Genomic DNA, 113944 nt, shown 5'->3' on the forward strand with positions numbered 1-113944 from the left:
CAGCATTGGGCTGGAAAAGCCCTGTCGCATTCGAAAGGAAAGTGGCTTAAACGAGCACTTGGGGCGGCACAAAAACGGGACAGGTCCAAACTGTCTCGTACGCACATTGGGAAGGACATGTTAGAAATTCGGCAAGGTTGTATTTAACTCATATAGCCTTGCGTAAATTTCAGTACGCGAACCTTAGTCCGCAGTTCCTGAAAAACTATTTCCTGCCAAGATTGTCGGCACTTTCAACAAGCAAGAGTAACATGGCGTCCAAATGTGCGTTGTTGGATGAAATTCTAGTGGCTTCGAGCAAACAGTTTTCTCGTGTGAATGATGACCTAGTGAACACAAAGTCCAATTTGAACTCGGAAGTGCTCCGCGAAATTTGCCTAGTTTGCGAGATACCGAGCGAAGAATTTGATGAGCATGAGAGTTTCATTGACGCGATCCTACTGAAGCGACGCAACGCCATTGCTCACGGCGAAGATACTTTCGTCGCTAAAAGTGACTTGGATGAATTAGCGGATAAAACCATAGGATTGATGAGAATGTTTGGTGATGCCCTCGACAACAGGGTTCAGCTCAAATCATACTTGGCAGCGTAAGGGCGGCAGTGTTTTGTTCTGAGGCATCGTTTGCAATCACTAGTCGCCGATTAGACTGCCTAATGACTTTGCGAAGTCCGCTTCCTGCGCATTGCTGCAATTGGGGCATCGCGCAACATCGGTCAAAGTGGGCTCAGTGCCGCCGAATGCCCTTGCAGAAAGTCTCAAGTTGCAGTTGCAACGGAACCAGCCATCGACAAATTCTAGCAAGCCGTTGATCTTGTGTCGTATCGTGCATTCCGCGGTCGTTGACATCTCAAGAGCAGTGGTTCGCGCCGCAAGCGGCGAAATCTGACTGTGAGCCCAAAGCGGACTGAAATGTGCTCACCAAAAATGAAGTGCGGCGATAGACATTCTCTTGAGCGGTCTAACCCATCACTAAATGCATTCACCGCCATCGATAACCAAGGCTTGCCCCGTCATAAAAGCGGATTCATCTGAAGCTAAATAGACGATCCCATGGCCAATCTCTTCAACTGTCGCCCACCGACTCATAGGGATCGCCTGCTCGATGTAGCTTTCCAGTTTGGCACGGCCACCCATCTGCTTTTCGAAGCCTGCATTGAAGGGGGTGTCTACAAATCCTGGACAAAGGGCATTGAAACGGATTGCATGGACGGCGTAGTCGGCTGCCATCTGCCGGACCATCGCAACAGCTGCGTGCTTTGTAGTCGCATAGGCGATCATGCCCCGGTCGTATTGAACCCCAGAATTGGAGGCCGTGACGATCACGCTGCCTCCACCTTGTGATTTCATATGGGGGACGGCTGCGCGCGCGGCAATGAAGTGAGCGCGGACATTCAATGCCCAAGAAGCATCCATTCCATCTGGTTCCACTTCTTCCAGCGTTCCTTCGATCTGCAACCCAGCATGAGAGTGCAACACGTCAAGCCGACCGAAGTTTTTTACTGCTTCGTCTATGGCTTTGGTAAGGGCATCGTCATCGGTCACATCAAGCTGTATGGCAGATGCTTGATTCCCCTGCGCAACGATCGCGGCCACAGTGGCTTCAGCAAGTGTTGCATCGCGATCCGTTACCACAACATGCGCACCCTCTTGTGCCATTGCCATTGAACCCGCCCGACCAATTCCTGATCCCGCGCCCGTCACGAGCGCGACTTTACCTGCAAGCCGCATTTCACTTGGCTCCTTTATTTAACTATTCGATTTTGAGGCGCCTCGGCGCAAAAGCAGTTGCGCTGCAACGAGCAACAAGAGCGACGCGCCCATAACCATAGTGCCGATGGCATTGATCTCGGGCGTTACGCCGCGCCGGATGGATGAGAATATGTAGATAGGCAGGGTTGTTTCTGAGCCAGCTACGAAGAACGCTATGATGAAATCATCAAATGAGAAAGTGAAGCTGAGCAGGAAGCCCGCCAAAATTGCCGGTGCTATCAACGGCAGGGTCACCTGCCGAAAGGTGCCCCAGGGCGTCGCAAAGAGGTCAGCCGATGCTTCCATGAGGGCACGGTCCATACCCGATAGCCTTGCACGTACGATGATTATGACCAGCGCCATTGTGAACATGGTGTGTGCGGCGACAAGCGTGGGCATCCCCATGGAAAGTTGCGGGGGATTTGCTCCATCGGGCCATAGGCTCGCAAGAAGCGGGTTTAGCCAGCCAAATACGGTGACCAGGGCAATGAGTGTCGCGATACCGATGACGATACCTGGTATCATTATCGCAATATAAATCATCGCATCGAATAAAGTTCGGAGCCATCCCTTAACCCCTTGTAAAGCGATGGCCGCCATGGTTCCGAGTGTGGATGCGAGGCAAGCAGTTATGAATGCCGCAAGCAGACTGGTCTCGAGCGCGTCCATAACAAATGGGTTGTTGAGCGCTTTGCCATACCATCGGGTCGAGAACCCCATGAACTGGCTTGCGTGTCGTCCGGCATTAAAGCTGAAAAGCGCGATGATGCCGATTGGAATATAGAGAAAAAGGTAGACGCAAATCGCGTATAAGCGCATCGGACCCTCACATCAGCGAGACATCTTCGCGCTGGCCACCCAGGCGCGAGATGAATTTCATGTAAATTGAGACAGTGACAAGCATTACGACAACCAGCGTCATTGCGACCGCCGATCCGTACGCCCAGTTTCGAGACTGCAGGAACAGGTCCACCAGCGCATTTCCGACGAAAAACACTTTTCCGCCACCTAAGATCGCTGGGATCAGAAATTCGCCCATGAGTAGGATGAAGACCAGCATGCAGCCAGTTGCGATACCTGGTATTGACAGAGGAAGTGTTACCTGACGGAACGTACGCCACGGAGTAGAGCCGAGATCCGCTGAGGCTTCCAGAAGGCGTTTATCCAGTTTGTCCAAGCTTACAAAAATTGGGAAAACCATCAACGGTAGATACCCATAGACAATCCCCACAAGCACAGAGAACGGCGTATTTATCAGGCGGACATCATCGATGCCGATCGACTCTAGTAAAGCGGGCAAGCCACGCCCCCCAAGGATGAAAATCCATGCGTATGATCGGATCAGGATCGATGTCCAGAACGGCACGATCACCAGGATCAACAGCGAAGTTCTCCACTTTGGTGAACAACGCACCGCAAGAAAGTAGGCGAGCGGGTAGGCAATTACCAACGCAGCGATAGTCCCCAGAGGTGCAAGGATCAAAGTGTTCTTAAACGCCGTCCATCGCGCAGGAAGGTTGGCATATTGTTCCAAAGTGAACGCTGGAACATAGCCTCCGGCGGCACCCCGTTCGCCAAAGGAAAAGACGAAGACGACCAGTAGTGGAAGGGCAAGCATTACCAAAAGCCATATTCCTGCCGGTGCCAGCAACAGTGCTTTTCTGCCTCGTTCGGTCATATTGTCCTCGTCTTTTCCGATATTGCGGCCTTGCCGCTTAGGCCGACTTGAAGCGGGCGAGCAACTCGGCACGGTTTGGATCGGTTAGCGTAGCCGCCGCGCCAAACTCGAGCGCATTCAGAAGGTCAGCTGCCGGATAAAGGATCGGATCTTCCAGCAATTCCTTCGGCAGCAACGCATTGGTGCGAGCATCAGCCGATGGATAGCCATGAGCGAGGACTTCTTTCGCATTAACTTCCGGGTTCAGCAGGAAGTCGATCAAGGCATAAGCGGCATCCATATGGGGTGCGCCCTTAGGAATAGCGTAGTAGTCGGACCAGAGTTCACCGCCCTCGGCTCCCAGAACGTAGGCGATTTCAGGCATGTCGACATTCATCTGCTTGCCGTCACCTGTCCAGCACATCGTCATCCACGCGTCACCGTTACGCATCGGTGGCTGATAATCCGACGAGATTGCAAACAGATGCGGTTTAGCATCCAGCAACAATTTCTCGGCATCCGCCAGTTCCTTCTCATCGACCGAGTTGAAGGAGTAGCCGAAGTATTTCAGGGCATTACCGATGGTGGTGAGTTGGTAATCATGCACCATTGTCCGACCTGAGTAACCTTCCATAGTAAGGTCCCAGAACTCTTTCCAAGTGGTTGGAGTCGGAGCGCCGTCAAGCTTACTAGTATTCACTGCAAAGCCGGTCGTGCCCCAGTTTTTCGGCACCGCGTAAAGCTGGCCATCGACAGAGCCGGCATCTGAAAAGCGCTGTTCGAATGAACCTGCGTCGTAGTTTGGCAGTTTGGACGTATCGAGCGGGATGATCAGATCTTCGCCCACATACGTAGTGATCGTGTAATTGGTTGGAACGAACACGTCCCAGCCAGACCCTCCGGCTTGCAGTTTTGCCAACATCTCTTCGTTCGAGCCAAAAACATTGACCTGAACGTGGGCGCCAGTGGCTTCCGTGAAGGCTTCGAAGTTCATCTCGTCATGGTAGTTCGGCCACGTGGCGAGGATCACTCGGTCGCCAATGTCTCCGGCAGCAAATGCCGGGCGTGGACGCAACCCAGGCATAGCCGTGCCCAGAACGGCCGTTGCCATCCCAAGACCTGTCACGCCCAAAAAATGTCGCCGTGTGACCGAACCCTTTTGGTACCGGCGAAGCTCTTCCATGAACTTTTGCTTGGAAATAGTCCCATTATCCTTAGTCATTGTGAACCTCTCTGTTGTTGGATTGCGGGATCTGTTAATTTTCCAGGATCAGCAGTGCGCCTTCGCCCCATGAAACAAAGGCCTGTTCTCCTGCATTGAACGTCCCCTCGTTCAATTCCGCTTGCCTTGGCACAAGTACGTGGAAATCACCCAGTGCTTCGTTGCGCGCAAGGTATTCTGTGTGCTCCCCAAGGAAGATCCGATTTTGAATGGTAACTGGCAAAGCAATTTCAGCTGCGGGCAGCGCGCGGGTCAGCGTGATCTGTTCAGGACGGATACTGACGCAAACTTCCTGCCCTGCATCTATTGGAATCTCCGGAGTTCCGTGCACCTTTTGGCCACTCGCTAAACGCACAGTGATTTGGTCGGCTACTGCGTCAGTTACAGTTGCATCAAAGAAATTTGAGGTGCCTACAAATCCAGCCACGTAGCGGCTGCGGGGCATGTCATAGAGTTCGCGTGGGCTGCCAACCTGCACAATACTGCCGCCTTCCATCACACAAATTCGGTCGGACATTGAAAGCGCTTCTTCTTGGTCGTGCGTGACGAGGACAAAAGTTATTCCCAGTTGTCGTTGCAGGTTCTGCAGTTCAAACTGCATTTCTTTTCGAAGCTTTCGATCCAGAGCAGCCATTGGTTCATCAAGCAGCAAAAGCTTGGGCTCGTTTACGATCGCACGCGCCAAAGCGACGCGTTGCTGCTGACCACCAGACATCTCCCAGATGCGACGTGGGCCAAACCCACCAAGACGGACAGTTTCCAGCGCTTGCTCAACCTTTGTCGCGATTGTTTGTTTGTCTACGCGTGGTCGTCGTTGGCGCAGGCCGTACGCGATGTTGTCGAACACGCTTAGGTGAGGAAAAAGAGCGTAGTGCTGAAACACCATGTTGACTGGGCGATGGTGCGCATCCAAGTCGTTGACGACTTCGCCATCGAGCAACACCTGACCTTCGGTTGGTTTCTCGAAACCCGCCAGCATCCTAAGTGCAGTGGTTTTGCCGCAACCAGATGGGCCTAAGAACGACAGGAACTCTCCTTTCCCAATGGAAAGATTCAGGTCTTTGGCGGCGACCACATTCCCGAAGGTCTTGGTCACTCCTCTGAGTTCCGCAATCGTCTGCATGGTGACGCTCATGTCAAAGCTCATATACTGCTGTTTTCCTTTTGCTTGATTTTTTGGCATTTGCTGGCATACCACTCAAACAAGGAAAAAGTAACAATAACTCGGATTAACTGTATATACCACAATTGGGGTATAGAGGTGCTTTTCGAAAATCTGGAGCGGCGTGTGTACGATTGGATGGAAGAGGCCGGCAGGGTCGTAGAGAAGATCGGAACCCCAGAATTTCCATGTGCTTTGGCAGATGGCTTACGGCAGGTCGCACCATTTGATTTTACGGTGGTGTTTGGCCATGTCGGAACCGAAGCACCAATAGACCTTCACGACGATTTTCCCAAAAGCAAACGGCGTATTTTTGTTGAGGATTACCAAGCAGGGCCCTACGTACTTGATCCATTTTTTTTGGCCGCGACAAAACCGATAACACCGGGTCTGTACCGCATGCGCGATATCGCACCGGACAGGTTCTATCAGGGCGAATACTATCGCAGCTATTACAAAAGGACTGGGTTAGCAGAGGAGATTGGCTACTTTATCGATATCCCAAGCACTGGGATGGTTGTGGTCTCGCTCATGCGATCAGCGAAGCCTTTTTCAGCCAAGGAAATTCGTCATTTGCACGCTCTATGGCCGCTCGTTCGGGCAGCCTGTTGCAAACATTGGAGTGACTTTCCAACGATGGCCCGCGGCGCCGCAGCGAATGGCGTTAGTCGTCGCGTTGATCTAGCATTCCAGGCATTTGGCGATGGCGTTCTGACGCCACGAGAACGAGAAGTCGTTGAGTTCACATTGAAGGGCCATTCGGCAGAAGCTGTTGGCACAATTCTCGGCATCTCTCCAGGCACAGTCCGCATCCACAGACGCAACATTTACGCGAAACTTAGGATCAACTCGCAGGGTGAGCTTTTTTCAAAGTTCATTGAAAAGGCTCTTTAAAAGGTTCCTTGAACACCCACTTTATCCGTTTTGCCGACCTTGCTACCTTGTGACCCGGAAAGCACCAAACATTTGGACGGCACTGTCTGATAGCCAAGGAACCCAAAGTGAGAGGATTGGGACGCCCGGGACCCGTGTCGGGCTAAATTAATACCCGAAAACGCTTTCGGGCCATTGTCTATCTAACCGGATCAGCCGTTTTAAAAATGGCGTCAAGATTCGAAAGGCAAAATTTCATGGACGCACCAGTTATCCAGTTGATTTTTATGTTCATCTTGCTGGTTGTCGTGATCTGGCTTTATATCCTGCCGATCACGATGGCGGGACGGCGCAACCGATCTAGTTTTATCTGGTTCCTGATCGGTTTGGTTGGATCACCCCTTTTGGCTATCCTTTTGCTGCTGGCTCTGGGTGACGCACCCGAGCAACCAACAACCTAATTTTGCGGACGATACCGTCTGACACCCAAAAGGGCTTAACCGGAGGGTATCTAGACGCTCGTGAGCCATAAAGGACTGCTCAGCATGCAATGAGGGTGCCAATTGAGACCCTATACTTCCGAAAGTGAAGACTACTAGTCCTTCTCACTCTCCACAACCGTGTACTGTAAACCCAAGGATGGCCGATTTGTTTGGAGAACCATAGACCGCTTTGCCCGTATTGCTGCCGCTCGCGACATTTCAGCGAGCGTCTGTCTCGAGCCCAAACCGACACTTTAGGTTCAGTGATTTAGAGGTCATTGCGATGCACCCTTCCATCCTTCATGACAAAACGGATGACCGACGGGAATAACCTAGATTCGGTTAGGATTTACACAATCCAGAATTTTCTGAGCAGCTAACTGAACCGACTTTCTCAACTGCATGATCTCTGAGTTCGCAGCCAGCCGGGCCTTCATCTCCGCGTCCCCAAGGAGTTGGTTAATCGAATTATCCAACTGCTCCGGTGTCCAATCCCATCGATTTACCCTGAGTCCGACACTGGTCTCAACTGCCCGCTGGGCGTTATCGTGTCCGTCCCAGCAATAGGGAAGGATCAGCGACGGGACCCCGAAATACAGCGCTTCGCAAAAGCTGTTGTTGCCGCCGTGGTGAATAAACAGATCGCATTGTTCAACCACGGAAGGCTGCGGGAACCATTCCTGCAGATGAACATTGTCTGGGACTCTGGAATAGGCGTCGATTTGGGCCCCGACATTGACCAGAAACCTCATGTCCATTGTCTTGAATACGTCGAACAGGCTCTCAAAGAATGGGACATCCATGGCACCCAGACTGCCAAAACTCACGTACACCAGAGGCCCGTCGTTACGGGGCATTTGAGGTACACGGTAAGGACCTTCCTGGCGAACGCAGCCTTCGAGAAAGGTGAATTGTCCAGAGTCCAGTACCTGATCACGATCATGGCGAATGATAGATGGCGCTAAAAGAAGGTTTTGATGCGGTGATGTTTCTAGGAACTCACCTTCAGGCAATAGCTCAAGCCCCTTATCCAGGCGAAATTTGTTGTAGCGAGCATGAATTGGGCCAAGGGTCTCCAGGTACTGGTCTCGGAATGCCGCACACCCGGCGGCGTCAGATGCCGGCAGACCGGACAGGTACGGCGGTAGGCAGTTGTCTGGCAACTCGGTTTCCGCGCAAGAAATAACCCTGACCCATGGGCGCTCGGATCGTACGATGGCCGGGAACATGATGACGTTGTCGAGGACGACGACATCTGGGTTGGTCCGCTCTAGCGCCGTTTCCAACCCCTGTTCGACCGATTCCGCTGTCTCGACGATTGCGTTCCAAACGGGCTCTACATAGGTGGTCAGTTGGTCAGTTGGATGCATGTTAAAATGCGGCAGATGATGGCTCAGGAATTCCTGCCAGTAGGTCTGGGTTTCCTCTTCTGTCAACTCTGATTGAACAGGGACGGCGAACTCGTCAAAACCGTAATCTGCGAATACGCCACCAAAGCCACCGTGGGTCAGGAAAACGGGGTGTGCACCCATTGCGCGAAGTTCCTGAGCGATCCCCACACAATTCAGTGCAGCCCCAAAACTAGCTTCGGGGAAAAACGCGATTACGGGTGCTTCCTTGCGGTTCATCATTCACTCACCGGATTGACCCGCAGGTTGCTTGGACTAGCGCCGGAGCACCACGATTGGCGACGCTGGGCCTTTGGTGCATTGAAAGCCGCAAGTGCACCCTCATCTGATCCGCCGCAAGATCGAAATGATCTTGTTCGATGAAATCAAGTATACGCAGATGTTCATCGAGCGCCTGCCTCATCCGAAAGTCGATCATACCGAATGATCCGCCCGGCAGGTGGCGCAACCCATGATGGGCCATGAGAGCAGAAGCTAGATACTGGTTTCCGGACGATCGAGCGATGAGCTTGTGAAAGGCAAGATCCGCGTCTTGAAAATCCTGGCTATTGAAAGAGTTTTCCGACTGCGCCAGAAGCGCTTCGGTCTGGCTGCGGACCAGATCGGCGCGCTTGGTGTCCAACTTGAAACCGTCGGACAGAATGGCCTGCGGTTCCAGTATCAGACGAAATTCGTAGCTCTCTATTCGTCCGGAGCGGTCTCCCGGCATGCGCGTGAAAACCCAGGATTGACCTTCGGCTTTCTGAATCACGCCTTGGGCCAGGAGGGCTTCGAGCGCACGCTGTGCAGCGCTGCGGGAAACCGAATATCTGCGGATCAGGTCTGTGACATTGATGGCACCGTCCAGGCGTCGGGCGCCGCGATCTCGTAGGATGGCACCAGCGAGATCCACACCTGCACCGACCGCATGCTGGTTGAGTATCGAATGCCCCTTTTCGGGTTCGCATTCTAGGACAAACCCGCCTTCTGCCGCTTTGCGTGCCATCCCCTCCTTTTCCAGCAGCCTCAATGCGGATCTAACCGGAGTGCGAGAGACGCTGCACGAATCAGCAAGGGTTTTTTCCACCAGTCTGTCGCCCTGATGCAAATCGAGATCCATCGCAACATCCAGTATTTTTTGAGCAAGTTTCAAGTATTTGCTTGGTGGCATAAGAAGACGGCTTTCGTCATACCTAGTTAATATACAATAAAAACGGTATCTTAAATGGCTTCTCCGGGCCATACAAAAATGATTCAAAAAAATGTTGAGTTTTATTTCGTCAAAAAATACCGTGATTGCATCATATATCTCGCCCCAGAAGCGAGCGCGGATGTCAAGGGAGGAAGACATGACCAACAAGTTCACCAATTCGTTCCGTTTGCCATTTGCTTGGCTCACCACCGGGGCGGCCTGCGCACTCAGCTTATTCGCCGGAGCGGCCCAAGCAGAAAAAATCGTGATCTCGAACTGGGACGGCTACATGCCGCCGGACCTGCTGGAGAATTTCACCAAGGAAACAGGTATCGAGGCCGAGCTCTCGGTGCATGGCACTAACGAAGAAATCATGGGCAAGGTCGTAGCCGGTGGAGGCAAGGGCTACGACGTTCTTTTCGTCTCGTCGCCTTTTGCCGAGGCGTTAAACAACCTGGGGCTGGTGGCTGCAATCGACCACGACAAGGTTCCGAATGCCTCTAACCTGTATGACGAAGCTAAAGAACTAGCCCATGATCCGGGCAACAACTATTCAATGCCATACGCTTGGGGCACGACGGGCTTATGCTACCGGTCTGACCTGATGGCAGAGCCAACTTCGTGGAACGATCTGCTCAAACCCTCTGAAGACCTTAAAGGCAAAGTGACAATGCTCTCGACGGATCGCTGGCTGATGGGGGCTGCTGCGCTAGCCCTCGGAAAGTCGCTTAACGATACGTCGGATGAGACGTTGGCGGCTGCAAAGGACCTGCTGGTTGCGGCGAAGCAGGATCTGCTGGCCTACGATGACGCAACTTTTTATCTGAAGTTGGTATCGGGCGAGGCAACGATGGTTCACGCCTGGGATGGCTGGTGCAACTACGGCATCGGTGAAAACGCGGACATCAAGTACACGATACCATCAGAAGGATCGGATCTGTGGGTAGATGCGCTAGTCATCGCGGATGCATCTGAAAACAAAGATGCGGCGCATGCCTTTGTGAACTATGTCTTGGGCGCGGACGTCGGTGTCTGGGTTGCCAGCAATATCCTTTACAAAACGCCGAACAAGGCTGCGATGGAGGCGCTGGACCCGTCCTTGATCGAAACCTTCCCGAACATGGGAATGTCGCCTGCAGACCTTACCAAGTACGAGCAGTTGCGCGATCTCGGCAATGGCCAGAAACCCTTTGCACGGACCGTGACCGAAATCATGGCCGCACAGTAAGTGATCAAACCCTGAGCAAAACCCGACCCGAACAAAGGGTCGGGCCTGTACGACATCACTCCACAGATTGCCAAGTATATGACCAATCGACTGAAATCGGTGATCTTGCTGGGGCCGGGCCTAGGCTGGCTTGCGCTTCTTATGGTGGTGCCGTGTGGCCTTATTTTTACCTATGCGTTCTTTGAACGCGGTATCTATGGCGGCATCGACCACGTCTTTACGTTTGAAAATTTTGTGCGGGCCGCCGATCCTCTTTACCTCGGGATCTTCTTACGCTCGGCCAAGATCGCGTTTCTGGCCACGATAATCGCGATCCTGATCGCCTATCCGGCGGCCTATGCCATCACGCTGGCGCCGCGCCGGTGGCAGACCGGTTTGCTGATCTTGGTGATCTTGCCGTTCTGGTCCAACTACCTAATCCGCACTTACGCCTGGATCGTGATGCTTAACCGCGAGGGCTTGATCAATAATACTCTCCAGGGGGCAGGCTTGATCGATGAGCCGCTGTCTCTGCTTTATAACAATTTCGCGGTGATCGTTGGGCTTGTCTACAACTACACCCCCTTTGTGGTTCTGGCGATCTATTCGTCGCTGAACCGCATAAATGTCGAAACCATAGAAGCCTCGGAAGATCTTGGAGCGCCCGCTTGGACCACTTTCTACCGGGTGATACTGCCACAGACCGTTCCCGGGATTGCGGCAGGTGGTGTCTTTGTTTTTGTATTGTCGATCGGCAATTTCATTACGCCCGATTTGCTTGGCGGCGGGCGACTTCAGATGGTTGGAAACCTGATCTATGACCAGTTCCTGAGCGCCCGCGACTGGCCATTCGGAGCAACGCTGTCGATGTTCCTGATTGCGATTATGATGGGGCTTTTGTTCGCACAGGCGGTATTGGCCAATCGCGCAGCGGGACAGAGAGGGCAGGACTGATGCGGGACCGATCCAACATGGGCCTGAAGCTGCACCTGGTTTTGTTTTACACCTTTCTCTATGTGCCGATCCTTGTGCTCATGGCGTTAAGCTTTAACCGGGCCGGACTTCCAACTGTATGGACCGGGTTTTCGTTGGAATGGTACGGCAAGTTGTTTACCGCGGATCCAATACTGTCGGCGGCGCGCAACACGCTAATCGTGGCCTTAATCTCGACCGTTCTGGCGACAATAATCGGCACGCTTTTGGCGGTCGGTGTCGAGACACGGCGTAATTCTTCAGTTCTAGACGCGGTTCTGTTCGCACCGATGATCATCCCCGACATAGTTCTGGCCATCGCGCTCTTGTCCTTTTTCACCCTACTCAACATGACGTTGGGGCTTCATTCGATCATCCTCAGCCATGTCGTATTTAACATAGCCTTTGTTGTCGCCGTGGTGCGTACGCGGATGCGCAATTTCGACCATTCGATACTTGAGGCCAGTGCCGATCTTGGGGCCAGCGAATTCACCACCTTTCGCCGCATCCTGCTGCCCGCCATCGCGCCGGGGGTTATCGCCGGGGCGCTGTTGTCTTTCACCCTGTCTGTGGACGAATTCATTATTGCCTTCTTTACCGCCGGTGCTGGGCAATCCTCGACCACGTTGCCGATGCAGATTTACGCAATGATCCGATTTGGCGTCACGCCGGAAATCAATGCGATGGCTACCATCGTCATGTTCGTTTCATTCACGCTGGTCTTCTTCGCACAGCGTACCGACAAAGAGGTTTTCAGCCGATGAACCAAGGGGTTCAACTCAGGAATATAACCAAGCGATACGGTTTGGTGACCGCGATCGACAATGTTTCACTGGATATTCGCGATAACGAGTTCTTTGCACTTTTGGGCCCATCGGGCTGCGGCAAGACCACACTATTGCGGACGCTGGCGGGATTCGAAACGCCACAGGAAGGACAGGTAATCGTTGCCGGGCAGAACGTGACAAACATACGTCCCAGCAGGCGGCCCCTGAACCTGATGTTCCAATCCTATGCCTTGTTTCCGCACATGAGCGTCGAAAAAAACATCGCCTATGGGTTAGAAATGGAGAAATTGCCTAAGGACGAAATTGCCACGAGAGTGGCCGAGGTTCTGGAAAGTGCGAAACTTTCGGGATTTGCCGGGCGCAAGCCGGATCAGCTTTCTGGTGGGCAGCGACAGCGGGTTGCTTTGGCGCGCGCGCTGGTCAAAAGGCCAAAAGTCCTGTTGCTGGATGAGCCCCTTTCAGCTCTGGACAAGAAACTACGAGAAGAGATGCAGCTGGAGCTCAAACGGTTGCAACACGAGGTGGGGATTACATTTCTAATTGTGACCCATGACCAGGAAGAGGCCTTGGTCATGGCCGACCGGATCGCGGTCTTGCATGATGGTAAGCTGGCGCAGGTCGGTACTCCTCACGAGCTCTACGAACACCCCGGATCGCGCTTTGTTGCAGATTTTATAGGCGTGATGAACTTTCTGGATGGTAACGCCGTCGACGGCGGTGTCGATGTCCACGGGGCGGGAATGCTGAGGGGCGTTTCCGAGCTGCGCGGTGCTGCCACGATTGCTGTGCGCCCGGAACGGGTCAGCCTGATGCAGACCGCCCCTCGAGATGGGCGCAACTGCCTTCCAGGCACTGTCGAAGAAGTCGCCTATCACGGATCAGACCTGGGTGTGCATGTGCGCGTTCGCGGTGGGAGGAGCACCCTTTCCGCCCGCGTTCCCGCCAGCCAAGCCGACCGTGAAAATATCCAGCCGGGTCAGGATGTCCACTGCGTATGGGACGCGAAACATTCCCGCATCCTTCCCAACTGCTAAGCCAAATCTAACCGGAGACCTACAATGTCACAGAAAACCATCGCCTTCTTCCCCGAAGCTGCCTTTGGCCCTGCGCTGAATTCGGTTGGCATCGCGCAGGCCTGCGAGAAACTGGGCCATAAGGCTGTATTTCTAAGCGATCCCGGCTTTGTCGAGGTATATGAAGGTTATGGGTTTGAGGCGCATCCTGTTGCCCTGTCCGAGCCGATGGAACCCGAGGCGATGGCAAAGTTCTGGGAGGATTTCATCAACGGTCACATCCCAAATTTTCGCAAAGCCCCGATTGACCAAATCGATAACTACGTCAAGGATTGCTGGGAGGCGATCGTCGACAGCGCAAAATGGGCGCAAAAAGATCTGCCCGAGGTATTGGCAAAAATCAAACCAGATATGATCTGCGTGGATAATGTCATTATGTTCCCAGCCATCAAGCAGTTCGGCGTACCGTGGGTGCGGATCATCTCATGTTCCGAAAACGAAATCCCGGACCCGATTGTGCCGCCGCACTTATCGGGCTGTCGGGTGGATGACCGCGAGGGCATGGAGGCCTATGAGGCAAAGTTCCACGATGTGATCAAGCCGATCCACGACGACTACAATGCGTTCCTAGCCAGATGCAACGAAGACGCCTATCCGATTGGAGAGTTTTTCGAAGCGTCGCCCACAATGAACCTTCTGCTTTATCCCGAGCCGGCAAAGTACGAACGGCAGAACCCACTGGACCCAAACCGGTTTCAGTATCTTGAAGGTTGCGTGCGCGAAGAAGAACCCTTTGAGGTGCCAACGTTTAAGTCCAACAATGACAAACCACTTCTCTATGTATCTTTCGGGTCGCTTGGCGCAGGCGACACCGACCTGCTAAAGAGGATCATTTCGACCATTTCCAGGTTGCCCTACCGGGCGCTCGTAAATGTCGGGGATTACATTGACGAATACACAGACATTCCCGACAACGTGCACATACAGAGCTGGTATCCCCAGCCTTCGGTAATTCCGCAGGTTGACGCGGTGATACATCATGGCGGTAACAACTCGTTCACAGAGTGCCTATATTTCGGCAAAACAGCAATCATTATGCCCTATGTCTGGGACGGCCACGATAACGCCACCCGTGTTCAGGAAACCGGCCACGGGTTCGGGTTTCACCGATACGACTGGACCGATGATGAATTGGCTATTGCCCTCGACAAATGTATCAACGATCCAGGAATGCAGGCGAAGATGGCGGCAACCTCTGCTCACATGCAGTCACGGCATGGCCCGACCAAGGCAGCTGGCATTCTCGACGAAATCCTGAAAGCCGCGGAATGAGCAGCGCCCCGCATCTTTCGGAAATCTCGACCCGCACCGACCTCACGGACTGGGGGCTACAGCCGGACATGATTGAAGGCCAGTCGCATTCATCGGGTATGCTGGTTCACAAGGGTCCTGACAACCGGCCGGAGATCGGCGCATGGGTCTGCACTCCAGGCCGCTGGCGCCTAACGATACCGCGTGACGAGTTCTGCTATTTTGTGCAGGGCCGCGCGGTCTATCTGTCGGATGCAGGCGAAAGCATCGAAGTTACGCCCGGAACGGCCGTACTATTCCTCGCCGGTTGGGTAGGGGAATGCACGGTCGAGGAAACATTGCGCAACACCTACTACCTAACGGATCGCGAACCTGAAACATGACCACGCCACGTATGCAAAACCCGCTCCAGCAGACTGATCTTGTCGATTGGGGGGTAATCCCGACGATGATTGAAGGGCAATCCCGCACCTCGGGAAAGCTGATCCACAAGGGGCCTGACGGCCAGTCCGAATGCGGCCTTTGGGTCTGCACTCCCGGTAAGTGGGAATGTCACGTCACCAAGGACGAGTTCTGCCACTTTCTGGAAGGCCGCTGTACCTATATCCATGAAAGCGGCGAGGTAATTGAGATTACGCCCGATACGGCGGCCTTTTTTCCGCAGGACTGGAAAGGCGTTTGCACTGTCCACGAGACGGTCAAGAAAGTGTACATGATCCGCTAACGGCGCAATGCCTGTCAAACAAGGGGGCTGCCCAATGCGTGACCCGTTCAAATCTACCTACTACCTCAACCCCAAGCATGTGCCATTGGAGGGTGGTGGGACCACTCTGGTCAACCCGTCTACCTTGCAGCCCGTCGGGGTTTTTGGTGAGCCGTCGCCGCAGATCGTGAACCAGGTCCTGGACCGGGTAAATGCGGCGCAAAGGAGGTGGTCCGCGATGGACTGCAAATCTCGCGCGCGGGTATTGCACCAGATCGCCAACGACATCGAAAGCGGCGACATGACTGAGATCGCCCGCTTGATGACATTGGAAACGGGCAAACCTTACCCTGAATCGATCGGCGAGATTGCGAACATCCCGCCGGTTTTCCGCTACTATGCCGAGATGGCGCGCAATGACGCGGGCAAGATTGCCGGCACGATGCAAACTGGATCTTTTCAGTATCAGACATACGAGCCCTACGGCGTGTCCGTGCATGTGGTTCCGTACAATTTCCCCCTCATTCTTGGCTGCTGGTCGATGGCCGCATCACTTGCGGCAGGTAACGGTGTAGTGTTGAAAGCCTCACCTGCAGGAACTTTGTGCACGATGGCGTTCATGGAGTTTTTTCGGGCGTTGCCCCAAGACCTGATTGCTTGCCTGCCGGGTGGTGCAGACGTGGGCAAACAGCTGATTGCCAGCCCCAAAACCCATGTGGTCGCTTTTACAGGGTCCGTGCCGACAGGTCGTGCAGTCGCAGTGGCCGCAGCGGAGAACCTGAAACCCGCAGTGATCGAGGCTGGGGGAAGCGATCCACTGATCGTCAGTAAACACGCCGACATCGCGGTCGCTGCTGCCGGGGCGGTTACCGCTGCATTTTTGCAGTCGGGCCAGGTTTGCACATCGTCTGAACGGATTTTTGTAGTGGATGACGTGTACGACGATTTTGTCGATGAATTCGTGACCCGAACCCGGAAACTGCGCATCGGCGACGGAATGGGGGTGGCGGAAATCGGACCTTTGGCCTCCAAGGAGGCACGCGACAAGGTCGAGCGTCTGGTGCGCGATGCAACTGAGAAAGGCGCGGTGGTTGAGGTAGGAGGCGGTACCCCGGATCACGTCGGGCCGGGTTGGTTTTTCGAACCAACGATCCTGACCGGCGTGACGACGGACATGGCGCTAACTCAGGAAGAGGTTTTTGGGCCAGTCGCCTCGGTCATTCGGGTGAGCGACTTTGACCAAGCGCTTGAACTGGCAAACGCGTCACAATTCGGTCTTGGCGGATGCCTGTTTACCGGCGACTTGGACGAGGCATTTCAAGGGGTGAACAAGCTACAGGTGGGGATGGTCTGGGTCAACAACCCGCTCGTGGACAACGATGCCTTGCCTTTTGGCGGCGTCAAGAATTCTGGGCTTGGGCGTACGCTAGGCCTTCAAGGCCTCGAGGCTTTCAGACGACCCAAGATGGTCGTGATTGATCCGAAGGCGAAGGAGGCGGACTGGTGGTATCCATATCCCGACGACTGGTTCTATTCAGATGACGTACAGGGCGGGAGAAAGCACACCGGCTAGGGTGATGATCGGTGCGACCTGATCGACTCTACAACTGAAGATGAGCTAACGGCAGGATTGTCCGCGTCTTTCTTGTCTGACTTGGCTGCGGCGAAAGCACAGTATGGGTTCGGGCAAGATCCGCGCTGCTGAACGACTGCTTCGGTGACATGCGCTGCACGGCAACAGAAGGTGCGCCGCGACTGCAAAGTTATGCTGCGTCAGCGAGGGTTGAAAATCCAAAGTCGGGTTTGTCCCGCTCACCGCCAATTCACGCGCGACCAGGTGAACGGCCCCTATCTCGAAGGGCGGCCATTCAAGCCTGGCGCAGCGAAGGTTCCGAGAGAGCCCTAAGCAGAACGTTAGATTTTCTCAGTGTGCCACGCTGCAACAGATACGCTGCCGAATTCAGCGTAAACTGGAGTAGTAACAATCAGCGTTGAAACCTGTTATTTTGCTGATCGTTTCGAGACGGCCCTTTGATCTGTAAGCTGACGTTGTTGTTATCCCGTAGCCATATTCCCGTTTTAAGATGATCGGTAAGCCAACGGCGAACTGATGCATGTGGGGGATTTCTGCGTTTGGGTCCTTGATTGCATTTTTCGGAGATTTTTGCAGGGCGCGCTCGCGAAAATCAGAGTAACTCTGCCCACCAATCACCGTTTGATTGGCAAGGTTCTGAAGCCTTGGACCAAGTTTGGCGTCCTTGAAAAAGTCGGTACCGAAACTTCTGGCAACTAGCGCGTAACCAAAGGCGCTTTCTGCTCCCAGAGTGTGATACCAATAGCCGCGGTAGCCGCGAAATGAGTTTTCTTTCAGCATGCCTTGGGCATCTATCTTTTTGATGAAAGAGGAGCGGCGCTTGCGTATTTCGCTTTTGGCGAGCCATGCATCACGTTTCCACCTAGCGTAGGCAAGCACGCCCAAACCATAGTCTCCAAATTCATACAATCCGTCACTTTGCGCGCCGTTTGACGCCAGTGGGGAAAGGAATTTCTTGTAGATCTTGTCAAAGTACGTATCCAGTATTCGTTTCTGGTCTGGTGTCGCGTATTCCTCAAGCACAATGGCCGAATACAACATTGCAACGCCAGTATAGCCAGTGTGTTGCACAACATGCAGTGGACATGGTTGGTCGCTTCGGCCACCTTTCCAGCACTCCACTTTCTTTGCGCTATTATATGATGGGGCATTCAGCAGGGCGTTCGCTTTCCCAAGATGGACCAGAGTGCCCAAGATTTTTTTGCTGGCCGCGGCGTCACCTTTTGCCGCCGCGCCATATGAAACTTCTAAGAGCTTTGTCCACCTTTTGGAGAAGGCATCGTGGTTGACGTTCAGAGAATTGGTGCTCGTCATGCTCGCTGAACTTAGTGCTGAAATCATCTTAAGGTCACTGTTCAGGCGAGATGAAGAAAAAAACTTCGAGCATGCAGAGCCTTGCAGGCGTTCAGCAAAGAAGTCCGTTGGGAACGTCACGTTTTGCGCACTTGCCGACGTCGCAATGATCGACGACACTAAAAAAACGGATAAGATCCAATGTCTAAAGAATATTTGCATTTTGCTTCTTCAGGTTCCCCGTATTCAGAGAATTGGAATGTACTGATATTTACAACGTCAAAGGCCCGCTTTTATCAGTTAGTACTATCCACGCGCTCAACTTCTAGAATATACCCTCGTGATGATCCGGTGCCGTTTGCATCGTCCCAATACGGTGAAGGCTGATGAACGTAATTGTGGAACCGAACGACGTCCGAGTTCCCGCCATGATTGTTTGGCTGGCCTTCTGACCAGTTCGAAAACGTAACCGGTTCGCCGCTGACCAGCGCCCACCCACCGTCTGGCTCAATAGCACCTTCCTCCTGATATGTGCCGATCCAAGGTCCGAAAGCTTGCCCATCCTGATGCATATCCCACAAGCGCTCATCGTTCTTAATGAGTTCGAAAACAAAACTGTTCTCAGCTTCGGATGTAATGGAAGCTAAATAGCCACCCCTCTCTTTGGCATCTGCAACAGCTGACTGCCAGGAACTGCCCCATGTCAAAATTGCATAATAGGAATGTTCATTCCATTCGCCTGATGCAACTACGTCAGACATCTTAGGCAGTGGAGGTGCATCTAGGTTGCTTTCAGACGTCCACGGCGGCGATCCACCAGAAAGCGTTGTAGTGCTGTCACGAGCAGTAAGAACATACACAAGACCCAAGCAGGCGGCAGCGAAAAAGGCACCTCCCGCGGCCAGAATGCGCAGCTTATTTTCTTTACGCACACTGACATCTTGGACGCCTTCAACGTTGTAAGCGCGCACCGGACGATCAATGTTCCTTAATCGCTTGGTTCCCATGGCACGGAATCCAAGGGATAGCTTGCCTTGTATCTGGTCGTGTACCTCGCCAGACAAGCAGATTCCACCAGGTTCAGCGAGGCTTTCTAGTCGAGCGGCCACATTTACGCTGTCACCTAAAAGATCACCATCTTGAAGGATCACGTCTCCGACATTTATCCCGATGCGAAACTGAACTTGAGAAGACGACGGAACCGAGAGGTTGCGTGTCCGTATTGCTTCCTGAATTTCAACGGCACATCGCACCGCTTCGACAGAGCTCGCAAATTCAGCAATAATGCTGTCACCTGCGGTGTTGGCAATCCGACCACCAAAATTCTCAATAAGCGCATCAGTCACTGATCGATGCTCTAAGAGCATTTTAGCAGTGCCTTCTTCATCGATGCTGGTAAGACGACTATATCCGGCAACGTCGGCAGCCAGTATCGCTGCAAGACGTCTTGCAATCTTGTTAGAACTCGCTTGCGTTTCGTTATCTTGCGGCAAAATTCATCATCTTCTGATGCAATGGTAAGAGTGTTACGTTCGCGACTAACGCTTACCAAAAAATACCGAGACCAAATCGAAAATCTAGCGCTTTCTCATTTCCAACTCCCGCGGTTTTCCAATGATCAGGCGTTCGTGTAGCTTATTTGCTTCGAGGTGAGTGCCAGCTACATCCGCAGACCACCAGCTCGCCGTACGCTCAATTTTGCCACCGCAGCGAAAGTCTGGTCTGGTGAAGCTATGCCGCAGCGCTTGACCGATCCTCCGATCCGCCGCATGCCACCCCATCGTCAGTTCGATGACGTGCCACTGTACCACGTATCCGGGGATATTAAAAAAATACCGAATATTGGTATATGTGATATCTAGGAGGCAAACATGGCAAAGAACACTTCGATGTCCCTTGGGGACCATTTTGCCGGTTTCATCGACACTCAGGTCAGCAACGGACGCTACGGCTCGGCAAGCGATGTCGTACGGGCAGGCCTAAGGCTTCTCGAGGAGCATGAAGCCAGAATCCAGGCGCTGAAGGACGCATTGATCGTTGGTGAAAACTCGGGTGAACCACGTGCCTTTGACCGCGAGGCGTTTCAGGAACGCATGCGCCAGAAGAACAGCACCTGATATCTCAAAAATATGTGCTTTCACCGATGGCGGAAGCTGATCTCGAAGGGATTTGAATTTACACGGCGCAAGAATGGTCACGCGAACGAGCCGAGGTGTATTCCAACGACATCATCGACGCGTTTGAAGATATCGCGGCGGGGAAGAAGGCGGGCAGACCATCTTTAGTCCGCGAGGGATATCTCAAGACATTGATCGGTAGGCATGCGATTTACTATCAAATTCGAGGCGAGTTGATCGCGATCATCAGAATACTGCATCAAAGTATGGATATGGAACAGCACTTGTAGTCTCGGCGAATGGCAGAAATGCGGGCTGCACACACAGCATTTGATCGCATTGTCCAAGGTATCCTTCGAGCCGGAGCGAAGGCCGGATTTGACTATGGCCAATTTAATGCTGCGAAGCCGAGAACGACGACATTGAGCCCAAAGTCTCAGATGCCGCGCTTCGTACGAATGTTTGCTAGGTATTTCGACGAGGTGTAAGCCCTGTGATTTGGATAGCAGTTTCGTTGGCTCCATTTACGGCCGCACTTTTGGAGCGGCTATTCCGAGACCTCGTGGGTGGCAAAGGCATCCGCATAGTCAGGATGCCAGCGCGACAGCGCGGGCCGGTTATGGACAATATCACCCAGGGCCCATTCGACGCGTTTCCTGTCGCGGGCTTCTGAGACATCGTTGTCGGGGCAGAGAATATAGAAATCTCCGTTCGACATGCGCTTCAGCAGATAGTCGATGGCCTCGACGCTTGACCATGCCGCCGCGGGCTTTTCGGGCATGAACTTCTGGATCATGCCCGTATAGGTAAAGCCGGGCACAAACAAATGGACGCTGATTTCGGCACCCGCCTCGCGCAGCTCGTGGGCCAGCATCTCGGTCATGACCTTCACAGCGGCCTTGCTGGTGTTATAGGCGGCGTTACCGGGTGGCGTGGTGATCCCCTGTTTCGAGCCTGTGTTGATAACCACGGCAGGGCGTGCTGCGGCGATCATCCGCGGCAGGAAGGCGTGCACTCCGCTCATGACGCCAAACAGATTGACCTCTATCAGTTTCCGCCAGTTCTCACTGTTTTCCCAACTGCCGGTCGGCAGCGCAATCCCGGCATTGTTCATCAAAACAGCCACCTCTCCGAGTTCAAAGACCTGATCGGCGAGATCCGTCATGGCTGCGGCGTTGGTCACGTCCGCGGGGATCGCCCGAACCGTCTGGGACGTATCCGCCAGTTCGATCAAATCCGCCTCGGCCTTGTCCAGCGCCTCTCCCGGAAGATCGACCAGCACAACACCCAGACCCGCCTGCAGGAACCGTTTGGCCGCAGCGAGACCCACGCCGCTTGCCGCCCCGGTGACAACGGCCAGGCCGCCTTTTTCGACTGCTTTTTGGTACATGTTTTTTCCTCTCATGATGACGGGTCACGTCGTGTTTCAGGGCGCCATCTTTTGTTTAATGCCCCCGATGAACGCCGCATCGTCCTGTTGTTTGCGGGCATCCAGCAAAGCCTCGGCATCAGGTCCTGCGCGATACCGTAAACGGTCGCTGCTATCGTTGGCCGCGTCCCAAATCACCTCAGCAACCGTCTCTGGCGCAGAAGGGTTCGATGCGAGTCTGCCGAACAGGCGCCCCATGGCTTCGGCCATCGGCGTGTAGCCTGACAGATTTTCATCCATCGCAAAATCGAACGAGCTGCCGCCGAAATTCGTCTGGATCATGCCAGGCTGAACAATACGCACCCGTATGCCCAACGGTTCCAACTCGTAGTGCAGGGCTTCGGACAGACCTTCCACCGCAAACTTGGTGCCGTGATAAAGCGCACCCAGTGGGAAGGTGATCTGCCCACCGATGGACGAGATATTGATCACCGTGCCGGAACGGTTTTGACGAAAGTGCGGAAGCACCGCTTTGGTCACCTCTATCAAGCCGATAACGTTGGTGTCGAACTGGCGTCGGATGCGGTCCATCGTAAAGGCTTCGAGCGCGCCATAGGCCCCATAGCCTGCATTGTTCAGCAAAACGTCGATCTGTCCAAAGCGATCGATGCCCTCTGCCACGGCCGTCGCGATTGATTTGGCATCCGTCACGTCCAGCCGCGCCAGGTGGACGTTCTCCAAATTGGCAAGATCCAAGCCGCTGGCAGGGGTCCGCATCGTGGCAACGACGTTCCATCCCCTGGCCTGAAAATACCCGGCCGTTGCCGCGCCGATACCAGACGACGCGCCGGTAATTAGAATGGTCTTCATATCATCGATCCCCTGGTGCCTATAAGCACAATACTCAAGAAATCTGCGTGACTCTTTTTCTATACTCCAAAATTTTTGCACAATTCTCTGGAAACGGAATTTTTTTAAGAAGTAAGTCTGCGTCCATGCAAAAGGAGGGCAAAGGCCTTTTCAGAAGAACTTTGCTTGAGCGGGGCAGGGCGGTTGCGCAGCTTTTGCCCATGACCAATCCTGCCTCTTTCAAGTATTTCAAATCCAGTCCCGAGATCATCCGCCTCGCAGTGATGCTGTACATCCGTTTCCCGCTCTCGCTTCGGAATGTCGAAGACATGTTGCACGAGCGAGGCATCGACGTGAGCCACGAAACTGTCCGGTATTGGTGGAACAGGTTTGGCCCAGTGTTTGCTGCTGAAATTCGAAGAATGCGTGTTAAGCAATTGAGAGCATACTGCAAATGGAAGTGGCGCGTAGACGAAGTTTTCGTGAAGGTGAATGGCAAGCGGCATTACCTTTGGCGGGCTGTGGATCATGACGGCGAGGTGCCGGAGGCCGTTGTTGCCAAACGCAGAAACAAAGCTGCAGCGCTGAAATTCCTCAAGAAATTGATGAAGCGACATGGTAAGGCGGAAACCGTCGCCACGGGTCGCTTCGCATCGTACCGGGCCGCTCTCAGAAAGCTTGGCTCTACCGAAAAACAAAGGACGGGTAGGTGGCTCAACAACCGCGTCGAGAACTCGCACCTGCCTTTCCGACGAAGAGAACGCGCGATGCAGCGTTTCAGGCACATGCAAAGTTTGCAGAAGTTCGCCGCCGTCCACGCGTCCGTCTACAACCACTTCAACCAGGAAAGATCGCTAGCCAGCCGAGACAACTTCAAGTTGACACGCACCGCCGCTCTCGCCGAGTGGCGTCAGCTTTGTTCTGGATAGGTTCGTGGTTTCTGCGGCAAACTGAGACTGGTTCGAATTCGTCTGACAGCACCGCCACCCATACCGTCTTTGTTCAGCGTTTTTTGCAGAGAATTGAACTGCCGTTCCGGTCGGGTGTCGACAGCTTCCTTATCAGAAAAGTCGTGATGTCCGTTGCGGCCCAGTCAGCGACCCAGTCGCTGCGCAGGTCAGGTAAGTTGGCCTGACTTCACCCTCAGCAAAACACATGGTCAGTGAAAACACACAGAAATTGCAAATAAGTTATATTGCGCCTAGAGCTTTTGCCGGAGGCACGCATGAAACTGACATCCTATTCCAACTATGCGCTGCGATCTTTGCAACTGGCTGCGCTCAAGGCCCCAGATCGCATTCGCGTTGACGATGTCGTGCGGGTGCACGGCCTTGCCCGGCCGCATATTGTAAAAATCGTGCACGAGTTGGGTCGGGCCGGGTATCTGGAAACAGCACGCGGCAGAGGCGGTGGTTTCCGGTTGGCTAAACCCGCGGAACAGATAAAGATCGGCGATGTAATTCGCCTGACCGAAGGGCCCCTGGATGTGGTCGAATGCTTTAACCCTGAAAAAAACACCTGCCCTCTGATCGGTATATGTAAATTGTCCCAAGCGATCCAAAAAGCGACCGGGGCATTCATGGCTGTGCTTGATGATCTGACGCTGGCTGACATTGCCTCAAACAGAAACGAGTTGTTAAACCGTATCGCGCCGATTGAGGAGGGCATCGTGGCACCTATGCGCAACGCAAGATGACAATCCTAGATTGGACTGAGCGATTTCACGGGACTAGTCGCCTTCCGAAAGCTGTGCGTGAAAGGTTGCGTACAGCGGCCCGTATCGTGCGGTGCCCAAAAGGCGCTCAGGTATTCGGCCCTGACAACGTTCCCGACAGCCTATTGTTCTTGTACGACGGACGGATTCGCGTTTCTCAAAGTTCGGATTCGGGCCGCGAGATCGTGCTCTATCGGGTCGAGGCGGGGGAAAGCTGTGTACTGACGACGGCCTGTATGCTGGCAGAAGAAGCATATAACGCTGAAGGTATTGCCGAAACCGACGTAACGGCGGTGACGTTGCCGAAACATGCCTTTGACCGTTTGATCTCGGAAGAAGACGCATTTCGCGAGTTTGTATTCGAGGCCTACTCGCGCCGACTGATTGATCTGTTGCGGGTGGTCGATGACGTGGCATTCGGGCACCTGGATATTCGCCTGGCTGAACGTCTTCTGGTTCTGGCCGGGGGGCGGGAAGACATTCAGGCAACGCATCAGCAACTTGCCAGCGAACTGGGCACCGCGCGTGAAGTTGTCTCGCGGATTTTGCAGGACTTTCAAAAGCGCGAGATGATTACCCAATCGCGGGGGCGCATTACGATAACCGACAAGGCGGCATTGGAACGCTTGGCGCAAAGCACTTGACCATTTCGGGAAATTTTCCGGTTTCGTGACTTTGTCACTGAAGTCAGGATTTCAAAGTTATATTTACTCCTCAACTTTTCATGCCGCCAAGGTGATTGCAGGTCTCACGCGACGGCCGGATATGGGCTGGCAGAAACAGAGGAGACGAAGATGGATGAGCGCAAACCCGCCCGGACGTTCGGCGGCATCGCCATTGCGTTGCTTGTTGCTGCTTTGGTCGGCGCGGCTGGCAGTTACATCTTTCTGATGTCCGGGCACGGGCATCGCCAGGGCATGGCCGGTGAACGGGCAGAGCATCGTCACGGTGCAGACGGGCAAGGCCACGACGAGGTCAACATGCCGGGGCTGCGGGGCGAGAACGCAACGCCCGAGGAAAGCGCCGAGCTTGCTGTGATGTTCCGCAATTTCGATACAATCACGCGCGAGGTTGAAAACCTTCCCAATGGTATTCGCACTGTCACGAGATCTTCCGACCCGGATGTCATGGATGCTCTGGTCTCCCATGTTGCCGGGATGATCGATCGGGTGGGCCGCAAGGATGATCCGATGATCATCATTCAGAGCCCGACCCTCGACATATTTTTTGATAATGGCGACAAGATCACGTCGGATATCGAAGTGACCTCTGAAGGGATCGTAGTGGTGCAAACATCCGACGATCCGGAAATAGCCAAAGCCATGCATATCCATGCGGCCGAAGTGAGCGCGATGGCGGATCGCGGCATGGACGCCGTCCACGAAATGATGATGACACGCGGCGGAAACGGGTAAAGGATCCGCGCCAGTTAGGAGGCAAGATCATGAATGATCAGAAGTCTATCGAGATACACAACCAAAAGATGGCCGACGCGATAGCGACGCCGATTGGAAGCTACCCAGTGGATCTGAGCGTGAAGCCCGATGTCCAGGGTTTTTACGACGAGGCGACCGCGACAATCAGTTATATCGTTGCGGACCCGACCTCGAATTCCTGTGCGATTATCGACAGTGTCATGGACATCGATTATGCCGCTGGCCGCATTACGTTTGGCCATGCCGACATGCTGATTGCCGAGGTTGAAAAGAGGGGCCTCAAGCTGGAATGGATCATTGAGACCCACGCCCATGCCGACCACCTGTCAGCCGCGCCTTACATCCAGCAAAAGCTGGGCGGCAAGATCGGCATCGGTGAAAACATCAAGATCGTGCAAGACGTGTTTGGCAAGATCTTCAATGAAGGCACCGAATTTCAGCGGGACGGCAGCCAGTTTGACGCCCTGTTCGTCGATGGCATGACCTACAAGATCGGCAACATGACCGCCTTTACCATGCATACGCCGGGCCACACACCCGCCTGCATGGTGCATGTTGTCGGGGATGCAGCCTTTGTGGGCGACACGTTGTTCATGCCTGACGGTGGCTCGGCGCGGGCCGATTTCCCCGGTGGTGACGCGGGGACATTATTTGACTCGATCCACAAAGTGCTCAGCCTGCCGGACGAAACCCGGCTGTTCATGTGTCACGATTATGGTCCCAACGGGCGTGACATCCAGTGGGAAACCACGGTAGCCGAGGAGAAGGCCCACAACATTCACGTGGGCGGTGGCAAGACTAGGGACGAGTTCATCAAAATGCGGTCCGAGCGCGACGCGACGCTGGCGATGCCGACGCTGATCGTACCTTCGATTCAGGTCAACATCCGGGCGGGCGGCATTCCAACGGATCAGGATGGGAACCAGATGCTCAAAGTTCCAGTCAACAAGCTCTGAACGCAAGAGGCACTCATGGACATCAGAAAGATATCAGGCGCAGTTTCGGTGTCGCCGCAGGTTACGCCAAATGACATCGAGGCGATAAAAGGCGCGGGCTTTCGTGCCATCATTTGCAACCGCCCCGATGGCGAAGGTGCCGATCAACCGACTTTCGAGGAAATCGAGGCAGCAGCGGAAAATCTGGGTCTCGAGGTGCGCTATGTTCCGGTGCAAACCGGGATCGTCAGGGATGCCGACGCCGAGGCCTTTGGCAGTGCACTGACCGAGTTGCCGGGTCCGGTTCTAGCATATTGCCGGACCGGCACGCGCTCGGCCACTTTGTGGTCGCTGAACGAGGCGGCGCACAAGCGTCCGGTGTCCGAGATTCTGTCAGCCACCAAGGTCGCCGGTTATGACATGAGCGGCGTTGCCCGCCGTATTGCCAATGGTGGGAAAACGCCGACCGACACAGGCGACGCATCCTTTGACGTGGTTATCGTGGGTGGTGGGGCAGGCGGTATCGCCACTGCGGCCAGCCTGCACGCGCGCAAATCCGACCTGTCCATTGCCATAATTGATCCGTCTGACGTACATTATTATCAGCCCGGCTGGACTTTGGTGGGCGGGGGCGTCTTCTCAGCAGAACAGACCGCCAAGACGATGGGGTCGCTGATCCCGCGCGGGGTGAAGTGGATCAAGGCGGCAGTTGCGGCCTTCGAGCCGCAGAACAATGCCGTTATTCTTGATGGCTGTCGCGTGGTGAAATACGACCGTCTTGTCGTGTCTCCGGGGCTCAAGCTGGACTGGGGCGCGGTCGAAGGGCTGGAAGAAACCTTGGGCCGCAACGGGGTGACTTCGAACTACCGTTATGATCTGGCGCCCTACACATGGCAGCTTGTCGAAGGGCTTAAGGAAGGCCGGGCGCTGTTCACACAGCCGCCAATGCCGATCAAATGCGCGGGTGCGCCACAAAAAGCGTTGTACCTGTCGGGCGATGCGTGGTTCCGGCGAGGCGTTCTGAAGGATATCGACATCCAGTTCATGAACGCGGGCGGCGTGCTGTTCGGGGTCAAGGACTATGTCCCGGCGCTAATGGAATATGTCACAAAATACGACGCCTCGTTGAATTTTTTTCACAATCTGGTGTCGGTAGATGGGACGGCAAAAAAAGCGACCTTTAAGGTTGCAGTACCCGACACCGAGCCCGAGTTGGTCACAGTCGAGTTTGACATGATGCATGTCTGCCCACCACAGGTCGCGCCGGACTTTATTCGCGTGTCGCCGCTGGCGGATGCGGCGGGCTGGGTCGATGTTGATCAGGCGACGCTGCGCCACAAGAGCTTCGACAATATCTGGTCGCTGGGCGACGTGATGAACGCGCCCAACGCCAAAACCGCTGCGGCGGCGCGTAAACAGGCACCGACCGTGGCCGATAATATCGTGGCAGACATTCAGGGCCGCGGCCCAGTTGCCGCCTATGACGGCTACGGTTCGTGCCCGTTGACGGTCGAGCGCGGCAAGATCGTTCTGGCCGAGTTTGCCTATGGTGGGGTGATGACACCCAGCTTCCCGAAACTCCTGATCGACGGAACCCAACCCAGCCGGTTGGCGTGGCTGTTGAAAGAGAAGCTGCTGCCACCGATTTACTGGTCCGCGATGCTGAAGGGCAAAGAGTGGTTGGCCAAGCCCGAACCACTGAAGGTGGCGACCGATTAACTCCTTTCGAAACTGACACCGGAAGAACCGGTGTCAGTTCTGGCCTGTCCCGCCGCCGCCAAATGTGCAACGGGCCGCCGCTTTTTCAGGACGTGAACCTATGCAGAGCCTTTTACGTTTCCTTCCAATTCTGGACTGGGGTCGCCAGTATAGCCGTGCGTCGCTCTCGAATGATCTGATCGCCGCTGTGATCGTCACGATAATGCTGATCCCACAGTCCTTGGCCTATGCCTTGCTGGCAGGGCTGCCGCCCGAGGCCGGGATCTATGCTTCGATATTGCCGATAATCCTTTATGCGGTTTTTGGCACCAGTCGGGCGTTGGCGGTGGGGCCTGTCGCGGTAGTGTCACTGCTGACAGCCAGCGCTGTGGGGCAGGTGGCCGAGCAGGGCACAGCTGGATACATGGTGGCGGCACTGACGCTGGCTTTCCTGTCGGGTGGGTTTCTGGTGTTGTTGGGCGTTTTTCGACTGGGCTTTCTGGCCAATTTCCTCAGCCATCCTGTCATCGCAGGCTTCATTACCGCATCGGGTCTCCTGATCGCGACCAGCCAGTTGAAGCATATTCTGGGTGTCGACGCCCATGGGCATACCCTGCCGGGGATGTTGGGTTCAATCTTCGAAAACCTCGGGCAAATCAGTTGGCTGACGATAATCATCGGCGTACTGGCCACTGCGTTCCTGTTCTGGGTGCGCAAGAACCTCAAGCCCGCGTTGCGGCGCATGGGGGTGCCGCCCCTGTTGGCTGACGTGCTGACCAAGGCCGGACCAGTTGCCGCCGTGGTGGTGACCACGGTTGTCGTCTGGGGCTTCGGGCTGGATGCGCAGGGCATCAAGATCGTCGGCGAAGTGCCTCAGAACCTGCCGCCGCTGACTTTGCCGGGGCTGTCCCCGGACCTCATCAGTGCATTGCTGGTGCCAGCGATCCTGATCTCAATCATCGGTTTCGTCGAAAGCATCTCGGTTGCGCAGACGCTGGCTGCCAAGAAACGCCAGCGCGTGGACCCCGATCAGGAGTTGATCGGTCTGGGCGCAGCCAACCTGGGCGCGGCATTTACCGGCGGCTTTCCAGTCACCGGTGGGTTCTCACGCTCGGTCGTGAACTTCGATGCGGGGGCGGAAACCCCGGCGGCAGGCATCTATACCGCTGGTGGTCTGGCGATTGCCGCACTGTTCCTGACACCGCTGGTGTACTTTTTGCCCAAGGCCACGCTGGCCGCGACGATCATTGTTGCGGTGCTGAGCCTTGTGGACCTGTCGATCCTGAAAAAGACCTGGGGATATTCGCGCGCCGATTTTACAGCCGTGGCCGCCACCATCGTCCTGACTTTGTTGGCCGGGGTCGAAACCGGCGTGGCCAGCGGCGTGGCAATTTCGATCCTTTTGCATCTCTACAAAACCTCGCGCCCACATGTGGCCGAGGTCGGGCTTGTGCCGGGTACGCAACACTTCCGCAACATCAATCGCCACAAGGTCGACACCGAGCCGTCACTGGTGACGCTGCGGGTGGATGAAAGCCTGTATTTCGTGAACGCCCGTTTCCTCGAAGACCTGATTCAGGCGCGTGTGACCGAGGGCTGCGAAATCCGCAACGTGGTTTTGATGTTCTCGGCGGTGAACGAGGTCGACTTTTCGGCCCTCGAAAGCCTTGAGGCCATCAACCACCGCCTGCGTGACATGGGCGTTGGTCTGCACCTGTCCGAGGTCAAAGGCCCCGTCATGGACCGCTTGAAACAATCGCATTTCCTCGACGACCTCAACGGGCAAATCTTTCTGGCCCAGTACGACGCTTGGCAGCGGTTGACCGCGCCGGAGAGGGTGAGAACGGCGGCAGAGTAACAGGAGCCGCCGCATTCAGATAAGCGCCCCTTGGGTTATGCTGATCGTGTTGCAGATCACCTCAGCGCATAACAAAGGGGTTCGACATCGGTTTGTCCGATGTATTCAGCCAAACGGTCTTGGTCCGCGTGTAGTCGTGAATGGCCTCTAATCCCGCTTCCCTGCCATAACCGGATTGGTTGAAGCCGCCAAAGGGCGCGATGGGTGAGACGGCGCGGTAGGTGTTGATCCAGCAGATGCCCGATTTTAGGCGGGATGAAACACGGTGAGCACGGGCGACATTTTCGGTGAAGATACCCGAGCCAAGCCCGAATGGCGTGTCATTGGCCAGGTTGATTGCCTCTTCTTCAGTGTCGAAGGGCAGCAAGGACATGACGGGACCGAACATTTCGACCTTCAGGGTCTCTGTCTCGGCACTGGTGCATTCCACCAGCGTTGGGGCCATGAAATGACCAGACCGATCCAGTGGCGCGCCCCCGAAACGAATACGGGCACCCTGTTCCCTGGCCTTGGCCAGTGTCGCCTGAATTCTGACAATCTGGGCATTGGTGCACAGCGGGCCAATATGGGTTTCAGGTTCCAATGGATCGCCGATGACTATGCCCGACATCTTTTCTTCGATCTTGGCGATAAGAGATTCCATAAGGGGACGATGGATCAACCCGCGCGATCCTGCGACGCAGCTTTGACCCGAAGCGCCGAAATTGCCCGCGATCAGTCCGTTGGCCGCACCATCCAGATTGGCATCATCGAATACTATGATTGGGGATTTTCCACCCAATTCCAACGTGGTTACGGCAAAGTTCTCAGCCGAGTTGCGCACCACTTGACGCGCCGTTTCCGGGCCGCCAGTGAATGCGATCCGGTCTACGTCAGGATGTCGGGTGAGAGGGATCGCACAGTTTTCTGCGTCCCCGGTAATGACGGAAACGACGCCGGGTGGGAATCCCGCTTTGTCGATCAAGCGGGCGAACTCCAGCATTGGGGCGGGCGCAATCTCTGATGCCTTCAGCACAACCGAGCACCCCGCGGCCAGAGCTGGCCCAAGCTTGGTAGCCGTGAGAAACATCTGCGCGTTCCAGGGGACAATTGCGACCACCACGCCAATGGGCTCGCGCCGCGTAAAGACATGCATGTCCGGTTTGTCGATCGGCAGGACCGCGCCTTCGATTTTGTCCGCCAACCCCGCATAGTAGCGGTAGTAATCGCCGACATATGCCGTTTGGGTCGCGGTTTCCGCTAGCAGCTTGCCGCTGTCCTTCGTCTCGATCTCACCAAGGCGTCCTGCGTTCTGTTCGATCAGTTCTGCAAGCCGGAACAACAGTTTGCCACGTGCAGTTTGTGTCATGTCCCGCCACGCCGGATCATCAAGTGACCGGCGCGCCGCGGAAACGGCGCGCTCTACGTCTTCGGGTGCGGCACAGGCGAAACTGGCCCATTCCTCACCCGTTGCCGGATTCAACGAGGCCATCACTTGCCCACGTGCGCCTTCGGTCCAAGTGCCGTCGATAAATAGCTGGTAATGTGGCTTCTGGTGCATTGCGGCCCCTCACTGAAACTTTGGCATTACATCGTCGATGAAACGGGCAAGGGATGCGCGTTTGCGTTCGAAGCTCATGCCGCTGTCAATCCAAAACGAGTATTCATCATATCCAAGGTCTTCATAGCGTTTCAGACGTTCTGTTACCCCGTCCGCCGTGCCGATTGTCAGATCGCGCGCCAGATTTTCGGGTGCCATCATTGCGTTGGCTGCCATTTCTTCTTCGGTTAGCGCCTGAATCAATCCCTGTCGGACTGGTCGCTTGTTTTGGAACCACGCGCCGAAATAGTTGTAAAACCGGGACAAATCCCGCGCAGCCTGATCCAGTTCAGTGTCATCGCGCCCGACATAGGTGTGGTGAAGCAGCATGATCTTGGGGCGCGCTCCGCCGTGATTGGCGCAGGCGGTCTCAAAGCGAGTCATCAGTGTCTCAATTTCTTCGATACCTTGCCACAGCGGGGTGACCTGAATGTTGAACCCGTTCTGAACGCCGAACTCGTGGCTGTTCGGATCCCGCGCGGCAATCCAGATGGGCGGGCCGCCGGGTTGCACCGGCTTTGGGGCCGAACTGGTGGCGGGAAACTGAAAGAACTCTCCGTCATGCGCGCAGTCGCCTTCCCACAATTTGGGCAGCAGAGGAGCTATCTCTCGCATTCGCTGACCGGCGGTCCATGCGTCCAGACCGGGCATAAGCCGCTCGTATTCATAAGAGTAGGCACCGCGCGCTATGCCCAGCTCGATCCGGCCACCGGTCATGATATCTGCTGCGGCTGCTTCGCCCGCCAGTTTGATCGGATGCCAGAACGGCGCGATCACAGTGCCGGTGCCAAGGCGCACGTTTTTGGTATGATGCGCGATATCCACCAGCGACATCAGCGGGTTGGGTGCGATGGTGAAATCCATCCCGTGATGTTCGCCAGTCCAGACCGCACGCATCCCTGCCTGATCAGCCATCTTGCACAGCTCGATGAACTCTTCATACAATTTCTCATGCGGCTCTTCGGGGCCCAGCCGTTCCATATGGGCAAAAAGGGAAAACTCCATTCGTCAGGTCCTTTCCGACAGGCTGTGCACATCGCCCCGCTGGGCGTCACCCAGATAAAGCGAGAAATTGCGGGTTCGGCTTTCCAGCGCAAAACGAGCCATCATGGTCGCGATGGGTGCTGACGCGTATGGCAGGGTCGCCAGGTCTTTGATTGCGATTGCCTGAAAAGTGCCATGCCGGGGCAGGGACGGCGCAGACGCAAGAATGTAAACATGATGCGTGTTGGCATCGTCATAGACGGAATACGCAACCCCAAGGCGTGCATCGACACCTTTAGCCGTCAGGTCTTGCACAAGGCTGTTTCGCAAATCTTGCCGATCTGACAGCGTGACTTGCGGCGGACGGAAACCGGCTTCTGTTTTCTCCAGCAAGACGTGCCCGTCCTGTTCGATGATTGCGCCGCAGACCACGTTTCGCCCGGATGGTTCCAGCGCGCCACGTTCCAGCCCGAGGCTGAAATACTGCCCGTTCGCATAGCCAAGCCCGGGGGCATCGTCCTGAGAATACGTTTCGACCTGACCGATCAAAACGCAATGGTCCCCGGCTTCGACAACCTGATGAGTGCGGCAGGAAAACGTTGCGACTGCCCCTCTGATCAAAGGGACGTCGTGCGTATCAAAGCAGTGATCGACTTTGGCAAATCGATCACCTTTGAACCCGGCAAACGTATTGGATACATCTTCCTGCCCCTCGGCCAGAATGTTCACCGCGAAACGGGCGCAGGTTGCGAATTCGTGATAAGAAGACAGGTTTTTTCCCGGACAAACCAAAAGCAGCGGCGGGTCGAGAGAAACCGAAGTGAAGGAATTGGCCGTAAAGCCGAGTGGATTGCCTGTGTCATCGCGCGTCGTCACAACCGCTACACCGGTCATGAACCGTCCAAAAGCACGACGAAGGTCACGAGGATCAAGCGCGGTCATTGGCGCAGCTCACTCAGAAAGCTGGAAATGGCGGCGTTGACCTGAGGTGCGTGCGTCATTGGCATCATATGTGCAGCGCCTTCAATGACTTGCGCGCGTCCGTTCATCGCGGTGTCCGCCATGGCGCGTGACATCTCCGGGGTCGAATTGGGTTCAAGACTGCCGGTTAGAAAAAGCGCCGGGCAGCTTAGTTTCTCCAACGCATCGCGTCGGGGGCTCTGACTGTGGGCGAAGACGGAATAGGCCGTTTTATACGCAGCCGGGTCTATCGCCGTCAGCCATCTACGGCAGGCATCGCGCTCGGCCGAGGCGATGTCTCCGAACCATCGATGCAATGTGCTGGTGGGATCAGCGATCGTTTTGCCATCCAGCTGCGCCGCACGGTCGCGCACGGCCTGTGCCGCATTCGCGTCTCTCTCAAAAACCGCGTTCAATGCGACGACCCCACAAACCCGGTCTGACGCTTTGGCGGCAAGATCAAGCGCGATCATGGCCCCCATCGAGTGGCCCACCAAAACGACCGGACCAGTCAGGCAATCCAGAACACCCCGTGCCGGTTCGGTGTACGCCGACAGCCCCATGCTCAGGTCAGCCGATGGGCTGTCTCCGTGACCGGGCATGTCCGGAGCGGTCATGCAACCTTCAGAAGCCAGCCCGTCCAATTGTGCGCCCCAGGCTTCAGCCCGCAAGCCAACACCATGCAACAGAAGGATATTCTGACCCGAACCGGTCTGGATGGCCGCCAGCCCGCCGATCTCAGACCGCGGCCGGGTTGTCCAGGTCATGGCCCAAATCCTTAAGATCCTGATATCGGTCACCGATACGGTGGTGCGGTCTGCCCGAGGTTGCTGCGCCCAACACGACCACAACTTCGTCATCGCGCGGTGCGTCAGAAATCGAGAACTGGATTGTCAGGTAGTGGGACCTCCGCCCAGCGTCGTTTTTATCCATCAACGGCACCATGATCGGCGCATTTGCCGGACCACGTGTATTGGTGAACGCCAGATAGGATTTCGCGCCGACGGCCTCTCGGTAGTGATTACCAAATCGCAAGGTGTGAATAAGGCCCGAAGCGTGCTCGACCTCACCATTCAGCCCGACCACAGCGGCTTTGCCATAGGCTTCGATTGCCTCTCCACTCCCGGCCAGTTTGATCATGCGTTTCGTCATCATCTCACCCAGAACAGGGCCATAGGCTTGTATCTCGGGTTTAAGGTCTTCCACAAACCGTCCTGCCCAGGGGTTGTGAACCACTGCGGCCACGGCAAACATGCGCCATGGGGTTTTGGCGGCTTGGAAGCCCTCGACAAGGACCTCCTCATCGTAGGTGACAATCTTACGTATTTCCGGTTGCATCAAAGCTCTCCTGTCGCGCTCGCAAACGTTAAAAACGGACAGGGTTTTTGACAAATGATTGAATTATGTGCTTTGCCATTAAAAAGACTAATGGACAGCTTGACCAAATGGGTAAATCTCTTCCACCACTGACCTGGTTCCGATCCTTCGAGGCGGCTGCACGAACGCTTAGCTTTACGGCGGCTGCCGAAGAGATTGGGTTGACGCAATCGGCGGTCAGTCAGCAGGTGAAATCGCTCGAAATGCGTTTGGGGACAGCTCTTTTTGTGAGGCACCCCAGAAGCTTGGCGCTGACGGATGCGGGGCGTAAACTATTGCCCGAGGTTGGCAGCGCGCTTGAAGCGCTTGCCGCGGCTGCCGGGCGCGTGGACGCCAGTGCCTCCGGAGACATCTTGACTGTCGCCACGTCTGTTAGCATCGCTCATTGGGTTATTGCCCCATACCTGTCAGATTTTACCAGACGCCATCCTGAAGTACGCGTTCGGCTTCTCAGTGCGATCTGGCCCGATGATTTCCACGCGTCTCACGCTGATGTTCAGGTTCGGTTCGGGTCAAAGAAACAGGTAGGGCATGGCGCTGTCCGACTGATACCTGACCGGCTGGTTGCTGTGAAATCCCCGGCAGTCGCAGGAGACGTGTTTGACCTGCCGCTGATCGAGGCTGTCGGGACATCAAGTGGGTGGGGCACATGGTTTGAAAAACAGGGCTTGCGCCGCCAACCCGGTGTTTTTGTCGATACATTTGGGATGGCCCTGCAACTGGCCGTTCATGGTAGCGGTGTCGCCTTGGTCAGCGAATTACTGACGACCCATGCGATTGCCGCGGGTCTGGTCGTACGCGTGCATGAATGTTCGGTGGACAGCAACGAAGGGTACTACCTTTCGTCCAACGCTGCCAATCCGGCTGCCCGGTTGTTTCACGACTGGCTGTTGGCGTTGGTTGCAGAACAGGCCTCGAATACCGTCAACGTCCCTGATTGACGTCAGACGTTGGTTGACAGTGTTCCACCGATGGGATCACGTCAACGGGCCTAAACTCAGGGGAGAAGTATGCAGGTCATCACCAATCCACATCGGGCGGGCCAAAAGCTTGCACCGTCTGCGCCGTATCCTTCTACAAATGCTGCCCGTGTTGAAGATTTGCTTTCTCAGTGCCCTGTCGCGAAAGAAACGCCATTGGTGGATGTTGGGAAACTGGCCCCTGTAGCCCAGCTTTGGGTGAAGGATGAGCGGGCGCGGATGAACCTTGGTTCGTTCAAAGCTTTAGGGGCGGCCTATGTAATTGCGCGTCATGCGGCCGAGAGGACAGGTGAGCCGGGTGAACAAACTCTGGCAGGCGCAACCTATGTGACCGCCAGCGCCGGGAACCACGGCATGAGTGTTGCGGCGGGTGCCAGAATTTTCGGTGCGAAAGCTGTTGTTTACATTGCTGAAACTGTGCCCGAAACCTTTGCGGAACGTCTCAAAGGCCAAAAAGCCGAAGTTGTTCGAAGTGGTGCTGACTATGCCGCCAGCATGGAGGCCGCGAGAATGGCTGCCGACGAAAACGGTTGGATATTGCTGTCGGACAGTTCGTGGGAAGGATATTATGACCTGCCATGGACGCTTATGGAAGGCTATCTGCAAATGGCGGCAGAGGCTGTCAGGCAGTGTCCCGAGGTTCCGACGCATATTCTGTTGCAGGCAGGCGTGGGCGGGCTGGCCGGTGCCGTTGCTGCCTATGCACGAAACATCTGGGGCGACGCACCGAAGATCGTTGTGGTTGAACCCGAAGCGGCACCCGCGTTGCAGGCCAGCATAGCCGCCGGAAAATGTGTTTTCGCGGATGGCCCTGACAGCATTATGGGGCGTCTGGACTGCAAGGAACCATCGTTGATCGCGTTAAACGGATTGGCTCGCGACGCAGACCTGTTCCTGACCCTGTCAGACGACGATGTGGCGGCAAAGCTTGACGCAATGGCAAAGGCCGGGCTGGCCACCACGGCGTCCGGCGGGGCAGGCCTTGCGGCAGTGATGAACGAAACCGCGCGGAAAGCCATAGGGATCGACGAACACTCACGCGTTTTGTGCTTTCTGTCGGAGATCGCGGAATGAGGGGGTTCGATCAGGCAGAATTCGAGGCGCGTACCAAACGCGCGCAGGAGTTGATGCGAGTCGCGGATTTATCGGCGCTGCTGCTGACGACAGAAACTGATGTGCGCTACTTTACCGGCTATCTCACCCGATTTTGGGAAAGCCCAACCCGGCCATGGTTTCTGGTCGTGCCTGCCGCGGGCAAACCGGTGGCCGTGATCCCTTCGATCGGGGCCGCGCTCATGGGGCAGACCTGGATCGATGACATCCGAACCTGGAGTGCGCCCGACTTGCAGGACGACGGTATCTCGCTTCTGGCCGACGTCCTGGCCGAACTGACGCCCGTTTCGGGCAATATCGGGGTGCCGGATGGTCATGAGACACATGTGCGGATGCCCATGGCGGACATTGAACGCTTGCGCGGCGCTCTCGGTTCGCGTCGCATTACCGGTGATCAGGGTATCCTGCGCCGGTTGCGCATGATCAAATCCGAGGCTGAAATTGCGAAGATCCAAACAGCCTGCGATATCGCTGGACGCGCGTTCGCCCGCGTTCCCGAGGTTGCCCGCGCAGGAGTGCCTTTGGACATGGTTTTTCGCCGGTTCCAGATGCTCTGCCTTGAGGAAGGGGCCGATTGGGTGCCGTATCTTGCAGGCGGGGCAGAGCAGGGCGGTTACAGTGATGTAATATCACCTGCAACTTCGGCGCCGTTGGAACCTGGCGACGTGCTTATGTTGGATACAGGTCTGGTTTGGGATGGCTACTTCTGTGATTTTGATCGCAATTGGTCCGTCGGCCCAGCCCGGCCCGAGGTGAAATCAGCGCACGCCAGACTGGTAGAAGCCTCGGATGCCGCGCTCGAGATCGCACGGCCCGGTGCTACTGCCTCGGATTTGTTTCATGCCATGAACACGGTTCTGACCAAAGAGGCGGAAGGCACAGATGCGGGGCGGTTGGGTCATGGGTTGGGGATGTCACTGACAGAGTGGCCGTCCCTTATCCCGGCAGACCAGACCGTGCTGGAACCCGGCATGGTTTTGACTTTGGAGCCGGGCATCGCCGTTGGTGCAAAAATACTTGTCCATGAAGAAAACATTGTCATCACCGAGGGCACCCCACGTTTTCTAAGCCCACGCATCGGGCCAGAGGTGATCGAGATATGACCCGGATCCATTACGCTCTTGATGAAGACGATCCCAAGTCCACCCCGCTTGGTCTGATCGTGTTGCAGACAGATGAAACGTTGGAGCCCGAATTCAGCTCGTATTTTTCGGACCGCAAGTATCCAATCTACGTGACGCGAATTCCCAGCGGAATCGAGGTGACGAAGGAAAGCCTTGCGGAAATGGAGAAGGCGCTGCCGGCCGCCGCCGGATTGCTGCCCAGCGCGCGACCTTATCGCGTTGTCGGGTACGGGTGCACGTCTGCAAGCTCGGTTATCGGGTCCGACCGAGTGGCAGAACTTGTCAAACAGACATGCCAGACCGCCGAGGTTACAAACCCTTTGCGTGCGGCAACGGCCTGTGCGCGACACTTGGGCGTTTCGAAATTCGCGCTGCTGTCGCCCTATATTGAAGAGGTAAACCTTCCCCTGCGCCGGGCCTTTGCCCAAGGCGGAGTGGAGATGGATGTTTTTGGGACATTCGGGGAATCAGAAGAGGCCAAAGTTGTTCGGATTTCGGTGCAATCCGTCATTGACGCTGCCACAAAACTGGGCTCGGACCCGTCGGTTGATGCGGTTTTTCTAAGTTGCACAAACCTTCGCACGCAACAGGCTATTCCCGAGATTTGCGCGCGTATCGGCAAGCCGGTTCTGTCCAGTAATCAAAGTCTTGCGTGGCATATGCGTGCTCTGAACGAAGCCGGGTGAGCTGTTAAATCCCGATATTGTGTAACAAAATCAGGATTCACTGTTGCAATGTGAACATCGCTTGGTCTTAACTAACGGCTACAGATCAATGAAATCCGCAGAAGACGGATAATCATTTGACGTAACAGGGGGTCTTGTGGCCGATACAATGAACGACGCCGCGTTTGTCGAATTCCAACGCGTACAGAAGTCTTATGACGGCGAGAACCTCGTCGTAAAAGACCTAAACCTTGCAATGCCCAAAGGTGAGTTTCTGACAATGCTTGGGCCGTCAGGCTCGGGCAAGACGACTTGCCTTATGATGCTCGCCGGATTTGAAACCGCCACGCACGGTGAAATCCTCTTGGGCGGCAAGCCCATCAACAATATCCCGCCGCACAAGCGCGGTATTGGCATGGTTTTTCAGAACTACGCGTTGTTCCCGCATATGACGGTGGCCGAAAACCTGTCGTTCCCACTGGAAGTCCGTAAGTTGGGCAAGTCGGAGCGGGATGAAAAGGTCAAGCGCGCACTGGATATGGTTCAGATGGGCGCCTTTGGTGGCCGACGTCCTGCTCAGCTGTCGGGCGGGCAACAACAGCGGATTGCTCTGGCTCGTGCCTTGGTATTCGAACCCGAACTGGTCTTGATGGACGAGCCATTGGGGGCATTGGACAAGCAGCTGCGTGAACATATGCAGTTCGAAATCACGCGTCTGGCCCATGAGCTTGGGATCACAACAGTCTACGTGACCCACGACCAGACCGAAGCGCTGACCATGTCAGATCGGGTGGCTGTATTTGATGACGGCCGCATTCAACAGCTGGCGCCGCCTGATCAGCTTTACGAAGAGCCGGAAAACAGTTTTGTCGCGCAATTCATTGGTGAAAACAACACGTTGGAAGGTGTTGTTAAATCAATTGACGGCGACACTTGCGTCGTACGTCTGGATGATGGCTCGGAAATCGACGCGGTTCCGATCAACGTCCACAGCGCAGGCGACCGGACAAAAGTTTCGATCCGCCCTGAACGTGTGGAATTCAACAAAGACCGACTGCATGCTGACGCGCATACTTTGAAAGCAAGGGTCGAAGAGTTCATTTACATGGGCGACGTATTCCGGTTCCGCATGTCCGTTGCCGGAAACAACGAATTCATCGCCAAAACTCGAAATGCGCCTGACGCCGTACGCCTGACCCCAGGTCAAGAGATCGAGATCGGCTGGCTGGCACAGGATTGTCGTGCGCTCGACGCATAGACCAAACCGCGCGGGACAAGCGCGGTTAAGCTGAGGGACCGGCCGGTGAAAACCCGTGCATCGGCTGACCACCACATAAAACGGGATGAACTGGGAGTAACACATGAAACCAACCAAGATCATGCTCACTGCGGCTGCGATTGCGACGGCTGCGGGCACTGTTTCAGCCGAGGAGATGACCATCGTTTCCTGGGGCGGTGCCTATTCAAAGTCGCAGTTGAAGGCGTATCACGAGCCCTATTCGGAAAAGACCGGCATCACCATTCTGAACGATGACAGCTCGGCCGAAGCCGTTGCCAAACTGCGCGCAATGAACGAAGCGGGCAACATCACATGGGATGTGGTAGATGTTGTGGCCGCTGACGCGATCCGTCTTTGCGACGAAGGTCTGGCCCTCGAGATCGATTTCGACAGCCAGTTGGCCGCAGCTCCGGATGGCACGCCCGCCTCTGAGGATTTCGGCGACCTGCTGGTCAGCGACTGCTTTATCCCGCAGATCGTCTATTCGACCACATTCGGCTACCGCACTGATCTGGTCGGTGACACCCCGCCGACCGACATCTGTGCAGTGTTCGATCTGGAAACCTATCCGGGCAAACGTTCGCTGGAGAAGCGTCCGATCAACAACATGGAATGGGCGCTGTTGTGTGATGGTGTCGCCAAGGATGATGTCTATGACGTTCTGGCGACTTCGGAAGGTCAGGATCAGGCCTTGGCCAAGCTGGGCACCATCAAAGACAGCGTTGTCTGGTGGTCTGCCGGTGCGGACACGCCACAACTGCTGGCTGACGGCGAAGTCATCATGGGTTCGACCTATAACGGCCGTCTGTTCAGCGTGATTGAAGAGCAGAAACAGCCGGTTGCAATGCTGTGGGACGCGCAGGTGTTCGATCTGGATGGCTGGATCATTCCTGCCGGTCTGAGTGATGAGCGCAAGCAGCGCGCGCTGGACTATATCATGTTCGCAACCGACACTCAGCGTCTGGCGGATCAGGCCAAGTACATCTCGTACGGTCCGGCCCGCGCCTCGTCGGCTCCGCTGGTTGGTCAGCACGCCGATCTGGGGATCGACATGGCCCCGCATATGCCGACCGATCCGGAAAACGCCAAGAACACGTTCTTGTATAACTACGAGTTCTGGGCGGATTACCGTGATGACATCGACGCCAAATTCCAGGCGTGGCTGGCGCAATGAGCGTCTGATTTCATGACACAGTCGGGGGCGGTGCGCCGCCCCTGAACCAAGACAGATCCAAGGGGCTCCAATGACTGACGCAAGCCAAAATGCCGGACCCATGCTGGCAGCGGATGGAACACCGCTCAAGCTATCGCTGGCACGCTCGTTGCGGCGGCAAAAGCTGCGTGCCTTGCTGTTGATCGCTCCTTTGCTTCTGTTCGTTCTGTTTTCCTTTATTGTTCCAATAGCTGCGATGCTATTCCGTTCAGTAGAAAACAACATCGTCTCTGACACTCTGCCTCTTACCGTCGAGGCGCTTCAAAACTGGGATGAACAGTCTGGAGAATTGCCGGGCGAGGGCGTGTATGATGCCTTTGTGCGGGACATGATTGTTGCGATTGACAATAAAGAGCACACACGGCTTGGTTCGCGTTTGAACTACGAAGAAACCGGTATGTCTTCGATGTTCCGCAAGTCAGGTCGTCAGATCAAGAAACTGGATCCTGAAACGGATGGTCCGTTTAAAGAGCAACTAATAGATATTCACGACGGATGGGGCGATACACAAACGTGGCGCGTGATCAAAACCCATTCGCCGAAGATCACCAACGGGTATTTTCTGAACGCGGTAGATATGCGCAGAACCCCCGACGGCGCGCAGGCACAACCCGAAGACAAGCAAATCCTTGTTAAGCTGTTCGGTCGAACGCTGTTTATGTCTCTGGTAATAACGGGTGCCTGTATCCTGCTGGCTTATCCGGTCAGCTATTTGCTGGCGACGTTGCCGATGCGTGTCTCAAATCTGCTGATGATCCTTGTGCTTCTGCCGTTCTGGACGTCACTGTTGGTGCGGACGTCGGCGTGGAAGGTGATGCTGCAACAGCAAGGCGTGATCAACGAAACGCTGGTCTGGCTGCGGTTGGTGGCTGACGATGCACGACTGGTGATCATCAATAACCAGATCGGTACGATCACCGCAATGACGCATATCCTGCTGCCATTCATGATCCTGCCCATGTATTCGGTGATGCAGACCATTCCGGAATCCTACACGCGTGCCGCGAAATCCATGGGTGCGACCAACTGGACGACGTTCTGGCGCATCTACTTCCCGCAATCTATTCCGGGTATCGGCGCGGGTTCAATCCTCGTGTTCATTTTGGCGATTGGCTACTACATCACGCCTGAAATCGTGGGCGGTACCAAAGGTGTCTTCATCTCGAACCGGATCGCCTATCACATCTCGTCCTCACTGAACTGGGGACTGGCGGCGGCGCTGGGAACGATACTTCTGGCGGTCGTTCTGCTGCTCTACTGGGTCTACGACAAGATCGTGGGCATTGATAACGTGAAGCTGGGATAATCGACATGGCCGCACTTACTCCGATATCCCGTAAACCTATGTCGATGGTTCTGCCCAGCGTTGCATTGGCCGGAGCATTCGCTGGTATCTTTGTCGGCGCCGGAAACGGCTCGGTCCTGCTAGGGATCGTGGGCGGTGCCATCGTGATTGCCGGACTGGCATGGATTTACATTAACATTCTAAAGAATGAGCAGTTGGCCCGCTGGATCAATATCCTCGGCTTTGGCATCGCGGGCTTTTTGATGTCCGGCCCAATGGGGGGAGTACTTGGCCTGTTGGGGGGCTGGTTCTTCGCCTGGTTTACTTATTGGTTGTACGAAGGGCGATACCGGCGCAAGCTGTTGCCGTACCTGACCGCGCAGCAGGTGTTTTACCACTACCTGTTCCGGGTGATCTGCGGTGCGATCTTCGTCTTCCTGATCACACCGATCCTTGTGGTCTTGCCGCTGTCGTTCAACGCACAGGACTTTTTTACCTTCACGCCCGAGATGTTGCGGCTTGACCCTGAAGGGTATTCGCTGAAGCACTACCGCGATTTCTTTACCAACAATGAATGGCAACGCAGCTTCAAGAACTCGCTGATCATTGCCCCGATTGCCACAATCATCTCGGTCTCGCTTGGCACCTTGGCGGCCATTGGTCTCAGCCAGAGCCACGTCCCCGGCCGCCGTGCTATCATGGGTATCCTGATTTCGCCGATGATCGTTCCGCTGATCATCTCGGCCACTGGCATGTTCTTTTTCTACAGCGATATCGGTCGGTTCCTTGAAGGCACGCTGGGCATGAACAAGAACTTTGTGGGCTATCTGAAAGTCATCCTGGCGCACGCCGTTCTGGGTATCCCGTTCGTGATCATCACTGTGACCGCCACGCTTGTGAGCTTTGATCGTTCACTGACGCGTGCGGCTGCCAACATGGGGGCAGGGCCGGTGCGGACCTTCTTCAAGATCCAGATGCCGCTGATCCTGCCGGGTGTGATTTCGGGTGGTCTGTTCGCCTTCATCACCTCGTTCGACGAAGTTGTGGTGGTTCTGTTCGTGGGCTCGGCCAGTCAGAAGACTCTGCCGTGGCAGATGTTCACGGGCCTGCGGGAACAGATCAGCCCGACCATTCTGGCGGTTGCGACGATCCTTGTGGTTCTGTCGATTGCGTTACTGACCACGGTTGAGTTGCTGCGTCGTCGGTCCGAACGTTTGCGGGGGCTTTCACCCGCTTGACGGAGCATTCTGTCTGATCTAACGATTCTCGTGTTCATCTCCGCTGCGATGGCGTCGCGGCGTTTAAGGGGATGATCGGCTCTCGGACCCCGAGACCGCCTGTCCTGAACGCCGGGACATGTGGCCGGGATTTGTCGCCCGGCAAAGATGAGAGACCAAGTGATGACCGACACAACAAAACGCCCCGAATTCTTTACCTGTCACAATGGTGACAAAGCGCCTTTGCCGTTCAGCAAGGGTGAGTATGATCGCCGTCTCAGCAGGCTTCGCAGCATTATGGCCGCACGTGATATTCCTGCGGTTCTGCTGACATCAATGCAAAATATCGCCTACTACTCGGGCTTTCTGTATTGTTCCTTTGGCCGTCCGTATGGCTGTGTGGTCACCCAAGAGGCCTGCACCACCGTTTCGGCCAACATCGACGCCGGGCAACCGTGGCGCCGGTCAGTCGAAGACAACGTGATTTATACTGACTGGAAGCGCGACAACTATTGGCGTGCGGTTGCAAGCCTGATCGGCAATGTTAAGCGGATCGGCATTGAAGGTGACCACATGACGCTGGCCGCCCGCGACACCGCCCTGCGGATGCTGGGTACCCCCGAACTGGTTGACATCGCGCCGGATACAATGACCGCGCGCATGGTCAAATCCGCCGAAGAGATTGAATTGATCAAGGGTGGGGCACGCACCGCGGACGTTGGCGGGGCGGCAATCCATGCGGCCATCCGTGAAGGCGCAACTGAGATCGAGATTGCCATGGCGGGCCGTGACGCAATGGAAGAGGAAATCGCGCGCGCTTATCCAGACGCCGAATATCGCGACACCTGGGTTTGGTTCCAGTCCGGGCTGAACACCGATGGCGCACATAACCCGGTTACAAAACGCGCTCTGCAAAAAGGCGATATCCTGTCGCTGAACACTTTCCCGATGATCTCAGGCTATTACACCGCGCTGGAACGTACCCTGTTTCTGGGCGAGCCGGACGCTGACAGCCTGCGCCTTTGGAAGGCCAATGTGGCGGCCCATGAACTGGGCCTGAGCCTGATCAAACCCGGTGCGACCTGTTCAGGCATCACCGCCGAGATCAACCGTTTCTTTGCCGATGAGGGGCTGCTGCAATACCGCTCGTTCGGGTATGGCCACTCGTTCGGCATTCTCAGCCACTATTACGGGCGCGAGGCCGGTCTGGAACTGCGCGAGGATATCGACACCGTGCTGGAACCTGGCATGGTCGTTTCAATCGAGCCCATGCTGTGGATCCCCGAAGGGCAACCCGGTGCAGGGGGCTACCGCGAGCATGATATTCTGGTGGTTGGCGAAGATGGGGCCGAAAACATTACCGGCTTCCCATATGGGCCCGGCCACAACATCATCGGTGCCTGATACAAAGAAGGGGGAACATACGTTCCCCCTTCATTTTTCGCGACCGGCGCGTTCGTGAAAGATGAAACCCAGGAAATTCAACAATAGCTGCGCAGCCAGAATCTGCGTGCTTTCGCTGGGGTCATAGGCTGGTGCCACTTCGACAAGGTCGATGCCGACGACATTGCCGCGTTTAGCGAGGCCCTGAAGGATTTCCAGTACGTCATAATACAGAAATCCGCCATGGCTGGGTGTCCCGGTCCCCGCCGCGATAGAGGGGCAAAAGGCGTCGATATCTATTGTCACATAGTACCGAGCACCTTCAGGAATGCGTTCAAGAACGCCCCCGGTTCCCAGCTTTCTCACCTGACGCACGGACAGGATGTCTGATCCACGTGCGCGTGCGTCCTCGTATCCTTCCTTGGCGGTTGACGAGACGTTCCGAATGCCCAACTGGGTCATCCCCGAGACATAGTCTTTCTCGATCGCCCGTCGCATGGGGTTGCCGTGGCCATTGGTGACACCGTGACGCTCGTCCACGAAATCCAGATGCGCATCGATTTGAACCACGTGGATCGGGCCATTTTGTGCACAATCATATTCAAACGCGGAAATGCAGGGAATGTTGACAGAGTGATCGCCGCCGATCACAAGCGGCAGCGCCCCGGCGAACAGAATTTTGCGAACACCATAGGCGATGTTTTCGTGGCTGACCTCGGTCTTTGTGTGGACGATATCTGCATCCCCCAAATCCACGATGCGCACGGAACTGTCCAGATAGGTAGCATCGTCTTCGTGGTCATAAGCACCGGCATGTCCAAAACTGAACAGGGTCGAAGCCTCGCGCACGGCCCGAGGGCCGAATCTTGCCCCGGCGCGCCATTGGGTGCCGAAATCAAAGGGGGCACCTAGGACACAAACATCCGCATCAATTTTGTCCCAATCCTCGACATACGGAGATTTTCCAAAGGTCGATATTCCAACGAAAGGTAGGTTCAGTCGTCCTGACGCATATCCATGATCCTGCATTATCAATCCTTTCGCTGGTCATGCCGCCTTGCGTGCAATTGAACATGAGAAGGCGGTGCAATGAAATTAATTTTCTTCGATCAAACCATGTCTGGCGTTCAGACAGGTCTGATCCGGTGCATTCTTTCCGTTTAGCTGTTGGTCGTTTCGCCACAAACGAAAATTCAGAGGGGCAAGCTGTGGTCCCGCAAAATCGTTCACGGCAGCGCGTGATTTTGCGAGCGATACACAGGCCCGGCGAAACGCTGTTGTCATGGGCGCAGGTGTTCTATTTCCGACGGCTCATACATTACACCTGCCGCACAAGTTGCGAGCCGGGCGCAATCGTTGGCGGTGCACTGTTCAGGGCGTCACGCGCGAAACCGGCGGCAGCTTTGTATTTGGCCATGAAACTGGCCCTTTCAGCCAAGGGAATGACCGTTTCAATATCGTCGAACACACCGGCACAGCGGTCGTTGACCAAATTCAACAGGCCAAAAGGCCCGGCACCCCGATTGCGAAGGACAAGGTCTGACACCGGACCGCACAGCGTGTCATCATAAGCCACCAGCGCGGTTGAACCCACGCCATGCTTGAGCAAGCTGGCCCCCAAAACGCGGGCGTCCATGATCGCCTGGCTGGCCCCATTCGAACCGGTGGGGTACATCGGATGGGCGGCGTCTCCGATCAAGGCAACCGGCCCGTCAACCCACGTTTCAACCGGATCGCGGTCGATCATCGGGTTTTCGTATGTCACACCCGCACCGCGGATCAGAGCTGGAACATCCAGCCAGTCATAGGTCCATCCGTCAAAATGGTGCGCAAAATCCTTGGCCTCAACCTGCCGGAACCATCCGGTTGCCGCATGCGCGGCCGGGTCATCGTGGGTGACTTCGGCAATCCAGTTTATCAGCGCCAAGCCGGTTTCGGGGTCGGGGTGCGAGATCGGGTAGATCACCATTCGTTTCTTATGCGTACCCAGTCCGACAAAGGAGGAACCCGTGCGCACAGGCTTTGCCAGTGTTGTGCCGCGCCACATGACGGCACCTCCCCAATGGATCGGAGGTTGGCTTGGATGCATTTGGGCGCGGATGGCTGAATGGATACCGTCGGCACCGATCAGAATGGCACCGGTTTCGCGGTTAGCCCCCTCGTCAGTTTGCAGCCGCACTGTAACCGTCCCGTCCGCATTGATCTGGTACCCAGTGGCCCGAGCGCCAAGGCGTACGGCATCCGGGCCTGCGCGTTCGACAAACCGCTTGTAAAGCGCCATGTGAAACGCGCCGCGATGCACCGCGTATTGCGGCCAGTTGTAACCGGCAAAAGTTCCGCGCGGTTCCGAATAAATCTCATGCCCATTCAAACCAACAAGCGCCCATTCCCGCGCTGGGACGCCAAACTCGTCCAAATCCCGAGCCGTGAAACCCAGATCGTACAACTCACGCACGGCGTTGGGTTGCAGGTTTATCCCGACACCCAGGGGGCGCGGGTGCCTAACGCTTTCAAAGACGGTGCAGTCGATGCCAATCTGATGCAGTGTCAGCGCCAGCGACAACCCGGCAATACCACCGCCCGCGATCAGCACTTTTGGATTTGTCATGTTGCCTGCCTTTCTGTCCGACTGGCGATGGGTATTGGTTGTCGATAATCGGCGCGTGTGGATCAAGCCTCAACCGCAAATGCGTTTGATCCGTTTCGGGGATGGATGAAGGCTCGCGGCGTTGCGCAGCCGCGCCCGTAGGCAGATCAGAGCGGTATCAATCGTCGTTTGCATGAACCCATGCGCCATCGCCGCGCTGTCACCCTGTTTCAGCTTTCGGCGAGCGGATTGCCAAGTGTTCAGTGCGTCCGAAATCGCATTGCATGTCCAATGCTCGGCTTCTTGTGCAACAAATTCGGCGATGGCGTCACCCGCAGGCCCTGCGGCCAGACGTGTTGCCAGCATACGCGCGTGTATGCCGTTGGCCCCTTCGTAAATCGAGGTAATTCGGGCATCACGATAGGTCTGCTCCAGCCGGTATTCGCGCAAATAGCCATAGCCGCCCAGAACCTGCATACCCAATTCGGCGGCCTTGATACCGGCGTCGGAGCAATAGACCTTGGCAACCGGGGTCAGAAAATCGACCAGGTCAGGCGATGTGCCCCGTTCCATTGTGACAAATGCAAGATGTGCAAGACTGCGGCTACTGACCGCCAGCCAATCGATTTGATCCAGCATGCGGCGGATGTCGGCATGTTGATCCAGTGTTGCCGGTTTACCGTCGGGATTGCGTCCCTGCACCCTTTCACTGGCATAAGTACTGGCAATGTCATAAGCCCGCGCGGCGTGCGCGACGCCCTGTAGGGCGACATCAAGCCGGGCGTGGTTCATCATGGTGAACATGGCCATCAGACCTTCACCCTCGGCCCCAATCAATTCGGCTTTGGCACCATCAAATGCCAGCTGGCACGTGGGCGAGGCATGCAGGCCCATCTTTTCCTCGATGCGCGTTACGGTAGCTTGGTTGCGGCTGCCGTCTGTGCAGGAGCTGGGGCATAGAAACAGCGATAAACCTCTGACGCCGTCATCGGACGTGCGCGCAAGCACAAGATGCAGGATGTGATCGCTCATGTCCTGGTCACCGCCAGAGATAAAGATTTTTCCGCCCGTGACCTTCCAGCCATCCTCGGCAGGTTCCGCCCGGCAGCGCACGCGTGAAAGGTCAGATCCGGCCCCGGGTTCGGTCAGGCACATGGTGGCCAGAGTTTCACCCGAGGCCAGAGACGGAATGTACCGGTATTGCTGATCCTCTGTGCCAAAGCGCAACAAGGTACGCACCGCGCCCGGAACCAACCCCGTAACCATCTGAAGGCTGTGGTTTGCGCCCGAAAAAACCTCGGACGTGATGGCCAGCATCAAGGCTCCAAGCCCTTGACCGCCATATTCCTCAGGCACGGTGAGAGAGGGCCAGCCCTGTTCCGAATACGTGGCATAAACTTGGGCAAAGCCAGCCGGCATGGATACGCGCCCGTTTTCCAGCGTGCATCCCTGCCTGTCTCCCGGCTCGTCCAGCGGGGCAATTTCACCTTGTGCGAAGGCGGCAAAATGTTCGCCGATCTCACCAGCCAGGTCAGCGTCCCAGTCTGGAAGCTCGGTAGCCCGGGCTACGTGGTTCAACGTGAATAAGATGTCCGTAAGCGGGGCTTCGAATGGCTTCATGATCATATCACCCGACAGCTGGTAAGTTCGGCGGTCACGACGCGGCCCGGTTCTGGCGGTTTGGCACTGTCGAATCTCAAAGTGACTGGGTAGGGACGCGATGGGGCAGGGGGCAGCATCACGGGGTCAGTCCCAGCAGGCGCGCGGCATTGCCTTTGATGATGTCCGGGCGCAGTTCGTCCTTGATATTGATCTTCTCGAAATCCGACAGCCAGCGTTCAGGAGTGATCATTGGCCAGTCGGACCCAAACAGAACCTTTTTCCTGAGGATCGAGTTGCAGTATTTCACCAGGATCTCGGGGAAGTACTTTGGTGACCAACCGGACAGGTCGATATAGACGTTGGGCTTGTGCTGCGCCACGGACAGAGCCTCTTCCTGCCAGGGAAATGACGGGTGGGCGAGGATAATCTTCATATCCGGAAAATCGACGGCGACGTCATCCATGAACATCGGGTTCGAGTATTTAAGCCGCATTCCGTTACCGCCGCGCATGCCCGAACCGACACCGGTCTGGCCTGTGTGAAACAGGGCGATGCAGCCTTCCTCGGCGATTGCTTCGTAAAGGTCATAAGCCATGCGGTCATTGGGGTAGAACCCCTGCATCGTCGGATGAAACTTGAACCCTTTGATACCAAATTCGCGGATCAGGCGGCGCGCCTCGCGTGCGCCCATCTTGCCCTTGTGCGGATCAATTGACGCAAACGGGATCAGCACGTCGTCATTTTCCGCCGCCAATGCGGCAACTTCTTCGTTCTTGTAGCGCCGATAGCCGGTTTCCCGCTCGGCATCGACCGGGAAGATCACCGCGGCTATGTTTTGCTCGCGATAGTGCTGTGCAGTTTCGGGAACCGTAGGCGGATGGCTCCACGGCGCGCCAAAGTAGTTGGCCATGGTTGCCTGCAGGTCGTCATAGCCGTCATCCGAGTGGCACCCGCAGGGTTCTTCAGCGTGGGTGTGAATGTCGATTGCGCGAACCTTGGAGATATCGACCATCTGTTCGTTCCTTTCTCAGATCTTTATGATTGCCGGATCGGCGTCGTCATAAAGACGCTCAAGTAAATTTTGCCGGCGTGTCAGTATCTTGCGGAAATTGAGGTTCCCCTTGGCGGTCATTTCGCCCTCGGGCATCGAGGCGGGCTCGCTAAGGACAATGGCGCGCCCGACCCGTGTGGAGCTGCCCGATAACTCGCGGGCGCGCTCTGCCAGGCGGCGGTGAATTTCGCCTTGCAGCAATTTGCAGCAGTAGGCGCCACTGTCGTCGTTCAGGTCAAATCCTTCCCGCTTCAGCTCGGCGACATCGGGAAAGACCATGACGCCGATCTCATTTCTGTCGGCACCTGTAATGACCAGATCTGAGGCAAGAGGCGCAAGACAGGTCAACAAGTCCATCCTCAATTGTGCGGCCCGCACCCATGTTCCGGTCAGCAATTTGAAATCCTCGGATATCCGGCCGTCGAATTTCATACCTTTGTTTACGTCCTGCGGGTCGATGAACCGCATGGCGTCGCCGGTAATGAAAAACCCTTCTTCATCGAAAACGCTGGCTGTCTTGCCCGGCTCGTTGAAGTACCCGGGCATCACGTTTGGCCCTTTGATGCGCATTTCGCATCGCATGTCTTCATCCGGTATCAGCTTGAGTGTCACGCCGTTCATCGGAACGCCAACAACCCCGGAACGGTCAATGGGCTCGGACTGCATCATTGTGGCGGGCGCTGTCTCGGTCAGCCCCCAGGACGAGGTCATCAGCGGTATCTCACCTTTGACATCCAGCGCCATCTGTTCAAATCCAGACCAGATGTCCTGTGGCAGTGAAGCGCCCGCATAAAAGATCAGATCAAGTTCTTCGAAAAACCGCCGACGCAAATCGCCATCCCGCTGCAATGCGCCCAGCAGCATGCTGTAACCTACGGGGACATTGAAGCTGAGCGTGCCGGTGACCATGGACAGGTTTTCCAGCGTCCTCTCAAACAGACCGGCTACCGGTTTGCCGTCGTCGATGTAGAAGCTTCCGCCGTTGGCGAGCATCATGTTGAAGTTATGAGATCCGCCAAAGACGTGGTTCCATGGCAGCCAATCGACCACACGGGGCGGACGCGTGCGCAGAAATGGCAACCCGTCGGCCAGCATGGTCTGGTTCACGCACATCATGCGTTGGGTCGTGATGACCCCCTTCGGGGCCGAGGTTGAACCGCTGGTCATTAGGATCTTGGCGACGGAATCGGGGCCAACCAGTTCATAGGCTGCCTCCAGATCGACACTGACATCCCCTTTGAGAAGTTCGTCGAACGCTGTGACCTGACTGTTCCTGCCTTGTCGGCTGGCTACGATTTCGACCCCTTGAAGCGCATCCAGTTCCAGCGCCTCTCGGTATTGATCCGCATCGACGACATAGGCCATCTTCGGGCGCACCAGTTCGATGGCATGGCGCAGGCGGCCATGTGCACCGTGGATCAAGGCGTATTGTTCGGCTACGGGCGCAGTCGGTACGCCAATGTACTGAGCAGCCAGGCTCAGCAGACCATGATCCAAGCCGTTGCCGCTCATGATCAGGATCGGTGTGTCAGGCCCCATCCCACGCGCCAATAGCGAGCTTGCGATTGCCCGCACCTTTTCAAGCGTGGTCGCATAGCTTTCCTTGCGCCATCCTGCGCCGCTGCGTTCAGCAATGAACGTGCGGTCAGGCGCGTCCGAGGCCCAGGCGTGCAGCCAGACACCGGTTTTGTCGACGACAGGACCAAGAGTGTGGTTCGATTTCAGCAGGATGGAACCGTCGGCCCGATCTTCGCGCGAAACAGAATGCACCAGGTATTCCGATGTGCGTTGCATGATCAGCCCCTTTCCCTCGCTTTTTCGATCGTCCTGAGGGCATCGAAAACGGTGGTGATGGTTGCGTCATCCAAACCGGCCAGCAGCTTGCCTTCGTGGGCGGTAACCGCGGTGACGGCCTTTTCATATAATTGCCTTCCCGCCAATGTCGTCCTGAGGGCATAGGCGCGCCGGTCGGTGGGTACCCGGTCGCGGACGATCAGTTCCCTGCGCTCCAGTTCATCAATGATAACGACAAGGTTCGGGCGCTCGATATCCATTGCATCAGCCAGTTGGGACTGCCGCAATCCGGGGTTATCGACGATGAGAACCAGTGCCGTATACGTCAGCATTCGCAGATCAAAGGGGCGCAGAGTTGTTGTCAGATCTTCCTGCACCACATTGAAGGCCCGTTTCATGCGATACCCGACAAACCCCCGCAGCGTAGCATCGCTAATCGTGTTTGGCGCGCCGTCTTCTGGCGTGTGTTCATGTTTCCTTTTCATGTGTTCACCTGAAGTTCGGGGCGCGCTTTTCGAGAAAGGCCCGCAGCCCCTCCTGCGCATCGGGTGTTGTTTGCGACAGGGCCGCAGCCAGAGATTCAGTAAACAGCCCGTCGTTTTGCGACATTTCATTGATCCGTGCGACCGCCTGAATCATCAGATAGTTTGACAGTGGCGCGTTTCGGGAAATCTTACCTGCCAGCGTTTGGGCCAGCGCCAAAGCCTCGCCTTCACCAACGCTATAATGTGCCAGCCCCAGCGATACCCCTTCATCGGCACCATATTTGCGGCCGGTCAGCATCATCTCGGTCATCCGATCGGCCCCCAGCAGGCGACCGACCCGCGCGGTCGCACCGCCGCCGACAAATATTCCGCGGCGGCCTTCGGGAAGCTGAAAGATCGTCGAAGGTTCAGCGATGCGAACATGTGTTGCCGCTGCAAGCTCCAGCCCGCCGCCGATCACGGCACCAAACATGGCCGAGACAACCGCAAGCCCACCAAACTGGATCTTGTCCATGACGCTGTGCCAGTGACGGGAATGATGCAGGTTTTCCTCGGCTGTACGATGAACATGCTCGGACAGGTCCAACCCGGAACAATAGTGCCCTTCAGTTCCGGTCAGGATCACCACACGCACATTTTTGGGTGGTGCAGAAAAGAAATCATCCAGCGCGCCCAACAGTTCCTCGCACATCGCGTTTCGCTTGTCTGGGCGGTTCATGGTCAGGGTCGCGATGGATCCGTTGACCTCAATGTTCAGGATTTGGCTGTCCATGGGGAACTCCTTACCGGGGCGGCAGACGAACGGCGCCGTCAAGTCGAATAGTGGTGCCATTCAAAAACGGGTTTTCAACGATCTGTTCGGCGAGCATTGTGAACTCGCGCGCTTCGCCAAGGCGGGCAGGGAAAGGAATGTTCGCAGTGATCTTGGCAGTGACCTCTTCCGGCAAGCCTTCCATCATTGGCGTGTGGAACAGGCCGGGTGCGATGGCCATCACCCGAATACCCGACTGTGCGAGTTCCCGCGCGGCAGGCAGGCACATCGAAGCGATTGCCCCTTTGGACGCGGCATAAGCGGCTTGACCCAATTGACCGTCCTGCCACGCAACCGACGCCGTGTTGATGATCACACCGCGTTCACCGTCAGCCAACGGGTCGAGACCGGCCATGTGTCTCGCCGCGTGGCTCATCACGTTGTAGGTGCCAAAAAGGTTCACGCGCAGAGTTTTCTCGAACACGTCGAATGACAGCTTGCCTTCGCGCCCAACGATCCTGGCCGCCATGCCGACGCCTGCACAACTGACGGCGATTCTGGGCGCCGACCCGAAATGGGATACTGCCGTCTCAAACGCGGCACTGACGGAGGCCTCGTCACTGACATCGGCTTGCAGGGCAAGGCCACCAATTTCGTCAGCGACTGCCTTCGCACCGTCAGCATTGAAATCCAAAACGGCAACCTTTGCTCCGCTGGTGGCGAAATGCCGTGCCGTTGCAGCGCCCAACCCGCTTCCGCCGCCGGTGACCAGCGCGACACATCCACTTAACTGCATGGTGCTCTCTCCAATTTAGTATGCTCAATCATTGTTGTATCTCATACCTATTTTCGGATGGGCCTGCTCCGGACCGCTGTTGGTGTCTAAGCTAGGGGATCAGGAACAGGGTAATGGCTGGAAACAGCACCAGGATCATGACCCGAATGATGTCAGAGGTGACGAACCACATCACTGCCTTGTAAGTTTGGGTCATCGGGGTTGAACGATCCATAGCGTTGATAATGAACAGATTCATTCCGACCGGAGGGGTGATCAGCCCGACCTCGACAACGATCAGAACCAGAATACCGAACCAGATGGCCACATGTTCGGGGCTCATGCCGAAATCCAGTGCGCTGATGACCGGAAAGAAGATCGGGATTGTCAGCAGGATCATTGACAGGCTGTCCATCAGACACCCGAAGATCAGATAGAACACCAGGATCAGGCACAACACCATCCACGGGCTGAGCCCAAGTCCAACGACCCAGCCAGACAGTTCCTGCGGTACCTGAGTGAGCGCTAGGAAACTGTTATACAGCCCTGCGCCCAACACGATGAAGAAGATCATCGCCGTGCTTGAGGCCGTGGCAATGATGCTTTCGACGAAGACCTGCCAGTTCAGATTGCCCGAGATCAGAGCGATCAACCCGGTTCCCGCCGCCCCCACGGCTGCGCCTTCGGTTGGGGTGAACCAGCCAAGATAGATGCCACCAACAACAAGGCCAAAAACCAGCAGGACAGGCCAGACATCCAGCAGTGCCCGTACGCGTTCAGGATATGGGATCGCTTCGCGGGTGCCGGCGGCGTCAGGATACATGCGCACATAGATCGAAATCGTGATGATATAGCCGAGCGCTGCCAGAATGCCGGGGACAAAGGCCGCGAGAAACAGCTTGGCGATATTCTGTTCCGTCAGGATCGCATAGATCACAAGGATCACCGAAGGCGGGATCAGAATGCCCAATGTGCCGCCAGCAGCAAGCGTTGCGGTCGAAAACCCGCCGGAATAGCCGTAGCGGCGCAGTTCGGGCAGCGCGACACGGCTCATCGTCGCGGCGGTGGCCAGGGAGGACCCGCATATTGCGCCAAATCCGGCACAAGCGCCAACTGCCGCCATGGCGACGCCTCCTTTGCGGTGGCCCAACCAGCTTTCAGCCGCTTTGAACAAGGCCGAAGACATGCCCGACAATGTCGCGAACTGCCCCATCAGCAGGAACATCGGAATGATCGTCAGCGAATAGCTGGAGAAGGTAGAGTAGGTTTCGGTTTTAAGCTTGGCCATGAACATGCTGGTGCCACCCATGGCAAAATACAGCCCGCCAATCCCGCACAGCAACATGGCAAGGCCAATCGGCGCGCGCAGGAAAATCATGATCAGAAGTACGGGAAAGGACACGTAGCCCAGTTCGAGCATGGTCAATGTGCGGCCTCCCCGCGATAGGGTAGGATATGACGCCCGGTGACAAGCTCGATGACCTGCGCGACGGCGCAATAGACAGCAACAAGTGATGCGACAAGGGCGGCAACAAAGCTTAGCCCATAGGCCCACCAAACCGGAAATTGCAGCAGAAAGGTCGTTTCACCATAGTCCAGCTTGTTTTGCATGCCGACAAACAGGCGCCATGTAATCAAAAGGATGACAAGCGACAGGATGATTTCCCAGAACGTGATGATCACCTTGTTCACCTTAGCCGGAAGGGCGTTTGTGAATACATCGACCGTGGCGTGAGAGCCGTAGAGCTGGCAGATCGGCAGGAACGAGAATATGGCGAACGCAACGCCGGCTTCGACCAGTTCAAAATCGCCATTCACCGGCCCGACGCCCGATGCAATCAGCGCATTTGCCGCTGCTTCCGACAGTGACGTCAGAATGTCCGAGTGACCCAGCGTGTTCAAGCCGCGCCCCAGCACGCTGACACAGGTCAGCAGGACCAGCGCAGTCAGAACCACACCGCCGAGAACGGCCATGAAGCGCGCGATGCGCTCAACCAGTTTCTGCATGATCAACTCCAAAGGGATTGCTCTCCCAGCGGGAAATAGCGCCGGAAGAGCGACCGGATCAGTTGCCGGAGTATTGCGAAATCAGTTCGAGCGCGCGGGCGCGCAAGCCGGTTCCGTCCAGACCTTTTTCATCCATCTCGGCGATCCAGGCGTCAGTGGTCGGCTGTGATGCTGCCTTCCATTCCGCAACCTGTTCCGGGCTCAGCGTGATGATGTTGTTGCCGCGTTCCATCGCCTGCTTGTGTGGCCCGTCATCATCGGCCTGCATCTGCTTGCCTGCGAAGGCCGAGAATTCAGCGCCCGAGTTGGCGTCGATGATGGCCTTCAGATCATCCGGCAATGCATCCCAGCGGTCCTTGTTCATCGCGAAGATGAAGGTGGTGGTATATAGCGTGTCGTCGCCAAAGGTCGTGTGGTTCCCGACCAGCTCGTTGACCTTCAGGGCGCCTGTCACTTCCCAGGGAATCACAGTTGCGTCGATCACGCCTTTAGACAGCGCTTCAGGTACCGCGGGAACAGGCATGCCAACGGGGGTTGCCCCAAGCGAGCTGAAAAGGCCGTTCGTTACGCGTGTCGGTGCGCGCAGCTTTACACCGTTCAGATCTTCGATGCTTTCGATCGGCTCCTTTGAATGGATTAGACCGGGCCCGTGCACCCAGAGCCCGAGAACTTTGAACTGCTTGAAGTCATCGTCCATCATGGTTTCTTCGGCCAGATCCCAATAGGCGCGTGAGACGGCTTCTGCATTCGTCATGGTGAACGGCAGTTCGAACACTTCGGTCCGGGGAAAGCGGCCCGGCGTATATCCGGACACCGTCCAGACAATGTCGGCCACACCATCAATGGCCTGGTCGATCAGTTCGGGGGGTTTGCCCCCAAGCTGCATGGACGGAAACCTTTGAATTTCGATCCGGCCATCCGAATCCGCTTCGACCTTGTCGGCCCAGACATCCAGAACGTTCTTGGGTACGTTGGCTTGTGCTGGCAGGAATTGGTGCATCCGCAGTGTCACTTCGGCCGCAATGGCAGTGGTTGACATGGCGCCAAAAGCAATCGCCGCCACTGCAGATTTGAGTATGGTTCTGCGCAAGTTGGTCATGGTCTCCTCCCTAGATGACCTATGAGTATCATCCCCTGTTCATGATTGCTCATATTAGTTATGTTTTATAACGATTTTGATCCACTTTCTTAGTGTTTGGTTTCAGGTCCTTTTCGGAAAACAGAATGCTCACACATGTGAACCTTTTCGTCGAAACGCTACGCAACAGACAGGTTATGCGCGGACGCCAAGTTATCCTCTCAGGATTACATTGCCCTCGGTTGGCTCAAAGGTAAATTGAGATTTCTTAGATTTTAGTTTCTGTTTTCGGTAACTAAAGCGCGAAAACGGTGGATTTGCTTTCCCTGTTTCAATTGGACCAGCGCCCGCGGTGGAATTCAAGACCGTGTGTTATCGTCGGTGGCAGCTTCAACTGCCTTGCCTGCGAGCTTCAGGAAAGTTTCGCGTTCATTCGGAGTTAGCCCTTCGAGGATCTCGCTTTGCAGGTCAATTACGACTGGCGCAGCTGCCGCTAGGATGTCTTTTCCTTTTTCGGATAAGGTGACCTCTCGCGCGCGTCTGTCACGTTGACTGACCGAGCGTTTGACGTAGTTTTTCTGCTCCAGCCGGTCGATAACCCCGCCGATTGTTGCGCGGTCATAGGCGATTTTCGCCGCGACTGTGGCCTGATCAATGCCGGGTTCGGCGCGAATTGTTTCAAGTGCTGCGAACTGAACGGATGTAAGGTCGATCCCGGCCTCCTGCATCCGGACCGAGAAAACGTGGGTTGAAATCTGATTAAGTCTGCGGATGAGGTGGCCCGCCATTCCGTAAATGCTCATTCAAAACCTCCGAAATCACTTTAAGCCGTCACTTTTTCCAGAACTACCGCGGCAATTAGTGAGTGTACATATCTTTGTTGACAAGAAATAGTAAGTATAGTTATTAAAATTGCGTAAACCTGCGGAGGAGGGGGCAATGCAATATTACGTTGATGGATTTCGTCCGGGTGATCCGGATATCAAACCGGCTGCGTTCGGTCACCACAACCACCCCGCAACCATCCCCGAAAAGGTTGATGTTCTGATAGCGGGTTGTGGACCGGCCGGGCTTTGCCTTGCGGCGCAACTGGCCGGGTTTGCAGCGATTTCGACAATGATCGTGGATCAAAAGCCGGGTCCGATGGAGAAAGGCCAGGCGGATGGCGTCAACGTCCGCTCGATGGAGATGTTTCAGGCGTTTGGTTTCGCTGAGAAAGTGAAGCGTGAAGCATATTGGGTCAACCAAACGGCATTCTGGACGCCCGATCCCACAAGCCCGGGCCACATCCGCCGGGCGGGCACGGTGCAGGACGTGGCCGACGATCAATCCGAGATGCCACATACCTTGATGAATCAGGCCCGGATTCATGAGCTGTTTCTGGACGTGATGAGAAACGCTCCAACGCGGCTGCAACCCCATTACGGGCTTCGTGTCAGCGATTTGACGATTGATACCGGTTCCACGGATCACCCTGTCAGGGCAGAGCTTGAACGCCTGGGCGAAAATGGCGACGTGGTTGAACGGCTTACAGTACGTGCGAACTATGTCGTAGGCTGTGACGGTGCACGCAGCAAAGTGCGCAGGGCTATCGGGGGTAAGCTGCAAGGCGACGCAGCACACCAGGCGTGGGGCGTTATGGACATATTGGCGAATTCCGATTTTCCCGATTTGCGGCGGAAATGCCTTGTTCAATCGGCTTCGGAAGGAAACGTTCTGATCCTTCCGCGCGAGGGCGGATACTTGTTCCGAATGTATGTCGAGCTTGACAAGCTGAACCCGGATGAGCGGGTCGCCAACCGCAATCTGACGGCTGACCATATCATCGCTGCCGCGAACCGGATCATGCGTCCTTTTTCCATCGACGTAAAAGAAGTCGTTTGGTGGTCGGTCTACGAGATTGGGCATAGGTTGACCGACAAGTTCGACGATGTCCCGCAGCATGAAATTGCAACACGCACCCCGCGCGTGTTCACGGCGGGCGACGCCTGCCACACGCATAGTCCCAAGGCAGGTCAGGGGATGAACGTGTCGATGGGCGATACTTTCAACCTGGGCTGGAAACTGGTGCATGTGCTGACGGGAAGATCAAAGCCTGATCTTCTTCACAGCTACTCGGCCGAGCGTTTGCAAGAGGCCAAAAGACTGGTCGAAACCGACCATAAATGGGCCCGGACCATGAGTGCACCACCGGGCGAGTCAGAGCTTGACGGCACTGATATGCCCCGATTTCAAAAACAGTTTATCGAAAATCTGGAATTCACCGGCGGGCTATCTGTTCACTATGGGCCTTCGGACTTGGTCGCCGAACCGGTTCACCAGCATCTGGCGCGTGGGCTGGTAATAGGCAAGCGATTTCATTCCGCACCAGTTGTCCGGCTTGCGGATGCCATGCCCATGCAATTGGGACATGTGGCCGAAACGGATGCGCGTTGGAGGCTCTATGCCTTCGCTGGACAGGGAGACGCAGGTACGCAAGGCGGATCGATCCATCGGCTTTGCGAGGCTTTGCAAAGCGATTCGAACTCTCCGCTCCGACGGTTTACGCGCCCATACGAAGACATCGACGGTTTGATAGACCTTCGGGCCATCTTCCCGCAGGATTTCAAATCGCTGAATTATGAAGATATGCCGTCTCTTTTGAAACCCGAGAAGGGCAGGTACCGCCTGCGCGACTTCGAAAAGGTTTTTTGTGTTGATCACAAGAGGCGCGAAGACATCTACGAAATGCGCGGAATTGACCGGATAAAGGGCTGTATGGTCGTCGTCAGGCCGGACCAATATGTGGCGCATATCCTGCCATTAGAGTGTCACGCTGACCTGTTTGACTTCTTCTCCAGGCTGTTTGTTTCGGGCGGCGGTTGATAAGTGCGACGTCTTAGACCGCAATGGACAGAGGCTCCGGGGGGAGAATGGATTGTTGCATCGGTGCATGGTTCGGCAAGATTACCGCCTGGGCAAATCTGGATTGGCACTTGAAGCCGCCCGTGTCGCAGGAAGGCTCTCTAGCCAGTCAGCTAAGCGCGGGTATTTCAGGACGCGTTTAACGCGGCCAGAACCTCGGTGCTCACCACAACACCGTCAGCCTCGGCTGCCGCCCGTTTGGCCAGACGCCCATCACCCGGAACACGGGCGTTCCCATTGCCGACAATTTCTGCGCAAATGCGCGCGATATATTGATTGAAGTCCGCGTTGCCGAACCGCGTCGGATCAATCGCTATCAGTGTCGCACCGCCTTTGATGTTAAGGGCTCCGAACGTCTCGCGTTCTTGATTGTCCACGGAAAGGGTTCCACCAGCCAGGGCGGCACCCAACACCTCAACCATGAAAGCGATTGCGGCGCCCTTGTGCTCGCCAAAAGGTAACAGGCTGCGGGTTTCCAGGATGGCGTTCGGGTCCGTACTGGGTTGGCCGTCAGGATCCAGCCCGGCGGGGCGGGGCAGGTCGTGCCCCTCGGCTGCGGCCATGCGGATATCCATCAAAGCAACCATTGAAGACGCCTGATCCCAGACTATCGGCGCACCGTCCTCGCGCGGGCAGGCAAAAGACATCGGGTTGGTGCCAAAAACCGGGCGCACCCCGCCTTGCGGCACCACCATGGACAATGAGTTGATCACGGCGAAAGCTACCAGACCAGCCTCGGCCAGCGGTTCGGTGTCAAACCGCAACGCGCCCAGATGGTGGCAATTTGCGCAGGTGAACGCGGCAATGCCGTATTCCTGCGCCATTTCGATCAACGTGTCGCGGGCTTCTGCTGCGGCGACCTGATAATATCCGTTATCGGCATCACCGCGCAGAACGCCCGGGGCAGCCTTTTCTATCTTGGGTTTCGCATTGCCGTTTGCATAGCCCGAGGTGAAGCTTTGGACATAGACCGGTAGCATACGCAATCCGTGGCTGCGCGGTCCGTCCCGCTCGGACCGGGTAACAATGTCGGCCAGAATATCGCTGCCCTGTGCGTTTACACCAGCAGAAGCTAGTACGGATTTCGCCAGCGCCCGAACCTCGGCAAGAGAAAGCGTTTTGGTCGATTGTTCGGTCATCATTTCAAATCCAGTCTTTTTACTTCAGGGGTTAGGCACGCGCACGCGCGTTGGTGGGATCAACGGCGCAAGTATCGATCACCTCGGCATCGCGCATTTCGTTATGGACCAACACCTGCATCCTTGTACCCGGCGCGGTCATATCGTTTGGTACAAGTGCCATCGCTATGTCGTGGTTGCAATAATAAGAGAACCCGCCCGACGTAACGCGCCCGATCAGTTCACCGTTTGCATAAACACCCTCATCGAACATCACCGAAGTTTCGCCAAAGGGAAGTTTCAACGTGACCAGCCGTTTGTGATTGCCCTCGCTTCTCTGCTTCTCCAGCGCCGCTTTTCCGATGAACTCGCGCCCCTCGGTGACAACAAACCGATCAAGGCTGGCCTCATACGGTGTCATGTCCTTGCAGATCTCGCGGTTGATGGCGCGATAGGATTTTTCAAGGCGCATGGATTCCAAAGCCTCAAGACCGAAGGGTTTTACACCGGCTTTCAAAAGCAGGTCGACAAGGTGGCGGTTATACCCGACAGGATGGTGCAGTTCCCAACCCAGCTCGCCTGCGTAAGATACCCGAAGCAGGTGAACGTCTTTGGAATAGCCCACTTCACCCTTTTGCGCAGAGAGCCAGGGAAAAGCAGCATTCGACAAATCGTTGTCGGTCAGCGGTTGCAAAATCTCGCGCGCCTTGGGACCGGCCAGAGCGATCACACCCAACTGTTCCGAAACGTCTTCAAGGATAACCGATTGATCTTGTGGTAACAGACGTTGCAGCTGATCCCAGTTATAGGCGCGCCAATTCGGGGTCGAGACCAGATAGAAATCATTCTCGGCATAGCGGACAACTGTGTATTCCGCATCCATGCCACCATTGGGGTTTAGCAAAAGCGACAGGCTCATCCGGCCCACCTTGGGCATTTTGTTTGCCATCAGACCGCCCAGCCACCGCGCTGCGCCGGGTCCGCGTACAGTAAACTTGGTCATCGGCGACATCTCGATGAACCCGGCCTCTTCGCGGGTGGTACGTACTTCCTCCTGAACGCGTTCCATGTGATTGGCGCGGCGGAAAGAATGTTCGGGGATCGCCTCTTGCGGCGATTTGGCGAACCAGCGCGGGAATTCATAGCCGTTGAAGCTGGTCCAGACTGCGCCATGCGCCGTCAGCAGATCGTAAGACCCCACGGTTTTCATTGGGCGCGCGTCCGGGAAATCTTCGCCGGGGATATGCGCGTTCATATGTGTGCCCCAGGTTTCGCGAACCTTATCCATGGTCCAGCGTTTGGAGGCGTAGTCAGAGAAACGACGCGGATCCAGTTCCGACATGTCCATGCCCGGATCACCATCGATGATCCAGCGGGCCAGCCGTTCGCCCACGGTGCCGCCCCACAGAATGCCACCGGGCATCCCTTCGGCCAGCCACAGATTTTTGTGCCCCGGCGCTGGTCCGGCAAGTGGCAATTCGTCCGGCGTCATTTGGAAGGGGCCGCGCGTGTTGGCCTTGATGCCCACCTCGCCTAGAACTGGCACCCGTTCGATTGCCCGCTCCCATTGGGTTTCAACGGCATCGAAATCCTCGGGCAAGAGGTCTGCGCCAAAGTCAGGTGGCACGTGGTCTTCGGCAAACAGCTTCAGGTCTTTGGTGAATTCATAGGGCCCGAACTGAATGCCGCCCACATCTTCACGCAGGTATGCGCCGTAATCCTCATCCCGCAAGATCGGGAACTCGGGAAGACCCTGCGCGCGACGTTCCTTGAGCAGCGGAACGGTTTCCGTGGTCCAGTATTGGTGAATGATGGGAATGCAGGGCAGGTCCAGCCCAACGCGCCGGGCATTTTCGCGGGCATAGTTGCCGGTGGCAAAAACCAGATGCTCGCACGTGATCTCTCCCTGATTGGTGGTCACTTTCCAATGACCGCTTTCCAGCTTTTCATACGCCCGTGCTTCGGTGTTTTGAAAGACCTTGGCACCTGCGTCCCGCGCCAGCTTTGCCATTGCCATGGTGATGTCGGCCGGGTTCACATAGCCGTCCTCGGTATGCAGAATACCGCCACGAATATGCTCGGACTGGCTCAGAAGGGGATGAACATCGGCAATTTCCGCCGGCGTCAAAAGTTTGCAGGGTACACCGGCGGCCTCGGCAATTGAGATATATGACTGGAATTCATCCCAACGTTCCTGGGTGTTGGCAACGCGCAGCTGACCCACTTTGCGCAAGCCTACCGATGCACCCATCTTCTGTTCGACTTCGGAATAGATGCGGATGGTTTCCATCGTCATCTTCGACACGTTATGGGACCGCACGAAGGTGACCAGCAGACCTGCGGCATGCCAGGTCGAGCCTGAGGTCAGCGTGGTCCGTTCCAGCATCACCGCATCGCTACAGCCGTGCTGTGTCAGCCCATACAGAATGGACGCGCCCACACATCCGCCGCCAACGACAACAACTTTGGCATGTGACTTCATTTGCCGATTTCCTTCTTGCGACTGATCATGGTGTCAGACGCTCTGCCTGCCCGAAATCAGTAAGATGAGAACGTTCCGAAGTTTTTACGGAAACATGGCGCCAGACAATCGCAAAAAATCTCTCCTGCGGCTTAGTTCAGGTCACCTCTCACCGGGTGCCTTCGCATTGGTCGCTGTCTGGGTCCCGGTCATTCGGTGCTGTCCAGCACGGCATCAATTTTTATGTGCCTTGTGTTGTTTCACCTTGTTATGTTAGCGCAAACTGTGCCAGTGAAACCTGATACCTTTGCAAAACTGGGTTTCTGTTGCCTACGTATTGCGGCTTACAAGTGGGAGGAGCAGGTGTATCTCGGTCTTGATTTGGGGACGTCAGGTCTTCGGGGAATTGTGGTCAGTGAAGACGGCGGCGTCGTTGCCGAGGCCGAAGCAAGCGTGAATACATCGACACCGCATCCGGGCTGGTCAGAGCAAGAACCTGCGGATTGGGTTGAAGCGTGTCAAAAGGTCGTTGCCCAGTTGCGCGGGCAAAACAACGCTGCGTTTTCGGCAGTGCGCGGCATTGGTCTGAGCGGACATATGCATGGCGCAACGCTTCTGGACCGAAATGGTAGCGTCTTGAGGCCCTGTATCCTTTGGAACGACACAAGGTCTGCCCGCGAAGCTGCCGAGCTGGATGCGCTTTCCGCGATGCGATCGATCACCGGAAACATCGTTTTTCCCGGTTTCACTGCGCCTAAACTGGAATGGGTGCGCAGGCATGAACCTGACGTTTTTGAAAAGATCGCCAAAGTCTTGCTCCCCAAAGATTATTTGCGCTTCTGGCTGACCGGAGAATACGTCAGCGACATGTCTGACAGCGCGGGTACCGCGTGGTTGGACGTCGGATGCCGTGAATGGTCGGAAACAGCGCTTGAGCTAAGCCACATGCGTCGGGATCAGATGCCCGAACTGGTCGAAGGCAGCGCCGCCGGGGGCGAGCTGAGGGCGGAGATTTTGCAGCACTGGGGTCTGACCGGACCCGTTGTTGTTGCAGGTGGGGCAGGTGACAACGCAGCGGCGGCCTGTGGTATTGGAAGCATCGCCGAAGGCAGCGGTTTTCTATCGCTGGGAACGTCGGGTGTGCTGCTGGTTGCCAAGGACAGTTACGCGCCCGCACCAGAAACGGCGGTTCATTGCTTCTGCCACGCGGTGCCGGAGCGCTGGATTCAAATGGGCGTCATCCTGTCGGCGACCAACAGCCTGAACTGGCTGTCCCGGAACCTCGGCCAATCCGTTGGTGCACTCGCATCGGCGTTGCCGGATACCGTCACCGGGCCGTCGAAGACAATGTTCCTGCCATACCTGTCGGGGGAACGTACCCCTCATAATGACAGCGCCATCCGGGGGGCATTCATGGGGCTGGATATTGCGTCAGATCCAGCGGATCTTGCACAGTCCGTGATGGAAGGTGTCTCGTTCGCGCTGCGTGATTGCCTTGAAGCCCTCAGGAGCACGGGAACAAAGCCTGAAAGCCTGATGGTCGTCGGCGGGGGTGCACGATCCCGGTTCTGGGTCGAGACGCTGGCAACTGTTCTGAACATTCCGCTTGCCTTGCCCAAAGGCAGTGAATTCGGAGCCGCCATCGGAGCGGCGCGCCTTGCTGCCTGTTCAGTAAATGGTGCAGACCCGGCGGAGCTCATGACATCGCCAGAAACCTCAGAAATTGTTCAGCCGCGCGCGGGGTTATTCGACGCCTATGAGGCTGAATATCAAAGATACCGCCGGTTCTATGCCGCTCTATCCCCCCTGTCTGCGCCATGATGAAGGGCGTCACTTCCCTACCCATCGAACAGGTTGTTCTGGAAGATGGTGTGATGTCGGTTTCCCTGCTGAGCTATGGGGCGATCACACAAGGGTGGTGGATCGGTGAAACGCCCTTGATCCTGGGCTATCCAAACCCGCAGGAATATCTGACCGACCCTTATTACATAGGCGCAATCGTGGGTCGCGTCGCCAATCGGATCGGTGGCGCAAAGTTTAATATGCAGGATGCCGCTTATCGCTTGACGGCGAATGAGGGGGAAAACACGCTGCATGGCGGTGTGGTCGGGCTGTCACGCAGCCACTGGATTATCAGGAAGACCAAGTCGAACCGTGCGGTTCTGTCCTTGACGTCACCTGACGGCGCTGACGGTTTTCCCGGAGAAATCAGGTTCGAGATTCATGTCGAGCTGGCTTTTCCACGGCTGAATTACACGATCACCGCATGGCCGGACCGGCCTACGCCGATCAGCATTGCGCAGCACAATTACTATACTCTTGGGTGCCAAAGCGGTATTCTTGACAGCCGATTGACCCTGAATTCCAAGCGGGTACTGGAACTGGACGACAGCTCCACTCCGACAGGCATCGTGGATGAGATCGAAAACCAAGCGCTGGATTTCTCATCCCCGCGCATTATCGGTGATGAGGGGCGCGGCATTGACCACTACTTCGTGTTTGAAGAGGCGGGCAATTTCAGTCGACCGGTTGCCACAGTCGAAACACCGTCAGGTTTACGCATGAATACCTACTCTGATCAGCCCGGCGCGCAGGTCTATTCCGCCGCGCACCTGTCCGATCCTTTCACGCCATGCGCAGGGCTTTGCATTGAGCCTTCCGGTTACACGGACGCTGTGAACCACCCATTGTTTCCGTCCGTCATCTATTCTCCGGACAATCCGTATAAACAAGTTCTGACGTTGGAAATCGCAGAGGATCAGGCATGAAAGTTGCGATATCGGTGTATGCTCTGGCCCTTTGCGTGACACTGTCGGCGGCGCAGGCGCAAGACCTCGGGCCGCTTCCTCAATTTGTAGAACCGGACCTTGTCAAGGTCGAACTGGGACAGTTGCTGTTTTACGACCCGATCCTGTCGGGGAACAAAAACATCAGCTGCGCCACTTGTCATCATCCGAAACTGGGAACGTCAGACGCGCTTTCTCTGGGTATCGGCGAAGGCGGTGTGGGGCTGGGTGCAACGCGCAGGCTTGATCAGGAAAACATGCCCGAGCAGCGCATTCCCCGAAATGCACCGGGGCTGTGGAACCTTGGGGCGCTGGAATTCACCACCTTCTTTCATGACGGGCGTCTTGAGGCAGACCCGTCACAGCCTGACGGGTTCCGAACGCCCTTGGGCACAGATATGAGGCCGGGCTTCCAATCTGCACTGGCCGCGCAAGCGATGTTCCCGGTCTTGTCGGCTGACGAAATGGCCGGCCACTATTCGGAAAACGAAGTGAGCAAAGCCGTACGTCTTGGGTTGCTGACCCAAAAGGACGGCGCATGGGAGCTTATCGCGGCGCGTGTTGCCGCAATCCCGGAATACAGGGCGCGCTTTGACCAGCTCGCGCCCGGAGAAGAGATCACTTTTACCGCAATCGCCAATATCATTGCCGATTTCATCGCCTTTGAATGGCGCGCTGACAACAGCCTGTTTGATCGCGCGATGCAGGGGAAAGAGGCGCTGCCCGAACAGGCACAAATGGGGCTCGACCTTTTTTACGGCAAAGCCGGGTGCAGCACCTGCCATTCCGGTTGGTTCCAGACGGATCATGGATTTCATTCTATCGCCATGCCGCAAATCGGGCCGGGAAAAGCCGCCCGGTTCGAGAACCATGTTCGCGATGACGGGCGATTGCGTGTGACGGGCAATGCGGATGACGCCTTCACATTTCGCACGCCATCCTTGCGCAATGTGACCCTTACGGCACCCTATGGTCACAACGGAGCCTACGCGCGGCTTGAAGATGTTGTCCGTCATCATCTGGATCCGGTCGCAGCTTTGCGCAGCTATTCGGTCGAAAAAGCAGCGTTGCCAGAGTTTCCGGGCGCGGATGATCAAAAAGCCTTGCTCGACCCCACGCTGACCGAGGCGATTGCAGCGTCGAATGAACTGGCCCCAATCAGCTTGAGTGATGACGAGGTGAACGCCATTCTGAGTTTCCTCAGTACACTGGAAGACCCGGCAGTCCGGCAGGGTGTGCCTGCGCATGTGCCCAGCGGTTTGCCTGTTGATCAATGATCATCGGTCGATGCGAAGCACTTGGTTGCTTCTGAAGGTCTGCCAATCACCAACTGTGCCGTCTGGCCAGATAACCCGCAGCGCCAGTTCGTCCGCGTTGCCCAGGCCAAAGTGGTGAAGCCCGGAGATGCCGCTTGCGTGACCGCCGCCAATGGTCACTTCCCGTGTTTGAATTCCGTCGGTGGTTTTAACCTCGATGAAGCTTCCGACAGCTGCGCGGTTGGGACGATCCTGGCCAAGATCAACCTGAATCCAGTTTCCAAGCTGTTGTTCGTTCTGAAATACCTCAAGCGCTGACCCGCGATTGACCACGACCAGATCAAGCGATCCATCCCCGTTCAGGTCCGCCAGGGCCCCACCGCGGGACTTGCCCATAGAGGCGACACCCGCCGCTGAGGCAGCTTCGAAAAACTGACCATTTGCGGATTGCAGCAACAGGTTGTTGGGGTCGGTTTGCGCCGCATCGGGCATCTGTTCGACATTGCCCTTGGCGACAAATATGTCGTCGCGCCCGTCGTTATTGACGTCGCCGAACTGCGCATGCCAGCCGGTTGACGGGCGACCATCGCCACCGACATGCGGCCTGTGCGCCGTTGTCCCTCGGTCATAAGTCGCGTCGCGCCATGTCGGCCCCTCTGCAGTGGGATCAAAGATCTGAAACTTCTGATCTCCCATCGAGGTCAGGTAAACATCCGGGAAGCCGTCCCCTGATATATCCCTTGATGCAATCCCCATGCCCCAGATCGAATAGGGCAGCCACCCATCTTCCGGCGCGTAAAGGCGTGGCGTGTCTTCCATAGCCCAAAGCTGCTCTTGCCCGCCGCGCACATAGTAATGGCGGTCGTTACTGACACGCAAGTCCGCGCGCCCGGTGCGCGCCCAGTCGGAAAACAGAATGGACAAGGAACAATGTCCCGGTACCAGGTGGAGAGGCGGGCCATAGGCCGTCCCTTCGGGGCGATACAAAAGCGTCGGCCCGCAGGTTTCAAACGGGCCATTGGGATTGGTTCGGTCGACATATGTTCCAAAAGCCAGTGTCGGCAGGGTTTGACCACTTTCCCAGGTGGCGGAAAAACCGGTGGTCCAGTGATCCTGAGACTGGAAATTCAACGAGGTGAACGGTTCAAATGCGCAATTCGCTTTGCCACGCAACAAAACGTCCTCGCCAACGCGCAAAACCGCCAGATCCAGAAACCCGTCCCCATCGATATCCACTGGGTAGGCGCCAGTCACGCCGGTCAGGGACAGTGCGCTTGGCGTTTCTGACCGAAAACTGACATCGGGTCCTGATGTGTTGACAAACAATTGCGCCGGGTTGGTTCCCCCTGCGGCAAACAGGTCGGACCGATCATCGCCATTGCAGTCGAAAACGGCGATGCCTCCGCCCACGAAGTGCTCCCACCCGCCGTCGTAAACATGGCTGGGGACGTCGATGCTGTGAAACTGCGGAAGGTTGATGTCGGCCGTGGCGGCAGACGCTGTCGCTAGCAGGATCGTCAGTTCAACTCGCATTTTCCGCCAGTTCCCTGACTTTCAGGATCGAGACTTGTTCGATCCCATAGGCTGCTGCCCCTTTTGCCCACATTGAATCCCCCCAATGGTTCACGTTGATTTCAGGCAGTGGCGCGTCAACGCTGACGACACCGTTTTTGATACGGGTCATCACTGCCTCAGAATGCAGGTATTCAAAGCTGCCTCGGGTGCCGGACAGGATGATACATTCCGGATCGAACAGATTGATCAAGTTGGAAAGCCCCATTCCAAACATCTGGCCAGCGCGGAACAGAACTGAAATGGACCGGGCATCACCGGATTGGGCGGCTGCGTGAATATCAGCAAGAGTGTGCGGGTCAGTAGCCCGGCTGGCAATGGTTGCCTCGCGGATCAGGGCATATTCCCCAACATAAGCTTCAAGGCATCCGCGTTGCCCGCACTGGCACAATGCGCCATCCAGCTGAACTTTGACATGCCCGAATTCCGCGCCGCAGCCGCGCTCGCCGCGATAAAGCTTGCCATCCAAAACAATGCCCAGACCAATGCCGTGTTCTATCGTGACAACCAGAAAGTTCTTCAGCCCTTTGCCAAGACCGAAAAGCTGTTCGGCCTTTGCAACCAGATTGGCGTCATTCTCGATAAATGCGGGGCAGGGGAGCGTTTGGGACAGAAGCGGGCTCAGATCCACGTTGCGCTCTGTCAGCGAAGATGACCAATGTACAAAATTCCGCTCTGCGTCGACCAGTCCGGCAATCCCGATGCAGACGCCGGAGACCTCTGTCAGGGACCAGCTTGCAGACGCGCAGGCCTGTTCCAGCGCCGTGCATATCTTTATTGCAAACGCCTCCGGGGCCATCCGGGCCTCTTCCAACGGATGTGTGTAGGAGATGATCTCGGTGCCTTCAAAATCGACCAGGATGACTGAAATCTGGTGCCGGGCCACTTTTACACCTGCAATCAAGTGACATCCGCCATGCAGTTTCAGCAGCACACGTGGTCTGCCGCGGCGCGCGGATTTTGACGGTGTTTCGCTTTCGATTTCCTGAATCAGACCAGCTGAAAGCAGATCTGACGTTGCCGCTGTCACTGTCGCTGGGCTGGTCTCAAGCGCGCTTGCAATGTCGATCCGCGATATCGCTCCGGTCGACCGGATTTGTTCCAGCACGCGCAAGCGGGTGATGTTTCGTTGATCCGTAGCGTTTGAAGAAACCTTGCTTTTCAGCATCCTGCCCTCGCGAATCTGGTGATTTCCCAAGCGTAAGCGGTTTTTCTTCTTTCGGGTAGCATAAATATTTTACTGACTGAAATAAATATGCTACTCAGAATTGTGAGAGCCACGAATCATGAAGCGATGGCTCGATAAACCGGGAGGAAATCATGAAACGAATTCTCAGCGCTTCTGCTGTGGCTGTCCTGATGGGGACGGTTGCGTTTGCAGAAACCACGGTCGGTGTCAGCTGGTCGAACTTCCAGGAAGAGCGCTGGAAAACCGATGAAGCGGCAATCAAAGCCGCGCTTGAGGCGGGCGGTGCCGAGTATATTTCGGCAGATGCGCAATCGTCGTCGGCCAAGCAGTTGTCGGATATTGAAAGTCTGATCGCCCAGGGCGTTGATGCGCTGATCATTCTGGCGCAGGATTCCCAGGCCATCGGACCGGCTGTTCAGGCAGCGGCCGACGAAGGTATCCCAGTCATCGCATATGACCGTCTGATCGAAGATGATCGGGCCTTCTACCTGACCTTTGACAATGTCGAAGTCGGTCGTATGCAGGCGCGTGCGGTGTTCGACGCCATGCCCAAGGGCAACTATGTGATGATCAAGGGCTCGCCCACCGACCCGAACGCGGATTTCCTGCGCGGTGGTCAACAGGAGATCATTCAGGGTGCTGTTGACAGTGGTGACATTGTGATCGTTGGCGAAGCCTATACCGACGGCTGGCTGCCTGCGAACGCGCAGCGCAACATGGAACAGATCCTGACCGCCAACGAAAACAAAGTTGATGCTGTGGTCGCGTCAAATGACGGAACCGCAGGCGGTGTAGTTGCTGCACTGACCGCACAAGGTATGGACGGCATTCCGGTGTCGGGTCAGGATGGCGACCATGCGGCGCTGAACCGGGTGGCCAAAGGCACGCAAACCGTTTCGGTCTGGAAAGACGCACGTGAGCTGGGCAAGGCCGCAGGTGAAATCGCGGTCGCGCTGAGCGGTGGAACGGCTGCGGCGGACGTCGAAGGCGCGGTCAGCTGGACTTCGCCCGGTGGGACTGAGATGACGTCTGTCTTCCTGGCGCCTGTGCCGATCACAAAAGACAACCTTTCCGTTGTGGTCGATGCTGGCTGGATTCCGCTGGAAGACCTGTGCCAAGGCGTCGAAAACGGCCCTGCACCCTGCAACTAAGTCAAGTCTCCAAACCATAACGTCTCTGGCCCGCAAGGCCGGGCCAGAGACCATAGCTGAACATGAAAGATCGGATATGACCGAAACTTCGTCTCAGCCGGTACCCCAAAAAGCAAAGGCCAACCTGTTCCAGCAACTGGAACTGGACATGCGGCTATTGGGCATGATCGGCGCCTTCATCATCCTGTGCATCGGCTTCAACATCGTAACGGATGGCCGTTTTCTGACGCCCAGAAACCTGTTCAACCTGTCGATCCAGACCGTCTCGGTCGCGATAATGGCCTGCGGCATGGTGTTCATTATCGTGATGCGCCACATTGATCTTTCGGTCGGCGCGCTGCTGGCGACCACATCCGCCGTCATGGCGATGACACAGACCGAACTTCTGCCGAACGTGCTGGGGTTAGGTTTAAATCACCCGGCGACTTGGGCAATCACCCTTGTTGTCGGCCTCGCAGTCGGAACCTTGATCGGCGCATTCCACGGTTGGATGGTAGGCTATCTGACCATACCGGCCTTTATCGTGACGCTTGGCGGTTTTCTGGTCTGGCGCAACGTCGCCTGGTACATGACAGACGGCCAGACAATCGGCCCGCTGGACAGCACGTTCCTGATATTTGGCGGAACCAACGGGACGTTGGGAACAACGGTCAGCCTTCTGTTCGGCCTTGCCGCCACCGCTATTGCGGTCTGGGCGTTGTGGAGCGGACGCCGCTCCAAGGCTGCCCATGGGTTCCCTGTGAAACCGGTTTGGGCCGAAACAACTTTGGCAGGGATCATTGGCATCGCCATTATGGGCTATGTCTTGATCGTCAACAGTTACTCGATCCCCACACGCAGGCTGGAACGTATGTTCGAAGCGCGGGGCGAGACCATGCCTGAAGGGCTTGTTGTGGGTTATGGTATCCCGATCTCGGTTCTGATCCTGATCCTTGTTGCAGTAACCTTGACTGTTGTGGCCCGCAAAACCCGATTTGGCCGCTATATCTTTGCCACGGGGGGCAACCCGGATGCGGCGGAACTGTCGGGCATCAACACCCGCATGATGACCGTCAAGATCTTTGCCCTGATGGGGTTTCTGTGTGCGCTGTCCGCGGTCGTGGCCTCGGCCCGTCTGGCCAACCACTCGAACGATATCGGCACATTGGATGAGCTGCGCGTGATTGCTGCGGCCGTGATCGGCGGCACCGCCTTGTCGGGCGGTATCGGTACGATCTACGGCGCGATCCTAGGCGCGCTGATCATGCAGGCGCTTCAATCGGGCATGGCTATGGTTGGCGTTGACGCACCGTTTCAGAACATCGTCGTGGGCACCGTTCTGGTTTTGGCCGTCTATATCGACATCGTCTATCGCAAACGTCTGGGAGCGAAATGATGCAAGCACAAGAAACACAGAACCAAACTTCGGGCCGAGGGTCCGGCCAGCCTCCTCTTGTCGAAATGCGCGATATCTCGATTTCGTTCGGCGGCATCAAGGCGGTGGACCGTGTCTCGGTCGACTTGTACCCGGGCGAGGTTGTGGGCCTTCTGGGCCACAACGGGGCCGGTAAATCTACGCTGATCAAGGTGCTTTCGGGTGCCTATCAGAAGGACCACGGAGAGATCCTGATCGACGGCAAGAAGGTTGAGATCAACAACCCCCGCGATGCGCGTGCCAACAATATCGAGACGATCTACCAGACGCTGGCCTTGGCGGACAATCTGGATGCAAGTTCGAACCTTTTCCTGGGGCGGGAGATGGTCACGCCCTTCGGGTTGGTCAACGATGCCGCGATGGAGGCCGAATGCCGCAAGATCATGGCACAGTTGAACCCGAACTTTCAGAAGTTCAATGACCCGGTCTCGGCGCTATCCGGCGGTCAGCGGCAGTCGGTGGCCATCGCGCGTGCGGTGTACTTCAACGCGCGTATCCTGATCATGGACGAGCCCACAGCCGCGCTTGGCCCACACGAAACACAGATGGTGGCGGACCTGATCCAACAGCTCAAGGCGCAGGGGATCGGGATATTCCTGATCGACCACGACGTGCATGCAGTGATGGAGTTGTGCGACCGGGCTTCGGTCATGAAAAACGGGCAACTGGTTGGCACTGTCGACATCGCCGATGTCACGGACGACGATCTGCTGTCGATGATCATTCTGGGCAAAAAGCCTGGCGAAAAGACGGAATGAGGTAAACGAGATGACGAGCGGTTTCTTTCAGGGGATCGAGCAGGTCCAATTCGAGGGCGAGAACAGTAAGAACCCACTCGCATTCCGTCACTACAACCCGGACGAGATCGTGATGGGTAAGCGCATGGAGGATCACCTGCGTTTTGCCGTGGCGTGGTGGCACTCGTTCGCCTGGGAAGGCGGGGATCCGTTTGGTGGCTCGACTTTTGAACGTCCATGGCATCCGCAAGATGACATGGGCCGCGCCAAAATGAAGGCCGATGTTGCCTTTGAGATGTTCGAGATCATTGGCCAGCCCTATTTCTGCTGGCATGACGCGGATGTCCGTCCCGAACAGGGCAGTTTTGCAGAAAACCTGCGAACGCTGAATGAGATCACTGACTATATCGGTGAAAAGATGCAGGTGTCTGGCACCAAGCTGTTGTGGGGCACAGCCAATATGTTCAGCCACCGTCGCTGGATGGGGGGTGCCAGCACCAACCCCGACCCTGATGTCTTTGCATTTGCCGCCGCCACGGTGAAATCCTGTTTGGACGCGACCCACAAGCTTGGCGGCGAGAATTATGTGCTTTGGGGCGGGCGCGAGGGCTACGAGACGCTGCTCAATACCGACATGAAGGCCGAACTGGATCATATGGGCCGGTTCCTGAACATGGTGGTCGAGTACAAGCACAAGATCGGCTTCAACGGCACGATCCTTGTAGAACCCAAACCGCAGGAGCCGTCCAAGCATCAATATGATTTCGATGCAGCAACCTGCATCGGTTTCCTGCGCAAGTACGGCCTTGAGGATGAGGTAAAGCTGAACCTGGAACAAGGGCACGCAATCCTGGCAGGACACAGCTTTGAACATGAGATCGCTGTTGCCTCGGCCGAAGGTATGCTTGGGTCCATCGACATGAACCGAAACGATTACCAGTCCGGGTGGGATACGGATCAGTTCCCCAACAACACGCCTGAAGTCGCGCTGGCTTATTACCACATCCTGAAAGCGGGCGGGTTTACCACGGGTGGTACCAATTTCGACGCCAAGCTTCGCAGGCAATCCATCGATGCCGAAGACCTGATCGCGGCGCATGTGGGCGGGATGGATATCTGCGCCCGGGGCCTGAAGGCGGCAGCTGCGATGCTTGAAGATGGTGGTCTGGAACAGGCGCTGGCCGACCGGTATGCAGGCTGGAAAACGCCTAAAGCTCTGGCGATGCTAACCTCTGGCCTCGACGAGATTGCAGCGCGGGTACTTGCCGAAGACCTCAATCCTCAGCCACGCTCGGGGCGTCAGGAAGTGCTTGAGAACTACGTGAACCGCTTTGTGTAATTCCGGTCGGCTGAGCCTGAACTGAAATATTCGGTGTACAAAGCCCCGGAAACGCGTGAGTTTACTTAGGCGTTGTCCGGGGCTTTCCCTTGTCGAACGCAGTGGCATCATGGGCCCGTCCGGGTCGCGCAGGTGGGACGACCAAAGACTTGGTGGAAAAATCGGCAGGTAAGGCAATCTTTCTAAGTGGCAACCTGATGCTACATGTGACGCGCATGTCGCTGACCACGAGCATTGGATTGATGGCGATATTTGCTGTCGATTTTGTCGATATGGTCTTTATCTCGATGCTGGGCAACGACGCGCTGGCCGCAGCGGTAGGTTATGCCGGGACGCTGCTGTTTTTCACCAACGCAATCAATATCGGTCTGTCGATTTCTGCCGGGGCGCTGGTCGCGCGTGAGTTGGGCGGCGGGCGGGCCGAACAGGCAAGGCAATACGCATCCAGTGTCGCCGTTCTGGGGCTGATCGTCGGGTTGGTTACCTCTGTTCTGGTGTTGCTGAACGTCAGCTTTCTGTTGTCGCTGCTTGGCGCAGAAGGCGAGGTTTTGCGGCTGGCGACGCGCTATGTGTCGATCATTCTGCCGACCATGTGGGTGATGTCGATTGCGATGGCGGCGATGGCTGTGCTGCGCGCGCACGGCGATGCGCGCCGATCAATGATGGCAACGATTTACGGCGGCGTTGTGAATGCAGTTCTTGACCCGATTTTGATCTTTGCCGTCGGGCTGGGGTTGGATGGGGCCGCGATAGCCTCGGTCCTGGCGCGGCTATGTATGTTAGGCGCAGCATTGTGGCCCGCGCTGCGGGTGCATCAGGGATTTGCACGCCCATCGCTGAAACAGGTGGCACAGGATTTTCGGCCCGTGCGGGCCATCGCAATCCCTGCCGTTCTGACGAATGTCGCCACGCCGATCGGGAATGCCATCGTAGTGCGGGAAATTGCACAGTTTGGAACGGATGCGGTTGCGGGCATGGCGGTGATTGGGCGGCTGTTGCCGGTGGCGTTTTCGGTCATCTTTGCGCTGTCCGGCGCGATAGGGCCAATCATCGGGCAGAATTTCGGGGCAGAAAAATTTGATCGCGTGCGTGCCGCGTTTTTGGCCGGGATCAAGTTCACCGCAATCTACGTTCTTTGCATGTCGGCCATTTTGTTTTTACTGCGTTCGCCAATTGCGAATTTGTTCGCAGCCCAGGGGGAAACGCGCGTACTGATTTATCTGTTCTGCGGCCCGCTGGCATTGGCTTCGTTCTTCAACGGTGTGATTTTTGTGACAAATGCCAGTTTCAACAATCTGGGCCATCCGGTCTATTCCACATGGATAAACTGGGGTCGTCACACTATTGGCACATGGGTGTTTGCCATGATTGGCTCACAAATCGCCGGGGCCTCGGGCGTTCTGCTGGGTCAGGCTTTTGGGGGCGTCATCTTTGCTGTCATAGGATGGGTTCTTGTCGCGCGCGTAGTGGCACGGCTGGAACGCGTGCAAACGCCCGAGCCTTTTGCCGATCAGGGGCGGCTTCACTCGCTGTTCGGGCGTCGCGGCTGGTAAGCGATCAGGTCAGTTCCCCTGATTGCGCGCTTCCAGCCGTTCCAGGTTGACCACTGTCGACAGCATCAGGCGGTCATGGCTCCAATCCCGTGTCTGCTGGATTGAGGCCGACCCCAGAGCCAAAAGCGCACCAAAGATCAGCGTCATTCCAAGGAACACTGCCGGTAGGGCAGGTACCGATGGCTGAACATCGGTCAGCGCGATTACACGTTGCCGCAACACGCGTTTTGCCTTGCCGCCTGTCACAAAGGCAACATTCAGAACGCGTGGGCTGTTGGTTGAGATTGTCCGGGCGCAATAGTCCAGCAGGCACGCCGTGTATTCCCGCGCATCAATCCGTTTGCGCGCAACAACCGACTGGTCGCAGGCCAACTCGCGCAGCCGGCCGAACTGATACTTGAGCATCAGATAGGCGGGGTTCCAGAACAACAGCGGACGCAGCAGCTCAAACCCCAGTTCCCATTCGACGTCACCCGTACGGATATGCTGAAACTCGTGGGCAAGTGCAAAACGCAACTCGCGCGGGGTGTCCAGCAGATGGCTGGGTAGAACGACGTGGCGGCGGCGAAGTCCTCGCACGGCAAAGGGCACAGTGATGCGATCGGAAAGTCGAATATCCACCTTGGCGGACCGCCGCCAAAGAAAACTGGAATTGACAGTCTGACGGATCGTCATTGCGTCCCGCAAGGCACGCGCAGCGTACACGGCTGCGATACAGGCAAGTATGGCGGCAACTAGGGTGATCACAGGCTGCTGTCCGGACAATGCCAGATCAACCCACCTTTCGCGGGTGTTCAGCAGTGCTTCGAACTGCGTGGCAGGCATTGCGATGTCACCGCGCAGATAGGCTGCAACGGCGATATCACCAAGGGCCACGACACTGCCCGGCCAAGCGTATGTCGCCAGCGACGACACGCAAACCGCGAGAAACGGACTGGCAAGAACACAGATGCACAAGGTCTTGAGCGCCCGCAACTGTGCGACATAGCCATTGCGCAGGGCGGTGCGGCTTAGGGCCGTGCGGGTCACCAGCCAGATCACCGCCGAAAAGGCCAGCACGATGTTGAGTTCGATGAATGCGTCGAGAACCGGTCTAACCGCTGTCATTTTGCAGTCTCCTCTCTACCAGTGCTCGAATTTCCTCCAGGTCGGCTTCGCTCAGCCCCGCGTCGTCGACCAGCCGCGCCACCAGTGTGGCGGGGGTGTCGTCGAAAAGCGTGCGCGACAGATTTTGAAGCGAACGGGCCTGATATCTGTCCTTTTCCAGAAGCGGCGTATAGATCAGGGTCTTTCCCGACTTGTGGCTTTCCACAAAACCCTTCTCGTCCAGAATGCGCAGGATCGTGGCCCCGGATGTATAGGCCAGGTTGCGTTCTGACGGCAGGCGGTCCAGGACATCACGCACCGAGCCTTGCCCGAGGGCCCAGAGCTCGTTCATGAACTCCAGTTCGACCTCGGTCAGCAGATTTGTTGTCTTTTTCTTTCGCATTGGTCTCGGTGTCGTCATGGTTAGTATGCCTGACAGACAAGCATCCTTTCGCGATTTCTCAAAGTCTAAACTTTCCAGAAAACAAAAACGCCCCAGCCAATGGACAGGAACAGCGGTGTCCAGACGGGTTGCCCGACCAGCCCAAGCCACGCCAGGAAAATATATGCGGACCCCAGAAGGGTGATGAACAGGCGATCCCCCAGTGTGGTTGTCAGCCCCAGAACCCCGCGCCGTTCAATTCCGTCGCGGAATTTGAAGCCTTCCAGCAAGCCAATGCATGCTATGGCCGAGAAGATACCGACAAACACGGCCAGCGTGGCAGGTGTCCATGCCATCCAGAAATCGGGCCACAGGGGGTCCGTCCACGAGAACCCTTTTTCGGCCTCCTGTCCGACATTGCCCCATCCGGCCTTGGCCTGGGCAAAGGCTGCTGAGGGCAAGAAGGGCAGGGTGAGAAACAGTTTTCGCATGTTGAACCTCACACACGTCCCATCGCGAAGCCACGCGCGATGTAGTTGCGAACAAACCAGATGACGATGGCACCGGGGATGATGGTCAGGGTGCCCGCGGCGGCCAGCAGACCCAATTCGTACCCGGCACTGGATGCTGTACGGGTCATCACAGCAGCGATGGGTTTGGCCTCGACCGCGGTCAGGGTCTTGGCCAGCAGCATTTCCACCCATGAGAACATAAAGCAGAAGAACGCCGCGACACCGACACCTGCCTTGATGTTGGGCAGGAAGATTGTCACGAAGAAGCGCGGGAACGAATATCCATCCACATAGGCGGTTTCATCCAGCTCCTTTGGGATACCACGCATGAACCCTTCCAGAATCCACACCGCCAGCGGCACGTTGAACAGCGTATGGGCCAAAGCCACGGCCAGATAGGTGTCGAAAAGGTGGATCGACGAATAAAGCTGGAAGAATGGCAGGGCGAACACCGCCGCTGGGGCCATGCGGTTGGTCAACAGCCAAAAGAACAGTTGCTTGTCACCGAGGAACCGATAGCGCGAGAACGCATAAGCCGCAGGCAAGGCAACGCAGACGGAAAGCACTGTGTTCAGAGTCACATAGGTGATCGAGTTGATGTAACCCCAGTACCAGGTTGGGTCTGTGAAGATGGTAATATAGTTCTCCAGCGTAAAAGTCTGGGGAAACAGGGAAAAGCCCGACAGAATCTCGTTCGTTGTCTTGAAGGACATCGCCACCAGCCAATAGATCGGCAGCATCAGGAAGGCGATATAGAGGATCGGGATGATGGACCGCTTTTTCATTCTGCGTCGTCCTTTGTCATCAGAGTGTAGAAGAGCCACGACACCAGCAGCGTGATGGCGAAGTAGATCAGGCTCATCGCTGCCGCCGGGCCAAGGTCGAACTGCCCCAGTGCGATCTTCACAAGGTCAATCGACAGCAGGGTGGTCGAGTTGCCGGGACCGCCGCCGGTCAGAACAAAAGGCTCGGTATAGATATTGAAGCTGTCCATAAACCGCAGCAGAACAGCGATGGTCAGAACCGTCTTCATCTTGGGCAACTGGATGTAACGAAACACCGACCATGGGCTGGCGCCGTCGATCTTGGCGGCCTGATAATAGGCGTCCGGGATCGATACGAGGCCCGCATAGCACAGCAGCACGACCAGCGAGGTCCAGTGCCAGACGTCCATGACGATAACGGTTATCCAGGCCGACAGCGGCTGTTGCGTCATGTCATAGTTGATACCCAGCACGTCATTCAGAAAATATCCCAGCAATCCGATCTTGGGCAGGGTGAAGATGTTCCACATCGAGCCAACCACATTCCAAGGGATCAGCATCGGCAAGGCCATCAGCACCAGACAGACCGGCACCCAGAACCCTTTGCGTGGCATCGACAGGGCGACGATGATGCCCAAAGGCACCTCGATCAGCAAGATCAGGAAGGTAAACAGGAATTGCCGTCCAAGTGCTGCCTGAAAACGGTCGGATCGCAGGATCTGTTCGAACCAGCCCAAACCTTCCCAGAAGAACTGGTTGTTGCCGAAGGTTTCCTGCACCGAGTAGTTGACCACCGTCATCATGGGCACCAGCGCGTTGAACGCCACCAGCGCAAGAACGGGCAGGACAAAGAACCATGCTTTTTGGTTTTCCGTTCTCATTGCGCCCGCTCCTGAGTTGCGATCCAGCCGTCGCGGTAGACGCGGGATTGTTCGGGTTTGAATTGCAAGAAGACCTGTGATCCCGGTTCCGGTACACTGTGTTCGGTCACAACCTTGAGGGCGGTGTTGCCGACCACGGCGCTGACCACATAGTGGCGGCCGATATCGGCGACCTTGGTCACATGTGCCGGAATGCCGGTGTCGCCGAAACCTACATATTCCGGGCGGATACCCAGATCGGTGCGGCCGCCGTCACCATGTGTGGGACCTTCCAGCATGACCTCGTGCCCTTCAAAAACGGCGCGGTCGCCTTTGGCTTCACATGGAAGGACGTTCATGCCCGGCGAGCCGATGAAATGGCCGACAAATGTGTGCTGTGGCCGTTCGAAAAGTTCGACCGGCGTTCCGATCTGAACCACTTCACCGTCCTGCATTACCACCACCTCGTCGGCGAAGGTCAGCGCCTCGGTCTGGTCGTGCGTCACGTAGATCATGGTTGCCCGCACGCGCTGATGCAGCTCTTTCAGCTTGGACCGAAGTTTCCATTTCAGGTGCGGGTCGATCACGGTCAGCGGTTCATCAAACATCACTGCATTCACGTCGTCGCGAACAAGGCCGCGACCCATCGAGATCTTCTGTTTGTTGTCCGGGCTCAGACCTGACGCGCGGGTGTTCAGCATGTCCGTGACGTCCAACATCTCGGCGATTTCCAGAACACGGCGCTTGATGGTTTCGGCGTCGACACCCCGGTTCTTCAACGGGAAGGCCAGATTCTCGCCCACGGTCATCGTGTCGTAGATCACCGGAAACTGGAAGACCTGCGCGATGTTGCGTTGGTCCGGGGGCAGGGCGGTGACGTCCTGATCATCGAACAGAATCCGGCCTTTCGAGGGGGTGAGAAGACCGGATATGATGTTCAGCAGCGTGGACTTGCCACAACCTGACGGCCCCAACAGCGCATAGGCCCCGCCATCGCGCCACGTGACGTCGATTTCCTTCAGCGCATAGTCCTCGGGGCCTTTTGGTGACGGCATATAGCTGTGTCGAAGGTTTGAAAGCTTGATCTGTGCCATGTCAGGCCACCCTTTTGCCGTCATGGCTGAAATACCGGCAGTGCGCCGGGTTCATGTAGAAACTGTGATCTTCGCCGACCTGATAGGGATGCACACCAGCGGCGAGTGAAACCCAGGCTTCGTCACCATGCTGGAAATGCGCGCTGGAATCCGAACCTGACAGTTCGGTCACGATCACACGTCCGGTCAGTTCGACATCGGCGTCAGACGTACGAAATGGCGTCACGCGATGAGGGCGAACGGCGATCATATATTCCCCGTCGGCCATGCCCGAGGCTGCCCAGCCGACATTGCCTGCCAATTGCGCCCGGGCGCTGGAAACAGTGATACGGGCCACATTGATAGGCGGGTCCGAGAATACACGCGCCGCGGCGATGTTTTCCGGATTGCGATAGATGTCGGTGGTTGGGCCGAACTGGGTCACGCGGCCGTCTTCCATCAGCGCGGTGTAGCCTCCCAGCAGCAATGCCTCTTCAGGCTCCGAGGTGGCGTAGACAACGACGGCCCCGCGACCAGCGAACAGATCGGGCAGTTGTTCGCGCAACTCTTCGCGCAGTTTATAATCAAGGTTCGCCAGCGGCTCATCCAGGAAGACGGCGCGGCTTTCTTTTGCGATGGCACGCGCCAGCGCGGTTCGTTGTTGCTGCCCGCCCGACAGCTCGTGTGGGCGGCGGTGCAGCATGGGGCGCAGTTGCAGCAGATCGGCGGCCTCTTCCACGCGGCCATCGATCTCCGATTTAGCCATGCCAGCCACGCGCAGGGGCGAGGCGATATTGTCGAATACAGTCATATGCGGGTAGTTCACGAAGAACTGGTGCACCAGACTGATCTGCCGCTTTTGCGTGTTCAACCGTGTCACGTCCTGCCCGTCCATCAGGACCTTGCCTGAGGCGATCGGGTCCAACCCGGCCATCATTTTGATCAGTGACGTTTTTCCGGAACCTGTCGCGCCCAATAGCACGTTGAAATGGCCGGTTTGCAGCGTCAGGTTGGTTGGCTTGATATGGATGACGTTGCCGACCCGTTTGGTCGCGTCTTGAAGTTCAATCATCTGGGAAACTCGCGGGGCATTCAGGGGTAGGCCGGGCTTAAGCCCGGCCTACGATGTTGCTTTTACTGGGACTGCCAGCGCTTAACCAGTTCGTCATAGTTGACGGTCTGGCCCTGCGGCTTTTCGTTCTCCAGCTTGGCCTTGGGCGAGCCCGCTTTTTCCAGCCAGAAAGATGGGTCCTGCGGCTCGTTCAGGCGTGGACCGCAGCCGCCGTAGACACCGGCGCTTTCATCCGCGGCCTGCATACGGGCCATGGTGATGTCCATCTCTTCGGCCAGACGGTCCATCGCCTCTTGCGGGGTGAAGGCGCCCGAGTTCACGTCACCGATCTGCTGCCACCAGATCTGGGCCAGCTTTGGATAGTCCGGTACGTTGATTCCGGTTGGCGACCATGCCACGCGGTCAGGCGAGCGATAGAATTCGACCAGGCCACCCAGCTTGGATGCGCGTTCGGTGAACGACTCGTGGTTGACCGAGCTGTCGCGGATGAAGGTCAGACCCACATGGGACTTCTTCACATCAACAGTCTTGGACGTCACGAACTGGGCATAAAGCCAGGCTGCCTGCGCACGATCCGAGGGGGTCGATTTCAGGAACGTCCAGGAACCCACGTCCTGATAGCCAACCTTCTGACCTTCTTCCCAGTAGGGGCCGTGCGGGCTGGGCGCCATCCGCCACAGCGGAGTGCCTTCGTCATCCACGGTGTTGTTGCCTTCGGACTTCGGCTTCACCATGTCGGCGGTAAAGGCGGTGTACCAGAAAATCTGCTGGGCCACGTTGCCCTGGCTCAGTGCCGGCAGCGACTGATAGAAGTCATAAGACGCCGCACCCGGAGGCGCGTAGGCCCGCAGCCATTCGTCCCATTTGCGGATCGCATAGACCGCAGCCGGACCGTTTGCAGCACCACCGCGCGACACCGAGGCGCCGACCGGGTTACAGGTGCCCGCTTCCATGCGGATGCCCCATTCGTCAACCGGAATACCGTTCGGCTCGCCCTTGTCACCAGCACCGGCCATCGAAAGCCAGGCGTCGGTCATGCGCCAGCCAAGGTCGGGCGCGCGCTTGCCGTAATCCATGTGGCCGTAGATCGCCACGCCGTCGACTTCTTTCACGTCATTGGTGAAGAACTCGGCGATGTCTTCATAGGCCGACCAGTTGACCGGAACGCCCAGATCATAGCCGTATTTCTCTTTGAACGCGGCCTTGTTGGCCTCGTCATCGAACCAGTCCTTGCGGAACCAGTAAAGGTTCGCAAACTGCTGGTCGGGAAGCTGATACAGCTTGCCGTCCGGCCCGGTGGTGAACTGAATGCCCATGAAGTCATCCAGATCGATTGTCGGCGAGGTTGTCGCCGCCCAGTCGCCGCCCATCATGTCGGTCAGTGGATAGGCCAGTTGCAGACGCGAGTGGGTACCAATCAGGTCACTGTCGTTGACATAGCCGTCATACAGGTTCCGACCTGTCTGCATCTGGGTCTGAACAGCCTGGACCACTTCGCCTTCGCCAAGGATCTGGTGATTGACCTTGATGCCGGTGATTTCTTCAAACGCCTTGGTCAGAACCTCCGACTCGTAGGAATGCGTCGGAATACCTTCGGACAGGACGTTGATTTCCATGCCAGCGTAGGGCTGTGCAGCTTGGATAAACCATTGCATCTCGGCCATCTGTTCGTCTTTCGACAAGGTCGATGGCTGGAATTCGTCGTCGATCCAACGTTGTGCTGCGGCTTCGTCGGCCCAAGCGGACCCGTGCCCCGCAATGACGGCAGCCGCCGCCACTGCGGAAAGTAGATGTCTCCGCATCTGTCTCCTCCCAAAAATTATGGTTCTCCGGCGGGAACCGGATGCAGAACAGCATCAGCGATTTTTTGCGTACGTGTCAAACTAAATTTTTAGTAATTGACGTTCAGGCACTCCGGAGCCGCATGAATTGAGTTTGTATCCAACGCTGTAAATGATTGTAACTATATAATTATGTTATCGAAATTTCAAAATTTCTCCGCGAGGGAAATAGGGAACTCCACTGAGACCCATTGCAAGCAAGAGATGACAGAGGGTGCGTTGAATTGCATTCGCGTTGCGAGAGGCATGGACACTGATCCGGCACTCGTGAGAAGTCAGGCAAACCAGCTTCCCGGATCACTACTGCTGAAACTCAGTGCTCACATGGCACCAATCCGTTCCGACAAAAGGCCAGTTGTGGCAATGCGGATGTAGCACTGCCTTGCCGTTCACGGTATTCCGTGTCCATATAAAGGAAAATTCCGGAGCCGGTTCGTGAAGAAGAATACCCTCAACACCCATCGTGAGCTGGAATTGCTTGATGCCCTCAGACGTTTGGGTGGAACGGCCCGGAATTCGGATTTGGCGAATATGCTCGGCGTATCCGAAGAGACGGTGCGCCGAACGATCAAAGCCTTGTCAAAGGCGGGTACAGTCGAACGCGTTCATGGCGGAGCTTACCTTGCCGGAGTGCAGGGCGCCCCCAACTTCTTTCACCGGATATCACAAGACGCTGATGAAAAGCGTTTGATCGCCGGGCATACCGCGAAACTGGTTCGCGATCAGATGACCGTTTTCCTGGATGTGGGATCGACAACCGCTTTCGTCGCAGAAGAGCTGCGACAGGTCAGCAACCTCACGGTTGTCAGCAACTCCGTCGGTGTCGTTCAGACCTTGGCCGGGGTCAACGGAAACCGGGTGCACCTTTTGGGGGGTGAGTTGCAGATCGATGAAAGGGGGACGTTTGGTCACGTCACCCACAAGCAGCTGCAACGCTATGCCTTTGACATCGTGATCCTGAGCACGGACGCGATTTCCGACAGCAAAGGGTTTCTCTACCACAGCGCGGTCGAAGCGGATCTTGCATCGGTGGTGGTCAGGTGTGCGGACCAGGTTGTCATGGCTGCAGCACATTCCAAGTTTGGTGAAAGGGCACCTTATGTGGGGCCGGATCCTCGGCTGGTGCATTCGCTGGTCACGGATGCTGTGCCAAAGGGTGGGGTGGCCAGATTCCTTGACCGTTGGGGCATCGAAATTCAGATCGCTGATGACAGCTAGGTTGCTGATTCCAGACGCGGCCCGGATGATCTTGCTGCTTTGGGATGGAAGAAGCTAAGGAAGAGTGGCAGCCCGTAGGGGAATCGAACCCCTCTTTCCAGGTTGAAAACCTGGCGTCCTAACCGATAGACGAACGGGCCACTTGGTATAAGGTCACAAGCGCAAATGGCAGCCCGTAGGGGAATCGAACCCCTCTTTCCAGGTTGAAAACCTGGCGTCCTAACCGATAGACGAACGGGCCACGCTGGCTTGTGGAGGGCCTTTTACGGTTTCGCCGTGACCCCCGCAAGCGTAAAAACGCAGGGACGGGAAAGTTTTTTAGCACACCAAAGCCGCGTGTTAACGGGCTTCCGCCGCGTCCTCCAGCCTGAGCTGCACAGATTGGCGCCCGCCCCAGGTGTTGACCTCAAGCCGACCCGCAAAATGAAAGCGCGCACCGCCGTGATTTGACAGTTTTTCGCCCATCGGCCCGTCAAAAGCACCAAAGGCAATCGCATCCAGCCCGCCGCCCATTCCATCGGTCAGCGACAGTTTCAGATGCGATTCACCGACCCGCTTGGCAAAGCGAACCTGCAGGTCAGGCAACGCATAGCGCGGGGCCGGGGCACCGGCGCCAAACGGTCCGGCCTGTTCGATCTGCTCGATCAGTTCCACGGTTGCCGCGCCGGGCATCAACGCGCCATCCAATTTCAGATCCGCAGGCCCACCCTGGCCCGCCCCTTGTCTGGCCAGCAACTCGCTCAGGCGTTCCATTGCGGGTTCCAACTGATTGCGCATGACGGTCAAACCTGCGGCCATCTTGTGGCCACCTCCTTTGACCAGCAACCCTTCGGCCGCCAGACGCTGGATCGAAGCCCCAAGATCGACGCCGGAAACCGAGCGGCCCGAACCTTTGCCCTCATCCCCGTCAAAGCCAATCACAATCGCCGGTCGATCGGCTGTCTCCTTCAGCCGAGAGGCCACGATACCAACGACACCGGGGTGCCAGCCTTCGCCTGCTGCCCAGACCAAAGGGGCGTCCAAGCCACGCGCCTCGGCTTGCTCCAGCGCGGCGGCACGTACCGTGTTTTCAATGTCACGGCGCTCAGTGTTCAAGGCATCCAGACGTTCGGACAACGCCTGCGCCTCTTGCTGGGAATCGGTGCTCAGCAAGCGCGCGCCCAGATCGGCCTGACCAATCCGTCCACCGGCATTCACGCGGGGCCCAAGCAGAAACCCGAGGTGATAACTGTTCGGCGCGGTATCCATGCGCGAGATATCGGACAGCGCGACAAGGCCGGGGCGCTGCCGCTGTGCCATCACTTTCAGCCCCTGTCGCACCAGGGCGCGGTTGGCCTCGATCAGTGGTGCCACATCGGCAACGGTCGCCAGGGCCACCAGATCCAGAAGGGCCATCAGGTCCGGTCCCCTTGCGCCCGCGTCACGCAGCTGCCGACCGGCTTCGACCAGCATCAGAAACACAACGCCCGCCGCGCAAAGATAACCAAGATCGCCGCTTTCATCCTGTCGGTTTGGGTTCACCACTGCGACGCAATCGGGCAGCGTCTCGCCCCCCAGATGGTGGTCCAGAACGATCACATCCGCCCCCGTCGCCGCCGCAATCGGATCATGGCTGAGCGTGCCGCAATCAACGCAGATGATCAGATCATGCGTAGCCGCAAGCTCCTGCATCGCGGGAACGTTGGGGCCATACCCTTCGTCGATCCGGTCCGGCACATAAAGCGTCGCCTGCACGCCCATCTGCCGCAGCCAGACCAGCAGCAACGCGGCAGAGCTGCCGCCATCGACATCGTAATCCGCAAACACCGCAATTTTCTGGCGATTGCGGACGGCTTCCAGAAAGCGCGTGGCAGCAACTTCCATATCCTTGATGGCCCGCGGATCAGGCAGCAATTCCTTCAGCTTTGGGTCAAGAAAGCCGGGCGCCTCCGATACGCGCACGCCGCGCCGGGCCAGAACCTGGCAAACGGCACGGGGCAGGTCGGTTTGTTGCGCCATCATCTCGGCCGCCCGCTCAATCTCCGGGCTGGGTCCAACCCAAAGCCGTCCCGTCAGTGATTGCTCGACTCCAAGAAAACTCATTGCTCGCCTCTCATGCGCCAAGGCCGGACCCTTGCGGACCCGGCCTCTTCACCTTTTCAGAAATACTCTCGCCGAAGGCAACGGCGCAAGCCGTTATGTGTTGTCATGCGGCCATGTCGGCGTGCGGTAGGACATGCGGCGCACCGACCCGGTCTTGGACCGCATCAGCAGCGTCGTGGTTTCCACCCAGCCGGGCTCGCGCTTGATCCGGGGCAGCAAAGAGCCACCGGTCACGCCGGTGGCGGCAAAGATCACATCCGCCGTCACCATCTCATCGCGTGCATAAACACGGTCCAGATCGGTGATGCCTGCCTTTGCGGCCCGGCCACGTTCGTCATCGTTACGGAACAACAGGCGACCAAAGATCTGCCCACCCATACATTTCAGCGCAGCGGCGGCCAGCACACCCTCGGGCGCGCCACCCTGGCCCATATACATGTCGATGCCGGTTACTTCGCTTTCAGCGCAATGCATGACACCCGCCACGTCACCATCAGTGATCAGACGGATCGCGGCGCCGGTTTCGCGCACTTCGGCAATCATCGCCTCGTGGCGCGGGCGTTCCAGAATGCAGACGGTGATGTCGGCCGGCTTGCACTCCTTGGCCTTGGCCAGTGCTTCGACACGCTCGCGTGGCGACATGTCCAGATTCACGACACCTTCCGGCAGCCCTGGGCCAACCGCCAGTTTGTCCATATACACATCCGGCGCGTGCAGCATCGAGCCGCGCGGGCCCATGGCGATGACGGTCAGTGCGTTTGGCATATCCTTGGCGGTCAGCGTGGTGCCTTCCAGCGGATCCAATGCGATATCCACGCCGGGGCCATTTCCGGTGCCAACCTCTTCGCCGATATACAGCATCGGCGCCTCGTCACGCTCGCCTTCCCCGATGACTACAACACCTGCGATATCCAGTAGGTTCAGCTGTTCGCGCATTGCGTTCACAGCGGCCTGATCCGCGGCTTTCTCATCGCCCCGGCCTACCAGCGAAGCCGAGGCCAGTGCAGCCTGTTCCGCCACCCTGGCCAGCCCCAGAGACAGCAGGCGGTCATTGAAATCGGTCTTGGCAGCACTCATGTTTCTGTATCCTCTGGTCAGTATAGCCGTGTCTTCCGGCATAGCTTGCGTTTCATGCAGGCCGCAAGGTCAAACCGCCTCAATCCGCAATGCAACTGGGTCGCCTGCAACCACATCGGTTTCGCGGAAACCCTCCAACGCGACGTCCAGCGCCGTTCGGGTGGTCTTATGGGTGACGATCAGCACAGGCGCGGTGCTTTCGGCATGTGCATATTGGCGCATCCGGTCGATTGACACCCCGGCATTGCCCAGAATGGCCGCAACCTTGGCCAATGCACCGGGTTTATCCAGCAGGCCCAGCCGCAGATAATACGGCGCAGGTCGGCCGGTGACGGCGGGAACTGCGGTTTCAAGCGTGGTGGCTGGGCGGCCAAAGGTCGGGATATGCAATCCACGCGCCAGATCGCAGACATCGCCCATCACAGCGCTGGCTGTCGGACCTTCGCCTGCGCCGGGGCCGCGCAGAACAACCTGCTCAACCGCGTCGCCTTCGATCACGACCATATTGGTGCCGCCTTCCAGTTGGCCCAGTGGCGATTCACTGGGTACCAGGCAAGGCTGCATGCGTTGCTCCAGCCCGCGTGCGGTGCGCTGCGCCACGCCCAGCAGTTTAATGCGAAAGCCCATGTCTTCGGCCTGATCAATGTCGTCCAGGCTGATCTGCTGAATACCCTCAATCTCGATCCCGTCGAAATTCGGCTTGGTCCCAAACGCAATCGAGGATAGCAGAGCCAGCTTGTGCGCAGCGTCGATACCTCCGACATCCAGATTGGGGTCGGCCTCAAGGTATCCCAATTCGGCGCATTCATCGAAAAGGGCATTGTAGCCCTGACGCTGCGATTGCATCCGGGTCAGGATGTAGTTGCACGTCCCGTTCATGACACCCATCACGCGGGTGATTTCGTTGCCCGCCAGACCTTCGGTCAGGGATTTGATTACCGGGATACCACCAGCGACAGCGGCCTCAAACCGGATCACACGACCGGCGGCCTCGGCCTTTTCAGCCAGTTCCTGCCCGTGGATGGCAAGCAACGCCTTGTTGGCGGTGACCACATCCTTGCCACTGGCCAATGCTGCTTCGACCGAGGCTTTGGCAGGACCGTTCTCGCCACCCATCAATTCGACGTAAACGTCTATGTCGTCGCGTTTTGCCAGTGCAACCGGATCGGTTTCCCAGGCATAATCCGACAGGTTCACGCCACGGTCCTTGTTCGGGTCGCGCGCGGATACAGCCACGATTTCAATCGAACGGCCTGTGCGGGCCTGCAACAATTCTGCATGGCGGCGGACGATCTTGACGACACCCACGCCGACCGTTCCCAAGCCCGCAATTCCCAGCCGCAGTGCCTGTGTCATGTCGTGGGTCCTTTTCCGCTCGAATTTTTCTGGTGTCGGATGCTTGTCCAATCAGCGCTGCCTTAGCGGGTTCAGGCCAAGGGTGCAATCCGTCACTGGGGGATAGTAGGGGTGATTTATGACGCGTCAGTTGGTTTGCGCGTTTTGTAGCGCCTGCGCCTTTTGGGCCAAGGCATTGCTGCGTTGGGTCAGATCGTCTTCGACTGCTGCTGCCTGATGGATCGGGTCCACCGGTGGCCCTAAGGTTTCCTGCAACGGAATAAGGCGCGGGTAGGGGGCGGATCTGACTGCAGCCGGTTCGCTGCCTTCCAACTCGGGAATGTCCGCACAGGCGGCGCAAAATAGAATAAGGGGCAAAACAGGCAGCAGTTTCATGTCGCAGGCTTTTCGGTCTTTGTTGCCCCATCGTGATGCACGTTTTGACGACATCGTTCAAGCGGGGTTCTATATGAACATCTGTTCATATACTGTAGACCCATGGCACGCACTCAAGGCTCACATTCCGACATAACCGGCCCGCGAATCCGCAAGGCCGCGCTGCACCTGTTTGCCCGCTATGGGTATGCCGCTGTCTCGATGCGGCAGATCGCAAAAGAGGTCGGCGTACAGGCAGGCGCGCTTTATAACTATACGCCCGACAAACAGAGCCTTTTGCACCGGTTGATGCGCGAACACATGCAGGACCTGCTTGAGGCGCTTGATGCAATGGGCCGTTGCGACGATGCCGAAGACGCTTTGCGCCAGTTTATCGGCTTTCACATCCGCTTCCATTTGCAACGCCCCGACGAAGTTTTCATCGCCTATATGGAGTTGCGCAATCTTTCGCCCGAAAACTTTGCTGAAATCGAAGACTTGCGGCGCCAATACGAAAACGTGCTGGAAAGCATCCTTGACTCAGGGCAGCAGGCCGGACAATTCGCAATTTCGGACACGAAGATTGCAACGCTGGCCGTGATTGCCATGCTGAACGGCGTGATGACCTGGTACCGTTCGGGTGGTCGCCTGTCACTGGACGAGGTCGAAGAGATCTATTGGAACATGGTGCACAAGGCCGTGACGGCCTGACAGGGTCAAACCGTCACGCTGTTAGTGCGCGGGGTGAATGAACGTGCCATTGCGCAGCTCGCGAAAGGCCTGTTCCAGTTCGGCCCGCGTGTTCATCACGATGGGGCCATGCCACGCGACGGGTTCGTTGATCGGAGCCCCAGAGATCAGCAGGAACCGCACACCTTGGGGGCCAGCCTGAACGGTGATTTCATCGCCCGTGCCAAAACGGACAAGCGTGCGATCCCCTGACATGTCGCGGATATTGACCTCTTGCCCGGCGATTTCCTTTTCCAACAGCACACCTGTCGGCTGCGAGGCATCGGCAAAGGCGGCCTGACCCTGAAACACATAGGCGAAGGCACGGCGGTACGTATCGATCCGGAGGGTTTTCTTCACACCTGCCGGGACAGAGATATCCAGATACTGCGGGTCAGCAGCTATCCCGTCAACGGGTCCGGTCTTACCCCAGAACTCACCTACGATCACCCGCACTGTGGTGCCATCGTCATCGGTGATTTCGGGGATGTCCTTGCTTTGAACGTCCTGATAGCGCGGGGCGGTCATCTTCTGATCCGAGGGCAGGTTGCCCCACAACTGGAAGCCGTGCATCTGGCCCGAGATGTTGCCGCTTGGCATTTCCTGATGCAAGATACCGGATCCTGCGGTCATCCATTGCACATCACCGGCGCCAAGCGTGCCGGTGTTACCCAGCGAATCCGAATGCTCGACTGTGCCGGTCAGAACGTAAGTGATCGTTTCAATTCCCCGGTGCGGGTGCCAGGGAAACCCGGCCTGGTAATCCTGCGGGCGGTCATTTCTGAAATCATCGAACAGCAGAAAAGGATCCAGTTCGGACGGATCCTGAAACCCGAATGCACGGTGAAGTTTGACACCAGCCCCTTCCATTGTGGGGATGGCTTTGCGTGTTTCTAACGTCGGTCTAAGGGACATGTTCACCTCCGTTTCATCCGGGCAGCATGTAATCTCTGCGCCACGGCAGTCAATTCGCATGAAATAACCGGACCTGTGCGAAATTGTTTTGCGGCCAAGCCTCTGTTGTTTCCGGCGCAAAATGGCTAGATCGAAGCGGATCAGACAGGAGACATCCATGCAGGACGACGTGTTGGCAACGATTCAGGCCTCATCCCCCAGACGATGGACCGGGGTAGGGATGCTGACAACGGTTGGAACGCTGGTTACCTATGTCGCGCTGGCATCGCCACCCGAACCGGTTTGGCAGGTGTTTCTGTTTGTCGTTGGCGGTGCATCGCTTTGGCTGGCGCTTCGCGTCTGGCGCGCCACAGAAGACTGGATCGAACTGACGCGGACCGAGTTGCGAACGGGGTCGGGTCAGATCATCGCAGAAGTGGCCGACATTGAAACGGTAGATCGGGGTGTGTTCGCCTTCAAACCGTCAAACGGCTTTCTGGTCCGTACGCGAAACAAGGCGGCGAACAGTTGGGCTCCGGGATTGTGGTGGCGGGTTGGTCACCGGGTTGGCGTGGGCGGCATGACATCTGCCGCCGAGGCCAAGTTCATGTCCGAAATTCTATCCGCTATTTGTGCAGACGAACGGGGTCTGGGTTAAGTTACAAGCAACTTCGTTTGTAAAGCGGGGACGGGTAAAGATGAAGTTCTCAAAGGTGATACCTGTCGCAAAATCCCAGCCCGGTCGGAACGTGGGGATGTATTCATTGGACGTTTCAACCAGAATAACGGTGTCCTGATTGGGCATTGGCGGCAGGCGGTCTTCGATTTCATCGATCCTGTTGTCATCCCATTCCTGATCAAAGCCGCGTACGGTCGACCAGCGCACATAATGGCGTTTATCGTCCTCATCGTAAACGATAAGAGAAACCCGCATTTTCACTTCTGACCGGTTATTGATCATCTTGCCCGCCAAATCGTGCAACGAGTCAATATACACATCGGTCACGGCCTGCGTTTCACGCGAAATCAGGTCGCTGATCGTATAAGCTGCCTTCAGATTGGATGCGCTTTGACGAAACCCCTCGAATGCTGTGAACGTGAACGTGATCGTCCATAACATCAGCGGAAAAATCATGAGGGCTTCTACGGTCAGAATGCCACTTTCGTCTTTCTTGAAGACTTTGAAGCGATTCTTCAGGTTTCGGAATACAGACATGATCTTACAGTGGCTCCTGTACGAATGCCGTTGTTGCGGTCACCGCGTAGTGACCGGTAGCGTCCGGGACAAGCTTGGCAATGGCTGAGGTCTCAAGAACCGGATCTATGCGCAAACAGGCCCGCAAGATCATCAACTCGTTGGATTGGCCGCTTTTGAAATCCAGAACCGGTTTGGGATCTTCGGAACTGTCCGTGCAGGGAACGTTGTCTGAAAGTACGATACCAGCGAACGCGTCCTGCTTGACCATTTGCAGTCGCAAATTCCCTGTACAATCCTTGATTCCGGACACTTCGCAAATCCGATTTCTGATTACGTCGTGATCCCAGTTCGTACCGGTGCCCAGCCGAATATCCCTTACGATCAGGTCTACCCCACGCTCCAAAGCAGCATGCCGCATTGTGATGATGGACAGTTCGGCTCCTGCCACGAGAAGCGCCAGGAAGAAGGGTACGAGCATGATGAACTCGATTGTCGCATTGCCTGCCTCGGATTGTCGAAACAGGCGGAGCATCGACAGCTTTCTGCTGATCATTGGGTTAGCCTCAGCTTGCGGATCGACGATGCGATGGATTCAAAGGCTTTCTCAAGGTTCAGGCCACTTACGTCATAGACGTGGCTGTCAGAGCTGGCACAGTCTTTGAGGGTCCTGTACCCGCTTCTGGGCGCCTCGAACGCGATACCGTAAACGATGATGCCCTGATCCTTGGCCGCATCACAAATGTGCTTGGTGCGCTGGTTCTTGGCCGACGTTTCAACTTTCGCGTAGGCCTTGGAATACCATTCCGCCCAACCGCTGGACTGCCAGTAATAGTTGTACCGTGCGTTCCATGCCAGAGATACTCGGTTAAACAGTTCAGGATATGACAACCGAACGGCTGTTCCAGGTTCTTCGTTCAGCTGTGTCTCAGGTTCCGGGTTTCCGTAGGGATGATCCGCCCAAACGTCTTGCTGAGGCCAGAAAAAATTCGGACGACCCTGAGAATGGTACACGGTGTATTCATCAGCTTCCGGGTTGTACCAGACGTCTGACATACCTTCGCGCAGCGATGGGTTAAGCATGTATTGATCGGTGTTCTGACCATCGGTCATAACAATGGCGATCTTCAGAACGTCGGTGCCATAGTCCGAGGGACGGACCGAGAATTTTGATGGCACAATTGTTGTACCTGCATAGGACGGATCCTGTTCCAGTGACAGGTCGCGAACAATTCCGCGCATGCTCGGGTCCAGCAGGGCAGTTCCCCACTTCATCCCAATATCGATCGACGTGTTCCCACCGGGGGTGAGGGACGCAATCTGAGCAAGCAGTTTGTTCATATTGTCGGTGACAGGGGTGATTGCACTTCCTGCGCGGACCGGACAAACGGGCAGGTCGATTGACCCTTCAGAATAGGTGAAAGGATCGAAATGGGCGGTGCGCTCCAACGTGTCATCGCGTTCCAGATCAGAATCGCTGTACTGTTCCGGAATGAAGTTTACGCAGTGCGAATAGCTGTGTTCCTGCGTGACATTTGTGAACTTGTCCAGGATTGGCGCACCCGCGTTGACCTGCGTTGCATAAGGAACAATCGAGATTGAAATCTGTGTTTCATCAGGTTTGTCCAGCATGAGCCTTACAAATTCCGACGCAGCTTCTCTCAACACTGCGATTTTTGTCTTCGATGGTGTGGCAGACGAGCGCGACATAGAGCCGGAAATGTCGAGAACCAACGAGATTTCTACAGCGCCAATGGATTCTTCAGCCGCACTGCTGGCAACAAGGCCCAGTTCAGTGACTTTGCCGAACCTCAGATAGCGGGTCGGAACAACCGCTTCGGCTGTAGCACTTACTTTTTTTGAGCCGAACCCTTCAACAACCGTCGTAATGGCGTTCAGATTGCCCAGCCCGGCCTTGTCCATGTAAGAATCGACAACCGCCTTGGCAGGAAGATCCTGGTCAAGGTCAGCGGCAGCAAGCACAGCGCGGTCCAGGGTGGATTGCAGGCTGGCGCGGTCACGCTCATACTTCATGACATCCATGGCCATGCCGGTAATTGCCAGCATCAGGACCACCATGAACAATACGAAGATAGTGAAGACGCCATCTTCGTTCCGAGCGAACTGCTCTAACTTGAACGTTTTGCGCTTCGGTTTCGAGCCGTCGTTACAAAGCAAGGAATTTAGCATTCTGGTTACTCCGCCTCACACGTCGAATTCGTGCGTCAAAGAAAAAGAGATTTGGGACAAAGTTAATTTTCAAACGTGGCGTGAATTGGGCGAAAAAGGCTTGGTTTTGGCCTTTTTACGCGCCGAAGGGGTATAATTTGGACCGTTTCAGGTGATCTGTCGATGAAATGAAAACAATTCGTTAAGGAGTTGGCCGATCTGAGCGACTCACCCTAGGGCAACTAAGCGTGCGTTCATAAAATGATTAAAAAAAGTGCATTGTTTGATTGCAGCAGGCCGCCAGTGGTGCGACAAAACGTCGTGACGCATCGTCATGTACCGCTACGGAGGATTTTATGACCGGCATCAAAGAACCCAGCTTTCGTGAAAGTGTTGACCTGATGTTCAACAGGGCAGCCGCCCTTATGGAGCTGCCGCCGGGGTTGGAGCAAAAGATCCGTGTCTGCAACGCAACCTACACAGTTCGATTTGGCGTGCGGCTGCGTGGTGAAATCCATACCTTCACTGGTTACAGGTCTGTCCACTCGGAGCATATGGAACCGGTCAAGGGCGGTATTCGATATGCCACTGCGGTTAACCAGGACGAAGTCGAAGCTCTGGCTGCGCTGATGACGTATAAGTGCGCACTTGTCGAAACACCGTTTGGTGGCTCCAAGGGTGGGCTTTGCATTGATCCACGAGAATATGAAGAGCATGAGCTGGAACAGATCACGCGGCGCTTTGCGTATGAGCTTGCAAAGCGAGACCTGATAAACCCATCGCAAAACGTGCCTGCGCCCGATATGGGCACTGGGGAGCGTGAAATGGCTTGGATGGCTGACCAATACGCGCGGATGAACACAACGGACATCAATGCGCGCGCCTGTGTGACAGGAAAGCCGCTGAATGCCGGTGGTATCGCGGGGCGGGTCGAAGCGACTGGGCGCGGTGTTCAATACGCGTTGCGCGAGTTTTTCCGCCACCCTGAAGACATTCAAAAAGCAGGTTTGTCGGGCAAACTGGATGGTAAGCGCATTATCGTGCAGGGGCTTGGTAATGTAGGTTATCACGCTGCAAAGTTCCTCAGCGAGGAAGATGGCGCGCGCATCACCGGAATCATCGAATGGGACGGTGCGCTATTTAATCCCGACGGGATTGACGTCGAAGCCGTGCGTCAGTGGATTGTCAAACACGGTGGCGTAAAGGACTATCCCGATGCGACCCATTCCGCTGAAGGCGCGGCAGTGCTGGAGGCTGAATGCGACATTCTGATCCCGGCGGCTTTGGAAGGTGTCATCAACCTGTCGAACGCCGATCAGATCAAGGCACCGCTGATTATCGAAGCTGCCAATGGTCCGGTAACCGCTGGCGCGGATGAAGTCCTGCGTAAGAAGGGCACAGTGATCATCCCCGACATGTATGCCAACGCAGGCGGTGTGACAGTATCCTATTTCGAATGGGTCAAGAACCTTAGCCATATCCGCTTTGGCCGGATGCAGCGTCGTCAGGAAGAGTCGCGTCACGAACTGATCGTCAGCGAGCTGGAAAGGCTGGACCGGTACCTGGGGGATGCGTGGTCGATGTCGCCGGACTTCAAGGCCAAGTACCTCAAAGGCGCGGATGAGCTTGAGTTGGTGCGCTCGGGTCTCGATGACACAATGCGTATTGCTTATCAGTCGATGCGTGAGGTTTGGCACAGCCGTGATGATGTCGAGGACCTGCGTACGGCGGCTTATATCGTGGCGATTGACCGCGTTGCGAAAAGCTACCGCGCCAAGGGGCTGTGAATTAGGTGGGCGGGGTGATCATTTCATCCCGCCAGTACGCGCTGCGGCTTGAATGTCCATGACAGCCCGTTAGGTTGACGGGCAATCTACTTCAAAGAAACGAATCTCCGGAGAATTCCATGTTGCGTATCGCTTTTGTCGCGGCTCTGTTGGCCACCCCTTTGGCCGCTCAGGAAACCAAGGAACAAAGCTGCAAGTACCAAGCTGATGTGGTGGCTGCGGTTCAAAAGGCGCGATTGGACCGTGTAAAAGAACGTGACGTTGTACAAGCGGTGGCGGATAGCGGCCCGACATGGCCCGAAAACTACAATGCTGCAATCCCGCTGATCACACCTTGGGTTTATGAGCAAAAGATGCGGGACGTGCGCAAGAAAGACCTAGGCGCGGCGTGGCTTGAACTGTGCCTGCAACAATAATCCACAACTCGGACATTTCCCTGTGGACAACCGCGCGCCTTCCTCTTGGCGCGCGTTTTCATTTCTGGCAGGTTTAGCAGATGTCATTGCCCCCCGGATTTCTGGACGAATTGCGCACGCGGCTCAGCCTGTCTCAGGTTGTCGGGCGCAAGGTCATGTGGGATCAACGCAAGTCCAATCAGGGCAAAGGGGACATGTGGGCACCTTGCCCGTTTCATCACGAAAAGACGGCCTCGTTCCATGTCGATGACCAGAAGGGGTTTTATTACTGTTTTGGCTGTCATGCCAAAGGGGACGCGATCAGTTTTGTGAAAGAGACCGAGAACGTCTCGTTCATAGAAGCAGTCGAGATTCTGGCCCGCGAAGCCGGGATGCCGATGCCTGCGCGCGACCCGAAGGCGCAGGAAAAACAGGACCACCGCACACAGCTGGCTGATGTGATGGAACAGGCGGTGCAGTTCTTCCGCCTGCAACTCAAGACCGGGGCAGGAGCCGCCGCACGAGACTACCTCGCGCGCCGCGGGTTGAACGCGCAAGCGCTGGACCGGTGGGAGATTGGATATGCTCCGGACGATTGGCAGGCGCTGTGGGACCATCTTCGCGGCAAGAACGTGGCCGAGGATCTGATCCTTGGGGCCGGGCTGGCCAAGCCTTCAAACAAAGGCAAAAAGCCCTACGACACCTTCCGCAACCGCATCATGTACCCGATCCGCGACCCGCGCGGGCGTTGTATCGCGTTTGGTGGCCGTGCGATGGACCCGAATGACAACGCGAAATACCTGAACTCGCCCGAGACCGAGCTATTCGACAAAGGGCGCAGCCTTTACAATCAAGGCCCGGCACGACAGGCGGCAGGTAAGGGTCAGCCGCTTATCGTGGCCGAAGGCTATATGGACGTGATCGCGCTGGCCGAAGCAGGTTTTGGCGCGTCGGTTGCCCCTTTGGGAACGGCCATCACCGAACATCAATTGCAACTGCTGTGGCGGATCTCGGACGAGCCGATCATTGCGCTGGACGGCGACACGGCAGGTCTGCGCGCTGCGATGCGGGCGGTTGATCTGGCTTTGCCGCTGCTCGAAGCTGGAAAGTCGCTGCGGTTTGCCCTGATGCCAGAAGGCAGAGACCCCGACGACCTGCTGCGCGCCGAGGGGGCAGGTGCCGTGAAGGCCGTGCTGGATGGTGCCATTCCGATGGTCAGGCTGCTGTGGCAGCGCGAGACCGACGGCAAGGTGTTCGACAGCCCCGAACGCAAGGCGGCTTTGGACAAGTCCCTGCGCGAGAAAATCAAGCTGATCCGCGATCCGTCGATCCGGGCGCATTATGGGCAAGAGATCAAGGACCTGCGCTGGCAGTTGTTCCGTCCGCAACGGCAACCGCAATCCCGGCAATGGCAACCGCGCGGCAAATGGGTGCCGCCAAAACAACCCGCCACGCCCGGCGCGCGGTCCTCGTTTCTGGCCTCGTCCGAGAATGCCGAGATTCAACTGCGCGAAGCGGCCATTCTGGCTATTGCCGCGCTTAACCCCCAAGTCGTCGTGCAGTTCGAACACCAACTGGAAGAGATGGAATGCCGCGATGTTGATCACGCCGCATTGCGAACCGCAATCCTGCGCCATGCAATTGATGATCCGGACAATCTGAAGGACCACATTGCCGAAACTTTAGGGCCTGAGGCCCTTGAAAACCTGCTGGCCCTTCGCCATGTCGCCGTAATCCCCTGTGTGTTCAAACCGGGCGACGTTGAAAAGGCCGAGATGACTCTGGCCGAAGAACTCGCGAAAATCAAAGCGCTCCGGGGGTTGGATGCTGAGATTGCCGAAGCCGCAGAGGAGTTGTCTGATCTGGCCGATGAGGCGCTGACATATCGGCTGGCGCAAGCGGCAGAAGAACGCAACCGGACAAACCGAAGCCAGAATGAAGACAGGGCCATATTCGACATCGCCGACAACGGGGCGCGAATCAACCGCGACGAGAAAGACGCGTTCGAGGCAATCATGTCCGGCATCAAATTCGAGCGGAAACGCCGGTAAAATGGTGTTTTCGTAAGGCACTGGAAAAGAAAAACGGGTAAACGGGTGGCCGAATCACTTCTACGCGCTAATGATTCGGTTCAAACGAATCACCCATCCCTGCAGGAGCATTGAATGGCCGCCAAAGACACGACCGAAGATCGCAAATCCGACGAGCAGGACCAGGAAATCTCGCTGGACATGAGCCAGGCCAACGTCAAGAAGATGATCGCCGAGGCCCGCGAGAAAGGTTACATCACCTACGATCAGCTCAATCAGGTTTTGCCGCCCGATCAGGTCAGCTCGGAACAGATCGAAGACGTTATGTCTATGCTCTCCGAGATGGGCATCAACATCATCGAAGATGAAGAGGCCGAAGAAGAAGAGAACAAGGGCTCGACCGAACTGACGACCACCGAAAGCAACCGCGAGGTTGCGTTGGCCGGGGCCGCCACCGAAAAGCTGGACCGCACCGACGATCCCGTTCGCATGTATCTGCGCGAGATGGGTTCGGTCGAACTGCTGAGCCGTGAGGGCGAGATTGCCATCGCCAAGCGGATCGAAGCAGGGCGCAATACCATGATTGCCGGCCTGTGCGAAAGCCCGCTGACCTTTCAGGCGATCACCATCTGGCATGACGAATTGCTGTCCGAGGATATTCTGCTGCGGGATGTCATCGATCTGGAAACCACATTCGGCAACCAGCTGGACGAAGATGGCGACGCGCCAGTCGTTGACGCGTCTGCCGTGCAGGCTGCGAAACCCGCGAAAGAGGCCGGGCCGGAACTGGATGCCGATGGCAACCCGATCACCAGCGACGACGACGATGACGAAGACGATCAGGCCAACATGTCGCTGGCCGCGATGGAAGCGGCATTGAAGGATCAGGTTCTGACCACGCTGGAGCGGATCTCAACCGATTTCGCGATGCTGTCCGAAATGCAGGACAGCCGCATTTCGGCCACCTTGAACGAGGATGGCACGTTCAGCGAAAAAGACGAAGAGACCTATCAGAAGTTGCGGGCCGAGATTGTGCAACTGGTGAATGGTCTTCACCTGCACAACAACCGGATCGAAGCGCTGATCGACCAACTTTACGGTATCAACCGTCGCGTCATGTCGCTGGACAGTTCGATGGTGAAGCTGGCCGATCAGGCACGGATAAACCGTCGCGAGTTCATCGACGAATACCGCGGGCGTGAACTGGACCCCAACTGGCTGGCCGAAATGGCGGAAAAGCCAGGCCGGGGCTGGCAGATGTTCATCGAACGCTCGACCGCGAAGGTCGAAGAGCTGCGCAACGACATGGCTCAGGTCGGCCAATATGTGGGTCTGGACATCAGCGAATTCCGCCGCATCGTTCAGCAGGTCCAGAAGGGCGAAAAAGAGGCGCGGCAGGCCAAGAAGGAAATGGTCGAAGCCAACCTGCGTCTGGTGATTTCGATCGCCAAGAAATACACGAACCGCGGCCTGCAATTCCTTGATCTTATTCAGGAAGGTAACATCGGCCTGATGAAGGCGGTAGACAAGTTCGAATACCGTCGCGGCTATAAGTTCTCGACCTATGCAACGTGGTGGATTCGTCAGGCTATTACGCGTTCAATCGCGGATCAGGCACGCACGATCCGTATTCCGGTTCATATGATCGAAACGATCAACAAGCTGGTCCGGACCGGCCGCCAGATGCTGCACGAGATCGGCCGCGAGCCGACGCCAGAAGAACTGGCCGAAAAGCTGCAAATGCCGCTTGAGAAGGTTCGCAAGGTGATGAAGATCGCCAAAGAGCCGATTTCGCTGGAAACTCCGATTGGTGACGAAGAAGACAGCCAGCTGGGTGATTTCATCGAGGACAAGAATGCTGTGCTGCCGCTGGACAGCGCCATTCAGGAGAACCTCAAGGAAACCACGACACGGGTCCTGGCCTCACTCACCCCGCGTGAAGAACGTGTGCTGCGGATGCGTTTCGGCATCGGTATGAACACCGACCACACGCTTGAAGAGGTGGGTCAGCAGTTCAGCGTGACCCGCGAACGTATCCGCCAGATCGAAGCGAAGGCGCTGCGGAAGCTGAAGCACCCCAGCCGATCCCGAAAACTTCGGTCCTTCCTGGATCAGTAAGTATCAAGGCGCCTCTCCCGAGGCGCCTTTTTTTATTCCGGACACTCTTCACGATGGCCTGTTCTCCCATCACATTGGCGGGAACGCACAAGGGCTGGACCTTCTGTCCTTCTATATCCGTTCTGTCCACTCATGGGACGGGCCGGGGCGAGGTTTTTCAAGCTGATGACCCCCGGTCTCACGTCCGTATCGGGTGTTCTGTTCGCGTCTTGAACGCGCTGGGCGGCTGGCCTGTCCAACGTTTGAAAGCGGTCGAAAATGCGGCCTGATCCGCATAGCCCAGCGAATAGGCGATTTCGGACAAGGGCATTTCATTCTTGATAAAGGTCTGCGCCAGGTCGCACCGCAGATCGTCGACAACATCGCGGTAGCTGGTGCCTTCGTCCCTGAGGCGCCTGCTGAAGGTTCTAAGGCTCATCCCCAGATCAGCCGCGAGGCTTTCGGCCTGCGGGATTGCGCCGGGCAGGGATCGGGTAACCAGCCCTTCGACCTTGGCACGGGTCAGATGTTTGGGCGCGCCTCTCTCAGAAAGCAGGCGATCTGCATATTCCAGCAAGTGCTCTCTGAGTTGGGGGTCATAAGTCGGTACAGGCAGGTCCAGCGCTGAAAGAGGCAGGATAATCTCGAGGTTCTCGGCCCCAAAGGTCACGGGAAAACCGGCAAGCTTTTCAAATCTTCGGGCGTGGTCACCGACCCTGTGCTGAAACCGAATTTCTATCGGATAGAGATTGACTTGCGTCAGGTTCCGCATTCTGGCCAGGGCAGCAAATATCAGGAATTCGGTGCGTCTGTGATACCGCGCAAATCCGGGGTCTTTCCACTCGGCTTCCAAGGTCGCAAAGTTACCCGCGACGCGCAGGTTAAGCGCGATGGCAGGGTCGATGATACCGTGAAAGCGCGAGAGGTTCTCCATCACCTGTTTCAGGTCGCGGGAATACTTGCTGATATAGGCGGTCACGGTCGAGGCTGATGTAACCTCAAGACCCGTGCGGGCCGCAAACGTTATGTCATGGGTGGCGTCACATGCATAACGGATAAACAAAGCCTCGCTTTGTACGCTGTAGGTTGAAACCGGCGGCGCGATATCCTGAGGGCGCAGCCCTGCCATTTTCAGGACATCGCAGGACATGTCGCCATTTCCAGAATAGCGGTCCAGCGCCTGAACAAACAGATGAAGTCGGCCGATATCGACATCCATCGCGAAACAGTACCTCAAATTTTAAATTACATATGCAGACTATCGCGGAATTGTCTTTCATGATCGACGGTGCTGACAAGTGGATTTCACACAGAAGCAAGCCGTCAGTGGCAGTTTCTCGAAATTTATTGACCGGTATGGACAAGCATCGCCATGTGCAACGAACCACTTCAGTGGTGTTGCCGGGTCCAGACCTTTATGGGGATGAGGTCAGAGCCTCGGGGAAATCACCAGCCTCTGGTTAAGGCTCCCCGGCACGCCCCCACACCTTTCATACATGTCGCATTGCTTCGCTCAGGTGGTTTTGTCAGGCTGGCTTCAAGTCAATAGTTCCGGTGTAAAACCTTGCAGGGTATATTTGAGAATACAGCGGTTTATGGCCAAAACCTAATTGTGTTTGACGGCGAATGCGTGCTGTGTTCGGGGTTTTTCCAGTTTATGCTGAAACGTGACCAGCGCCATGTTTTTCAATTTGCAACGGCGCAGTCCCCGCTTGGGCAAAAGCTATATCGTGATCTCGGCCTTCCCACACAGGATTTTCAAACAAATCTGGTGGTCGTGAATGGCGCTGTTTTTCAGCATCTGGATGCGTTTGCGGCGGCGATGCGACAGTTGCGTGGCCCATGGTCGCTGTTATCAATGTGTCGGCTTCTGCCTCGGCTTATCAAGGATCCGGCCTATCGCCTGATCGCACGAAACAGATATGCATTCTTTGGACGTTCCGAGACATGTCTGGTTCCCGGTCCCGATATCAGGGCTCGTTTTGCCGAAAACGGGTACTAGCGATGGGCGATCCGTTTCTTAAGGCGATAGGATCGACCGAAAGGTTGCCAGAGGCGGTTCGAGTTTTGCACATGAGCGAGGGCTGCTTTGCAGGACGTTGCGACATCGAACGTGGCAAAGGGATATGGGTTGCCCTTGCAACACGTCTGGCCGGGTTTCCGCAAAGCGGCAAAGACGTCCCCGTCTCCGTGCACATTGATACTGATGGCGAATTCTGGTCATGGGATCGGAATTTCGCGGGCCACAAAACCCGATCAACTCTGAAATATGATACGAAAAGAGAGTGTGTCCGTGAATCTTTTGGCGCGATCTCGATCTGGTTAAAGCCCGTTTGGTGGGAAAATGGGATGCATATCAAAATCCTCCGCCTGACCGTGTTTGGCATCCCGATGCCATCTTTTACCTTGCCGCGATCAAGAACGCGCGAATGGCAGGACAAAGCGGGGCGCTTTCGGTTTGATGTGTCTGCAGACGCGCCGGGACTGGGAATGTTGATCAGATACCAGGGCTGGCTCACGCCGGTTCACGCATCGCACGAGACGGACTAAACAGAACGTGAGCGACCCTGTGCCGACGGAGCTTATGGCCTAACCTTTTTGAGACACACAATCAGGGAATTATGACAATGAAACATACACGGACATTTGCCGCGCTTGCCGCCCTGGCGTTCAGCATTCCAATGACGGCTGACGCGGCACCGCACGGTTACCGGACCGAGCCGATAAACGCCACCGATTTCGAAGTTATTCCGCGCGGCGACCAGCGTACCGAAGGATACTGGTGCGCGGCAGCGGATTATGCACGGCGTACATTGGGCGCGGGCTGGCGCGATCGGATCTACGTGTTGCGCGGGTATGGGCCAAGCGTCACCACCGGTCGTAAAACGGCGGTTCAGTTCTCGACCAAGCCGCCCCAGAATGTGGGTGCACAGCCAAGCAGCTTTGTTACAATCGGTTTTCAACCTGGCACCAGCATGTCTGTACAAGGCGCGAATGCCAGGTGTAACTATCGACCGTTCTATAACGACTGACAAAACGGCGAGACACCGCGAATGCAGACTGAATTTGTAATCCGGACCCAAGGATCAGGTCTTTACGAATTCACGTCCGAGGTGACGCAGTGGCTGGGGCAGGTGGCGACGGATGGCTTACTGACGCTTTTTGTTCGCCACACCTCCTGTTCATTGCTTGTTCAGGAAAACGCAGACCCCGAAGTTCAAACTGATCTTCGGGCGTTTTTCGAAAGGCTGGTGCCGCCGTCCAATCACCCGGCAATGTCGTATCTTCGGCATACTTATGAAGGCCCCGACGACATGCCAGCGCATATAAAGGCTGCGCTGTTGCCGGTATCCTTGTCGATACCTGTGGTGCAGGGTCGCCCGTGCCTTGGAACATGGCAGGGGATATATCTGTTTGAACACCGCACGGCACCACACCAGAGACGGATTGCAGCGCACCTTGTCTGACCCTTTATCTAGCGGTTGAAATTTCCGACTACCCAAACTCTAGTTGCTGCCCTATAGTTGTGGATAAGTAAGTCGCAGCGCTTACAAAAAGAGGCGGAACAAGGGACGAGGAGACGGCGGATGCGCTGCCCGTTTTGCGGAAATATCGATACTCAGGTAAAAGATTCACGTCCGGCAGAGGACCACGTGGCAATCCGCCGACGCCGGTTCTGCCCGGCCTGTGGCGGGCGGTTCACGACCTATGAGCGTGTGCAGCTGCGTGATTTGGTTGTCATAAAGACCAATGGTAAGCGCGAGGATTTCGATCGCGATAAACTGGAACGTTCGATCCGCATCTCGATGCAGAAACGGCCAGTTGATCCCGAGCGGATCGATCAGATGATTTCGGGTATCGTGCGTCGGCTGGAAAGCATGGGCGACACGGATATCCCGTCCCACAAGATCGGTGAGATCGTTATGGAAGCTCTGGCGCGGATCGATACCGTCGCGTATGTTCGCTTTGCGAGTGTGTACAAGAATTTCCAGGCGGCCGATGATTTTGAGGAGTTTGTCCACGAACTGCGCCCGCCGCAGCCACCGACGGACGAGTGAGCGAAAAAGATAAGCGTTTCATGGCGCTGGCCCTGTCACTGGGGCGGCGCGGTCAGGGGATGTGCTGGCCAAACCCTGCGGTGGGGTGTGTTATCGTGCGCAAAGGCCGGATTGTCGGGCGCGGTTGGACCCAGCCGGGCGGCCGCCCCCATGCCGAAACCGAGGCTTTGGCGCAAGCCGGGCAGGCCGCACATGGCGCGACCGCCTATGTGACTTTGGAACCCTGCGCCCACCACGGCAAAACACCCCCCTGTGCCGAGGCTTTGATTGCTGCGGGTGTCGCCCGTGTCGTGGCAGCCGTGGAAGACAGCGATCCGCGTGTCGCGGGGCAGGGCTTTGCCAAGTTGCGCGAGGCCGGAATTAAGGTCGTAACCGGTGTCCTCGCAGAGCAGGCGGAACGTGATCTGGCGGGCTTCTTTCTGAAGACCGAACAGGGCCGACCTTTCGTGACCCTCAAGCTGGCCAGCAGTTTTGACGGGCGGATCGCAACCTCGACCGGGCACAGCCAATGGATTACCAGGCCACAGGCGCGCCGCGTTGTCCATGCCATGCGTGCGCGACACGACGCGGTGATGGTCGGAGCGGGTACAGCGCGGGCTGACGATCCCTCACTGACAGTTCGGGATCTTGGCATTGATCATCAGCCCGTGCGCGTTGTGGTTTCGCGCCATATGGATATATCCCTGATGGGGCATTTGGCCCGCACGGCATCAAAGACACCTGTGTGGCTCTGCCATGCGCATCACCCGGATGCCGAGCGCGCGAAAGCCTGGGAAGGATTGGGCGCAAAGCTGATCCCCTGTGCGTTGAAAGATCATCAGGTTGACGCGGTCGATCTGCTCCAACAGTTGGGGCAAGCCGGTCTGACCAGCGTCTTCTGCGAAGGTGGGGCGGCGCTGGCAGCGTCGCTGCTGGCCGAGGATCTGGTGGATGAACTGGTCGGATTTACCGCTGGATTGACCATCGGAGCCGAAGGTCTGGCTGCCGTGGGAACATTGGCTTTAACGACACTGGACGCCGCGCCACGGTTCGAACTGGTTGAAGCGAAAGTGGTGGGTGGGGATATCCTGCACCGTTGGCGCAGGGCGTCGGACTAGGTTTAGCGCCACAAGTGCGCATGTGTCGCAAACGCGCCCTGAAGTTTTGACAGAACTCGATTGAACGGACCGGTCGGGGCACAAGTGCCCTGCGCCAGACGTTCAACTGCAACCTCGACCGGGCAGGGTTGCCCCGTGACCGGGTCGAAATAACGAGGGTAATCAATCAGGGTGGCATGGACGAGGCCCATCAACGTTGGTCGTGCGCCACGCCGGGCGGGAACAACCCCCAGATCCGTGGTCAGCCCCCAACCCGCATAAAAGGGCGCGCCCAGAGTTGTAACCTTCACGCCGCGCAGCAAAGCCTCGAACCCCAGAAGCGATGTCATGGTCCATACTTCCTGCACGTGCGGCAACAATGACGCGGGGTCTGTTTGGGTTAAAACAATGTCTGCAATCGCCTCGGCATCGATCCTGCCTTCGCGCAGACCCGCTTCGACATCGGGGTGGGGTTTGTAAATCAGGATCGCGTCGGGATTGGCATCGCGCACAGTTTTCAGCAGGTCCAGATTGTTGCGGACCGCGCTGGTACCCAACAGGATCGAGGCGTCGTCCTCGACCTGTCCGGGCACAAGAATACGATGGCCTTCGGGCAGGGGGCTGGTCGGATTGCCGGTATTGTATTTGCTCAGGCCTTCGGCCAAAAGGTTTTCGACAAGACGTTCCGCGCGCAGGTCCTGATCCGGCCTCAACGTTTCACGCAAAGTGATCAGCTCTTCCAACTGGCTGGGTTTTGTCGGGTCGTAGTAGATACCGATCTCGTCTGTCACCAGCGACAATGGCGGGACCAGTGCCGCCCCAAGCCCGCGTGAACGCAGGAACCCGTCTTCGACCCGAACCGCCCCTTCGGTGTTCCTTGCCTGGCTGGCCCATACCATGTGGGGGCGGTCCGGTGTGCCGGGTTGAGATGCCGTAAAGCGCAGCTTTCCATGTTGCCCGAAAAACTGTTGCAGATGCCTGCGTTTCCACAAGCGCATCCCGGATGCCGTCCAGCCGTTCTTGTCCTGTCGCCAAGCGCGGGTATTTGCCTCTAACGTGTCCAGTACCGTTTCCAGCTCGCACAGCTGATCGCGATAGGGGTCATACCAAGTCGGGTACAGCAGCATGGCGGCCGCGAACAATTGCGCCCGTGTCAGGCTGCGCTGGCGGCGCGGAACGGGTCTGTCATCCTGCGTCAGGCCCCATCCGGCATAGAAAGGTTGGCCGAACACACGCGGTTTGTGGCCCGCCAGAATTGCCTCGAACCCCAGTTGCGAGGACACGGTGTAAACAGCAATAGCCCCTTCAAGCAACGGCCATGGGCTGATCGGATCGCTGAACCGAGATATCCGGTCTGACAGGTCCTGATCGGTGAAATGCCCCTGACGGTGACCCGCCAGTGTTTCAGGATGTGTCTTGATCAGGATACGCGCGCCGGGGTTTTCCTCCTGCGCCAAGACAAGCATTTCAAGAAACCGGGCGCGGTCCGCTCCGCTTGCAGTTACTGAAGCATCGCCGACCGTCTGATCGATCACCAGAACATAGCCCGGATCGGGTGAATCAAGATCGAGATCGAAGGCGGAATATTTGCTGAGGTTAAGCTCTCTGATCCGCGTGATCGCGGCGCGGGCACGGTCCAGCAGGGCCGTGTCATCCAGAGGGTGCGTGGTCAGCACTGTCTCAAGTTCAGACGGCGTGGCGGCATCGAAATGCAGGCCGGAACGATCCAGCAACAGCCCCAAGGGGGGCTCGCCATTCCGGCCCGGGTGCAGAGATCTGAGAAAGGCGTCCTCGACCCGCAGAACCGGGGCAGCGTGTTTTTCGGCGATCTTAAGGCCGCGATGTGCTGTCGGGCTGTTGCCCCAGACGCCTACGCAATCGCCTTCTTTCGGAAGTCCCAGACGAATGTCGTAACCCGAAAGCGTCAGAATTCGTCTCAGACGTTTCTGGGTCAGAAAGCCGCCGTTATAGACAAACAGCCGATTTAGCCCGCTCCCGGCTGACGTGTCGGGATCGGGACGCATGCATCAATTGCCAGTTAGCGTGGCAACGTTTGCAACGGGCGTCAGACCGCCTGCGATAAGTGAGATCGACTTGCTCCACTGCGCATAGGGCGCTTCGGTCACGTAGATTGTATCATCATCCCGGATCACGAAATCGCGTGCAATGAACAGGCCGTTGGGGGCTGTCAGGTTCAGCAGGTAGATCATGCGCTGATCCCCTTTGAGGTCGGCGCGTCCGGTGATACTGCGGGCGACATCCTGACGTTCCTTGCGCAGAATGAATATTCCCGTTGGATCCGAGGAAAGCGTCAGCAGACCACCGACCTGCGCCAAGGCTTCCAGAGCCGACAGGTCCTGGCTTTCAAATGCCACGCGCGATTGGCCCCCGGTTGCGCCAAGGGCGATATACGATCTGCTGTCCTCTTCCACCAGAATGCGGTCGCCTCCGCGCAGGGCGACGTCCAGCTTGGGGTTGCGGAACAGGTCCTCGTACCAAACGGTACCCTTCTGATCGCCCCGGATCAGGGTCACCAGCGCGATGTCCGACGCGACCGAGACCCCGCCCGCCTGGGACAACATACCAAGCAGCGATCGGGTTGGCCGTTCAATCGGATAAATGCCCGGTGCGGCGACCGTGCCCGTCAGCGAGACGGTGGACCCGTCACCCGCGACGCGCCGCACTTCGACTTGTGGGTCCGGCGTTTGTTCCTGAAGCTTGTCTGTGATCAGAACGCGCAGCTGTTCCGGCGTGTTTCCCGCGGCCCGAATCCGGCCTGCATAGGGGACAAAGATAAATCCGTCACTGTCGACCTGAACCTCGTTCAACGCGGTCGCAAGACCGGTTTCGCCTGACAGCAAGCCATCGTCGACGTTTTCCCAGATGGTCAGCCCCAGCACGTCACCAGGGCGGACGGTATCTGCGGTCAATGTCTGGGCACTGCTGAAGGAGGACGAAAAGCCATACTGAGGAACGGCGGACGTAGCGCGTGTGACATTGTCGTCAACTTCAACGACATATGCGTTGCCCCCGTTTTGAACTGAACCGGCCAGAATTTCGGATTTGTTCGGTCCGGATTTTGGCAACTGGCACGCAGCCAGCAGACCAATTGCAGCCACAAGGGACACACCCCGCATCCATCGCCTAAGAGAGACTTTCACCGCCCGATATCCTCAGTCTTTTGTAGTTGCGTGCAGATTAGCTGGTAAGTTGCTTAACTTCCAGTCACACACCACCCGTTTCATTCGACGACTTTCAACTGTGTCGTTCGCGCCTCGTTCGTATTCAGAACCGATTGGTAAGGATCGTTGGTGTCCAAAAGCATATCCACGGCGCGACGCAGCAGCTGACGGCGGCCACGTCTTGAGTAGAACCCACCGGGTACCTGACTGGTTTCCAGAAGAAATTGCCGATAACAGCGATAGGCTTCGGCATCCGGGTGGCGGGGACCGGCGAAAAACGCTGCGATCGGCTGCTGTGAGACGAAATCGGGCTTGTCGTAAACCGAACGCCCGAATATGCGCAATGGAATGCCCCGCCACAGGACTTGCTGTCCGGCAGTGGAATTCACGGTGACGGCCGAACTCGCCTCATCCAGCAATCTGGCCAGCTTGCCGCCCGGCACATAATGAACCCGGTCGCCGATGCCATGTTTTCCGGCTATCTCGCGGGCCCGGCGTCGCAACGGTTCGCGATGGTTTTCCAACGGGTGTTCCTTTACCACCAGCCTGTGATGGGCAGGCGCGCCCTGCGCAAATCCTTCGATTACCAGCTCAAGAAATTCACACATGCCCGAAAAGCTGGAATGAGCCTGCACCGAGCTGTCATGCCCAAGCTGCAACAGAACGAGGTGGTAGGGGTATCCGCCCCACCTGACCCGCGCCGTTGCCACACTTCGTTGAAGGCGATGAAAAGGCATCAAAAACAGGCGCTTGAGGTACAATCTGAATTCTTGCGAGACAGGTAATTCCCTGTGCGGTTGAAAGTTGCGGTAGCGGCTGTTCAGGGCCATCACGAACCAATGATAAAGGGCGCCATAGAAGATATGGTGCCGCATGTCTCCCCAATGCGACGGTGGCGGCGGCGCCTTTCGGTCGGACAGGGCCAAGGCCTGGCGCATCTGCTGAACGTCCAGCGACATCAGCCGGGAATTTCCGTTTGATCCGTCCCGCTCATAAGTCACCCACCATGGGCGCAGATACCCCTCCTCGAATACATGAACGGTAACTCCGCAAGACCGCGCGATTTCGACCGCACGCGCATGTATGGGTCTGGTGTCGCCATATAGAACAATATCCGTAACAGCTTTTTCAGCGATCAAAGAGGACAGTGTTGCGGGCCAGTTTTCCGGTTTGTCCTGAAACGGGATGTAGCTTGCCTTGTCAAACCAGAACGCCTGATCGCCTGCATTGAACCCAACCCGCCAGACCCGAGCCCCCGTGGCGCGCAACATACGCCCCAAGGCCGGGAAAAAAGGTCCGTGCGGGCCCTGAAGGAACAGGAAGACCCGATCATGAGACCTTGAAGGCGGGTGCGGCATCCGAACTGCTCGTATTGTTGTTGTTGCCAAAACTATGCCCGTTTGGTCGGTGTACGGCAAGGCAGGGCTTGCCCGCGCGGCCCGTTGGCCTTACCTCGACGGTGATAGTCAGGCACAGGTTAGGAACTGAGGGTTAACGGAATGTTTACAGGGATCGTCACCGACATGGGCACCGTCGCCGAGCTGGAGCAGCAGGGAGACCTGCGTGCGCGGATCAGGACTGCGTATGACACTGCGGGCATCGATATCGGGGCCTCGATTGCCAGTGACGGTGTTTGTCTGACCGTGATCGCACTGGGCGACGATTGGTATGACGTCCAGATCAGCGCGGAAACCGTCTCGAAAACCAATCTCGACACCTGGACTGTCGGCAAGCGTGTCAATCTTGAACGTGCCCTGAAGGTTGGTGACGAATTGGGCGGTCACATCGTCTCGGGCCATGTGGATGGCGTAGCCGAGGTGATCGCGATTAAGGAAGACGGCGACAGCACACGCGTCACCTTGCGCGCGCCAAAGGATCTTGCACGGTTCATCGCGCCCAAAGGATCGGTGGCATTGAATGGCACATCCCTGACGGTCAATGACGTGACAGATTGCGATTTCGGCATCAACTTCATTCCACACACCAAAGAGGTCACCACCTGGGGCCACGTGCAGGTCGGGGACCGGGTCAATCTTGAGATCGATACACTGGCCCGTTATGTGGCGCGTCTGGCCGAGATGTCCTGATACCATACGTCGCGTCGGAGCAGACCTGCGCCGTTTGTGGACTGGTCTTTGTGCCCTCAGTGGTCTATTCCGCCGTTCAAACATGCCATGCGAAAGGCTGCCCAATGAGCTTTGAGACACCCGGCCCGGTCGAGGCCCGGCTGCGCGACGCGATCAGCCCGATCGAAGACATTATTGAAGAGGCGCGAGCCGGCCGGATGTATATTCTGGTCGATCACGAGGATCGCGAAAACGAGGGCGATCTGGTGATTGCTGCCGAGTTCGCGGATGCCGAGGCCATTAACTTTATGGCCACCCATGGCCGTGGCCTGATCTGTCTGCCTATGACGGCAGAACGGGTCGAAGCGCTTGGGCTGCCGATGATGGCGGTGAACAACTCGTCCCGGCACGAAACCGCATTCACCGTGTCCATCGAGGCGCGCGAAGGGGTCAGCACCGGGATCTCTGCCGCCGATCGTGCGCTGACCGTGGCGACTGCGATCAATGAGCAGAACACAATGGCCCATATCGCAACACCAGGCCACGTCTTCCCCTTGCGCGCCAAGCGGGGTGGGGTGCTGGTGCGTGCTGGTCATACCGAGGCTGCCGTTGATATCTCGCGTCTGGCCGGTCTAAACCCCTCGGGCGTGATCTGCGAGATCATGAAACCCGACGGCACCATGGCGCGTCTGCCTGATCTGGTTGAGTTTGCGCAAGAGCACAACATGAAGATCGGCACGATCAGTGACCTGATTGCCTACCGGTCGCGCAACGACAATCTGGTGGTTGAAACCTCGCGTCAGATGGTGACGTCAGAATATGGCGGCGAGTGGGAGATGCGGCTGTTCACCGATCAGACCCATGGCATCGAACATGTGGTCATGATCAAGGGCGACATCACCACACCCGAACCGGTGTTGACCCGCACCCATGCTCTGCACGAGGCCCCCGATATTCTGGGTCTTGGTCCGAAATCCTCGCGCGAACTGCCGCGCGCCATGGAAAAGATTGCTGAAGAAGGACGGGGCGTGGTCTGCCTGTTCCGTCAACCGCGCAACTCGCTATATGCGACGGGTGACGAGGGGCCGCGCACCATTAAACAAACCGGTCTGGGGGCCCAGATCCTGTCCAAGATGGGAATTCAGGAACTGGTTCTGCTGACCGACTCGCCAGAAACCGTATATCTGGGGCTTGACGCGTTTGGCCTGTCCATCGTCGGTACCCGTTCGATTTTGA

General features: G+C 56.6%; 104 protein-coding genes, 2 tRNA genes and 1 pseudogene (1 of these 107 cut by a window edge). 53 read left to right on the top strand and 54 right to left on the bottom strand.

What is annotated here, in order from left to right; genetic code table 11:
• Window positions 1-107 precede the first annotated feature (107 nt).
• Window positions 108-593: pseudogene (locus tag ACR0M9_RS10275) on the top strand (MAE_28990/MAE_18760 family HEPN-like nuclease); the annotation flags it as partial.
• Window positions 594-971: 378 nt separating this feature from the next.
• Here ACR0M9_RS10275 and ACR0M9_RS10280 read toward each other — a convergent pair.
• The 5 genes from ACR0M9_RS10280 to ACR0M9_RS10300 are packed head-to-tail and all read right to left on the bottom strand — an operon-like array spanning window position 972 to window position 5777.
• Window positions 972-1730, bottom strand: a complete 759-nt coding sequence (locus tag ACR0M9_RS10280) for an SDR family NAD(P)-dependent oxidoreductase (protein WP_170463241.1) — start codon at window positions 1728-1730, stop codon at window positions 972-974.
• Window positions 1731-1748: 18 nt separating this feature from the next.
• Complete coding sequence (locus ACR0M9_RS10285) at window positions 1749-2570, bottom strand: ABC transporter permease (protein WP_171176822.1); 822 nt, start codon at window positions 2568-2570, stop codon at window positions 1749-1751.
• Window positions 2571-2577: 7 nt separating this feature from the next.
• A complete protein-coding gene (locus ACR0M9_RS10290; protein WP_171176820.1) occupies window positions 2578-3429 on the bottom strand; it encodes an ABC transporter permease in 852 nt (283 codons plus the stop codon).
• A gap of 37 nt (window positions 3430-3466) precedes the next feature.
• On the bottom strand, window positions 3467-4630 hold the full coding sequence (locus ACR0M9_RS10295) for an ABC transporter substrate-binding protein (RefSeq protein ID WP_171176818.1): 1164 nt from the start codon (window positions 4628-4630) through the stop codon (window positions 3467-3469).
• A 34-nt stretch (window positions 4631-4664) separates the two neighbouring features.
• Window positions 4665-5777 carry an ABC transporter ATP-binding protein gene (locus ACR0M9_RS10300; protein WP_171176816.1) on the bottom strand — a complete coding sequence of 371 codons (1113 nt, stop codon included), beginning with the start codon at window positions 5775-5777 and terminating at the stop codon, window positions 4665-4667.
• Between the two features lie 153 nt (window positions 5778-5930).
• Here ACR0M9_RS10300 and ACR0M9_RS10305 point away from each other — a divergent pair, with 153 nt between their 5' ends.
• Together ACR0M9_RS10305 and ACR0M9_RS10310 are read left to right on the top strand one after the other, a co-directional pair.
• Complete coding sequence (locus tag ACR0M9_RS10305) at window positions 5931-6686, top strand: helix-turn-helix transcriptional regulator (RefSeq protein WP_170463244.1); 756 nt, start codon at window positions 5931-5933, stop codon at window positions 6684-6686.
• 236 nt (window positions 6687-6922) lie between these two features.
• On the top strand, window positions 6923-7126 hold the full coding sequence (locus ACR0M9_RS10310; protein WP_170666102.1) for a hypothetical protein: 204 nt from the start codon (window positions 6923-6925) through the stop codon (window positions 7124-7126).
• Between the two features lie 353 nt (window positions 7127-7479).
• On the opposite strand, the gene ACR0M9_RS10315 is transcribed toward ACR0M9_RS10310, so the two are convergent.
• On the bottom strand, window positions 7480-8775 hold the full coding sequence (locus ACR0M9_RS10315; RefSeq protein WP_170463330.1) for a glycosyltransferase: 1296 nt from the start codon (window positions 8773-8775) through the stop codon (window positions 7480-7482).
• 7 nt (window positions 8776-8782) lie between these two features.
• On the bottom strand, window positions 8783-9886 hold the full coding sequence (locus ACR0M9_RS10320; RefSeq protein ID WP_170463245.1) for a GntR family transcriptional regulator: 1104 nt from the start codon (window positions 9884-9886) through the stop codon (window positions 8783-8785).
• Here ACR0M9_RS10320 and ACR0M9_RS10325 point away from each other — a divergent pair.
• From ACR0M9_RS10325 to ACR0M9_RS10360, 8 genes are all read left to right on the top strand, one after another.
• Window positions 9885-10955 (top strand): polyamine ABC transporter substrate-binding protein, encoded by a 1071-nt coding sequence (locus ACR0M9_RS10325; protein ID WP_170463246.1) that lies wholly within the window; start codon window positions 9885-9887, stop codon window positions 10953-10955. The two genes, ACR0M9_RS10320 and ACR0M9_RS10325, sit on opposite strands and share 2 nt — an antisense overlap.
• Before the next feature lie 78 nt (window positions 10956-11033).
• Window positions 11034-11888 (top strand): ABC transporter permease, encoded by an 855-nt coding sequence (locus tag ACR0M9_RS10330; protein WP_170463247.1) that lies wholly within the window; start codon window positions 11034-11036, stop codon window positions 11886-11888.
• On the top strand, window positions 11888-12670 hold the full coding sequence (locus ACR0M9_RS10335) for an ABC transporter permease (protein ID WP_170666106.1): 783 nt from the start codon (window positions 11888-11890) through the stop codon (window positions 12668-12670). The genes ACR0M9_RS10330 and ACR0M9_RS10335 overlap by 1 nt, the downstream gene beginning before the upstream one ends.
• Window positions 12667-13728, top strand: a complete 1062-nt coding sequence (locus tag ACR0M9_RS10340) for an ABC transporter ATP-binding protein (protein WP_170463249.1) — start codon at window positions 12667-12669, stop codon at window positions 13726-13728. The genes ACR0M9_RS10335 and ACR0M9_RS10340 overlap by 4 nt, the downstream gene beginning before the upstream one ends.
• 24 nt (window positions 13729-13752) lie before the next feature.
• Entirely contained in the window at window positions 13753-15039 is a 1287-nt protein-coding gene (locus ACR0M9_RS10345) for a glycosyltransferase (protein ID WP_480484408.1), read from the top strand.
• Window positions 15036-15401, top strand: coding sequence for a cupin domain-containing protein (locus tag ACR0M9_RS10350; protein WP_480773517.1), 366 nt, complete (start codon window positions 15036-15038; stop codon window positions 15399-15401). Before ACR0M9_RS10345 ends, ACR0M9_RS10350 begins: the two co-directional genes overlap by 4 nt.
• Entirely contained in the window at window positions 15398-15742 is a 345-nt protein-coding gene (locus tag ACR0M9_RS10355) for a cupin domain-containing protein (protein ID WP_170463252.1), read from the top strand. Before ACR0M9_RS10350 ends, ACR0M9_RS10355 begins: the two co-directional genes overlap by 4 nt.
• Before the next feature lie 34 nt (window positions 15743-15776).
• Window positions 15777-17294, top strand: a complete 1518-nt coding sequence (locus ACR0M9_RS10360; RefSeq protein ID WP_170463253.1) for an aldehyde dehydrogenase family protein — start codon at window positions 15777-15779, stop codon at window positions 17292-17294.
• A gap of 387 nt (window positions 17295-17681) precedes the next feature.
• Here ACR0M9_RS10360 and ACR0M9_RS10365 read toward each other — a convergent pair whose 3' ends face one another.
• Both ACR0M9_RS10365 and ACR0M9_RS10370 read right to left on the bottom strand, forming a co-directional pair.
• Complete coding sequence (locus tag ACR0M9_RS10365; RefSeq protein WP_480607946.1) at window positions 17682-18830, bottom strand: hypothetical protein; 1149 nt, start codon at window positions 18828-18830, stop codon at window positions 17682-17684.
• Between the two features lie 74 nt (window positions 18831-18904).
• On the bottom strand, window positions 18905-20101 hold the full coding sequence (locus ACR0M9_RS10370; protein ID WP_480607943.1) for an adenylate/guanylate cyclase domain-containing protein: 1197 nt from the start codon (window positions 20099-20101) through the stop codon (window positions 18905-18907).
• Between the two features lie 378 nt (window positions 20102-20479).
• On the opposite strand from ACR0M9_RS10370, the gene ACR0M9_RS10375 reads away from it, so the two are divergent.
• Together ACR0M9_RS10375 and ACR0M9_RS10380 are read left to right on the top strand one after the other, a co-directional pair.
• On the top strand, window positions 20480-20725 hold the full coding sequence (locus ACR0M9_RS10375; protein ID WP_209504385.1) for a type II toxin-antitoxin system ParD family antitoxin: 246 nt from the start codon (window positions 20480-20482) through the stop codon (window positions 20723-20725).
• Window positions 20726-20781: 56 nt separating this feature from the next.
• Entirely contained in the window at window positions 20782-21015 is a 234-nt protein-coding gene (locus tag ACR0M9_RS10380) for a type II toxin-antitoxin system RelE/ParE family toxin (protein WP_480773609.1), read from the top strand.
• A gap of 257 nt (window positions 21016-21272) precedes the next feature.
• On the opposite strand, the gene ACR0M9_RS10385 is transcribed toward ACR0M9_RS10380, so the two are convergent.
• Together ACR0M9_RS10385 and ACR0M9_RS10390 are read right to left on the bottom strand one after the other, a co-directional pair.
• Window positions 21273-22115, bottom strand: a complete 843-nt coding sequence (locus tag ACR0M9_RS10385; RefSeq protein ID WP_480505778.1) for an SDR family NAD(P)-dependent oxidoreductase — start codon at window positions 22113-22115, stop codon at window positions 21273-21275.
• 36 nt (window positions 22116-22151) lie between these two features.
• Complete coding sequence (locus ACR0M9_RS10390) at window positions 22152-22964, bottom strand: SDR family oxidoreductase (RefSeq protein ID WP_480505776.1); 813 nt, start codon at window positions 22962-22964, stop codon at window positions 22152-22154.
• Window positions 22965-23164: 200 nt separating this feature from the next.
• Here ACR0M9_RS10390 and ACR0M9_RS10395 point away from each other — a divergent pair, with 200 nt between their 5' ends.
• The 7 genes from ACR0M9_RS10395 (at window position 23165) to ACR0M9_RS10425 (ending at window position 30584) form a co-directional block, all read left to right on the top strand.
• Window positions 23165-23872, top strand: a complete 708-nt coding sequence (locus ACR0M9_RS10395; protein ID WP_480773518.1) for an IS6 family transposase — start codon at window positions 23165-23167, stop codon at window positions 23870-23872.
• A gap of 296 nt (window positions 23873-24168) precedes the next feature.
• Window positions 24169-24639 carry an Rrf2 family transcriptional regulator gene (locus ACR0M9_RS10400; RefSeq protein WP_480476276.1) on the top strand — a complete coding sequence of 157 codons (471 nt, stop codon included), beginning with the start codon at window positions 24169-24171 and terminating at the stop codon, window positions 24637-24639.
• Window positions 24636-25301 carry a Crp/Fnr family transcriptional regulator gene (locus tag ACR0M9_RS10405; protein ID WP_480505772.1) on the top strand — a complete coding sequence of 222 codons (666 nt, stop codon included), beginning with the start codon at window positions 24636-24638 and terminating at the stop codon, window positions 25299-25301. The genes ACR0M9_RS10400 and ACR0M9_RS10405 overlap by 4 nt, the downstream gene beginning before the upstream one ends.
• A gap of 150 nt (window positions 25302-25451) precedes the next feature.
• The gene (locus ACR0M9_RS10410; RefSeq protein ID WP_480773519.1) at window positions 25452-26072 is read left to right on the top strand and encodes a hypothetical protein; all 621 of its coding nucleotides are present in this window, start codon (window positions 25452-25454) and stop codon (window positions 26070-26072) included.
• 92 nt (window positions 26073-26164) lie between these two features.
• The gene (locus ACR0M9_RS10415; protein WP_209504912.1) at window positions 26165-27049 is read left to right on the top strand and encodes an MBL fold metallo-hydrolase; all 885 of its coding nucleotides are present in this window, start codon (window positions 26165-26167) and stop codon (window positions 27047-27049) included.
• A 15-nt stretch (window positions 27050-27064) separates the two neighbouring features.
• Window positions 27065-28747: a bifunctional protein tyrosine phosphatase family protein/NAD(P)/FAD-dependent oxidoreductase gene (locus tag ACR0M9_RS10420; RefSeq protein ID WP_480773520.1), complete on the top strand. Its 1683-nt coding sequence runs from the start codon at window positions 27065-27067 to the stop codon at window positions 28745-28747.
• A 100-nt stretch (window positions 28748-28847) separates the two neighbouring features.
• Entirely contained in the window at window positions 28848-30584 is a 1737-nt protein-coding gene (locus ACR0M9_RS10425; RefSeq protein ID WP_480773521.1) for a SulP family inorganic anion transporter, read from the top strand.
• 61 nt (window positions 30585-30645) lie between these two features.
• On the opposite strand, the gene ACR0M9_RS10430 is transcribed toward ACR0M9_RS10425, so the two are convergent.
• Genes ACR0M9_RS10430 through ACR0M9_RS10450 form a run of 5 tightly spaced genes read right to left on the bottom strand, consistent with a single transcriptional unit; the run spans window position 30646 to window position 35445 of the window.
• The gene (locus ACR0M9_RS10430; RefSeq protein WP_480773522.1) at window positions 30646-32124 is read right to left on the bottom strand and encodes an aldehyde dehydrogenase; all 1479 of its coding nucleotides are present in this window, start codon (window positions 32122-32124) and stop codon (window positions 30646-30648) included.
• 9 nt (window positions 32125-32133) lie between these two features.
• Entirely contained in the window at window positions 32134-33168 is a 1035-nt protein-coding gene (locus ACR0M9_RS10435) for an LLM class flavin-dependent oxidoreductase (RefSeq protein WP_480773523.1), read from the bottom strand.
• A 3-nt stretch (window positions 33169-33171) separates the two neighbouring features.
• Complete coding sequence (locus ACR0M9_RS10440; RefSeq protein ID WP_480773524.1) at window positions 33172-34089, bottom strand: flavin reductase family protein; 918 nt, start codon at window positions 34087-34089, stop codon at window positions 33172-33174.
• A complete protein-coding gene (locus ACR0M9_RS10445) occupies window positions 34086-34874 on the bottom strand; it encodes an alpha/beta fold hydrolase (protein ID WP_480773525.1) in 789 nt (262 codons plus the stop codon). Before ACR0M9_RS10445 ends, ACR0M9_RS10440 begins: the two co-directional genes overlap by 4 nt.
• The gene (locus ACR0M9_RS10450; RefSeq protein ID WP_480481716.1) at window positions 34846-35445 is read right to left on the bottom strand and encodes an amino acid synthesis family protein; all 600 of its coding nucleotides are present in this window, start codon (window positions 35443-35445) and stop codon (window positions 34846-34848) included. Before ACR0M9_RS10450 ends, ACR0M9_RS10445 begins: the two co-directional genes overlap by 29 nt.
• Window positions 35446-35552: 107 nt before the next feature.
• Between ACR0M9_RS10450 and ACR0M9_RS10455 the strand changes: the two genes are divergently transcribed.
• The 9 genes from ACR0M9_RS10455 to ACR0M9_RS10495 all read left to right on the top strand — a co-directional run bounded on the left by ACR0M9_RS10455 (window position 35553) and on the right by ACR0M9_RS10495 (window position 45764).
• Complete coding sequence (locus tag ACR0M9_RS10455; RefSeq protein ID WP_480481714.1) at window positions 35553-36425, top strand: LysR family transcriptional regulator; 873 nt, start codon at window positions 35553-35555, stop codon at window positions 36423-36425.
• 69 nt (window positions 36426-36494) lie between these two features.
• Window positions 36495-37538, top strand: coding sequence for a pyridoxal-phosphate dependent enzyme (locus ACR0M9_RS10460; RefSeq protein ID WP_480537515.1), 1044 nt, complete (start codon window positions 36495-36497; stop codon window positions 37536-37538).
• Window positions 37535-38680 carry a M24 family metallopeptidase gene (locus tag ACR0M9_RS10465; protein WP_480773526.1) on the top strand — a complete coding sequence of 382 codons (1146 nt, stop codon included), beginning with the start codon at window positions 37535-37537 and terminating at the stop codon, window positions 38678-38680. The genes ACR0M9_RS10460 and ACR0M9_RS10465 overlap by 4 nt, the downstream gene beginning before the upstream one ends.
• The gene (locus ACR0M9_RS10470) at window positions 38677-39387 is read left to right on the top strand and encodes a maleate cis-trans isomerase family protein (protein ID WP_480773527.1); all 711 of its coding nucleotides are present in this window, start codon (window positions 38677-38679) and stop codon (window positions 39385-39387) included. The genes ACR0M9_RS10465 and ACR0M9_RS10470 overlap by 4 nt, the downstream gene beginning before the upstream one ends.
• A gap of 136 nt (window positions 39388-39523) precedes the next feature.
• On the top strand, window positions 39524-40624 hold the full coding sequence (locus ACR0M9_RS10475) for an ABC transporter ATP-binding protein (RefSeq protein WP_480486135.1): 1101 nt from the start codon (window positions 39524-39526) through the stop codon (window positions 40622-40624).
• A 103-nt stretch (window positions 40625-40727) separates the two neighbouring features.
• A complete protein-coding gene (locus ACR0M9_RS10480; RefSeq protein WP_480481704.1) occupies window positions 40728-41819 on the top strand; it encodes an extracellular solute-binding protein in 1092 nt (363 codons plus the stop codon).
• Between the two features lie 70 nt (window positions 41820-41889).
• A complete protein-coding gene (locus tag ACR0M9_RS10485) occupies window positions 41890-43164 on the top strand; it encodes an ABC transporter permease (protein ID WP_480773528.1) in 1275 nt (424 codons plus the stop codon).
• Between the two features lie 5 nt (window positions 43165-43169).
• On the top strand, window positions 43170-44381 hold the full coding sequence (locus tag ACR0M9_RS10490; protein ID WP_267365892.1) for an ABC transporter permease: 1212 nt from the start codon (window positions 43170-43172) through the stop codon (window positions 44379-44381).
• 162 nt (window positions 44382-44543) lie between these two features.
• Window positions 44544-45764 carry an aminopeptidase P family protein gene (locus ACR0M9_RS10495; protein ID WP_480773529.1) on the top strand — a complete coding sequence of 407 codons (1221 nt, stop codon included), beginning with the start codon at window positions 44544-44546 and terminating at the stop codon, window positions 45762-45764.
• Between the two features lie 30 nt (window positions 45765-45794).
• Here ACR0M9_RS10495 and speB read toward each other — a convergent pair whose 3' ends face one another.
• The 12 genes from speB to ACR0M9_RS10555 form a co-directional block, all read right to left on the bottom strand.
• Window positions 45795-46772 carry an agmatinase gene (gene speB, locus ACR0M9_RS10500; protein ID WP_480486129.1) on the bottom strand — a complete coding sequence of 326 codons (978 nt, stop codon included), beginning with the start codon at window positions 46770-46772 and terminating at the stop codon, window positions 45795-45797.
• A 289-nt stretch (window positions 46773-47061) separates the two neighbouring features.
• Window positions 47062-48351, bottom strand: a complete 1290-nt coding sequence (locus tag ACR0M9_RS10505) for a flavin-dependent oxidoreductase (RefSeq protein ID WP_480773530.1) — start codon at window positions 48349-48351, stop codon at window positions 47062-47064.
• Between the two features lie 69 nt (window positions 48352-48420).
• Window positions 48421-49950, bottom strand: coding sequence for an acyl-CoA dehydrogenase family protein (locus ACR0M9_RS10510; RefSeq protein ID WP_480773531.1), 1530 nt, complete (start codon window positions 49948-49950; stop codon window positions 48421-48423).
• 118 nt (window positions 49951-50068) lie between these two features.
• The gene (locus tag ACR0M9_RS10515; protein WP_480486123.1) at window positions 50069-50944 is read right to left on the bottom strand and encodes an amidohydrolase family protein; all 876 of its coding nucleotides are present in this window, start codon (window positions 50942-50944) and stop codon (window positions 50069-50071) included.
• A 15-nt stretch (window positions 50945-50959) separates the two neighbouring features.
• A complete protein-coding gene (locus ACR0M9_RS10520) occupies window positions 50960-52777 on the bottom strand; it encodes a feruloyl-CoA synthase (RefSeq protein WP_480773532.1) in 1818 nt (605 codons plus the stop codon).
• A gap of 2 nt (window positions 52778-52779) precedes the next feature.
• Window positions 52780-53262, bottom strand: a complete 483-nt coding sequence (locus ACR0M9_RS10525; RefSeq protein ID WP_480773533.1) for a MarR family winged helix-turn-helix transcriptional regulator — start codon at window positions 53260-53262, stop codon at window positions 52780-52782.
• A gap of 4 nt (window positions 53263-53266) precedes the next feature.
• Window positions 53267-54034 (bottom strand): crotonase/enoyl-CoA hydratase family protein, encoded by a 768-nt coding sequence (locus ACR0M9_RS10530; protein ID WP_480773534.1) that lies wholly within the window; start codon window positions 54032-54034, stop codon window positions 53267-53269.
• 10 nt (window positions 54035-54044) lie between these two features.
• Entirely contained in the window at window positions 54045-54809 is a 765-nt protein-coding gene (locus ACR0M9_RS10535; RefSeq protein ID WP_480773535.1) for an SDR family NAD(P)-dependent oxidoreductase, read from the bottom strand.
• Window positions 54810-54900: 91 nt separating this feature from the next.
• Complete coding sequence (locus ACR0M9_RS10540) at window positions 54901-56214, bottom strand: TRAP transporter large permease (RefSeq protein ID WP_209504353.1); 1314 nt, start codon at window positions 56212-56214, stop codon at window positions 54901-54903.
• On the bottom strand, window positions 56211-56795 hold the full coding sequence (locus ACR0M9_RS10545) for a TRAP transporter small permease (protein ID WP_480481631.1): 585 nt from the start codon (window positions 56793-56795) through the stop codon (window positions 56211-56213). The genes ACR0M9_RS10540 and ACR0M9_RS10545 overlap by 4 nt, the downstream gene beginning before the upstream one ends.
• Window positions 56796-56853: 58 nt before the next feature.
• Window positions 56854-57894, bottom strand: coding sequence for a TRAP transporter substrate-binding protein (locus ACR0M9_RS10550; RefSeq protein WP_480773536.1), 1041 nt, complete (start codon window positions 57892-57894; stop codon window positions 56854-56856).
• Window positions 57895-58232: 338 nt separating this feature from the next.
• On the bottom strand, window positions 58233-58676 hold the full coding sequence (locus tag ACR0M9_RS10555) for a MarR family winged helix-turn-helix transcriptional regulator (RefSeq protein ID WP_480773537.1): 444 nt from the start codon (window positions 58674-58676) through the stop codon (window positions 58233-58235).
• A gap of 136 nt (window positions 58677-58812) precedes the next feature.
• Between ACR0M9_RS10555 and ACR0M9_RS10560 the strand changes: the two genes are divergently transcribed.
• The gene (locus ACR0M9_RS10560) at window positions 58813-60738 is read left to right on the top strand and encodes an FAD-dependent monooxygenase (protein ID WP_480773538.1); all 1926 of its coding nucleotides are present in this window, start codon (window positions 58813-58815) and stop codon (window positions 60736-60738) included.
• Between the two features lie 167 nt (window positions 60739-60905).
• Here ACR0M9_RS10560 and ACR0M9_RS10565 read toward each other — a convergent pair whose 3' ends face one another.
• Window positions 60906-61916, bottom strand: a complete 1011-nt coding sequence (locus ACR0M9_RS10565; RefSeq protein WP_209596692.1) for an Ldh family oxidoreductase — start codon at window positions 61914-61916, stop codon at window positions 60906-60908.
• 31 nt (window positions 61917-61947) lie between these two features.
• On the bottom strand, window positions 61948-64377 hold the full coding sequence (locus ACR0M9_RS10570) for a GcvT family protein (RefSeq protein WP_480773539.1): 2430 nt from the start codon (window positions 64375-64377) through the stop codon (window positions 61948-61950).
• Between the two features lie 342 nt (window positions 64378-64719).
• Here ACR0M9_RS10570 and xylB point away from each other — a divergent pair, with 342 nt between their 5' ends.
• Genes xylB through ACR0M9_RS10585 form a run of 3 tightly spaced genes read left to right on the top strand, consistent with a single transcriptional unit; the run spans window position 64720 to window position 68419 of the window.
• The gene (gene xylB / locus ACR0M9_RS10575; RefSeq protein WP_480773540.1) at window positions 64720-66177 is read left to right on the top strand and encodes a xylulokinase; all 1458 of its coding nucleotides are present in this window, start codon (window positions 64720-64722) and stop codon (window positions 66175-66177) included.
• Window positions 66177-67124: an aldose epimerase family protein gene (locus ACR0M9_RS10580; RefSeq protein WP_480773541.1), complete on the top strand. Its 948-nt coding sequence runs from the start codon at window positions 66177-66179 to the stop codon at window positions 67122-67124. The genes xylB and ACR0M9_RS10580 overlap by 1 nt, the downstream gene beginning before the upstream one ends.
• Window positions 67121-68419: a cytochrome-c peroxidase gene (locus ACR0M9_RS10585; RefSeq protein ID WP_480773542.1), complete on the top strand. Its 1299-nt coding sequence runs from the start codon at window positions 67121-67123 to the stop codon at window positions 68417-68419. Before ACR0M9_RS10580 ends, ACR0M9_RS10585 begins: the two co-directional genes overlap by 4 nt.
• Here ACR0M9_RS10585 and ACR0M9_RS10590 read toward each other — a convergent pair whose 3' ends face one another.
• A complete protein-coding gene (locus ACR0M9_RS10590; protein ID WP_480773543.1) occupies window positions 68420-69931 on the bottom strand; it encodes a CRTAC1 family protein in 1512 nt (503 codons plus the stop codon). It abuts the gene before it with no gap.
• Window positions 69921-71138, bottom strand: coding sequence for an ROK family transcriptional regulator (locus tag ACR0M9_RS10595; RefSeq protein WP_480773544.1), 1218 nt, complete (start codon window positions 71136-71138; stop codon window positions 69921-69923). Before ACR0M9_RS10595 ends, ACR0M9_RS10590 begins: the two co-directional genes overlap by 11 nt.
• Window positions 71139-71290: 152 nt before the next feature.
• Here ACR0M9_RS10595 and xylF point away from each other — a divergent pair, with 152 nt between their 5' ends.
• From xylF to ACR0M9_RS10620, 5 genes are all read left to right on the top strand, one after another.
• A complete protein-coding gene (gene xylF / locus ACR0M9_RS10600; protein WP_267364640.1) occupies window positions 71291-72310 on the top strand; it encodes a D-xylose ABC transporter substrate-binding protein in 1020 nt (339 codons plus the stop codon).
• A 76-nt stretch (window positions 72311-72386) separates the two neighbouring features.
• Entirely contained in the window at window positions 72387-73685 is a 1299-nt protein-coding gene (locus ACR0M9_RS10605) for a sugar ABC transporter permease (RefSeq protein ID WP_267364641.1), read from the top strand.
• Window positions 73685-74482, top strand: a complete 798-nt coding sequence (locus ACR0M9_RS10610) for an ATP-binding cassette domain-containing protein (RefSeq protein ID WP_209504341.1) — start codon at window positions 73685-73687, stop codon at window positions 74480-74482. Before ACR0M9_RS10605 ends, ACR0M9_RS10610 begins: the two co-directional genes overlap by 1 nt.
• Window positions 74483-74492: 10 nt before the next feature.
• Window positions 74493-75800, top strand: a complete 1308-nt coding sequence (xylA, locus tag ACR0M9_RS10615; protein WP_480773545.1) for a xylose isomerase — start codon at window positions 74493-74495, stop codon at window positions 75798-75800.
• A 197-nt stretch (window positions 75801-75997) separates the two neighbouring features.
• Entirely contained in the window at window positions 75998-77353 is a 1356-nt protein-coding gene (locus ACR0M9_RS10620) for an MATE family efflux transporter (RefSeq protein WP_480481692.1), read from the top strand.
• A gap of 9 nt (window positions 77354-77362) precedes the next feature.
• On the opposite strand, the gene ACR0M9_RS10625 is transcribed toward ACR0M9_RS10620, so the two are convergent.
• The 8 genes from ACR0M9_RS10625 to ACR0M9_RS10660 all read right to left on the bottom strand — a co-directional run bounded on the left by ACR0M9_RS10625 (window position 77363) and on the right by ACR0M9_RS10660 (window position 84904).
• Window positions 77363-78460 carry a M56 family metallopeptidase gene (locus tag ACR0M9_RS10625; RefSeq protein WP_480486090.1) on the bottom strand — a complete coding sequence of 366 codons (1098 nt, stop codon included), beginning with the start codon at window positions 78458-78460 and terminating at the stop codon, window positions 77363-77365.
• Window positions 78447-78842 carry a BlaI/MecI/CopY family transcriptional regulator gene (locus ACR0M9_RS10630; RefSeq protein WP_209504337.1) on the bottom strand — a complete coding sequence of 132 codons (396 nt, stop codon included), beginning with the start codon at window positions 78840-78842 and terminating at the stop codon, window positions 78447-78449. The genes ACR0M9_RS10625 and ACR0M9_RS10630 overlap by 14 nt, the downstream gene beginning before the upstream one ends.
• A 65-nt stretch (window positions 78843-78907) precedes the next feature.
• Window positions 78908-79312, bottom strand: a complete 405-nt coding sequence (locus tag ACR0M9_RS10635) for a DUF2160 domain-containing protein (RefSeq protein WP_480773546.1) — start codon at window positions 79310-79312, stop codon at window positions 78908-78910.
• Window positions 79313-79320: 8 nt separating this feature from the next.
• Entirely contained in the window at window positions 79321-80118 is a 798-nt protein-coding gene (locus ACR0M9_RS10640) for a carbohydrate ABC transporter permease (RefSeq protein ID WP_155139158.1), read from the bottom strand.
• A complete protein-coding gene (locus ACR0M9_RS10645; protein WP_209595792.1) occupies window positions 80115-80978 on the bottom strand; it encodes a carbohydrate ABC transporter permease in 864 nt (287 codons plus the stop codon). Before ACR0M9_RS10645 ends, ACR0M9_RS10640 begins: the two co-directional genes overlap by 4 nt.
• A complete protein-coding gene (locus tag ACR0M9_RS10650) occupies window positions 80975-82051 on the bottom strand; it encodes an ABC transporter ATP-binding protein (RefSeq protein ID WP_480773547.1) in 1077 nt (358 codons plus the stop codon). The genes ACR0M9_RS10645 and ACR0M9_RS10650 overlap by 4 nt, the downstream gene beginning before the upstream one ends.
• Before the next feature lies 1 nt (window position 82052).
• Complete coding sequence (locus tag ACR0M9_RS10655; protein WP_480481603.1) at window positions 82053-83102, bottom strand: ABC transporter ATP-binding protein; 1050 nt, start codon at window positions 83100-83102, stop codon at window positions 82053-82055.
• A gap of 62 nt (window positions 83103-83164) precedes the next feature.
• Window positions 83165-84904, bottom strand: coding sequence for an ABC transporter substrate-binding protein (locus ACR0M9_RS10660; protein ID WP_480481601.1), 1740 nt, complete (start codon window positions 84902-84904; stop codon window positions 83165-83167).
• A gap of 474 nt (window positions 84905-85378) precedes the next feature.
• Here ACR0M9_RS10660 and ACR0M9_RS10665 point away from each other — a divergent pair, with 474 nt between their 5' ends.
• Window positions 85379-86161: a DeoR/GlpR family DNA-binding transcription regulator gene (locus ACR0M9_RS10665; RefSeq protein ID WP_480773548.1), complete on the top strand. Its 783-nt coding sequence runs from the start codon at window positions 85379-85381 to the stop codon at window positions 86159-86161.
• Window positions 86162-86226: 65 nt separating this feature from the next.
• Here the strand turns inward: ACR0M9_RS10665 and ACR0M9_RS10670 are convergent.
• The 6 genes from ACR0M9_RS10670 to ACR0M9_RS10695 form a co-directional block, all read right to left on the bottom strand.
• A tRNA-Glu gene (locus ACR0M9_RS10670) sits at window positions 86227-86301 on the bottom strand.
• A 26-nt stretch (window positions 86302-86327) separates the two neighbouring features.
• Window positions 86328-86402: transfer RNA gene (locus ACR0M9_RS10675), tRNA-Glu, on the bottom strand.
• A 98-nt stretch (window positions 86403-86500) separates the two neighbouring features.
• A complete protein-coding gene (recJ, locus tag ACR0M9_RS10680) occupies window positions 86501-88243 on the bottom strand; it encodes a single-stranded-DNA-specific exonuclease RecJ (protein WP_480773549.1) in 1743 nt (580 codons plus the stop codon).
• Between the two features lie 93 nt (window positions 88244-88336).
• On the bottom strand, window positions 88337-89320 hold the full coding sequence (glpX, locus tag ACR0M9_RS10685; protein WP_480773550.1) for a class II fructose-bisphosphatase: 984 nt from the start codon (window positions 89318-89320) through the stop codon (window positions 88337-88339).
• A gap of 69 nt (window positions 89321-89389) precedes the next feature.
• A complete protein-coding gene (locus tag ACR0M9_RS10690; protein WP_480773551.1) occupies window positions 89390-90676 on the bottom strand; it encodes a homoserine dehydrogenase in 1287 nt (428 codons plus the stop codon).
• Between the two features lie 126 nt (window positions 90677-90802).
• The gene (locus ACR0M9_RS10695; protein WP_480528486.1) at window positions 90803-91105 is read right to left on the bottom strand and encodes a hypothetical protein; all 303 of its coding nucleotides are present in this window, start codon (window positions 91103-91105) and stop codon (window positions 90803-90805) included.
• A gap of 48 nt (window positions 91106-91153) precedes the next feature.
• Between ACR0M9_RS10695 and ACR0M9_RS10700 the strand changes: the two genes are divergently transcribed.
• Entirely contained in the window at window positions 91154-91741 is a 588-nt protein-coding gene (locus tag ACR0M9_RS10700) for a TetR/AcrR family transcriptional regulator (RefSeq protein WP_267366137.1), read from the top strand.
• Between the two features lie 21 nt (window positions 91742-91762).
• On the opposite strand, the gene ACR0M9_RS10705 is transcribed toward ACR0M9_RS10700, so the two are convergent.
• On the bottom strand, window positions 91763-92674 hold the full coding sequence (locus ACR0M9_RS10705) for a pirin family protein (protein ID WP_480773552.1): 912 nt from the start codon (window positions 92672-92674) through the stop codon (window positions 91763-91765).
• A gap of 157 nt (window positions 92675-92831) precedes the next feature.
• On the opposite strand from ACR0M9_RS10705, the gene ACR0M9_RS10710 reads away from it, so the two are divergent.
• Window positions 92832-93311 carry a hypothetical protein gene (locus ACR0M9_RS10710; RefSeq protein ID WP_480773553.1) on the top strand — a complete coding sequence of 160 codons (480 nt, stop codon included), beginning with the start codon at window positions 92832-92834 and terminating at the stop codon, window positions 93309-93311.
• Here the strand turns inward: ACR0M9_RS10710 and ACR0M9_RS10715 are convergent.
• The 3 genes from ACR0M9_RS10715 to ACR0M9_RS10725 are packed head-to-tail and all read right to left on the bottom strand — an operon-like array spanning window position 93273 to window position 96038.
• A complete protein-coding gene (locus ACR0M9_RS10715) occupies window positions 93273-93869 on the bottom strand; it encodes a TadE/TadG family type IV pilus assembly protein (RefSeq protein WP_480773554.1) in 597 nt (198 codons plus the stop codon). The genes ACR0M9_RS10710 and ACR0M9_RS10715 overlap by 39 nt on opposite strands.
• A 4-nt stretch (window positions 93870-93873) precedes the next feature.
• On the bottom strand, window positions 93874-94404 hold the full coding sequence (locus ACR0M9_RS10720) for a TadE/TadG family type IV pilus assembly protein (RefSeq protein ID WP_480773555.1): 531 nt from the start codon (window positions 94402-94404) through the stop codon (window positions 93874-93876).
• Window positions 94401-96038, bottom strand: a complete 1638-nt coding sequence (locus ACR0M9_RS10725) for a pilus assembly protein TadG-related protein (protein ID WP_480481587.1) — start codon at window positions 96036-96038, stop codon at window positions 94401-94403. Before ACR0M9_RS10725 ends, ACR0M9_RS10720 begins: the two co-directional genes overlap by 4 nt.
• Window positions 96039-96373: 335 nt before the next feature.
• On the opposite strand from ACR0M9_RS10725, the gene ACR0M9_RS10730 reads away from it, so the two are divergent.
• The 4 genes from ACR0M9_RS10730 (at window position 96374) to rpoD (ending at window position 102347) form a co-directional block, all read left to right on the top strand.
• Window positions 96374-97804: a Glu/Leu/Phe/Val family dehydrogenase gene (locus ACR0M9_RS10730; RefSeq protein WP_480773556.1), complete on the top strand. Its 1431-nt coding sequence runs from the start codon at window positions 96374-96376 to the stop codon at window positions 97802-97804.
• Window positions 97805-97923: 119 nt separating this feature from the next.
• Window positions 97924-98220 carry a hypothetical protein gene (locus ACR0M9_RS10735; RefSeq protein ID WP_267366003.1) on the top strand — a complete coding sequence of 99 codons (297 nt, stop codon included), beginning with the start codon at window positions 97924-97926 and terminating at the stop codon, window positions 98218-98220.
• 80 nt (window positions 98221-98300) lie between these two features.
• On the top strand, window positions 98301-100250 hold the full coding sequence (gene dnaG / locus ACR0M9_RS10740) for a DNA primase (RefSeq protein ID WP_480773557.1): 1950 nt from the start codon (window positions 98301-98303) through the stop codon (window positions 100248-100250).
• A 114-nt stretch (window positions 100251-100364) separates the two neighbouring features.
• Window positions 100365-102347, top strand: a complete 1983-nt coding sequence (gene rpoD / locus ACR0M9_RS10745; RefSeq protein WP_209504318.1) for an RNA polymerase sigma factor RpoD — start codon at window positions 100365-100367, stop codon at window positions 102345-102347.
• Window positions 102348-102525: 178 nt separating this feature from the next.
• On the opposite strand, the gene ACR0M9_RS10750 is transcribed toward rpoD, so the two are convergent.
• Window positions 102526-103545 carry a helix-turn-helix domain-containing protein gene (locus ACR0M9_RS10750; RefSeq protein WP_480773558.1) on the bottom strand — a complete coding sequence of 340 codons (1020 nt, stop codon included), beginning with the start codon at window positions 103543-103545 and terminating at the stop codon, window positions 102526-102528.
• 393 nt (window positions 103546-103938) lie between these two features.
• Between ACR0M9_RS10750 and ACR0M9_RS10755 the strand changes: the two genes are divergently transcribed.
• From ACR0M9_RS10755 to ribD, 6 genes are all read left to right on the top strand, one after another.
• A complete protein-coding gene (locus ACR0M9_RS10755; protein WP_480773559.1) occupies window positions 103939-104328 on the top strand; it encodes a thiol-disulfide oxidoreductase DCC family protein in 390 nt (129 codons plus the stop codon).
• Window positions 104329-104330: 2 nt separating this feature from the next.
• Window positions 104331-104876 (top strand): DUF4166 domain-containing protein, encoded by a 546-nt coding sequence (locus ACR0M9_RS10760; protein ID WP_480773560.1) that lies wholly within the window; start codon window positions 104331-104333, stop codon window positions 104874-104876.
• Window positions 104877-104953: 77 nt separating this feature from the next.
• A complete protein-coding gene (locus ACR0M9_RS10765) occupies window positions 104954-105358 on the top strand; it encodes a hypothetical protein (RefSeq protein ID WP_480773561.1) in 405 nt (134 codons plus the stop codon).
• A 21-nt stretch (window positions 105359-105379) separates the two neighbouring features.
• Window positions 105380-105793, top strand: coding sequence for a secondary thiamine-phosphate synthase enzyme YjbQ (locus ACR0M9_RS10770; RefSeq protein ID WP_480486070.1), 414 nt, complete (start codon window positions 105380-105382; stop codon window positions 105791-105793).
• A 120-nt stretch (window positions 105794-105913) separates the two neighbouring features.
• Window positions 105914-106384 carry a transcriptional regulator NrdR gene (gene nrdR, locus ACR0M9_RS10775; RefSeq protein ID WP_267367325.1) on the top strand — a complete coding sequence of 157 codons (471 nt, stop codon included), beginning with the start codon at window positions 105914-105916 and terminating at the stop codon, window positions 106382-106384.
• The gene (gene ribD, locus ACR0M9_RS10780; protein ID WP_480773562.1) at window positions 106381-107481 is read left to right on the top strand and encodes a bifunctional diaminohydroxyphosphoribosylaminopyrimidine deaminase/5-amino-6-(5-phosphoribosylamino)uracil reductase RibD; all 1101 of its coding nucleotides are present in this window, start codon (window positions 106381-106383) and stop codon (window positions 107479-107481) included. The genes nrdR and ribD overlap by 4 nt, the downstream gene beginning before the upstream one ends.
• A gap of 2 nt (window positions 107482-107483) precedes the next feature.
• On the opposite strand, the gene ACR0M9_RS10785 is transcribed toward ribD, so the two are convergent.
• From ACR0M9_RS10785 to ACR0M9_RS10795, 3 genes are all read right to left on the bottom strand, one after another.
• Window positions 107484-109484, bottom strand: coding sequence for a capsular polysaccharide biosynthesis protein (locus ACR0M9_RS10785; protein ID WP_480773563.1), 2001 nt, complete (start codon window positions 109482-109484; stop codon window positions 107484-107486).
• A gap of 3 nt (window positions 109485-109487) precedes the next feature.
• Window positions 109488-110621 (bottom strand): polysaccharide biosynthesis/export family protein, encoded by a 1134-nt coding sequence (locus ACR0M9_RS10790; protein WP_480773564.1) that lies wholly within the window; start codon window positions 110619-110621, stop codon window positions 109488-109490.
• Window positions 110622-110701: 80 nt separating this feature from the next.
• A complete protein-coding gene (locus ACR0M9_RS10795) occupies window positions 110702-112000 on the bottom strand; it encodes a capsule biosynthesis protein (RefSeq protein ID WP_480773565.1) in 1299 nt (432 codons plus the stop codon).
• 141 nt (window positions 112001-112141) lie between these two features.
• Between ACR0M9_RS10795 and ACR0M9_RS10800 the strand changes: the two genes are divergently transcribed.
• A complete protein-coding gene (locus ACR0M9_RS10800) occupies window positions 112142-112729 on the top strand; it encodes a riboflavin synthase (protein ID WP_480773566.1) in 588 nt (195 codons plus the stop codon).
• 104 nt (window positions 112730-112833) lie between these two features.
• Window positions 112834-113944: the 5' portion of a 3,4-dihydroxy-2-butanone-4-phosphate synthase gene (gene ribB, locus ACR0M9_RS10805; protein WP_267365297.1), read on the top strand. It continues 11 nt past the right edge of the window; only the first 1111 of its 1122 coding nucleotides appear in the window; its start codon is at window positions 112834-112836; the stop codon falls past the right edge of the window.

This window comes from Ruegeria sp. CH2, from assembly GCF_056537065.1.

Excerpts from the sequence above, each read along its gene's own strand:
- ACR0M9_RS10280 (WP_170463241.1), bottom strand. The coding sequence starts at position 1,730 with ATGCGGCTTGCAGGTAAAGTCGCGCTCGTGACGGGCGCGGGATCAGGA.
- ACR0M9_RS10285 (WP_171176822.1), bottom strand. The coding sequence starts at position 2,570 with ATGCGCTTATACGCGATTTGCGTCTACCTTTTTCTCTATATTCCAATC.
- ACR0M9_RS10290 (WP_171176820.1), bottom strand. The coding sequence starts at position 3,429 with ATGACCGAACGAGGCAGAAAAGCACTGTTGCTGGCACCGGCAGGAATA.
- ACR0M9_RS10295 (WP_171176818.1), bottom strand. The coding sequence starts at position 4,630 with ATGACTAAGGATAATGGGACTATTTCCAAGCAAAAGTTCATGGAAGAG.
- ACR0M9_RS10300 (WP_171176816.1), bottom strand. The coding sequence starts at position 5,777 with ATGAGCTTTGACATGAGCGTCACCATGCAGACGATTGCGGAACTCAGA.
- ACR0M9_RS10305 (WP_170463244.1), top strand. The coding sequence starts at position 5,931 with ATGGAAGAGGCCGGCAGGGTCGTAGAGAAGATCGGAACCCCAGAATTT.
- ACR0M9_RS10310 (WP_170666102.1), top strand. The coding sequence starts at position 6,923 with ATGGACGCACCAGTTATCCAGTTGATTTTTATGTTCATCTTGCTGGTT.
- ACR0M9_RS10315 (WP_170463330.1), bottom strand. The coding sequence starts at position 8,775 with ATGAACCGCAAGGAAGCACCCGTAATCGCGTTTTTCCCCGAAGCTAGT.
- ACR0M9_RS10325 (WP_170463246.1), top strand. The coding sequence starts at position 9,885 with ATGACCAACAAGTTCACCAATTCGTTCCGTTTGCCATTTGCTTGGCTC.
- ACR0M9_RS10320 (WP_170463245.1), bottom strand. The coding sequence starts at position 9,886 with ATGTCTTCCTCCCTTGACATCCGCGCTCGCTTCTGGGGCGAGATATAT.
- ACR0M9_RS10330 (WP_170463247.1), top strand. The coding sequence starts at position 11,034 with ATGACCAATCGACTGAAATCGGTGATCTTGCTGGGGCCGGGCCTAGGC.
- ACR0M9_RS10335 (WP_170666106.1), top strand. The coding sequence starts at position 11,888 with ATGCGGGACCGATCCAACATGGGCCTGAAGCTGCACCTGGTTTTGTTT.
- ACR0M9_RS10340 (WP_170463249.1), top strand. The coding sequence starts at position 12,667 with ATGAACCAAGGGGTTCAACTCAGGAATATAACCAAGCGATACGGTTTG.
- ACR0M9_RS10345 (WP_480484408.1), top strand. The coding sequence starts at position 13,753 with ATGTCACAGAAAACCATCGCCTTCTTCCCCGAAGCTGCCTTTGGCCCT.
- ACR0M9_RS10350 (WP_480773517.1), top strand. The coding sequence starts at position 15,036 with ATGAGCAGCGCCCCGCATCTTTCGGAAATCTCGACCCGCACCGACCTC.
- ACR0M9_RS10355 (WP_170463252.1), top strand. The coding sequence starts at position 15,398 with ATGACCACGCCACGTATGCAAAACCCGCTCCAGCAGACTGATCTTGTC.
- ACR0M9_RS10360 (WP_170463253.1), top strand. The coding sequence starts at position 15,777 with ATGCGTGACCCGTTCAAATCTACCTACTACCTCAACCCCAAGCATGTG.
- ACR0M9_RS10365 (WP_480607946.1), bottom strand. The coding sequence starts at position 18,830 with ATGCAAATATTCTTTAGACATTGGATCTTATCCGTTTTTTTAGTGTCG.
- ACR0M9_RS10375 (WP_209504385.1), top strand. The coding sequence starts at position 20,480 with ATGGCAAAGAACACTTCGATGTCCCTTGGGGACCATTTTGCCGGTTTC.
- ACR0M9_RS10385 (WP_480505778.1), bottom strand. The coding sequence starts at position 22,115 with ATGTACCAAAAAGCAGTCGAAAAAGGCGGCCTGGCCGTTGTCACCGGG.
- ACR0M9_RS10390 (WP_480505776.1), bottom strand. The coding sequence starts at position 22,964 with ATGAAGACCATTCTAATTACCGGCGCGTCGTCTGGTATCGGCGCGGCA.
- ACR0M9_RS10395 (WP_480773518.1), top strand. The coding sequence starts at position 23,165 with ATGACCAATCCTGCCTCTTTCAAGTATTTCAAATCCAGTCCCGAGATC.
- ACR0M9_RS10400 (WP_480476276.1), top strand. The coding sequence starts at position 24,169 with ATGAAACTGACATCCTATTCCAACTATGCGCTGCGATCTTTGCAACTG.
- ACR0M9_RS10405 (WP_480505772.1), top strand. The coding sequence starts at position 24,636 with ATGACAATCCTAGATTGGACTGAGCGATTTCACGGGACTAGTCGCCTT.
- ACR0M9_RS10410 (WP_480773519.1), top strand. The coding sequence starts at position 25,452 with ATGGATGAGCGCAAACCCGCCCGGACGTTCGGCGGCATCGCCATTGCG.
- ACR0M9_RS10420 (WP_480773520.1), top strand. The coding sequence starts at position 27,065 with ATGGACATCAGAAAGATATCAGGCGCAGTTTCGGTGTCGCCGCAGGTT.
- ACR0M9_RS10425 (WP_480773521.1), top strand. The coding sequence starts at position 28,848 with ATGCAGAGCCTTTTACGTTTCCTTCCAATTCTGGACTGGGGTCGCCAG.
- ACR0M9_RS10430 (WP_480773522.1), bottom strand. The coding sequence starts at position 32,124 with ATGCACCAGAAGCCACATTACCAGCTATTTATCGACGGCACTTGGACC.
- ACR0M9_RS10435 (WP_480773523.1), bottom strand. The coding sequence starts at position 33,168 with ATGGAGTTTTCCCTTTTTGCCCATATGGAACGGCTGGGCCCCGAAGAG.
- ACR0M9_RS10440 (WP_480773524.1), bottom strand. The coding sequence starts at position 34,089 with ATGACCGCGCTTGATCCTCGTGACCTTCGTCGTGCTTTTGGACGGTTC.
- ACR0M9_RS10445 (WP_480773525.1), bottom strand. The coding sequence starts at position 34,874 with ATGACCTGGACAACCCGGCCGCGGTCTGAGATCGGCGGGCTGGCGGCC.
- ACR0M9_RS10450 (WP_480481716.1), bottom strand. The coding sequence starts at position 35,445 with ATGCAACCGGAAATACGTAAGATTGTCACCTACGATGAGGAGGTCCTT.
- ACR0M9_RS10455 (WP_480481714.1), top strand. The coding sequence starts at position 35,553 with ATGGGTAAATCTCTTCCACCACTGACCTGGTTCCGATCCTTCGAGGCG.
- ACR0M9_RS10460 (WP_480537515.1), top strand. The coding sequence starts at position 36,495 with ATGCAGGTCATCACCAATCCACATCGGGCGGGCCAAAAGCTTGCACCG.
- ACR0M9_RS10465 (WP_480773526.1), top strand. The coding sequence starts at position 37,535 with ATGAGGGGGTTCGATCAGGCAGAATTCGAGGCGCGTACCAAACGCGCG.
- ACR0M9_RS10470 (WP_480773527.1), top strand. The coding sequence starts at position 38,677 with ATGACCCGGATCCATTACGCTCTTGATGAAGACGATCCCAAGTCCACC.
- ACR0M9_RS10480 (WP_480481704.1), top strand. The coding sequence starts at position 40,728 with ATGAAACCAACCAAGATCATGCTCACTGCGGCTGCGATTGCGACGGCT.
- ACR0M9_RS10485 (WP_480773528.1), top strand. The coding sequence starts at position 41,890 with ATGACTGACGCAAGCCAAAATGCCGGACCCATGCTGGCAGCGGATGGA.
- ACR0M9_RS10490 (WP_267365892.1), top strand. The coding sequence starts at position 43,170 with ATGGCCGCACTTACTCCGATATCCCGTAAACCTATGTCGATGGTTCTG.
- ACR0M9_RS10495 (WP_480773529.1), top strand. The coding sequence starts at position 44,544 with ATGACCGACACAACAAAACGCCCCGAATTCTTTACCTGTCACAATGGT.
- speB (WP_480486129.1), bottom strand. The coding sequence starts at position 46,772 with ATGCAGGATCATGGATATGCGTCAGGACGACTGAACCTACCTTTCGTT.
- ACR0M9_RS10505 (WP_480773530.1), bottom strand. The coding sequence starts at position 48,351 with ATGACAAATCCAAAAGTGCTGATCGCGGGCGGTGGTATTGCCGGGTTG.
- ACR0M9_RS10510 (WP_480773531.1), bottom strand. The coding sequence starts at position 49,950 with ATGAAGCCATTCGAAGCCCCGCTTACGGACATCTTATTCACGTTGAAC.
- ACR0M9_RS10515 (WP_480486123.1), bottom strand. The coding sequence starts at position 50,944 with ATGGTCGATATCTCCAAGGTTCGCGCAATCGACATTCACACCCACGCT.
- ACR0M9_RS10520 (WP_480773532.1), bottom strand. The coding sequence starts at position 52,777 with ATGCAACGCACATCGGAATACCTGGTGCATTCTGTTTCGCGCGAAGAT.
- ACR0M9_RS10525 (WP_480773533.1), bottom strand. The coding sequence starts at position 53,262 with ATGAAAAGGAAACATGAACACACGCCAGAAGACGGCGCGCCAAACACG.
- ACR0M9_RS10530 (WP_480773534.1), bottom strand. The coding sequence starts at position 54,034 with ATGGACAGCCAAATCCTGAACATTGAGGTCAACGGATCCATCGCGACC.
- ACR0M9_RS10535 (WP_480773535.1), bottom strand. The coding sequence starts at position 54,809 with ATGCAGTTAAGTGGATGTGTCGCGCTGGTCACCGGCGGCGGAAGCGGG.
- ACR0M9_RS10545 (WP_480481631.1), bottom strand. The coding sequence starts at position 56,795 with ATGCAGAAACTGGTTGAGCGCATCGCGCGCTTCATGGCCGTTCTCGGC.
- ACR0M9_RS10550 (WP_480773536.1), bottom strand. The coding sequence starts at position 57,894 with ATGACCAACTTGCGCAGAACCATACTCAAATCTGCAGTGGCGGCGATT.
- ACR0M9_RS10555 (WP_480773537.1), bottom strand. The coding sequence starts at position 58,676 with ATGAGCATTTACGGAATGGCGGGCCACCTCATCCGCAGACTTAATCAG.
- ACR0M9_RS10560 (WP_480773538.1), top strand. The coding sequence starts at position 58,813 with ATGCAATATTACGTTGATGGATTTCGTCCGGGTGATCCGGATATCAAA.
- ACR0M9_RS10565 (WP_209596692.1), bottom strand. The coding sequence starts at position 61,916 with ATGACCGAACAATCGACCAAAACGCTTTCTCTTGCCGAGGTTCGGGCG.
- ACR0M9_RS10570 (WP_480773539.1), bottom strand. The coding sequence starts at position 64,377 with ATGAAGTCACATGCCAAAGTTGTTGTCGTTGGCGGCGGATGTGTGGGC.
- ACR0M9_RS10580 (WP_480773541.1), top strand. The coding sequence starts at position 66,177 with ATGAAGGGCGTCACTTCCCTACCCATCGAACAGGTTGTTCTGGAAGAT.
- ACR0M9_RS10585 (WP_480773542.1), top strand. The coding sequence starts at position 67,121 with ATGAAAGTTGCGATATCGGTGTATGCTCTGGCCCTTTGCGTGACACTG.
- ACR0M9_RS10590 (WP_480773543.1), bottom strand. The coding sequence starts at position 69,931 with ATGCGAGTTGAACTGACGATCCTGCTAGCGACAGCGTCTGCCGCCACG.
- ACR0M9_RS10595 (WP_480773544.1), bottom strand. The coding sequence starts at position 71,138 with ATGCTGAAAAGCAAGGTTTCTTCAAACGCTACGGATCAACGAAACATC.
- xylF (WP_267364640.1), top strand. The coding sequence starts at position 71,291 with ATGAAACGAATTCTCAGCGCTTCTGCTGTGGCTGTCCTGATGGGGACG.
- ACR0M9_RS10605 (WP_267364641.1), top strand. The coding sequence starts at position 72,387 with ATGACCGAAACTTCGTCTCAGCCGGTACCCCAAAAAGCAAAGGCCAAC.
- ACR0M9_RS10610 (WP_209504341.1), top strand. The coding sequence starts at position 73,685 with ATGCAAGCACAAGAAACACAGAACCAAACTTCGGGCCGAGGGTCCGGC.
- xylA (WP_480773545.1), top strand. The coding sequence starts at position 74,493 with ATGACGAGCGGTTTCTTTCAGGGGATCGAGCAGGTCCAATTCGAGGGC.
- ACR0M9_RS10620 (WP_480481692.1), top strand. The coding sequence starts at position 75,998 with ATGCTACATGTGACGCGCATGTCGCTGACCACGAGCATTGGATTGATG.
- ACR0M9_RS10625 (WP_480486090.1), bottom strand. The coding sequence starts at position 78,460 with ATGACAGCGGTTAGACCGGTTCTCGACGCATTCATCGAACTCAACATC.
- ACR0M9_RS10630 (WP_209504337.1), bottom strand. The coding sequence starts at position 78,842 with ATGCGAAAGAAAAAGACAACAAATCTGCTGACCGAGGTCGAACTGGAG.
- ACR0M9_RS10635 (WP_480773546.1), bottom strand. The coding sequence starts at position 79,312 with ATGCGAAAACTGTTTCTCACCCTGCCCTTCTTGCCCTCAGCAGCCTTT.
- ACR0M9_RS10640 (WP_155139158.1), bottom strand. The coding sequence starts at position 80,118 with ATGAAAAAGCGGTCCATCATCCCGATCCTCTATATCGCCTTCCTGATG.
- ACR0M9_RS10645 (WP_209595792.1), bottom strand. The coding sequence starts at position 80,978 with ATGAGAACGGAAAACCAAAAAGCATGGTTCTTTGTCCTGCCCGTTCTT.
- ACR0M9_RS10650 (WP_480773547.1), bottom strand. The coding sequence starts at position 82,051 with ATGGCACAGATCAAGCTTTCAAACCTTCGACACAGCTATATGCCGTCA.
- ACR0M9_RS10655 (WP_480481603.1), bottom strand. The coding sequence starts at position 83,102 with ATGATTGAACTTCAAGACGCGACCAAACGGGTCGGCAACGTCATCCAT.
- ACR0M9_RS10660 (WP_480481601.1), bottom strand. The coding sequence starts at position 84,904 with ATGCGGAGACATCTACTTTCCGCAGTGGCGGCGGCTGCCGTCATTGCG.
- recJ (WP_480773549.1), bottom strand. The coding sequence starts at position 88,243 with ATGAGTTTTCTTGGAGTCGAGCAATCACTGACGGGACGGCTTTGGGTT.
- glpX (WP_480773550.1), bottom strand. The coding sequence starts at position 89,320 with ATGAGTGCTGCCAAGACCGATTTCAATGACCGCCTGCTGTCTCTGGGG.
- ACR0M9_RS10690 (WP_480773551.1), bottom strand. The coding sequence starts at position 90,676 with ATGACACAGGCACTGCGGCTGGGAATTGCGGGCTTGGGAACGGTCGGC.
- ACR0M9_RS10695 (WP_480528486.1), bottom strand. The coding sequence starts at position 91,105 with ATGTCGTCAAAACGTGCATCACGATGGGGCAACAAAGACCGAAAAGCC.
- ACR0M9_RS10700 (WP_267366137.1), top strand. The coding sequence starts at position 91,154 with ATGGCACGCACTCAAGGCTCACATTCCGACATAACCGGCCCGCGAATC.
- ACR0M9_RS10705 (WP_480773552.1), bottom strand. The coding sequence starts at position 92,674 with ATGTCCCTTAGACCGACGTTAGAAACACGCAAAGCCATCCCCACAATG.
- ACR0M9_RS10710 (WP_480773553.1), top strand. The coding sequence starts at position 92,832 with ATGCAGGACGACGTGTTGGCAACGATTCAGGCCTCATCCCCCAGACGA.
- ACR0M9_RS10715 (WP_480773554.1), bottom strand. The coding sequence starts at position 93,869 with ATGTCTGTATTCCGAAACCTGAAGAATCGCTTCAAAGTCTTCAAGAAA.
- ACR0M9_RS10720 (WP_480773555.1), bottom strand. The coding sequence starts at position 94,404 with ATGATCAGCAGAAAGCTGTCGATGCTCCGCCTGTTTCGACAATCCGAG.
- ACR0M9_RS10725 (WP_480481587.1), bottom strand. The coding sequence starts at position 96,038 with ATGCTAAATTCCTTGCTTTGTAACGACGGCTCGAAACCGAAGCGCAAA.
- ACR0M9_RS10730 (WP_480773556.1), top strand. The coding sequence starts at position 96,374 with ATGACCGGCATCAAAGAACCCAGCTTTCGTGAAAGTGTTGACCTGATG.
- ACR0M9_RS10735 (WP_267366003.1), top strand. The coding sequence starts at position 97,924 with ATGTTGCGTATCGCTTTTGTCGCGGCTCTGTTGGCCACCCCTTTGGCC.
- dnaG (WP_480773557.1), top strand. The coding sequence starts at position 98,301 with ATGTCATTGCCCCCCGGATTTCTGGACGAATTGCGCACGCGGCTCAGC.
- rpoD (WP_209504318.1), top strand. The coding sequence starts at position 100,365 with ATGGCCGCCAAAGACACGACCGAAGATCGCAAATCCGACGAGCAGGAC.
- ACR0M9_RS10750 (WP_480773558.1), bottom strand. The coding sequence starts at position 103,545 with ATGGATGTCGATATCGGCCGACTTCATCTGTTTGTTCAGGCGCTGGAC.
- ACR0M9_RS10760 (WP_480773560.1), top strand. The coding sequence starts at position 104,331 with ATGGGCGATCCGTTTCTTAAGGCGATAGGATCGACCGAAAGGTTGCCA.
- ACR0M9_RS10765 (WP_480773561.1), top strand. The coding sequence starts at position 104,954 with ATGAAACATACACGGACATTTGCCGCGCTTGCCGCCCTGGCGTTCAGC.
- ACR0M9_RS10770 (WP_480486070.1), top strand. The coding sequence starts at position 105,380 with ATGCAGACTGAATTTGTAATCCGGACCCAAGGATCAGGTCTTTACGAA.
- nrdR (WP_267367325.1), top strand. The coding sequence starts at position 105,914 with ATGCGCTGCCCGTTTTGCGGAAATATCGATACTCAGGTAAAAGATTCA.
- ACR0M9_RS10785 (WP_480773563.1), bottom strand. The coding sequence starts at position 109,484 with ATGCGTCCCGATCCCGACACGTCAGCCGGGAGCGGGCTAAATCGGCTG.
- ACR0M9_RS10795 (WP_480773565.1), bottom strand. The coding sequence starts at position 112,000 with ATGCCGCACCCGCCTTCAAGGTCTCATGATCGGGTCTTCCTGTTCCTT.
- ACR0M9_RS10800 (WP_480773566.1), top strand. The coding sequence starts at position 112,142 with ATGTTTACAGGGATCGTCACCGACATGGGCACCGTCGCCGAGCTGGAG.